Here is a 115,343-nt window from a genome sequence, read left to right as displayed (position 1 = left end):
GGAGACTCCATGGCTCGTTTCACACTGTCCTCTCGTGTCCTGCTGGCTGCTCTGATCACTGCCTGCCTGGCCCAATCCGAGTTCGACAGCCAACCACTGCGTCAACTCGAACAGTGCCTGCGTGAGGGCATCCAACTTGAGCCCACTGTGGCGGCGCACATCGACACCCCTGCACTTGCAGCCCCTGGACACTCCACACCTTCGTCTCCGATCCGCTGCGCGACTATCTCCCCGAAGGCGCGACAATGATCGCTACCGGCGTGACCTCCCCATTCCTCGCACCGCTCAAACTGACCTTGATGATTGCCTTGTTTATCAGCATGCCAGCGCTGCTGCATCAGGTCTGGGGCATGATCGCGCCGGTGGTTTATCGCCAGCAACGGCGGATCGGCGCATGGCTGCTGAGCGCCAGTATCATGTTGTTTTATGGCGGCATGGCCTTCGCGTTTTTCCTGGTCTTCCCGATGATGTTCAGCTTCTTCACCAGCGTCACGCCCGACGGCGTCGCAATGATGACCGACATCGGCCTGTACCTGGACTTCATCCTTGCGCTGCTATTGGCGTTCGGCCTGGCGTTCCAGATCCCGATCGCCACTTTCCTTTTGGTCTGGGCCAAGGTGACAGACGTGCAGACCCTGAGAAAGAGCCGTCCGTACGTGATCGTCGGCTGCTTTGTCGTCGGCATGCTACTGACTCCTCCTGACGTGTTCTCGCAGACCATGCTGGCGGTGCCAATGTGGGTGCTGTTCGAACTGGGATTGCTGGCCAGCGGTTCAGTTGCTGGACGTCAGGGGCGCTCGCTGGCGAAAAGTGCTGGATAAGCGGCACTTCATTGGAGGTGCAAGACCTGCAGGGTGCAACCGCACACCTTATCGACCAAATGCCTCTACACAAAAATCCAGGAAACTGCGCAGCTTTGGTGTGATGCGCCGATCAGGGGCGTACAACATGTTGATCGGTGGTGATGGTGTTCGATAGTCGGTGAGCACTCGTATGAGCGTGCCTTGAGTCAATGCCTCCTCGACCAGTTCCGAGGGCTGAAGTATCAATCCAAATCCCGCCAGCGCAGCACGCAGTAACGGTTCACTTTGATTGACCATGAGTCGGCTGGTAATAGGCACATCGACACGCCCCTCAGGCCCGTCGAAACTCCATTCGTTACGCCCATCTGAGTACGCAAAGCCCAAGCACTCATGTAGCTGTAAATCCCACGGGGAGGAAATGGGGCCACGAGCAGCCAGGTACTGAGGTGATGCACAAAGTATCAATTCGTACGGCCCCAGGTAGCGCGCCTTGAGTCCGCTGTCGCCCAGTTCGCCGATGCGAAACACTACGTCGTAACCTTCATCAACCAGATCAGCCAGTCGGTTGGAAAGCGTGAGGTTTACCGATACGCCAGGGTACTTGGCCATGTACTCCAGCAAGCGTGGCGCCAGCGTTCGCTCTCCAAAAGCAACTGAAGCATTTATGCGCAACCTGCCACTTGGGACCGCGCGAGTCTCAGCTGCCAGACCTTCAGCCTCTTCAACTTCGGCCAAAATGACCTTGGCACGTTCGTAAAATTGCTGGCCAAAGTCAGTCAGGCTTTGTTTGCGAGTCGTGCGGGTCAGCAGCCGTACACCCAGGTGCTGCTCAAGAGCCTTGACCTGCTTGCCCACTAACTGAGGGGACAGATTCAGGTCATCCGCCGCAGCACTGAACGAGCCCAGTTCCACAGCTTTGACGAACGTTGCCATCGTGGTGAAGCGATCCATTGGAAACTTTCTGTTTGGAGTGTGGAGCCATCCTAACCATTTATTTCGACGGCCCCAATCCCTAATTTAGAGCGCTTGCATATCCTCGCCTGTCACCAAGACAAGCGCTCTCAGCTCATCAACACTTAGGGCAAAATCATGGCCGCGCTTAAACCTGAAGACTGCGATCTGCTCATCTTCCAAGCTATCAGAGACAAGGATCTCGAAGCTGCTGTTGCTCTCTATGAAGACAACGCAACCTTCATCATCGACTCCGGCGAAGCCGTGGTAGGCCAGGCTGCGATTCGTGAAACCTTGCGAGGTTGGATGGACCTGGAAGAGCCCACGTTCACCTCTGAGCTCACGACCTTTCTCAATGCTGAACAGGATCTTGCTCTGTTGCGTGGTAGCTGGTCAGCGATTGCCAGGGACCCCCAAGGCAACCCGTTGAAGGTTGAGGGCAAGAACGTAGAGGTCGTTCGCCGGCAGCCAGATGGCACCTGGAAATTCGTGATTGATAACCCGCGTGGCGCTGACTGAGTCTAAATTGTTGAAGGCCTGGACTTGTAAAACCGTCAGCCAAATGCGTGGGCATTCGGCTTTGAACCTTTCATTGGGAGAAACCACATGGCTCGTACTGTCCGTATTCACACTTATGGCGACGCCAGCGTCCTGACGCTGGAGGAAGTACCCGTACCGGCACCTGCAGCCGACGAAGTTCAGATTGATGTCAAAGCTATTGGCTTAAATCGCGCAGAAGTGATGTTCCGCAATCATGCCTACCTTCAAGAGGCCAATTTTCCAAGTCGCTTGGGTTACGAAGCCTCTGGCATCGTGCGAGCCGTGGGCAGTGATGTTAAAAACTTCAAGGCCGGCGACGTAGTCAGCCTGATTCCCCCGCTCGATATTGCACGCTGGGGTACCTATGCAGAAGTGGCAAACATTCCAGCAAGGCTCACCGTCAAGCACCCGCCATCGCTGTCCTTCGAGCAGGCTGCTGCAGTCTGGATGCAATACGTAACGGCTTATGGCGCATTGATAGAACAGGCAAAGCTCACCAAGGGCGATTTCATTATCGTGACTGCCGCTTCAAGTAGCGTCGGCTTGGCAGCCATCCAACTCGCGCGCAAGGTGGGTGCTACCAGCATTGCAGTGACACGTACCAGCGCCAAGCGCCAAGCCTTGATCGAGGCCGGTGCGGATCATGTGATTGCCAGCGAGGAACAGGACTTGGCTGACGAAGTGCTGAAACTCACCGAAGGTCTTGGTGCTCGTGTGGTGTTTGATCCCATTGGAGGCCCCTCTTTCGAAGCGCTTACACAAAGTATGGCTCGTGGCGGAATTTTGCTTGAGTACGGTGCGCTCAGCGCTGAGCCGACACCCTTCCCGTTGTTCACCGTGCTGGGCAAAAGCCTCACCCTCAAGGGGTTTCTCTATACCGAAGTTGTTACTGATGACGCGGTATTGGAACGCGCCAAAGCCTTCATTCTTGAAGGGCTGAGTTCAGGAGAACTGTCGCCTTTGATCGCCAGGACGTTTCCTCTCGATCAAATTCAAGCAGCCCACCGTTTTCTAGAATCGAACGGACAGATCGGAAAGGTTGTGGTGACTGTCTGACTCAGAACCTGGCTCAGGGTCTGAGTCGAGCAACGCGGGCCGGTCGCAGGGAGCCTTGTGGAAACGGCCCCGAGGGCGTCATGTGATCCGAAGGTCGTCGTTGCGGGACTCGACCGTCATAGGCGCCCGAAAGCGCTTGAGCCGCAACGCATTGCCGAGCACGAAGATACTGGAGAGCGCCATCGCGGCCGCGGCGAAGATCGGCGAAAGCAACGTGCCGTTCACCGGGTAGAGCGCGCCCGCCGCGACCGGGATCAGCACGGCGTTGTAGGCGAAGGCCCAGAACAGGTTCTGCTTGATGTTGCGGATCGTCGCATGGCTGAGCGCGATGGCATTCGGCACGCCACGCAGGTCGCCCGACATCAGCACCACGTCAGCCGCCTCGATCGCCACATCGGTTCCCGTGCCGATGGCGAGCCCGACGTCGGCTTCGGCGAGCGCCGGGGCGTCGTTGATGCCGTCGCCCACGAAGGCGACCTTCGCGCCATTGATCCGGAACTTCTTCAGCGCCGTGACCTTGCCGTCGGGCAACACCTCGGCCGCGACTTCATCGATGCCCAGCTGCTTGGCGATCGCCGTGGCTGTAGCCGCATTGTCGCCGGTGATCATCACGACCTTGAGTCCGAGCGCGTGCAGCGCCCTGATCGCCTCGGGCGTCGTCTCCCTGATCGGATCGGCGACTGCGATCACCGCCGCCAACCGGCCATCGATCGCGGCATAGAGCGGGCTTTTACCTTGCTCGCCGAGGCGCTGGGCCGTCGACAGAAAGCTTGCCACATCAAGACCGAGCTGCGTCATAAAGCGATCCGCGCCGACGGCAACGGTTCGGCCGGCGACCTTGGCCGACACACCGTAGCCCGGTATTGCATCGAAGCTCTCGATGGGTGCAAGGGTGATGTCCCGCTGCTTTGCGGCCATGACGATGGCTTCGGCGATCGGGTGCTCGGAGCGGGTCTCGACCGCCGCAACGAGCGCCAGCACGTCGTTGTATCCAAAACCTTCGGCGGGAACCAGGTCGGTCAACTCGGGACGCCCTTTGGTCAGCGTGCCGGTCTTGTCGAGCGCGATAACGCTCACATCGCGCAGCGCCTGCAGGGCTTCGCCCTTGCGAAAGAGCACGCCCAGCTCGGCCGCGCGGCCTGTACCGACCATGATCGAGGTTGGCGTAGCCAGCCCCATGGCGCACGGGCAGGCAATAATAAGAACCGCGACCGCATTAACCAGCGCGAAGGTCAGCGCCGGGGCCGGACCGAAGATCAGCCAGACCAGGAAGGTCACCGTGGCCGCCGCCATCACCGCCGGCACAAACCACATGGTCACCTTGTCGACCAGCCCCTGGATAGGCAGCTTGGAACCCTGCGCTTGCTCGACCAGGCGGATGATCTGCGCGAGCACCGTATTCGCGCCGATCTTGGTGACGCGAAAGCTGAAAGCGCCCGTCTTGTTGATCGTGCCACCGATGACTTCGGCGCCTACCCCTTTCGACACGGGCACGGGCTCGCCGCTGATCATGCTCTCGTCAACATAAGAGGCGCCCTCGACGACCTCGCCGTCGACTGCAACTTTCTCGCCCGGACGAACCTGCACGATGTCACCGGTTGTCACCTGATCAAGCGCAACCTCGACAGCCTCGCCGTTGCGCTCAACGCGCGCGGTCTTGGCCTGAAGGCCAACGAGCCGCTTGATCGCCTGCGAGGTGCGCCCCTTGGCGCGCGCCTCCAGCGTGCGGCCGAGCAGGATCAAGGTAACAATGACCGCGGCGGCTTCAAAATAGACGTTGGCGGTGCCCTGCGGTAGCACTTCGGGGATAAAGGTTGCGACGATCGAGTAGCCATAAGCCGCCGCCGTGCCGACCGAGACCAGCGAGTTCATGTCGGGAGCACCGCGCAGCAATGCCGGCACGCCCTTGCGCAAGAAACGCAGACCCGGACCGAACAGGACAAGGGTGGTGAACGCAAACTGTACATACCAGTTCGTCTGCTGCCCCATAACCGCCATCACCCAATGATGCATGGCGGGAATAAGGTGCGAGCCCATCTCAAGGATGAAGACTGGCAAGGTGAGGATGGCTGCAATCAACATGGAGCGCTGCAGCGCCCGCGCCTCGCTGTCACGACGCTCGGCGTCCTGATCGCTCGCATTTGCCGTTTCGGCGGACAAGCGGCGGGCCTTGTAACCGGCCTGTTTGACCGCCGCTTCAAGGTCGGCCGTGGAGACAACTCCGGCAAGGTGGCGCACCCGCGCACGCTCGGTCGCCAGGTTGACATTGGCTTCAAGCACGCCCGGGACTTTGGCGAGCGCCTTCTCAACCCGACCCACACATGACGCGCAGGTCATGTCTTCGATCGCAAGCTCAGTGGTCTCTTCACGCACAGAGTAGCCGGCGCTCTCAATGGCGCGGACAGCCGCCTGCGGGTCGGCCATGCCGGTGAAGGTGATGTCGGCGCGCTCGGTGGCAAGGTTGACTGCGGCCGTTTGCACACCAGGGACTGCTTTGAGCGCGCGTTCGACACGGCCGACGCACGATGCGCATGTCATTCCTTCCACCGGCAGGCTCAGACGAGTGTCCAGGGACTTGGATGGATTGGAGCCTTGTGGGTGGGAAACGGAAGCCATTGAACTACCCCTTGAATGTTGCTGTTGAAGAAAGCCTAAAGCTTCCCGAGGTGGGAAGGTCAAGCCCTTTGGGTAATGTGGAGGGTGTAATTTGTTTCGTGGGCCCAGGTCCGCAACCTTTGGCTCCGCCCCAGGGTCGCGGGCCCTTCGCCCAGCCTTGCCGTCAGTCCTGCGCTCGGTTGATACTCTGCCCCCTCGCTTTCTCCCACAGAGATCCCAATGGCAAACCACGACCTCAGCTTCACCCCCGACCCTGACGCCGATTCCATTTCCAGCGACGTCATCGGTTTCAACGGCATTCTGGTCTCCACGCAGATCCCCACCCGCGCCGACGGTAGCCTGGAACTGGGTGACATCACCCTGCAAAGCGAATGCACCCTGCAAGCCCTCAAGGTTGCTCTTGAGCGCGCCGGCAGCTCCATCGACCGGGTCATGCACCTGACCATCTACCTTACTGACATGGCCGACCGCGCCGCCTTCAATGAAGTCTACAAACGCTTCTTCGCCAAACCCTGGCCGGTCCGCGCCGCAATTGGCGTTGCAGCACTGGCAGTCAAAGGAATGCGTGTGGAAGTCACCGCGATGGCGGCCAAGGCCTGATGTGAGATGTCGGTCAGGCATTTCACGGCTACAATGCGTCCCTCGACCGTGACAAGCCTGACTAAAAAATATGTCCTTACCCAAGCATCACCTGGAGCTGCTCAGCCCTGCCCGCGACGTGGCCATTGCTCGCGAAGCCATCCTGCATGGCGCCGATGCCGTGTACATCGGTGGCCCAAGTTTCGGCGCTCGCCATAACGCCAGCAACGACGTAAGCGATATCGCCCAGTTGGTGGAGTTCGCCCGTCGTTACCACGCGCGGGTATTCACCACCCTCAATACGATCCTGCACGACAACGAGCTGGAGCCGGCACGCAAGCTGATCCACCAGTTGTACGATGCCGGCGTTGACGCGTTGATCGTCCAGGATCTGGGCGTGATGGAGCTCGACATCCCTCCCATCGAGCTGCACGCCAGCACCCAGACCGACATCCGCACCCTGGCGCGGGCGAAGTTTCTCGACCAGGCGGGGTTCTCCCAACTGGTACTGGCTCGCGAGCTGAATCTTCAAGAGATCCGCGCCATCGCCAGCGAGACTGATGCGGCGGTCGAATTTTTCATCCACGGCGCGCTGTGTGTGGCGTTCTCCGGTCAGTGCAATATCTCCCACGCGCAGAACGGGCGCAGTGCCAACCGTGGCGATTGCTCCCAGGCGTGCCGTCTGCCTTACACCCTCAAGGATGACCAGGGTCGTGTGGTTGCCTTTGAAAAACACCTGCTGTCGATGAAAGACAACAACCAGAGCGCCAACCTGCGCGACCTGGTAGATGCCGGCGTGCGCTCGTTCAAGATCGAGGGTCGCTACAAGGACATGGGTTATGTGAAGAACATCACCGCCTATTACCGCCAGCGCCTGGACGAAATCCTTGAAGACCGCCCGGACCTGGCCCGCGCTTCCAGCGGCCGTACCGCGCACTTCTTCGTGCCCGATCCGGAAAAGACCTTCCACCGTGGCAGCACCGACTACTTCGTCAGCGATCGCAAGATCGACATCGGCGCCTTCGACACCCCAACCTTCACGGGGCTGCCGGTGGGTGTGGTGGAAAAAGTCGGCAAGCGTGACCTGCAGGTAATTACCCACGAGCCACTGTCCAATGGCGATGGCCTCAATGTGCTGGTCAAGCGTGAAGTCGTCGGCTTTCGCGCCAACATCGCCGAGGCCAAGGGTGAGTTTGAAGAAGACGGCGCCAAGCGCTACCGCTATCGCGTCGAACCCAACGAGATGCCGGGCGGGCTGTACAACCTCAAACCCAACCACCCGTTGAACCGCAACCTGGACCATAACTGGCAGCAGGCCCTGCTCAAGACGTCTGCTGAGCGCCGGATCGGGCTTTGCTGGGTCGCTCGCTTGCGTGAAGACCGCCTGGAACTGATAGCCACCAGCGAAGAAGGCATCAGCGCCAGCGTCACCCTACCCGGCCCATTTGGTATTGCCAACAAACCGGAACAGGCGCTGGAGCAACTGCACGACCTGCTTGGCCAACTGGGTACAACCCAGTACCACGCCACCGCCATCGAGCTGGATGCACCGCAGGCCTGGTTCATTCCCAACTCGCAGCTCAAGGCCTTGCGCCGTGAAGTCATCGAAGCGCTGACGGCTGCCCGTATCAACGCTCACCCTCGGGGCGGGCGCAAAGCCGAGGCCACGCCACCACCGGTGTACCCGGAGGCGCACCTGTCGTTTCTCGCCAACGTCTACAACCAGAAGGCCCGCGATTTCTATCACCGTCACGGCGTCAAACTGATCGACGCAGCCTACGAGGCCCACGAGGAAACCGGTGAGGTGCCGGTGATGATCACCAAGCATTGCCTGCGCTTCTCGTTCAACCTCTGCCCCAAGCAGGCCAAAGGCGTTACCGGCGTGCGCACCAAAGTCGCGCCAATGCAGTTGGTGCATGGTGATGAGGTGCTGACACTGAAGTTCGACTGCAAGCCGTGCGAGATGCACGTGATGGGCAAGATCAAGGGGCATATCCTTGGCCTGCCGCTACCGGGCAGCAGCGTGCAACAGGTCGTCGGCCATATCAGCCCTGCCGACCTGCTCAAGACCATCCCTCGCGCTCCACACTGAGCAAGAAGGCGAGCACACCGCCACGGTGCCGTGCTCGCCCATTTTCACAGTTGCAGCGCAACGTTGGACCGCCACCACCAGCCCCGCTGCAACCCCGCCGCGGCCAACAGAATCGCGGCCACGCCAAGCCATTGCGTCCATCCCAAACGATGGCCAAAGGCGATCCAGTCGACAAAAATCGCGGCGATGGGGTAGATAAAGGACAGCGCACCGGTGAGTGCGGTGGGCAACTTCTGGATCGCTCCATAGAGCAACACGTACATCAAACCGGTATGCACCACGCCCAGTGTCAGCAATGCCGCCCAGGAGTCCAGTGAAGCGGACACGCTCTGCCACTGCATCAATGGCGCCAACAGCAAAGCCCCAGTGGTCACTTGAATCAAGGCCATCAGATGCGGCGGAACATCCTTCAGGCGTTTGATAATCAGCGCCGCAACTGCATACAGAAACGCAGCGCCTATCGCCAACGCCACGCCGACCAGGTAGTCCTCGCCATTGTTCTGCTGGTCCCCATGAGCGGTGACGATCGCCAACATCCCCAGGAATGCCACGCCCAGCCAGGCCAGCTTCGGCACGGTGATTTTTTCACCCAGGAACACCGCTGCAAGCATCACCAGTATAAAGGGCTGGACGTTATAGACCGCCGTACTGATGGCAATTGAAGCCTTGGCGTAGGAGGCAAACAGCAGCAACCAATTGCCGACGATGGCCACTCCGCTGAGCATGGCCAACGCGAGTGTCGAGTAGCTCAGCAGGTCAAGACGCAGATAACCCAGCAGCCCGCAGACCGCCACCAGGGTCAAGGCGCCGATCACACAGCGCCAGAACACCACCTCGATCACCGGCACGCCTGCCGCCAGTACGAACCAGCCGATAGTGCCGGAAATCAGCATGGCACCAACCATTTCCCACGACCCGCGACGTATGGATTTGTCCATGACTCTGCTCCTCAAGTGAGGCTCAATTATGGCAAGCTGAACGTCACCTGCTCCAGAACCTAAAAAAGGCGAAAAACCATTTCTACCTATTCTTATTAGGCAAACTCGACAAACCACTTCAGGAGAAAACCGTGATAGACCTCATCGACCAACAACTGATCGCCGCCTTGATGGAAGACTCTCGGCGCTCCCTCAAGGCTCTGGCCGGGATCACTGGGCTGTCCTCCCCCAGCGTCGGCGAACGGCTGCGACGGCTGGAAGAACGCGGCGTACTCAAAGGCTACACGGTGGACATCGACCCCAAACACTTCGGCTATCTGCTACAGGCCATCGTGCGCATTCGCCCCCTGCCCGGACGCTTGCAGGAAGTGGAACGGCAAATCCAGGCAATCGCGCAGTTCACCGAGTGCGACAAGGTGACCGGTGAAGACTGCTTTATCGCCCGGCTGCATGTACGCACCATGGATCAACTGGACACACTCCTTGACCGGCTCAATGTCTATGCCGAGACAAACACCGCCATCGTCAAGAAAACCCCGGTGAAACGGCGGTTGCCGCCGTTGGGACAAGTAGATAGCTATACCTAGGGGTCCAACACCCCGCCACTCCAGCTCTCTGAAACCCTGCTGCCGGTAAACTTGGCCACCACCGAGCCCTGGGCCACCAACCGCTCCCGGTGCCGGGTCACCATGCGCCCGGTTTGTGCGGCTCGCAGCACCACCTCGGAATCGGGTTGCCCCGGTCGCCCGATAATCCTGGCAAAACGCTGGCCTTCCTCGACCTCATCGCCCAGGCCTTTTTCAAATACCAATACTCCGGGACACGGCGCTAGGATCGTTTCCATACAGCCCATATCCACCGCCTGGCCCTGCCAATCGCCGATTACCGCAGGCTCGTCGATCACGCCGCTTGCACAGAGCCAGGCCCAAATCCCGTCGCCATCCTGTTGGGCCAGTTGATCACTGACATCGCCCTGCCCTCGCAGCTCGATGGTCGCTGCCAGTCGTGGGCCTGCATGGGCAATAATGGTTTCTTCAAATGAACCATCGCCGCCGTCATCCCAGAGAATGGCCAGATCCACTTTCAGCGCAGCCGCCAATGCCTGGCCTTGAGGCCAGAAACTGCGGTGGATGTAGAGGTACGGCACGGCTTCATCATCGGTGTGCAGGTCTAGCACCAACTCAGCCTCGGCGGCCAGTTGCACCAGGCTTTTTTGCCATTGGGCCAGGTTGCTGGCGGGTCGATCCAGGGCCAGGGAGTGATCGAACCCACGGTTGAAATTCTGCCCGGTGGCCTCATGAAACCGCCCCAGCTGCCGCCCCTGGCGAAACTGGCCGATGCCGAACGGATTGGCCTGGGGCACCACGGTAACGCTGCCCTTGAGCCGGCCCTGATCCGCACACGCCTGCAACCTGGGCAGCAGTTGATGCAGCACCAGCATCCCGGCGATTTCATCGGCATGCACGCCGGCTTGCAGGTGCACCCTGGGGCCGCTGCCGTCGCCTTCAATGCGCCAGGCGCCGATGTGCAGCGTGTTTCCTGAGTCGCCGGGGACATGCCATGAAAGGTCTGTTGTCATCTCTGGGTTTCCTCGCCAACGGGTTGCACATCGGTCTCTGCCGGGTACAGGGGCTGGGTCACGGAGCATTCGGCGCCGACCACATCCTGTGACACCGGAGGCCGGGCGCTGAGCATGGCCAGCGTGCCGCTGACGGCGATCAGTGCGGCGCCGATGATCAGCGACACGTCCATCAACGTGCCCCAGATCAGGCTGGACAACAGGAACGCCCAGATCAGCCCGGTGTACTCGAACGGCGCCAGCAACGTCGCCGTAGCCCGGCGAAAGCTGGCAAACAGCAGGAACTGGCCGATGCCGCCCACCAGGCCCGACGCCAACATGCCCAGCCACGCTGGCGTCGGTGAGGGCGTATGGGTCCAGGGCAAAGTCACCGCCATGCACATCACAAACACCACGTTGGTGATCAGCATCTGCTCCAACACCGAGGTACTGTCGTCTACCTGCCGCAACTGGATGTAGGTAAAGGCCCAACACAACGCCGCCGCCAACGTCAGGGCAATCGGCACCGGGTCGACCATGCTACTGGGCCGACAGGCGATTACCACGCCGACAAATCCAATGATCAGTGCGATCCACTGGCCGCGACTGGCACGCTCCTTGAGGATCAACGCCGCCAGCAACGTAACCATGATTGGCGCAGAAAAATACAGCGTGGTCATTTCTGCCAGGGTCAGGTCACGGGCGGCGGTGTAGTACAGCAACCAGGCCAACAACGACAGCAACCCACGAATGATCAGCAGCTTGCGGCTGACCGAGTGCCAGGCCCGGCGCAACAGGCCCAGACGACCGGCGATCACGCACGCGGCGACCACCACCAGGCTGCGCCAGAACAGAATGGTGAACACCGAATAGTCGGCCACCAGCCATTTGATCACCGCGTCCTGCAAGGCCAGAAAAGCGTAAGCCAACGAGCACAGGGCGATGCCTTGCAGGGAGCGATCGTTTTTCATCCGACGGACCTGCGCAACGGCGTGCCACGCCGCTCGGCAATGGCATACACCCCTTCGATCAAAAAGGTCAGGCACAGGTAGACACCAGCCACCAACAGCAGCGGCTGGTAGATTTGCAAGGTTTGCGCACGCACCACGTTGGCCGCACCCAGCAGGTCGACCACGGCAATGGTCGAGGCCAGGGCGGTGGACTTGAGCAGCATCACCGTCTCCCCCGCCAGGGTCGGCAACAGCAGGCGCATCGCCCGTGGCAAACGCACCCGCAGCAGCGCTTGGCGTGGGGTCATGCCAAACGCCGAGGCCGCTTCCATTTCACCCTTGGGCACCGCCAGCAGGCCGCCGCGAATCACTTCGCCGACATAGGCACCCACCGACAGCACCAGGGCAAAGACGATGTACCAGTAACCATCGCGCAGGAACGGCCACAGAAAGCTGCCGCGCACCATCGGAAACTGGGCGAACAGGCTGCCCAGGCCATAGTAGAAAATGTAGATCTGAATCAGCAGCGGCGTGCCCCGCAGCACACTGGTGTAGGCCATGGCGCAACGGGCCAGCCACTTGCGCCGCGACAACCGCGCCAACGCCACCAGCACCGCCAGGGTAAAACCCAGCACGGCCGAGATCGCCAACAGCGACAGGGTCGTTTGCAAGCCTTTGCCGATCAGTCCTGCGTAATAAAATATCCACTCAGGCATAAGCTGTTCACTCGACCACAGGCATCCAGCGACGAATACGTCGCTCCAGGCGCCCGGACAGGTAGTTGGAGGCCAGAGTCACCAGGTAATACAAGGCAGCGGCCGTGAGGTAGAACAACAGGTAGTGCCGGGTCGAACCCGCCGCCTGCTTGGCGGTGTACAGCAACTCGTTGGTGCCGACCACGCTGATCAGCGCGCTGTCCTTGATCAGGTTGATCCACAGGTTAGACATGCCCGCCAAGGCGTAAGGCGCCATGATCGGCAACGTCACCCGGCGGAACAGGCCAAAGCCGCTCAAGCCAAAGGCTCGCGCCGCTTCAATCTGGCCGTGGGGAATGGCCAGGATCGCCGCCCGGAAGATCTCCGAGGCATACGCGCCCTGCACCAGCCCCAGCACCAGAATCGCCACCAGCGGCCCGCTGATATTGACCTGCTCAAATCCCATCCATAGCATCAGCGCGTTGAGGCCCATGGAGCCTGCGTAATACAGCAGCAGGATCAGCAGCAACTCAGGCACCGCGCGAAATACGGTGGTATAGCCGCGCATTACCAGGGCAATCGGCCGGGGCGCACTGAGCTTGGCGCAGGCCACCACCAGGCCGATCAGCAGCCCGACCACAAAGGACCCGGCCGAGATCTGCAGGGTCATCCATAACCCTTTCAGCAGCGCATGGCCCCAACCCTGTTCGCTGAAGCCGAGTAGATCGAACATCGCCGGCATTTCAGGCCTCCTTACTTGGCGTAGGGGCTGTCGCAGACTTTGCTCTCGAACGCCTCGGTGTCGGCCCTTTTGCACGGGCTGACGGACAAGCCGAAATACTGTTGAGACAGGTCGGCGTAGTCCTTGCTCACCAGCAATTCGCCTATGGCCTTGTCCAGCCTGGCTTTGAGTTCGGTGTCCTCCTTGCGCAGGCCGGCACCGACGCCACGGCCGATAATCGGGTCATAGGGCACGCTGGCAATATGGGCCAGGTCCTTGGCTTCAGGGGTTTTAACCATCATGGCGATGGCAGTGTCGTCGGCCATCATGTAGTCAATGCGCCCAGCAATCAGGTCGGCGTTGGCGGATTCCTGAGTGTCGTAGTACTTAAGCTCGGCGATGTTTTCGTAGTACTTCTTCAGGTAGTTGGCGCTGACCGTGGATATCTGCACACCGATCAGCTTGCCCTTGAGGCCCGCCGGGGAGATTTCCACTTCGCTGCCCTTGGGCCCGGCGACGCCCAGCAACGAGTCGTAATAGGCGCGACTGAAAGCGATCTGTTTTTCACGCTCATCGGTGATGGACATCGAGGAGAAAATCACGTCGATCTTCTTGGCCAGCAGCGACGGAATAATGCCGTCCCAGGCCACTTCTTTGATCTGGCATTGCGCGTTCATGCCTGTGCAGAGTTTATGGATCAGGTCCACCTCAAAGCCTGACCATTGCCCGTTGCCGCCCTTGACGGTGAACGGTGGATAGGGTTCCGCCGCCACTGCAAACACGATGGGTTTTTCCGCCGCCAGCAGCGTACCTGCCGCCAGCATCAACACCGCACTGCTCAACCACTTTGCCAGTCGATTGGATTGCATGATCTTGCCCCGTCTTATTATGGAGTTAGCGAGTTTGATGCGCATTGACGAACTGCCGGCAACGCTCACTGCGTGGGTCGATAAACACCGAGTCCGGCGTGCCGGTTTCCTCGATCAAGCCTTGGTGCAGAAAAGCAACTTTGCTGGAAACATCCCGGGCGAAGGCCATTTCATGGGTGACCAGGATCATGGTGCGGCCCTCCTCTGCGAGCGATCGAATCACCCGCAGCACTTCACCCACCAGTTCCGGGTCGAGGGCCGAGGTGGGTTCGTCGAACAGCATGACTTTGGGGCGTATGGCCAGGGCGCGGGCAATAGCTACCCGCTGTTGCTGGCCACCGGAGAGAAAGGCCGGGTACTCGTTGCGCTTGGCCGCCAGGCCCACGCGGTCGAGCAAGGCTTCGGCGCGTTCGATAGTCTCGGCGCGGCTTTCGCGCAGGACCTGGGTCGGTGCTTCGATGAGATTTTCCAGCACCGTGCGATGGGGCCACAGGTTGAAGTTCTGGAACACCATGCCCAGGGTCGAGCGAATCCGCACCAGTTGTTTGGCGTCGGCCACCAGCGGCGCGCCGGGACGCCCGTAATTGAGTTTGATGCTTTCGCCATCGACGTGGATGCTGCCCTGGTCCGGCACTTCAAGCATGTTGATGCAGCGCAGCAAGGTGCTTTTACCCGAACCGCTGGCGCCGATCAGCGAGATCACCTCGCCTTCGTGGGCGGTCAGGGAAATGCCCTTGAGCACCTCGATATTGCCGAAGCGTTTGTGCAGGTTGAGCACCTCGATCATCTTTTTGGCTTCGGCGGGCTGCACGGTAATGATCCTGGCAACCGGGACCACGCGCGGCTCTTGCGCCAACTTGGCAACAAAGCCAGAGATGCGCACGCAGGCCTCGGCCAAGCGCACTTCACCCAGGGTGAACGACAGCCGCACAAAGCCCTGGGCCGGTTCGCCGAACGCGGCGGCATCCAGCACCGATACCCCCGCTTCACGGAACAGCCGCCAGGCAAAATCCAGGGAGCTGAGGCCGGTGTCGCGCACATCTACCAGCACAAACATCCCGGCCTGTGGTGTCTGCACCTTGATGCCTGGGCAACCGCTGAGCCCGGCCACCACTAGGTCACGACGACGAAGGTAGATTTCGCGCATGCCACCGGTCACTTCGTCGTGGGCCAACACCGCCGCAGTGGCCGCTTCCATGACAAAGCCCGGCAAGCCGTAGAACATGCTCAGCACCAGGGTTTCGGCGTGGGCGACCATGGTCGGTTCGGCGATTATCCAGCCGATGCGCCAGCCGGTCATGGCGTGGGACTTGGACAGGCTGCCAATCACAATGCAACGCTCGGCCATGCCCTTTACGGCGGCGAGGCTGTGGTACTCGCCCTCGAACACCAGGCTTTCGTAAACCTCGTCCACCACCACCCACAGGTCATGTTTGATCGCCAGATCAGCAATGGATTGCAGTTCGTCGCGGTTGAGGACTACACCGGTGGGGTTATTGGGGTTGGAGAAAAAGATCGCCCGAGTACGCGGGGTTATTGCGGCGGCCAGCAATTGGGCATCGAGGCGAAAGCCTGACTCGGCCGAGCATGGCACCCGCACCAGTGTCGCGCCGCTGGCCTTGAGGGTGGCCTCGTAGGTGACGTACATCGGGTCAAGGACGACCACTTCATCACCAGGCTGCAACAGGCACAGGGAGGTGACAAACAAGGCGTTTTGCGCCCCGGCGACGGTGATGACGTTTTCAGCGCTCACAGGCCGTGCGAGGGATTGGCTGTAGCGGGCGGCGATGGCGTCCCGCAGTGCCGGGCGGCCGGGAATTTCGGTGTAGTGGGTATCACCCTGGCGCAGGGCGTTAATGGCGGTGTCTGTGATAAAGGCCGGCGTGGAAAAATCCGGGTCGCCGACGCTGAGGATAATGATGTCTTCGCCTTTGCTGCTTGCCTGGAAGGCTGCATGGTGGATATCCCAGGCTGCCACGCCCTGCCCTGCAATTCGCTCAACAAAGGGTGAAAACCGCATGCCAGTGCCTCTCGTTCAATCAGAAAAAGCGCAAGCCCGGCTGTCGCCAGCCGGGGGGTGCAGCCAACATAATTGAAACTGAACACTCGTTCAACGGTAAATTTCACAGGTGTCGTTTACAGCTAAAACAGGTCGTTGTGGTGAGGCGACTCCATCGTCAGTCTTGACGCTCGGCATTACCTGCATCCGCCGCGTCAGCCGGGTCAATGAGGGGTACTTGAGCATCATCCATCAGGGAGCCTGGATCTTCGTTGCCAGGGTCGTTGATGGGTTCTTCGGTTTCACATGACATGGTTTTTTCCTCTAGCCGCCCGGGGTGTCAATATCAGCGTCGGTCTCGGGCTTGGGCTCCTGCTCGGACTTGAAGTCCGGGCTGAACTCATTGTCCTTGGCCACAGGATCACTGGCGGGTTGCGGGTCCTTGGGCGCTTTGGTCGTCGATTCAGAAGCCGGCGCTTCGTTCAAGCCACCGTCAATGGCAGGATCGTTTCTGCCACTCACTTGCGGGTCTTCACCGTAGAGCGGGGTTTCGGACTGATCGTTCATAGCTACCTCTTACAGATCACTCACAAACACATGTGCTTAACGTTAAGGGTCTGCCAGGGGCAATGAAGTTCATTCAAGTTGACCACGACTGATCAGTGGTCAGGAGCCGGGATTGTCCACCTGGATGTAGAACGCAAAAGCCCCCAGCAGCATCCAGAACACCATGAACAGCCAGGGCGTGCGCACCGAAAACAGCAAGGCCTTGCGATAGCCCTTGTGGGACGACTCCGTCTCGCAAAACAGCGGCGATTCGTCATAGGACAGCCCCATCACCGGTTCGCTGCGCAGCAGTTCGCTTTGCTTGAAGTGCCAGTGGTCAATGATGTCGTAGGCCGCACGAATGCCGGGCCAGGCATTCAATGAGCTGAGTACCCCCAGCAACGCCAGGAACGCCGGCACCACCAGAGTGAACAGCTTGCCCCACTCCGGGTTGAGGTTGCTCATGCAAGACACAAAGGCGATCACCAGGAACGACTGCGCCGTTAGATAGGCGTCAGTGCGGTTGGCGAGAATGGTGGTTTCGTACTGGATCTCTCGTCGGTAAAAATCCAGGCGGTCCTTGGGCGAGCCAAATATCTTGGCCGCCTGCTCGGTGAGGACTGATTCCGGGGTTTGCGGAAAAATTATTCTGGGCACAAGCAGCAGTCTCGTGGGGTTTAATCCATTTAGAAGAAGCGCTGTTGTACAAAGTTCAAGTGAGTTCAATGCACCGTCTTGGCGCATCGGCGATACAAAACCCGCACCTGCCTTGGGCAAGCCTGGCCCGATGCAGCCGGAATCGGGACAGCAAGTGGTTTTATTCAGCCAATATGGTCACACGCAGCGCTGTTTATTCAAGGCATATAACTGTCAATTTGGATCATTGATCCCGCCTCGGTGCTGCTCTTAAGGTTGGTCGGGTGCAACGCCCTTCCAATCATAAGAACAGGTGCAGAACATGTCCGACGATTTGAAATTGTCCGCCGAGGCCGCCCACACGCTGCAACGCTGGCACGCCATGCTGGCTGCCGCCGACTTGAAGGCCCTGCCCGAACTGCTGGCTCCGGACGCCGTGTTCCGCTCACCCATGGCCCACACGCCCTACCCCGGCGCGCCGGTGGTGTCGATGATTCTCAATACTGTGTTCAAGGTCTTTGAAGATTTTGTCTACCACCGCGAGCTGGCGACAGCGGATGGCAACAGCGTAGTCCTAGAGTTCAGCGCCCGGGTCGGTGACAAACAACTCAAGGGCATCGACCTGATTCGCTTCAACGAACAAGGGCAGATCATCGAGTTTGAAGTAATGATTCGCCCGCTGAGTGGCTTGCAGGCCTTGGGTGACGAGATGGGACGGCGCCTGGCGCCGTATCTGGCCAAGGCCAAGGGCTGATCAGCCGAGGGAGTTTGTTTGCCTTAGAAAGTCGAGCAGCAGTTCGTTGACCCTTTGTCCCTGCTCGTTCTGAATCCAGTGCCCGCAATTGGGCAGTACATGCTGCTGCAGGTTCGGTACCACATCGGGCATGCGCTTGAGGGTATGGGCTTCAAATACGCCCACCGGGTCGCGGTCGCCAATCAGGAATAACGTCGGTTGCCGCACCTGTTTGCCGGCGAGAAACTCGCTGCGTTGCCAATTGCGCTCAAAGTTGCGGTACCAGTTCAACGGGCCGCGAAAGCCGTCGACGAAGGTTTGCACGTAAATATCCAGGTCGTGCTGGCTGCACCAGTCCGGTAACGCGCCAGGCAGCGCGACACCTTCCAGCAATTTGGCTGTGGCCGGTTTTTTCTGCAAAAACACATCCTGGTCCTGCATGAACAGCCGCAAGGTGCGCTCGATATCGGCATCCAGCTCGCGCTCTGCCACGCCGGGTTCCTGGAAGTACAGGATGTAGTTAAAACGGTCGGCGTACAGCTCGCGCATGATCTCGATCACCGGCCGCCTCGCGCGCCCGGCGAACGGTACAGACATCGTCACCAGGGAGGTAACGCGCGCAGGCTCCAGCAACGCCAGGTGCCAGGCCACCACCGCCCCCCAGTCGTGGCCGACCATGCAGACCTGCTGGTGACCAAACAGGTCCATGGCGCCCTGTATGTCGGCGCACAACGTCAGCACGTCATAGTCAGCGATATCAGAGGGTGCACTGCTCTTTCCATACCCGCGCATCTGGGGCACAAACACTCGAAACCCCGCCGCCGCCAGCACCGGAATTTGCAGGCGCCAGGAGTGCCAGCACTCGGGAAAACCATGGAGCAACCACACTGGCGGACCGCTCTTGGGGCCTGCGATGTGCAGGCTCAAGTCAATGCCGTTGACCTTGACGGTCTGCTGCTCGATGGCGCTCATCACTGGGTTCCTTGTATGGACAGGGCTCAAGGAAGACTGCTGCAACGACCGGGTTTGCACCAGCATCATTGACGTCATCAATGCCCAGGGTGGTGGTCTTGCAACGCCGAGCCGGTCATATTGGCTGACAGTCATTGCCATTGAGCGAGCCTGAACCATGCAACTACGCGCCAAAAGTCTGGTCGCCCTGACCGCCTCCCTGTGTGCCGCCTTCGCCTGCGCCGACAGCCCGGACCCGGTGTTGACACAGCGAATGGACGCAGTAATCGACAGCGCCATCACCGATAAACGCCTGGTAGGCACGGTGGTGCTGGTGCTGCGCGACGGGCAGTTGGTGTACCACCGGGCAGCGGGGTTGGCAGATCGAGAAGCCGGTCGGCCAATGACCGAAGAGACCATTTTCCGCCTGGCCTCTGTCACCAAACCGCTGGTATCGGCCGCCGCGCTGCGCCTGGTAGAGCAAGGCAAGTTGCGTCTGGACGACCCGGTCACCCGCTGGCTTCCCACCTTTAGCCCAAGGCTTGCAGATGGCACCGTCCCGGTGATCACCGTCAACCAACTACTCAATCACACGGCTGGCCTTAGTTACGGTTTTCTGGAAAACCCTCGCGGCCCGTATCGCACCGCTGGCGTTTCAGATGGGCTGGATGAGCCGCAGATAAGCCTGGTGGAGAACCTTACGCGCATCGCCAGCGTGCCCTTAAGCTATACGCCAGGCACCGGCTGGCAGTATTCGATGGCCACTGACGTGCTGGGCGCCGTGCTGGAAAAAGCTTCCGGCAGCAGCCTGCAGGTACTGCTCAAGGAGTCGGTCACCGATCCGTTGGGCTTGCGTGATACCGGATTTGCCGTCACTGATCTGTCACGTCTGTCCGCCGCCTATCAGGACGGCTCGCCGCAGCCGCTGCGCATGGTTGATCAAGCCACCATCACCAGTGGCAACAGCACCGCGCTGTTTGATGTGCGGCGTATCCTCGATCCCCGCGCCTACCCGTCCGGTGGTGCCGGCATGGCCGGGACAGCGGGAGATATTGCGCGTTTTCTGGAAGTTATCCGCCAGGGCGGCGCGCCCATTCTGACAAGCCGCAGCGTGCAGTTGATGATGGCCGACTCGGTCGGCCCACACGCACAAACCCAAGGCCCTGGCTGGGGTTTTGGTTATGGCTGGGCGGTACTGGATGACTGCGCCTTGGCCGATACGCCCCAGTCCAAAGGCACGTTGCAATGGGGCGGCGCCTACGGCCACAGCTGGTTTGTCGACCCGCAGCAAAAACTCACTGTCGTAGCACTGACCAACACCGCCTATGAAGGCATGTCCGGCCTGTTTACCCGACAGTTGCGCGATGCGGTTTACCCGCCGCAGTGATGCTCAGGCCACCGACCACCAACGGGGCAACAACTGCCTGATACGCGATTCGGCAAAGCGATCATCTATCAACATCACCACGCCCTGGTCCTGCTGGCTGCGGATCACCCTGCCCGCCGCCTGCACTACCTTCTGGATACCGGGATACAGGTAGGTGTAGTCATAGCCGGAGCCAAAAATGGCCCCCATGCGCAGCTTCATTTGCTCGTTGACTGGGTTCAATTGCGCCAGGCCAAGGGTGGCGATAAAGGCCCCGATCAGGCGAGTGCCCGGCAGGTCGATACCTTCACCAAAGGCACCCCCCAATACGGCAAACCCTATGCCCTGGCTGTGCTGGGTGAACTGGTCGAGAAAAACCTGGCGCTCGGCCTCCGCCATGCCCCGCGATTGATGCCACAACGGGATATGCGGGTGCCGCTCGGCCAGCAATTGCGCCACCTGTTGCAGGTAATCAAAGCTGCTGAAAAACGCCAGGTAGTTGCCAGGCTGCAGCGCGAACTGTTCGGCGATCAACGCCACGATCGGCTCCAGCGACGCCTGGCGATGGACAAAGCGGGTGGAGATCCGATCAACAATGCGCACCTGCAACTGCTCGGCCTTGAACGGTGATTCGACGTCGATCCACGCCGTATCGGCCGGCAACCCGAGCAAGTCGGTGTAGTAATGCCGAGGGTTCAGGGTCGCGGAAAACAGCACGCTGCTACGGGCGGCGGTCAGCCGTGGGCGGATAAACTCGGCAGGCACCACGTTGCGCAGGCACAGTCTTGATGAACTGCGCTTGCCAGCCAGTTCGCGCTTGCTGATGTCGAAGATAAAATGCTCGTTGAATAGCTCCGCCACCCTGGAAAATTGCAGGGCGTCGAAGTAGAAGGTTTGCAGTTCACCACTGAGCGCTTGCGGGTGGTCGTTGAAATACTGCCCCATGGCGCTGGTGCACAGGGATAAGGCTTGCAGGAGTTTGTCCGGCTTTTGCCCATAGGCCTGGTACGGGGCGATCTGTTCCTTGTGCAGGGCGTTCCACTCGCGGTTCAGGCGCTGCAAGGGTTTCTTCAGCGGTTCGGGGGCCGTATGGCGCAGGGTCTTGAGGGCGTACTGATCAAGGTCAGCGCTGTACATCGAGCGGCCCCGCTCCACCAGGTTATGGGCTTCGTCCACCAGCACGGCAACACGCCACTGGTTGAGCTGGGCCAGGCCGAACAGCATCGCGCCAAAGTCAAAATAGTAGTTGTAGTCGGCGACCACGACATCGGTCCAGCGGGCCATTTCCTGGCTCAAGTAGTAGGGGCATACCTCATGGGCCAGGGCCACATCCCGCAGGTTGCGCTGGTCCAGCAAACGGACCTTGGCGGCGGCTTCGCGGGCGCCAGGCAGGCGATCATAAAAACCCTTGGCCAGTGGGCAGGAATCGCCGTGGCAGGCCTTGTCCGGGTGTTCACAGGCCTTGTCCCTGGCCACCAGCTCCAGCACTCGCAGCGCCAGGTTCGGGTTTGCGTCATACAGCACCTGCGCTGCATCCAGGGCCAGTTTGCGGCCGGGAGTTTTCGCCGTGAGGAAAAACACCTTGTCCAACTGCTGGGGCGCCAGGGCCTTGAGCATCGGGAAGATCGTGCCAACGGTCTTGCCGATGCCGGTCGGTGCCTGGGCCATCAGGCAGCGGCCGGTGCTGACAGCCTTGTATACCGATTCGGCCAGGGAGCGCTGGCCGGGACGAAAGTCGGCATGGGGAAAGGCCAGGGACTGGGCGGCAGTGTTACGGGCTTCGCGCTGGTGCATCTCCTGCTCGGCCCAGCCAAGAAACAGCGCGCACTGCTGATTGAAGAACTGTTCCAGGTCCGCCGCCTGGAAACTGTGGCTCAATACCGTTTCCTGTTCACCGACAATATCGAAATACACCAGGGCCAGGATAATCTCCGCAAGCCCCAGCTTCTGGCACATCAGCCAGCCGTAAATCTTGACCTGCGCCCAGTGCAATTGCCGGTGGTTGGCCGGCTGGGCGTCGAGGTCGCCACGGTAGGTCTTCACTTCCTCCAAACGATTGTGGTCCGGGTCGTAGCCGTCCGCCCTGCCGCTGACTTTCAACTGTTGGTACTCACCCTCCAGCGTCACCTCGCTCTGGTAGTGGGCGCTGCGCCGCGAAGCGACGGTGCGGTGGCCGACGATACCTTCCTGGGCACTTGGGGACAGGGTAAAGCGCAGGTCGAGGTCACCGACCTTGGCGGTGAACTCGCACAGCGCCCGCACGGCAACCGTGTAGCTCAAGCGCCCTGCTCCGCCCAGCGCACGTAGCAAACCGTCACCGGCATCTGGTGCTCGCCGCAGAACTCCAACCAGCGCAATTGGTTGTCCTGCAAGCGGTCGCCGGGGCCTTTGACTTCGATCATGCGGTAGGTTTTCTGTGCGGGCCAAAACTGGATCAGGTCCGGCATGCCGGCGCGGTTGGCGCGGATGTCCAGCAGCAGGCGCTCGAACCAGTGACGCAGATGCTCGGCGGGTAGGCAGTCGAGGGCCTGTTCAAGCAACTCTTCGCTGAGCACGCTCCAGAACACGAATGGTGACTGTATGCCCCACTTTTCGGCGTAGCGTTGGCGCAGGGTGGTTTTGTAGCGCCCGTCGCTCAGCTCATCCAGGCACCCGGCAAACAATTCTGCACGGCGCTGGTGAAAGTCCTCGCTGTGCAAATCCACCGGGCCACGCTGGAACGGGTGGAAAAACGACCCTGGCAGCGGCGCGAAAATCGCCGGCCAGCACAGCAGGCCAAACAGGGAATTGATCAGGCTGTTCTCGACGTAATGCACCGGTGCGGCGACATCGCTCAAATGCGCCTGAACGCAGTGCTCTACCGACATCATCGGGTCCGCAGGCAGTTCAAGGTCCAGGCGCAGGACTTCCCGTGGCCTTGGCTTGGGCAAGGCTGGCTCACCGAGCTTGCGCCGCAGCCGTGGCAACACTCGCAGCAGGTGCTGCTGTTCGGCGGCGCTTTCCGGTAACTGCTGTGCGAGCTGAGCCAGGCTCATGGCCTGGGCAAAATCTTCCTGGCGCTCCAGCACCCGGATCAACCGTGCCCGCGCACCGGGATAGGTACAACTGCGGTAGATCGTTTCGGCCAGCGCCAGTTCGGCGACTCGCTCACAGTGCTGGCCCACTTGAAACAACAGCTTGGCCCGACGTTTTTCCAGCCAGGGGTTGTCGGTGCTCAAGGTGACGATCTGTTCCAGCACAGTCCCCAAGGCCTCTCCTGCTTCAAAGGCCTGCTGGCATTGGTGCAGAAATAGAAACCCGTGAACATCGTCCCGGCTGCGCAGCCCACGGGATTCGGCGCAGAACGGGACTTTTTCGTAGGTGTAGATTCCCAGGTCCGCCAGCACAAACTCCGACCAGTCCTGGTACAGGTTGCCGAAGAACATCAGCCGCAGCCGGTCGCACAGGTCCATGACGGTGAGGCTGTAGAGCCGGTCGTCCACTTCCGGGCACCAGTGCTGGAAGCGGCGGGTTTCGGCAAACTGCGCCGACAACACCGGTAGCCAGTCAGATTTTTTTCCCTTGGGTTGATCGATCCAGGGTTTGAAGGCCCCCAGAATCTCGCCTTTTTGCAACAGCGCGAACACCTGTTCAAACGGCAGCAGGCTTTGCTCATCTACCCAACCCCGCTCTATCAGGGGCAAGACTGCCGCGTGCACCGGGCCGATCTCGGCATAGTTGAGCTTGCTCGCCCGAAAGTGCACACCTTTACGCATGATCATGCGCACCAGCAGCGCCTGGGAGGCTTGCGGCAAGCTGTCGAATTGCGCAATGAAATGCTGTTCGTCGCGGTCCAGCAAATCGGCATAACGCTGCCCAAGCCAGTCGAGGACTTGGCGCAAGTTATGCAGATAGTAGAACGGGTCTTCCAGGGGGTTGGACATTACGGGCACTTAAGCAAATACTGGTTATGCATACAGATTGCCGCCCCCCGCCAGCCGTTGCAATCAGTAATAGATCAGTGGCGCACGCAACTTTTTGCACAAAAGTGATCAGATGGGGGTGGTTGCGCGTAACATTTGTTGCCCGCAGCCCCTTGGCACGGGACTTTTAAAGGATGAAGGTAAGGGTTATGAACATGAAAAACTTGGGTCTGCCGCTGGTTGTACTCACTTTTCTGGTATTGGCCGGTTGCTCGACGCAGACCGTCGTGACCTTGCAGAACGGTACCCAGTACTTGACCAAGGACATCCCAAAAACCAAGACTGCCGATGGCTTCTACGAGTTCGTCGACATTGCCGGCAAACATGTGCGGGTCAAGGCTGATGATGTAGCGACGGTGCGCAAGGAAGACTGATTCAGCTGTGGCGTGCCTACCCCCTTTCGTAGCAGCTGTCGAATAGAACGAGGCCGCTACGAGGGGGCTGGTTCCTGCCTTTACTCAGGTGATGACGATTCCGTCCGCCGACAAGCTATTGAGCCCCACTCCCACCAACGTCACCGAATCCGCCCCAAAGCTGAGCACCGTATCGCTGCCCACTGCCTTGGCATGCTCACGATAATCCGATGGTCCCTCCACCCCGCTGAACACCAACGTGTCAGTCGCCTGATAACCGATAATTCGATCCTGGCCAAAGTGCCCGCTGAACGCAAAAGTGTTGTGGCCGCTGCTGTCGCGCAGGGTATCGTTGCCCGCGCCACCTTCCAGGAAGTCTCTGCCAGCCCCGCCCCGAATCAGATCGTCGCCGTCGCTGCCAATGATAAAGGTATCGCCCTTATGGGGGTTGGCATTGCGGTTGAGGTCTTGCACCCAGGTATTGGCCCGGGCCGGGTCCGACAGGTTGGCGACAATAATCGTCGAGTCGCGGGTCATCAGGTCATAGAACGTCGAGTCGAGGATACGGGTCATGCCGTCGCCGTAGCCGGTTGGCAAATGAGAAATCCAGGTCGGCAGGTTGACGATGGAGAACGGCAAGACATTCCACAACGTCGAGGCGTAATGATCGTTGAAGCTGACGATATTGTCGGTGGTCGAGTCATGGGGTTTGTCATGCACGCCCAGGGATGACAGGTTGGTCGATGAACCGTCGAGAGCGCGGAACACCGGGTCGTTTTCATAGCCGATGTTCAGTACTTTATCGCCACCACCCTGGGTCGGTGAAGCAAACGCCAGGTAGTTGGCCTCCTTGTAGAAACCCGCCCATTTATTAGTGCTCAAGTCGGCCATGCTGTTGACCGCCAGGCCGCCCAGGCTATGGCCGCTGACCAGCACGTCCTTGCCCGTCAGGCCTTGGGTGCTGGCGTAACTGGCGACGTCCTTGAGCAAAGTGCCGAACGCTTCGCCGACGTAGTTTTTTGCGTAGTCCTTCGGGCCCAGGGCCGCCAGCAAATCGCTGATCAGGTCGCCGAGAGAATCGCTGACCAGGCTTTCCCGCGGCCCCGACGTGCCGCGAAAAGCAATGCCGACTTCCAGCAATTTGCCGGTGTCATCGTACTTGCCCAGCACTTCCACTTGGGCAGTGGTGTAGCCGGCTTTTTCGCCAAAGAACGTGCCTCGGGCGTCGACCTTGCCACCATAGCCCAGGGTACTGGCGCTGATGGGCGTCCAGCCGGCTTTTTGTACGGCGTCCAGGGCGGCTTTTTCCGAATCAGGGTTCCAGGGAATGCCGGGGATTACACCCTGGGAGTTGGTGCTGCCGAGCAAAGCACCCACCAGGGTCGCCGGCAATCCCAGACCCAAGCCATTGTGCTGGTAGCCCACGGCAAAGCCGTTATCCAGGTTGTGGTAGGAGTACAGCGTGATCGCCATGGCATCGGCGAACAGCGCCTTGGAGTCCACGGCTTCGAGGTTTTTATAGTCAAAGACACCCATGGTATTGCCTCTCTTTTGTTGGAATTGTCGAGCAAGCTGAAACACACGCAGATGATCGTTCCCACGCAGGGCGTGAGAACGATCGGTCAACGATTCAGAACGCCCAATCCAGGCTCAACCCCACCCCGTGGACTTTCTCCTTGCTGGCCAGCAGGCCGTTGTAGTCAAGATTGACCCGCGCATCCTTGCTCAACGCCAGGCTGACCCGCGCGCCCACCAACGCCGCATCCCGCACCATCGGCGAGCTCTCCACCGAGAACGGTGTGCTGCCTGAAGCAAACACCAGGTGTTGCTCGGACTCGGTGCCGCTGAGGTTGTGCTGCCAGCCCAGGGTGCCGGACACGTCCAGTTGCTGGTGATCGGTCACGTTGAATGTCTTCAACGCCCGCACACCCAGGGTGCTCAGCACCAGGTCGCGATTGTCATCACCACTTTTCAGCGCCGCAGCGTCACCCTTCTCGGTAAAACCGTCGGTATCCAGATGCACGTAAGCCAGGTTCGCGAACGGCTCCAGAGCCAGTGGTTGCAGGTTCAAGCGGTAGGCTGCTTCGGTAAATAGCTGGGTGCTGCGGGCATCGACCTTGGCTTTCTGTTTGCCGGCCACTTCACCGTATTGCAGCTCACGCTTCACATCGGCGCGATGCCAGCTGTAGGTCGCCCCGCCACTCAGGCGCCAGGCGCCGATTTCCTTACCGGCATAGGCACCGAGGTGGTAGCTGTCCACCGACGCCCGAGAGTGGGTGTCACTGCCCATGTTCAGCGACGTGTCGCTGTAACCGGCTACCAGGCCCAGGCGTGTATCCTCATCCAGCGCACCGTCGACACCTGCGAGCATGCCGCCGATGGAGGTGGTGTAGCCCGCCGTGTCGCTGCGGCTATCGGTCTTGCCCCAAGCACCGAGGGCCTTGACCCAGACGTTGCCACGGCTGTCGACGGTCTGGCTGGCAGCGCCCATTTCCCCTTGTTGCAAACGCTCGCCAACCGCTTCGCGCAGGTAACGGTTGTCATTGATCAGCGCGGTTTGCAGCGCCGGGTAGATTTCCCCGGACAACTGCTGGAACGCCCCTTGGGCCGACGCGGCATTGGGCGCCAACAGCAGGCTTTCATAGACACCATTCCCTGCGCCCAATTGCTCGGCGGCAGCGGCCACTGAGCGCTGGTTGTCGGTGGCGGCAACACTGGCAAAGCTGTTGGCGTTGCGCGCGACATCCAGTTGCACGCCATTGGCGGCGTAGTTCAAGCTACCGCCGACAAACAGGTAGTTCGGCAACACGGCGCCGAAGCTGCCAGTGATACCACCCGCTGCCTGGAGGATGTTGTACTGGCGACCGATCAGGCTTTGGGCCTCGGTCTGGCTGAGCAAGGTCGGACTGTTTTCCAGGGCCAGGGTCACCGTGCCGCCGTTGAGGGTGGCCTTGCCGCCGGCCACGATCTGGTCGCTGCTGGTGTTCGACAGTTCCACCGCGTAGGTGGAACCGGCGTCGAAGCTGACATCACCCGCCACGTTTAAAGTGCCGATGGAGTTGCCCGGTGCCACAGTGCCGCCGCTTTTCGCCGTCAGCGAACCGACGCGCCCGGAACCACCCAGCACGCCGCTGTTGCTGACGGTGACATCGGAGGTGACTGAGCCATTGATCGCCAGCAGGCCTTGATTGACCAGGGTCGGACCGCTGTAGGTATTGCTGCCGGTGAGCACCAGCGCGCCGATGCCTTGTTTGGTCAACCCGCCGTGACCCGAGATGTTGTTGCTCCATACATCCAGCCCGCAATGCGCATCCGTGCACAGCCGTTGGGTCGGCTTGCCGGCGTCCACCACGGCGCCAATCCCTGGCAAGTCCGCGACAAACTGGCCGCTGCCATAAGCACCATCGATACGAAACTCAGCCGGGATATCCTCGGCGGTGATAAACATCCCTGGCCCGTTCACCGCCTTGCCCAGGTTGATCATGCCCCAGCCGTACAGCGAGTCGATGCCGGGGGCGCCAAGGTCGGTGGCGGTGGTTTTCAGCAGCGTGGAGATCTGATCGCCGCTCATGTACGGGAAACGCTCCATCAACACCGCCGCACTGCCCGCCACATGGGGCGCGGCCATGGACGTGCCGTTGAAGTTGGCGTAGTCGGTGGTCAGGTTTTCCAGGGTGGTGCCGTTGATCACCGAGCTGTAGATCTTGGTGCCGGGCGCCGAGACACAGAAGCTGGCGGCGTAACCGCACCGTGAGGAAAAGGTACTGATCACGTACGGATCAGGGCTGGCAGTGTTGGGGTTCTGCTGCAAGGCCGCCACCGACAGCCAATTGGGGGCGATCTCTGGCACGAAGTACGCCAGGCCCGAGATGGCATCCGGGTTATTGCGGTTGTAGTCGTTGCCGGCGGCGAAGATGGTCAGCACGCCGCTGCGGGCAGCGTCGATGGCGCCTTGATAGGCGCCGCCAGCGACAGTTCCGAGGATCGGCCGGATGTTATCGAACTGCGCCTGGGCCTCGTTGACGGTGAAATTGGGAAACGCTGGATCGCGACCGCCCTTGGCATACTGATCACCGATACCGATGCCCCAGCTGTTGTTGATAATCCGCGCGCCACCGGCCACCAGGGCGTCCCAGCCGGCCTTGTACACCGCGCCGTCGTTGCCGAGGATAATGCCGTCTTCGGGGCCGGGGTCGCCGTTTTCGGCGGTAATGATTTGCGCGTCAAACGCCACGCCGTGCATTGGCCCGCCATCACGGTTACCTGCTGCAATGCCGCCGACGTGGGTGCCGTGATTGCCCAGCTTACCGTTGGAGCCCAGGGACGGCGTGCCGTCGTAGCGAAAGGTATCGCCGGCCTTCACCGGAATATACGGGTCGGTGTATTGGCGAATGCCCTCGGTGACAATCGTCACCACCTTACCGGGGCTGGCGAACTCTGGATGCAGGGCGTAGACCGGCTGATCGAAGATCCCCAGCTTCACGCCCTTGCCGGTGTAGCCAGCAGCGTAGGCCGCATCGGCATGCACGGCGCCCAGGCCCCAGTCGGCCTTGAACTCATTGCTGCGCCAACTGGCAGCATCCCCCAGCTTGCCGGTTTCCACGTAGGGTGCGGCCTGGGCGGTACCCAGGCTGGCCAGGCAACACAGCAGCGCGCCGTATGGCACGCAGCTCAGGGCCTTGAGCGGGTAGCCCGGGCCTGTTGGGATGGCGGTGTGTAACCCACGGTTTTTTAGTTTCACGGTGACTTTCCTTAGTTTTTATTGCACGTGTTGAATCACTTCTGTTTCGATCCCCCAGTAGCGAGGCTGCGTACTCAAGTTCAGAACTGCCAGTTCAGGCTTAAACCAACTCCCTGACTTTTCTCCCGGCCACCCAATTGGCCGTTGTAGTCCAGGTTGACCCGCGTGGTTTTGCTCAACGCCAGGCTGGCCTGTACGCCCACCAGTGCGGCATCGCGCAGCAGCGGCGAACTCTGCACCGCAAACGACGGCCCACCGGCGACAAACGCCAGGTGCTCTTCGGATTCAATGGCGCTCAGGCTGTGCTGCCAGCCCAACGAGCCGGAAAGGTCCAGTTGCTGCTGGTCATTAAGGTTGATGGTTTTCAAGGCCCGCAGACCCAAGGTGCTCAGCACTGCATCACGACGATCACTGCCACGCTCCAGCGCGGCGGCATCGCCTTTTTCGTGGAAGCGGTCACTGTCCAGATGCACATAGGCCAGATTGGCGAAAGGCTCCAGGGCCAGGGCTTGCAGGTTCAAGCGGTAAGCGGCCTCGGTGAAGACCTGAACGCTGCGGGCATCGACCTTGGCTTTCTGCTTGCCGCTGACTTCGCCGTATTGCAAGTCACGCTTGACGTCGCCGCGATGCCAGCTGTAGGCCGCGCCGGCACTCAGGCGCCAGTCACCCAGTTCATGCCCGGCATAGGCACCAAAGTGGTAACTGTCGATGGATGCCGAAGAGTGAGTGCCGCTGCCCATGCTCAGCGAGCTGTCGCTGTAGCCGGCCACCAGCCCCAGGCGGGTTTCCTCATCCAGCGCACCGTCCACACCCGCCAACATCCCGCCGATGGAACGGGTGTAGCCGGCGGTTTCGCGGCGGCTGTCAGCCTTGCCCCACGCGCCGAGGGCCTTGACCCAGACGTTGCTTTCGCCGGTGACCGGCACCTGGCGCAGGCGCTCGCCGACAGCATCGCGCAGGTGACGGCTGTCATTGATCAGCGTCGCGCCAATCGCCGGGTAGATTTCCCCTGACAACTGCTGGAACGCCTGTTGCGCCGAGGCCAGGGAGTCCGAACGCAGTACGCTTTCATACACGCGATTGCCCGCGCCCAGTTGTTCGGCAGCGGCCGCGACAGAGCGCTGGTTACGGGTGGCGCCGACGCTGGCAAAGCTGGCGTCGCTGCGGGCGATATTCAGTTGCACGGCATTGGCGGCGTAGTCGAGGGTGCCGCCAAGGAACAGGTAATTGGGCAAGACCGCACCAAACTGCCCCTCAATCCCGCCAACAGCCTGGAGGATGTTGTATTGCCGGCCAATCAGGCTTTGGACCTCACTCTGGCTAAGCAGCGTCGGGCTGTTTTCCAGGGCCAGGGTGACGGTGCCGCCGCCCAACACGGCTTTGCCGCCCGCAACAATCTGGTCGCTGCGGGTGGGCGTCAGTTCCACCGCATAGGTGGAGCCGGCTTGCAGCGCAACATCACCCGCCACCTGCAAGGTGCCCACCGAATTGCCCGGTGCGACGGTACCGCCGTTTTTCACCAGTAACGCAGCAATACGGCCGGAACCTCCGAAGGTGCCTCGGTCATTGACCGTGACGGCGGACGTCAGCGAACCGTTGACCGCCAGCAAGCCGCCGTTGACGGTGGTCGCACCGCGATAGGTGTTATCCCCCGTCAAGACCAGGCTGCCAGCGCCGGACTTGACCAGGCTGCCTTCATACACGCGTTGGGCCGCCGCAGCATCACGGGCCGTGCCGACGGCGTAGTCGGTCTGGTCCTGCTGGCTGGCCGTGGCGCTTAGGCCGTTTTCCCAGCCCTTGTCCTGCAAGGTTTGCTGCCAGGCCGCGTGCTCGACGCTGTCTTCGGTTTGGCGCTGGATCAGCGCCTTGTCGGAGATGGCATTGCTCCACACATCGCCCTGCCCGGCGACCAGGCTCACGTCCATCGGCCCGAGCAATTGCCCCGGCCCATGCATCGCCCTGCCCAGGTCCGGCACGCCCCAGCCAACCTTGCTGGTGGGGGCATCGGTGATCGAGCCATCCAGTTGCGTGGCGGTGGTCAGCAGCACCTGCAAGGCCTGCTCGTTGTTCATGTACGGGTAACGCTCCATCACCAACGCCAGAGCGCCGGTGGCATGGGGCGCCGACATCGACGTGCCGGACTTCACCCCGTAGCCGCCGTCGGGAATGGTGCTGTTGATCAGCGCGCCCGGCGTGGCAATACACCAGTATTTGGCGATGCCGCACTGGTTGTATTTCTGGTTATTGGCCTTGTCCAGGCCTGACACCGCCAGCCAGTGACCTTCCAGTTCAGGCTGAAAGTACGGCAAGGCCGAACGCACGCTGGCGTTGGCATAGCCGCTGTTGCCGGCGCTGAACACGTTGATCACTCCAGCCCTGGCCACATCGGCGGCGGCATCCAGCCAGGTGTTCTGGTTGTAGTGCTGGGCGTAGGCCGCATGCAGGTCGCCAAGGCTCTTGTAACTGACGTCCTTGGGCTGGCTGCCCCAGCTGTTGTTGATCGCCCGCACGCCGGCATCCACCATCGCTCTGTAGACCGCCTTGAAGTATTTCGGGTCTGGGGTCGGGCCAAACAGGAAACTGTCGTTGGCGTTGGTATTGCCAACGTATATTTGCGCGTTGTATGCCACGCCGTGCATGCCCACGCCATCACGGGCAGCGCCCATGGTGCCGGTGACGTGGGTGCCATGGGAGTCGTTGTTGGGGTTGAGCGCGCCAGTGACGCCACTGGCAGTGACCGGGTGAAAGCGATCCTTCGACGCTTCGGGGTGGTTGGGATCAAAGCCCGAGTCCAGCGCGCCGATTTTTACGCCGCTGCCGCTGATGCCGGCGGCGTAGGCCTCATTGGCTTTCATGCGGTCCAGGCCCCAGTCGCTCTGGTATTCGCCAGAGCGCCAGCTGGCGGGGTCGCCACGTTGGCCGGTTTCGCTGTACAGCGCGTGGGCCGTGGCCGGCAGTGCCGCGGTCAACAGCAGCAAGGAGCCGGCGGTGAATCGTGGATTAGTGCTCATGCAAAACTTCCTTTTATTGTTATCCGCCCCTACAAAAAAACTAAAGGCCAAATGCCTCATCCACCTTGGCCAGGTCGGTATCGCGCAGGTTGCCGGCGTAGTAATGCAATTTGGTCCAGGCCATCAGGTAGTCGTAGCGGGCCTGGGCCAGGTCGCGGCGGGTGCTGTAGAGCTGTTGCTCGGCATTGAGGGCATCGAGATTGACCCGCTCGCCGCCGAGGATGCTTTGCTTGGTCGAGACCACCAACGCCTCGGCCGATACCAGCGCCTTCTGGTAGGCGCGCAGCTTGCTCACCCCCGACAGGCAGGCGCTGAACTGGCGGCGCAGTTCGATCAGGGTTTCCCGGGTCTTGCCTTCCAGTTCGTACTCGGCCTGCTCCATGGCACGGCTGGCCTGGCGGGTGGACGCTGAAACGCCGCCACCGGCATACAGCGCCATGCTGATTTCGACGCCAATGGTGTTGGTGTCATAGCGCTGGTTGTAGGTGTTGCCGCTGTCGGATTCCTGCTGCCGGGAACTGGCATAGGCGGTGACGCGAGGTAAGTGCCCGGCGCGGTTGCGCTCCACTTCATAACGGGCCACTTCCAGGGATTGGCGCTGGGAGGCCAGGGTCGGGTTGTTGGTGATCGCCAGCTCATGCCAGGTGTCGTAATTGGCCGGGGCCAGGGTAAACGCGGCAAAGCCTTCGCTCAGCGGTGCAAGGTCGGTGATGTTGACGCTCTGCACGCCGGTCAGCGCGCCAAGCTCGCGCAGCGAAGCGTCTTGCTCATCGAGGGCCTCGATCTCTTCGGCGGTGGCCAGCTCGTAGCGCGATTCGGCCTCCAGAATGTCGGTGCGAGTGCCCTCGCCCTGCTTGAACAGGTGCTGGTTTTGCTCGAACTGTTGCTCAAACGCTTTCTTCTTCGCCCGGGCGATGTCGATCTGGTCCTGGGCAAACAGTGCCTGGGTGTAATAGCTGAGCACCCGCACCAGCAACGCCTGGCTCTTGTCGCGAAAGCTCTCATCGGCAAACAGCGCCTGGGCCACGCCCTTGCGGTAGTTGGCATAGGCTTCGTAGTCGAACAACGGTTGTTGCAGGGTGAAGGTGGAGCCGAAGCTGTTGTAGTTGCGGTCGTCGTGATAATTGCCGCCACGCCCATCGGGCAAGGTGGCCTGGGAATTATTGCGGCCCTTGTTGTAGTTGTAGGACAGCTTGGGCAACAGCCCGGCGCGGCCGATGGTGCGGTTTTCCAGGCCCGCGTCGCGCTCCTTGAGGGCGCCGAGGAATATTGGATCGTTGCGCAGCGCCTGTTCATAAACATCAAACGGCCCCATCGCCGCCTGGGCGCTGCTACACGCGAGCAAAAGGACGAGGCACACTGGTTTCATGCTCATTGCTCGGTCAACGCTGAGCCGGCGCGATCCAGCAGCGGCTTGAACAGGTAGTTGAGCAACGAGCGCTCACCGGTACGCACAAACATCTCGGCCGGCATGCCCGGCTTGATCACCAGGCCGTGGAGTTTTTCCAGGGCATCGTCGCTGACCGTGGTGCGCAGCACGTAATACGGCGCGCCGGTTTTTTCATCGAGCATTTGATCGGCGGAAATCAGGCTCACCTCCCCCGGCACTCGGGGCGTGCGACTCTGGTTGAAGGCGGTGAAGAGAATGTCCACCGGCAGGTGCGTGCCGACCTTGTCCACCAGATTGACCGGCAGGTGCCCTTCCACTTCCAGACGCGTGCCCTGGGGCACGATTTCCAGCAGGGTTTCACCGGCGCGCACCACCGCGCCTTCGGTGTGCACGCCAAGGTTGACCGCGATGCCATCGGCCGGGGCATTGATTTCGCTGTGCTGCAAGTCGAAACCGGCGGAGGTCAGCTGTTGCTCCAGGGTCAGGCTGCGCAGCTGTGCGTCGGCCAGTTGGCTGCGGACTTCCTTTTGGTATTCCTCGCTGTGCTGCTGCAATTTCAGGCGCGATTCAAGAATGCCTTGTTCAACGCGACCGCTTTCCCCGGTGTTCTGCGCCAGGTCCTGTTGCACCTGGGACAGTTGGCGCTGGTACTCCATCAGCCGGTTGCGCGGGATGTAGCCGTTGTCGGCCAAGGGTTGCAGGTTGCTCAGTTGGTCGCGCAGGGATTGCGCCTGGGCGCTCAGGTCGCTGCGCGCACGGCGCATGCCATTCAATTGCGCAGTGGCGCCTTCGATGTTGGCGCGAATGCCGGCCTGCTCACGGGCTAAGGCTTCGCGGCGGCTGCTGAACAGTTGGCGCTGACCTTCAAGCACCAGGGCCAGGGCCGGATCGGGACTGGCGCTCAGCTCGGCCGGGAAGGTGATGCCAGGCAGGCTGTCGCGCTCGCTCTGCCAACGGGCGACGCTGGCCCAGGCCATGCGGTACTGGGCTTGCAAGGAATGGACGTCGGCCTGGTTTTGCGTCTGGTCGAGGCGAAACAGCGGTTGGCCTTGTTTCACCACTTCGCCCTCGCGCACCAGTATCCGGCTGACCACACCGGGGCTGAGGGTTTGTACGGCCTTGCGTTTACCCGAGACCACCACCGTGCCCTGCACCGGAATGCCCTGATCCAGAGGCGCAAGGCTGGCCCAGAGAAAAAATCCGCCGGCGCCGACCACTGTCAACAGCCAGCCCATGCGGGAGAAGAACCCTGCGCCGCGTTCGGGGTGGGTCTGTTCGTAGTCGTGGTTGATTTGGGTGCTGTTGTCGATGCTCATGCGCCTGGATTCCCTGGCTTGATAAAAAACTACTGTAGGAGCGAACCTGCTCGCGAAAAACCTGTGGGCGCCGCGTTGAACCAGACTCCTCGCGTCATCGTTAACGACTATCGCGAGCAAGCTCGCTCCTACAGGTGACTTCGGCCTTTTCACGGGGTGGCTGGCCTGACAATGCCCTGAGCACTTCCTGGCTGGGGCCGAACGCTTGCAAGCGACCTTCGTTAAGCACCAGCAGCTTGTCGGCCTGGGCCAGGGCTGAGGAGCGATGGGTCACCAGGATCACGCTGCTGCCCTGGGCTTTCATCTGCATGATGGCGCTGGCCAGCGCCGCTTCACCGACGGTGTCGAGGTTGGAGTTGGGCTCGTCGAGAACGATCAATCGCGGCCCGCCGTACAGCGCGCGAGCCAGGGCCACCCGTTGTTTCTGGCCACCGGACAGGCCGCTACCGTCGTCGCCCAATACGGTGTCGTAGCCTTGGGGTAAACGCAGGATCAGTTCGTGTACGCCGGCTTGTTGAGCGGCCCGCACCACCAGATCGGGGTCGGCTTCACGAAAGCGCGCGATGTTGTCGGCGATGCTGCCGCTGAACAGCTCGATGTCCTGGGGCAGATAACCGATGTGCGGGCCGAGGTCGTCGCGGTCCCAGCGATGGATATCGGCACCGTCCAGGCGCACGGTACCGGCCAGGGTTGGCCACACCCCGACCAGCACTCGCGCCAGAGTGGATTTGCCGGAGCCGGAGGCGCCCAGCACGCCGAGCACTTCGCCGGCCGCCAGGCTGAAGTTGACTTGCTGCAAGGTCGCCACCCGCCGCCCCGGCGGCCCAGCGCTGACCTGTTCGAAACTCACCTGGCCCTTGGGCGCCGGCAGCGCCATGTGTTCAGCCTGCGGGGGGAACTCTCGCAGCAGGCCGTCCAGGCGCTGATAGGCCAGCTTGGCCGAGCTCCACTGCTTCCACACCGCAATCAACTGGTCGATGGGGCTCAGCACCCGGCCCATCAGGATGGTGCCGGCAATCATCATCCCCGGCGTCATATCGCCCTTGATCACCAGCAGCGCGCCCAAACCCAGCACCAACGATTGCAGGCACAGGCGCAAGGACTTGCTCAGGGAACTGATCACCGAACCGGTGTCGCTGGCCTTGTTCTGCAAGCCAAGAAACCGCGAATGCACCTGGAACCAACGCTTGCGCAGCGCGCTGAGCATGCCCATGGCCTGGATGGTTTCGGCGTTGTGCAGGTGACTGGTGGCCAGTTGGGTGGACTGCTGGGAGTAGCCGCTGGCCTCACTCAGTGGTTTTTTGGTCAGGTATTCGTTAAGGCACGCCAGGGCGATCAGTAACACCGCGCCGGCACTGGCCAGCACGCCGAGCCAGACGTTGAACAGGAAGATCACCAGCAGGTAGATCGGAAACCACGGAGCATCAAAAAAGGCGAACAGCGCCGGCCCCGTAATGAACTGGCGAATGTGGGTCAAATCCCCCAGGGATTGCCCGGCATGACCCTCGCCCCGCTGCAGGTTGCGCTCGAAGGCGGCCTTGTACACCTGCAAGTTGAAGCGCCGCTCCAACTGGCTGCCGATGCGGATCACGATAAAGCTGCGCACCACTTCCAGCACACCGATAAAGGCGAAGAAACCCACCACCATCAGCGTCAACATCACCAGGGTGGTTTCGTTCTGCGACGACAGGACACGGTCGTAGACTTGCAGCATGTAGATGGACGGCACCAACATCAGCACATTGATCAGTGCAGTGAAGCAGCCGACGCTGATCAGGATGCTTTTATAATCGCCAAGCGCTTTGAACAGTGGTGCAACGGGAGTGGTCTTCGCCATATTGCTTGATCTTCCCTGAGCTGAAATACGCACAATAGTTTGCCGGGCGCCCAACTAACGGACGGGCAAAATTTCAAAAACATGAACATCGTTAAAAGTGACAGGCGAGCGAATGTACTGGCGTTAAATCACAACGCTTTATCAACCCAGGTTATGGACTGATAGCTATAAGGATATAACCGATAACTTGCGCTATTAAGGTGCCCGTTTCAATACGAGTACGGTTCCTGACTTGGAACGGCCTTGATATTCGCCCTCTTTCTGGCGATTCAAATGGGTAATGCCTGTGCCCTCGGCATTCATCAGCCAAATGCCATCGGGTGTCGGCGACCAACTCCGCAGGTTATTCCCCAGCCATTGTTCGGCGCAGGCTACGTCACCGCCCAGGGCGCTGGCGCTTTCAATCAAGTCCAGCGCGCAAACCTGCTCCTGCTGGTGTAACTCCCAGTGGCCGGCCAACTGCGCGGTGGTGGGTAAAACAAGACTGCTTGCCATTGCGTTGGCTCCTGCCGACACGAGCATCGCCTGTATGAACCAGGCGACTGCATTGCGATATATGTTCATCACCATTACCCGTTTGCGGGGCTGTTGCAAGGAAAGAGCAGCGCCTGAGCGCCGCTCCCCTTTACACATGCATCCTTACGCCTGAATCAGGCCACGACGTCGCTGAACGCTGCCTGGCCTACGGTGGTGACGAGGAAATCCGCCACACCGTGCCCAGAAAAGTCCACGGCCAGCGTGCCCAGGTTGGTACCCGAGGTATAGCTGAGCACCGCGTCGCCGGCTGCACCAGTGAACGCGTTAACAAAGTGCAGGCCCGCGCCGTTGGTGATGCCGGTCAAGTCGATCTTGTCCGACCCCGAGGTGAAGTCGAGGATCTGATCGGCTGCGCCCGGCCTGGAATCAGAGCTGGCACCGAACACAAAGGTGTCCGAACCTGCGCCGCCCCACAGTTTGTCGGCACCTGCTCCGCCGTAGATCAGGTCGTTGCCGGCCCCACCCTTGAGGGTGTTGGCCGCTGCGTTGCCAATCAGCAGGTCATTGCCTGAACCGCCCAGGGCGTTTTCCACGGTCACGCCCTTGGCAATGGACACGTTACCCACCAGGCCGCCAACGTCGGAGAACGAGGTCTCATTGAGGTTGATTTTCTGGTTCTGGGTGAAGCCGGAGAAGTCCAGCGTGTCGTTGCCGCCACCGTCCCACACCGAGAACACCAGCTTGTCGGCATTCGAGGAAGCACTAAGGAAATCACGCCCAGTGTTGGAGTTGAAGCCGTAGGTGGTGTCGCTGGCGCGGGTATTGAAGTTGGCGCCGTAGAGCTTCTGGATCGCAGCGATGTCGTCGATCAGCGGGCCGGACGCGTAGGCTTCCACACCGCCTTTGCTGAAGTTCTGATTGGTGTTGCTCTCGCTCCAGTAACTCATGAGGCTGTAGCCGCGAGTGTCCTGGCCGTAGGTGGCATCGTTGTAGGTTGGGTTGCCACTCCCGGCGTTGTAGTCGCCAGGGTGGGCCAGGCCCAGGGTGTGGCCGATCTCGTGGGTCAGCGTCTGGCGGCCATAGTTGCTCAGGCCCGGAGTCTTGTTTGGCGTGTAGCTGTTGTTGATCAGGTACCACGACGTACCGTCATAACCGGTGCCGGTACCTGGCAGATAGGCAAAGGCTGCCGCGCCGTCCTGGCCGCCGCTGTAATTGCCGAAGGTCATATGCCCGTCGCCGCCGCTGGCCTTCTCGGTGAAATTGACGTTGGCCACGTCCGCCCAGGACTGCATGGCCAATACTGCCTGGCCTTTTTGCAGGGTGCTGAACTGGCTGAACCCGGAGATACCATGCTTGTTCATGGTGCTCGAAGAGGCCGAGGTGAGGAAGGTGTAGGTCAGGTCAATCTTGCTGTTACCGTCAAAATCCCGGTACGCAGCGCCATCTCGAAGCAGCTGGGTGGCTGCCTGGTCGACGGTGTAGGACGGTTTGCCATTGACCGTGAGATTGCCGCCGCGGTCATACAAATGGCTGAAGCTATCGATTTGCGTATAAGCAGTACTTGCTTGGGCCGCCGATACAATAGCCTTGTCTTTAACTTTCGACATAAACGTACTTCCTTGTTTGCAACTGGAACAGTTTTTGTCCGACAGGACCCTCTCTGGCGAGATTGTCCTATCACTCGCCTCTTATGAAGGCGAAAGAAAACTGACACAATTGGAAATCAGTCGTCCAGCACTTTTTTTGTGATAAAAGTGCAATGGGCGAATAACGCCTGCAAACAATGGGCAATATGTCTTAATATTTATTTTGATTGGCCTTGAGAGGCCAAGCCCGATATTTAAATATTAAATACTACTAAATCGTTATTTGTTGAGCAGCTCACACTTCTGACTATTTTGAATGGATCAACTATATTGCCTGGGGTGCACTAGCAAAGTGTCACCGTGTCATTGGCAACATTAAAGAGCCACTACCTTTAATAATATTGACAGTGCGTCCCCAATGACAGGGACGGCACAGAACCCTTTTTACCGAGCATGCCAGCCGGTAGTGCGCAACGCCTCAAGCAGCGTTTGCGCATCCAGCCCCGGCACCCGCACGCCATCCTCGGTGGTCATGTCTTCCCCGGCCAGCAGCGCATTGATGATCGCCTCTTCTACTGCCTCTGCCGCCGCGCTGAACAAGGGCGAAATATGATCGTTATTGACCATGGCCAACGGCGTACTCAACGGCAAATCCTTGCGCCCATAATCCGCCGACGGTAAATCCTGGTTGCCGGTAGCAAAGGCCAGGAACAGATCGCCACTGGAATCCTCGGTGCCACCCCCGGTGCGGGCGATGCCGATAGACGCTCGCTGTGCCAGGCGCTGGCACTGGTGCGGCAGCAACGGCGCATCGGTGGCCAGGATGACCACGATCGACCCCATTCCCGGTGTTCCACGGTCGGCAAACGGCGACGGGATCTCCAGCAAATACCGGCCAACCGGGTAGCCGTCGACGCGTAACTCCTGGCGTTTGCCATGGTTGGCCTGCACCAGCGCGCCAACAGTCCAGCCGCCCTGCTCCGTCGACAACTTGCGCGATGCCGTGCCGATCCCGCCCTTGAACTCATGACAAATCATCCCGGTGCCGCCACCTACCGCGCCCTCTTGCACCGGGCCCGGCTCGGCGTCGGCCAGGGCCTCGCGCACGTGCTGCGGGCCGATGTACTGGCCCCAGATATCGTTGAGCAGGCCGTCGTAGGTTTCCATCACCACCGGCATACACCAGTACACCGCAGGGTCCGCAAGTGTCTCTCGCTCCAGGGCAATCAGCGTGTCCCGCACAATGCCAATGCTATGGGTATTGGTGATCGCCAACGGCGTGGTCAGCAATCCTGACTCGCCAATCCACTCCAGCCCGGTGGCGTCACCATTGCCGTTGAGCACGTGGTAGCCGGCAAAGCATGGCTGTTGCCGGGCCGCCCCGGCTCGGGGCTGGATCACCGTGACGCCAGTGCGGACCTGTTTGCCGTTGACCTGGGTCTTGACAGTGCTGTGGCCAACCCGGACACCGGGAACGTCGGTAATGGCATTCAACTCGCCGGGCGTGCCCAACCCCAGCTTGATGCCCAATTGACGTGCGCGCATAACCACTCCTTACAGTTTCTGAAAAGCCGGACTCGACCGGCCACTGACACAATACAAAATCACCGACACCGCCAGCAGGCCGATGATGACCATGATGTCCCGACCCGATGCCTCAAGGATCAGGTTGAACAATAGATAACCGGCACCCAATAGCACCAGGATCGCCGGCACCGGCCACAGCGGCATGCGCTAAGGATGCTCGCGGATGACGAACACCGAACTGGCCGGGGTTACTGCGCAGACGGTAATGGCCACGACATCGAACACACTCAAGGTTGGTTTCAGTACGCCATCGGGCGCAGGGGAAGCACTCATATCGTTATCCTCGTGTTTATTCTTGTTATTGGAGAGCTGGTTTGAGGCAGAAACGAAAACGGGATGCCGACGCGGGATATATTTCCCACTGACTGCCTGGGAATGTAAAGGCTGTGCAGCAGACGGCCAATTCCCCTATTGGAGTACTCCCCCTTGACGGGGCCTGGCAAAAAGCCGAACCCTTGCGCGGTATTTCTATATAGAGCAGCGCACATGAGCCTATTCAGGGAAGTCGGCATGCACGCCGGCCTGGGCCGCACCCTTTCACGGATCGGCAGCGACAATTTCTGGAAACAGTTGGTGTTGTTGCTGCACCAGTGCGTGCCGTTCGATAACGCCCTGGCGATCTTCTACCCGCTGGAGGGCCCGCCCGAGGCGCTGGAGGAATACGACGCACAGCCCAGCAGCAAACCGGCGTCGATGCTGGTTTACCTCAATGGCCTGTACTTGCTCGACCCGTTTTTCCAGGCCTGCCGTGAGGGCTATGCCAGCGGTGTGTACCGTCTTGAGGAAGTAGCGCCCGATCATTTTCGCCAGAGCGAATACTTCCTCAATTACTTCCACGACAACGTGCTGGAGGATGAGGTGCAGTTCATTCTGCAGCTGCCGGGTACGGGAACATTGTCCCTGTCATTGGGGATGCAGCGGCTGTTTACTGGCGAAGAAACGGGCCTGATGACCACTCTGGCAGCCTGGGTTTTGCCGTTGATGCAGCAGCATTGGCAACAAAGCACCCAGCGGGCGCCAGCCTCCACAGCCATGGCCAGCCAGATTCGCGATGCGTTGAGCCATTTTGGCAGCGGCGTGCTCTCGGAGCGCGAACTGGAAATCGCCCGCCTGGTATTGCGCGGGTTCTCCTCCAAGGCCATGGCCGAACGCCTGAGCATCTCACCGGACACGGTCAAGGTTCATCGCCGGCACTTGTATGCCAAGCTCGATATCTCATCGCAGCCGGAGTTGTTTTCGTTGTTTATCCAGTCGTTGGGGCATGACCTGGAGAATCCGTAGGCGGCGCCCTGATCGTTCCCACTGCGTGGGAACGATCAACTGCCAATCAACTCCCGGTACGAATCTTGTTCCAGGTGCGCGTGCGTATCCGGTCGATGTTCAGCGGCATCGCTTGCAGCGCAAACAATTTGCCCGTCATCTCCTCGCTCGGATACACCTTGGTGTCACTCTTGATCGCCGGGTCCACCAGGCTGTCGGACGCCGCGTTGCCGTTGGCGTAATGCACGAAGTTGGTGATGTCGGCCATCACTTGCGAGCGCAGCAGGTAGTTCATGAACGCGTAGCCGGCCTTCTCGTCCGGGGCGTCGGCAGGCATGGCGACCATGTCGAACCAGATGGCGGCGCCTTCCTTGGGAATGTTGTAGCCAATGTTCACGCCGTTCTTGGCTTCCTTGGCACGGCTTTCGGCCTGCAGGACGTCGCCGGAGAAGCCGACCGCCACGCAGATGTCACCGTTGGCCAGGTCGCCTGGTGTATTTCGAGGAGTGGAAGTAGGCGATGTAGGGCCGCACTTTCATCAGCAGCGCTTCGGCTTTCTTATAGTCCTCGGGGTTCTTGCTGTGATGGGGCAAGCCCAGGTAGTTGAGGGCAATGGGCAGCAGTTCCGGACCGTTGTCCAGGATTGCCACCCCGCACTTGCTGAGTTTTTCCATGTACTCAGGCTTGAAAATCAGATCCCAGGAATTCACTGGTGCGTCGCCCCCCAGGATCGCCTTGACCTTGTCGATGCTGTAGCCAATGCCGGTGCTGCCCCACAGGTACGGGAAGCCGTACTCGTTGCCCGGATCGTTGGTTTGCAGGGCCTTGAGCAGCACCGGGTTGAGGTTCTTCCAGTTGGGCAACTGGCTCTTGTCGAGCTTCTTCAACGCCTTGCCCTGAATCTGACGGGCCATGAAGTGGTTGGACGGGAACACCACGTCGTAGCCGGAGTTACCGGTCATCAACTTGCCATCGAGGGTCTCTGGGTCTCATGGTTCGATTTCCTGGCAGTTATAGGGATGTTTTTATGGCAGGCGATCAAAGATCAAAGGGTTACAGAATCAGCACGTAGGTTTTGCTCATAGTCATACCTGTGGTGATTAAAACGGCTTAGTGCATAAACCCTTCCATGAACCCGGCGACGCTGCTGGCCAGCTTGCGCCGCCAGGGCGCGGTATTGGGGTTGGCCAAGGTCTGGTCTTCGTGGACAAAGCTGCGAATGATCGCGTTATAGCCCAGCCAGCGGCAGGGTTCGGGCACCCAGGCCTTGAGAGCATTGAGGCCGCCTTGTTTGAGAACCCAGGGCTGATGGACCAGCGGCGTGTCGTGGCCCAGGATCAGGTCCGCCAGGGTGCGGCCGCCGAGATTGCTGGCCCCTACCCCTTCACCGCCGTAACCGCCGGACAAGGCGATGCCGGTCTGCTGATCGCAGAGCATGTGCGGCTTGAAACGCCGCGACATGCCCAGGTTGCCGCCCCAGGCGTGGCTGATGCGCACCTTCTTGAGTTGGGGAAAGAGTTCGCCGAACAAGTAGCGGCGCAGTTCCACTTCATTGTCGGTAAGGTCGAAGTTGTGCCGCAACTTGCCGGCAAACTGATAACCGCCGCGGGCGCCGAATACCAGGCGGTTGTCGGCGGTGCGCTGGCCGTAGGTCACCTGGCGGCTGCTTTCGCCAAAGGCCTGGCCACGGTTCAGGCCAATTTCATCCCAGGTGCTGGCCGGTAGCGGTTCGGTCGCGACGATCAGGCTTTGCACGGGCAGTTGATAGCGGCCCAATGGCGCCAGCGTGGTGGCATAACCCTCAACCGCCGGCACTATCCAGGAGCCGCGAACCTGAGCCTTGTCGGTACGTAAGCTACCGGACTGCCAATGGGTCACCGGGCTGTTTTCGTAGATCTGGACTCCCATGTGCTCGACGACCCGCGCCAACCCCCGCACCAGTTTGGCCGGTTGAATGGTCGCGACATGGGGTGCATAGATGCCGCCGTAGGGCTTGGCGATGCGAATCTGCTCGGCCAGTTGCTCAGGGCTCAGCCAGCGATAGTCGTCGTCGGTGAGGCCTTGCGCATGGAGCTTGAGGTAATAGGCGGTCCACAGTCCGGTATAACCAGCGCCGATGATGGCCACGTCGACGTCCAGATCCTGTTCCAGGGACGGGCGTGCCACCAGCGGTTCTGCCAACTGGTCCATCCATAAACTGATATTGCGCCATGCCGGCATGCCGAACTCCACCACCAAACGTCGATGGCGTGATCCTAGTGCCTGATATCAGGGAGCGTCTTGCGCGCGTGCACGCAAAGAAATTTGCTTGACGTAGGCCTTGGGCGACAAGCCGGTGTGTTGGCGGAAACAGCTGTAGAAAGCCGACAGGGAATTGAAGCCGGCGGCAAAGGCCAACTCGTCGATACGAATCGGCGGTGTGGCTTTATCCAGGGTTGCCAGCAAATGCTGCAAACGCGCCTGGTTGACGTAGCGGTAAAAGCTCTGGCCCAGCACCTGGTTCAACAGATAGGAAATCTGGTTGCGGCTGTAGCCGCACTCCTTGGCCACCCGCTGCAGGTCCAGCTCGGGGTCGAGATAAGGTTGCTGGTGCTGGAAGTACTGCTGCAAATCGTTGGCCAGGTAGCTCAACTGTTGGGGCGATAAACCCAGCCGGCTGACTGTCGGGCGCATGGCCTGGTCGCGGGGCATGCTCGCGCGCAAGTACTCACGCAGCTCAGCAAACCCAACCACGCGGTTCTGGAAGAAGTCGTTGTATTGGATATCCGGGTGATAGTGCGCCATCACGCCATCCAGGTCCCGCCGTTTCCAGCACAGGTGATGACGCAGGACGATCTCGCCGGTGGCTTGCGTCTGTTGGTGGGTATCGTCCGGGACGGTGTCGGGCATACAACGCTCTAATGCAGGTAAAGCCTGGAGCTTGCCCAACGTTACAGGCGCCTTCAATGGCAAACGGGTGGTTCCGACTAATGGCCTTTTGCCTAAATTTTTGTGAAACATGACCTACGTCAAAATAATGGAAAACAACTGCCGAACGGGCACAAAAAACTGCCTCGGTGTTGCGAGTGAGTGCTATTTTTAACTCTCAATGGTCAGGACCATAGAAGGACCTGGCGCCCCTGTCGCGAGCTAAAGGAAGCGCTCAATGAACAAGGTGGGCAACATGAATAAAGTGACGTTCCCCAACGCCTGCCAGCTGATGCGCTGGCATTTTCACCCACTGGGCTTTGAAGGGAGTATGGACGCCCCGGCAAGCATGATCGCCCGTCTGTTCAACCGGGAAAGCGGCGAAACCCTGATCGCCATCGCCGGCCTGCCCTGCGCCACGGTAATGAATGCGGCGGATGTCGAGCGCATCATCGAAGCGATCGAGGACGAGTTGGAGTCGTTTGTGCCGTCGGCGTCTCTGCGGGCCTGAACTCCACCGATTTTTCAGGAGCGAGCAAGCTCGCTCCTATGCTTTTTATCCGCGCTGATCATCAAAAAACGGCTTGTCTCCAGCAACCCGATCCGATGCCTTGGGCACATTCGCCCCTTGGCCGTCCTGCCCCTCGACGTACCAATAGCAATGGCTCACCGCCCGGGTAATCCCGACATAGGCAAGGCGCAGCACCTCATCCTTTTGCGCGGTGTCATAGGCCTCCATATCGCCATCCTTGCCCAAACCCGCCATGCGATAGACCTGGTTCTTGTAAGGCGAACGGGTCAAATGCTGGCAATCCCCCAACAGGAAAACCGCATCTGCCTGCAATCCCTTGGCGCTGTGATAGGTCAGTTGCTTAAGCCGCCGCGCCGCTGGCGGCAAGCTAGAATCAAGATTAACTACAGACTGAATGTGCTCTTTAATCAATAACTTATCGCTACTTTTTCGATACAGCATTAATACAGAATCGCCCTTCTGATAGTGCGCCGATAGCTGCCTTGCCAGGCTGGCATCATCCCGCTCACGCACCGTTACTGGCACCAGTGGCTTGGGCGTGCCGCTGGCCTTGGCCTTCTTGCCACTGATGGCTGGCGCAGCTTTAACGATGTACTCGGCGGCATCGATGATGTGCTGATGGCTGCGGTAGTTTTCCCCCAGCATCACCCGCGTCGTACTGGGCGACGGAAATTCCTTGCTGAACTCCATGAAATACTTGGGCGAACTGCCGCGCCAGCCATAGATCGACTGCCAGTCGTCCCCCACACACAGCAACGAGGAGTGCTGGGCACCGCGGCCGACATGCATCGCAGGGCCGCGACTGCGAATTTCTCGCAGGCTGGCACGGACCCACGAGACGATCTGCGGCGAGACGTCCTGGAACTCGTCGATCATCAGGTGCGACATCGGCCGCAGCAGCCCGTCGCTGAGCAACTTGAGGTTTTCCGGGGTGTTTTCGCCAAACAGCGAGAACATCCGGTTATAGGTCATGACCGGCGGCGACTGGTCCAGCAGGTGGTCTTCCAGGGCTTTCCAGAAAACACTCAGGGCTTCGAAGAAGAAGCGATCCGGGTCGTCCTTGGCAAAACTCATCTGGCCTACGGCGGTGGGCACATCCAGGCCCAGGTTCTCGATAAACCCGGCGGCGGTGACAAAACTGTCCAGCAGCGGTGCCGATGCCAGTTCGCCCTTGACCTTGTAATCGAAGCCCGGGCCGGCAGTAGCATCCCCGGCAAGGCTGCTTAAAAGACGCTTTGATGATTCATAACTTTCAAGCCATATCAATGGCTTACGACAGAAAGCTTGAAACAGAGTGCGCTTCACCGCCCACTCCGCTCGTACCGACAACTTGGCGCCTGGACGGCTGACCTGGGCATTCTCCCGAGGATCGAAGCCCAGCACCACCCAGGCGTCCAACTCGGCAACGTAGCCATGGCAATGGAACTGCGCGCCGTTGATTTCAACCACTTGGCGATTCGGTTCAATACCCTTGATCGGCCAGGCGCCAGCCCGGAACCACAGGTCTTCAATCACATCGCACAGTTCTTCGTCGCGCTTGGCCGCCAGTTCCGTCACCGCCACGCGCTTTTGCACGTCGGGGTGGTCTCGCTCCAGTTCCTTGAGTTGCAGGGCATGGCGAGCCAGTGGTGCGATCAGCTCGCGAAAGCGCTCGTGTCTCCCGTAAAGCCCGTGATAGCAGGCGTTCAGCTGTTGACGCTGGGTGTCGTTGATGCGCAGTTCAAAGGGGTTGCTGTCTACCTCATCAAAACCCGCCTCTATGCGCGCATTGAGATTTTCAAACGCTTGCAGTCGCTCAAAGCCCGGCAGACTGCGAACCATCGGCAGGATGCGCGAGTGAAAGGTGCGCACCACCGCTTGGGCCTCTTTGATTCCAATGGCTTGGCCCCAAAGGCTGAGAACGTCCATGAGTTTGCTGATGAAGTCCTTGCGTGACTCACGGGTGAAGGTCACCACCGTCATTGAACTGAGCTCAAAGCCCAGGTAATGGGTCAACAGCAAGATACGCAACACCAGCGAGGTTGATTTACCCGCGCCCGCTCCGGCAATCACCGACGTGGACGGCGTATCGCTGAAAATCATCTTCCACTGGGCGAGGCTCGGCTGGGCGTGAGGCGGCAGTAATCGTGCAACGTCAGCCTTGATGCGTTTTTTCAGTTCCGCCGTCAGAGGCAGCCGCCAATCGTCGAACAGGCTGTCGTCGACGCCTGGAGCACGATGCTCGTCGGGGCGAAAGTCACGTATCAGCAAGACCTGCCGGCCTTCCTCGATGCCGTCGAGCTTGCCTTCCTGATAGCCGTACTCCACGCCCGCCGTGTGACCGCTGCGAAAGCCGTCTGCCTGACCGTGCAACCAGGAGAAGCGGTGCTGGGCGCGCAGGCGTGTCAGGCCGTGACCGAACAAGCGTGCGGCAAGGCGTTTCAACAGGGGCATTTCGGCCAGGGGCCGCAGTTCGGGAGGAAGATCGGGGGTGTGTTGCGGCACGCGGACTCCTGCGACGGCTTGATACGGACGGGAAGCCTATGGTCGCCGGAATCCGCTATCAGTTCTAGTCAATTGCTTTGTGCTCATGCAGTTAGGCGATGAAGTGAAGCTTCAGCCATAAGTCATAACCCGGTACAAACATCGAAATAATCGATCGAATTCAGGCACTTTTTACGCTTTTTATCGATTGTGAGTAGGTGGATGATTGCCGGTATCAACAGGAGACGATCATGCTTGAACTTCGACCTTTCAGCTCCCTGGGCGGCGCCAACCACGGTTGGCTCGATGCCCATCACCACTTTTCGTTCGCCGAGTACCATGACCCCGAGCGTATGCACTGGGGCAATCTGCGGGTGTGGAACGACGACATCATTGCCCCTGGCACCGGCTTCCCGAAACACCCTCACCGGGACATGGAAATCATCACCTATGTGCGTGAAGGCGCCATCAGCCACGAAGACAACCTGGGTAACCGCGGCCGCACCGAAGCCGGCGACGTGCAGGTAATGAGTGCAGGCACCGGCATCGCCCACAGCGAATACAACCAGGAAGCCACGCCCACCAAGATATTCCAGATATGGATCATCCCCAATGAGGCTGGCTCCCCGCCTTCCTGGGGTGCCAAGCCGTTTCCAAAGGGAAATCGCGAAGGATTTGTGACCTTGGCCAGCGGCAAGGCCGGCGACAGTGAAAGCCTGCGTATTCGTGCCGACGCTCGTCTGGTGGCGGCCAACCTGAAAGCCGGGGAAAGTGCCGAGTACCGGCTGGACAGCGGGCGCCGGGCGTATTTGGTGCCGGCTACCGGGATAATTGAAGTCAATGGCTTGCGTGCACACGCTCGGGACGGTGTCGCGGTTGAGGACGAGCAGGTGCTGCGGGTTACGGCGCTGGAGGACAGCGAGATTGTGTTGGTGGATCTGGCCTGATCGCCCCCTAGAACGCTATCAGCAACCTTAAGAACTGTGTAGATACCCATGCATATCACGGGCAAGCCTGGAACAGTCGCCGCAGGAATAGGTTATAGGTAAGATATCGGCCTTTCGCGCAGCCCTTTTCTGCGCCTTGCCGAAAATAAGTCGCCTCCATGCCTTTCGAACTCAGCGTTGACCTCACCACCCTGGCCATTTTGGTCGTTGTTGCTTTTGTCGCCGGTTTTATCGATGCCATTGCCGGGGGTGGCGGTCTGTTAACCACCCCCGCACTGCTCACTGCAGGCATGCCACCTCATATGGTGCTGGGCACCAACAAGTTGAGTTCGACCTTCGGCTCGGCCACCGCCAGCTTCACCTTCTACCGCCGCAAGCTGTTTCATCCACGCCAGTGGGTACACGCCATCGTCGGCACCTTGATCGGCGCCTTGGTTGGGGCCGTCGTTGCCCACTACCTGCCGGCCGAATGGCTGAACAAGATGTTGCCGGTGATTGTCTTCGGCTGCGGCGTGTACCTGTTGTTCGGCGGCACACCCAAGGCGCCGCTGGACGCTGATGCGCCGATCAAGAAGAAATGGCAGTCGACCCAGGGCTTCGGCCTGGGGTTCTACGATGGTGTGGCCGGGCCGGGTACGGGCGCGTTCTGGACCGTCAGCACCCTGCTGATGTATCCCGTTGACCTGGTGAAGGCCAGCGGCGTGGCCCGCAGCATGAACTTCGTCAGTAACGCGGCGGCCTTGTCGGTGTTTATCTTCAACGGCTCGGTGGACTGGGTTGTCGGCCTGAGCATGGGCTTCTCGGTGATGGTGGGCGCTTTCTTTGGCGCCCGCAGTGCCATCAGCGGCGGCGCCAAATTCATTCGCCCGGTGTTTATCACCGTGGTCCTGGGCCTTACCGTGCGCCTAGCCTGGCAGCACTGGTTCAGCGTGGCCTAAACGCTGGGCCAGGTAGAGGTCAATCAGGTAGCGGGCAATCGAGCGGGATGCTGGCAACGGCGGCAGCTCGCGGATGTTGAACCACTGCGCGTCCTCGATCTCATCGGCCTGGGGCACGATATCGCCACCCGCGTATTCGGCGTGAAACCCCAGCATCATCGAGTGCGGGAACGGCCAGCACTGACTGCCCACGTACTGGATATTCTTTACCTCTACCTGCACTTCTTCGCGCACTTCGCGGATCAGGCAGTCTTCGGCCGATTCCCCAGGCTCGGCGAACCCGGCCAGGGTGCTGTAGACGCCCGTGACGAAGCGCGGCGAACGGGCCAGCAGGATCTCGTCACCACGGGTCACCAATACGATCATGCTCGGCGAAATACGCGGGTAACTGCGCAGGTCGCAAGCCTGGCAATACATCGCCCGCTCATGTGGAACCTGGGCCATAGCCTGGCCGCAACTGCCGCAGAAGCGGTGTTCACGGGCCCATGTGCCGATTTGCGCGGCATAACCCAGGACTTTGTACAGGGTGTGGTCGCCTTGCAGCATAAAGGCGCGCAAGCCCTGCCAACTGCAGCCTTGCACGTCGCTGGGGCTGTTGAGTTCCAGCAGGTACACAGGCTCGCCATTCAGATGACCGATGCCGTGTTCGGCAAACACTGACAAATCCTGGCGCGTGAGCCATTCCCTGGGGAACAGCGGCCCGTTGTCATCGCGCAGGAAACCCTCGCGACTACGGGCTACGGCCCAGCCGCCAGGCGTGTCATTGTCCAGCAACGTTGTGGTAATCCAGCCTGGGGTCATGTTCAGTCAATCCACGAATTCGGGTTTCTGCTTGCTCATATGGGCCGCGATGGCCACGCGCAGGTCGTTCGATTGCAGCATAGCTGCGTTCCAGGTGGCAACGTATTCCAGGCCGTCATTGATGGTGTGATCACGCATATAGCTGATCATCGCCTTGGTGCCGGTCACGGCAATCGGCGATTTGGCGGCGATTTCCCGAGCAATGTCCATCACCCCGGCCAGCAGGCTCTGTTGATCGTTGTAGGTGCGATTGACCAGGCCAATACTGCGCGCTTCCTCGGCGCCGAAGGTGCGGCCGGTGTAGGCCAGTTCACGAAGCATGCCGTCGCCGATGATCCGTGGCAGACGTTGCAGGGTGCCGACGTCGGCAGCCATGCCGATGTCGATTTCCTTGATGGAAAATTGCACATCGTCGGCGGCGTAGCGCATATCGCAGGCGCTGATCAGATCGATGGCACCGCCAATGCAGTAGCCCTGAATCGCTGCCAGTACCGGCTTGCGGCAGTTGTCGACGGCGTTGAACGAGGCTTGCAGTTGCAGGATCTTGCGCCGCAGCAGGCGCGCGTTGCGGCCGACGTCCTTGCCAAACTCATTGGCCACCGAGGCCAGCATCATCAGGTCGATGCCGGAGGAAAAATGCTTGCCGGCACCGCTGAGCACCACCACGCGCACGGCGTCGGTGTCTTCGACCCATTGAAAAATGTCAATGATTTCGGTCCAGAACGCCGCGTTCATGGCGTTGATCTTCTCCGGACGGTTGATCTGCACATGGGCAATGTTGTCGTTGAGTTCGACAACAAAGGCTTGGTATTCGGACATGGCAGTGATCCTTGACTGGCGGCTGAGATAAGGGCCGAACTATAACAAGGCTGTGTGATGGGGGGTAAGGCTGTGCATCGGCCAAAAGCGGGACTACACAGTGGGTAACCACAACCTGAACCGCGCTCCGCCCAACGGCGATGCCTGGGCCCGCAACGTCCCACCCTGCGCTTCCAGCGCCCGCCTGCTGATTGCCAGCCCCAGCCCAAAACCACCGGTTGCACGGTCACGGCTGCGATCCAACCGGTAAAATGGCTCGAAGATTCGTTCGCGTTGATCTTCGGGAATACCTATGCCGTCGTCATCCACCCAGATTTCACAGCCCTTGGGACACACCTTGACCCCCACCTGAATTCGCTGCTCGCAATAGCGCATGGCATTACGCAGCAGGTTTTGCAGGGCGCGGGCGGTGAGGCGCGGGTCGAGGGTGAAGCGTTCTACGGCGCAATCGAGCGCCACATCAATGACGATCTCGGGGTTTTCCAGTTCATCGTCGACGCTGCCCAGGATGCTGTCGATAAACTCGTCGAGCACCACCTCCACCTGCTCCGGCAGGTGTGCCGGGTTTTGCAGTCGGCTGTAGGAAAGCAATTCCAGCACCAGTTCATCCAGTTCACGGATGTGTGCCACCAGGCCCTGCAAGCGCTCGCGGTTGGGGGCCGGCAAGTCATCGGAGAGCGCCAGCGCCAGGCCGAAGTCCAGGCGGGTGAGCGGTGTGCGCAGTTCGTGGGAGACCGCGTTGAGCAAGTCACGCTGCTGGTTGAGCAGGTGTTCGATGTCGCTGGCCATGGTGTCGAACACGGCGGCCAGGCTGCCGATGTTGGAACTGGGGGGGATCTGCGTGCGTTCACCGAGGTTGCCCTTGCCCAGTTGCGCCGCCGTCGTTTTCAGCCGCTCCAGGTCTCGCCAGTGCGGGCGCAGCCAGAACAGCAGGCAGGCCAGCAATGCTGCACCGATCAATACGTTCATGGTCCAGTACAACAGGTTCATGTCCAGCGGGTCTGGCGGGATGGTCAGTTTGACTGCCAACTGCTGGTTGAGCGGCGAGCTGATCTGCTCCATCCAGCCCCACTCCCCCAGGCGGATGACCGGTTTACCTTGCTCCAGCAACTGTTCTTCGGCCGGGGTATAGCTGGCGTCCTGGCGGTGCAGCAACTGCACTTTCAACGGCGCGAAGTCGCGCCCCAGCTGTTCGGTGACATGGGACCAGTGTTCTACCGGCACGGCGTGGTACTGCCTGACGATGAGGCTTTGCAAGCCCCGGGACTGCTCGATGTTGTAGCTCATGTAGCGGGTGTGGAAGACCTCGATGATGCCTTTTGGAATCAAGTAGATCGCCGCGCTATAGGTGACGATGGTCAGCAGGTAGAGGCGGATCAGAACCCGGAGCATGGTGTCAGCATTCCCACTCGGAGCGACTGAACAGATAGCCCTTGCCCCATACGGTCTTGATCTTGCGCGCTTCGCCGGCATGGTCGTCGAACTTGCGCCGCAGCTTGGAGATCGCCACGTCCACCGAGCGGTCGGTACCGTTGAACTCGATACCCCGCAGGCGTTGCAGGATCTGGTCGCGACTGAGCACTTCACCGGCGTGACGGGCCAGGACTACCAGCAGGTTGTATTCGCCGCTAGACAACTCCACGGCCTGATCGCGCCAGGTGACCGAACGCTCGGACAGGTCGATGCACAGGTTGCCCATCAGGATCTGGTCATTGGCAACTTGGGGCTCGGTGAGGCTGCTGCGGCGCAGCAGGGTGCGCACGCGGGCCAGCAACACCCGTGGCTCGCAGGGTTTGGTCACGTAGTCGTCGGCGCCCATTTCCAGGCCCAGGACCTGGTCGTGGCTGTCGTCGCGGGCGGTGAGCATCAGAATCGGCAAGCTCGCCGAGTCGGCCCGCAACAGGCGGCAGACTTGCAGGCCATCCAGGCCCGGCAGCATCAGGTCGAGGATCACCAGGTCCGGCGGATTGAGCCTGGCGCGCTCGCGCACGTGGTCGCCACGGCTGATGACGCTGACGTGATAGCCATTGCGTTCCAGGTAACTGGCAATCAGCTCGGAGAGTGCAGCGTCATCTTCGACCAGGAGGATGTTGGGCATTGAAGGTGTTTCCAGAGATTACGGTTTCTGTAGGAGCTGGCTTGCCTGCGATAGCATCACCGCGGTTTTTCAGATATACCGAGTCGCCTGCATCGCGGGCAAGCCCGACTCCCCAGGCTTGCTAGCCGTGAAGGATATACACCCACGCGCATCACGTGCATTGCACCTTACATTTCTTCACACACCACCTACACAGCTTCACAGCACTGTGGCGGAGGCGCCCGTAGGATGCGCCAGTCAATATTGGGATATAAGCATGTCGAAGAATCTGTTTGCGCCTTTTTGCCTGTTGGCACTGACACTGGCCTTGAGTGCTTGCGACAAGTCCGCAAGCAGCACCCCGCAAATGCCGTTGGCCAAGGTACGGATCGAAACCCTTGAAGCCAAGCCCCTGTCCATCACCAGCGAGCTGAGTGGTCGGATTGCCGCACCGCGCATTGCCGAAGTGCGCGCACGAGTCGCCGGCGTGGTGCTACAGCGGGTATTCAAGGAAGGCCATGACGTCAAACAGGGCGACGTGTTGTTCCGTATTGATCCGGCGCCATTCAAGGCCGATCTGGACAGCGCCCAGGCCAGCCTGCGCAAGGCCGAGGCCAACGCATTCCAGGCGCGCCTGCAAGAGCAGCGTTACAGCCAGTTGGTGGAAGGCAATGCCATCAGCGGCCAGGAATACGACAACGCTCGCGCTGCCGCCCGGCAAACCGCCGCCGATGTAGCCGCCAATCAGGCTGCGGTGCAGCGGGCCAAGTTGAACCTGGGTTACGCCACGGTTACCGCGCCGATTTCCGGACGCATTGGCCGCGCATTGGTGACCGAGGGCGCGCTGGTGGGCCAGAACGAAGCCACACCGATGGCCGTAATCCAGCAACTGGACCCGATCCACGCCGACCTCACCCAATCCACCCGCGAACTCAATGACCTGCGCCGCGCTTTCCGCGCCGGGCACTTGAAGCAGGTCGGCCAGGACCAGGCCAAGGCCACACTGATCGAGGATGACGGCAGCCTTTACCCGCTGCCGGGCGAGCTGCTGTTCGCGGAGATTTCCGTCGACCCAGGCACCGGCCAGATCATCCTGCGCAGCGAATTCCCCAACCCTGACCTGGACCTGTTGCCCGGCAGTTTCATACGTGTACGCCTGGAACAAGCCGTAGACCAGCAAGGCATCAGCGTGCCGCAACGGGCCATCACCCGCGACAGTGCCGGCATCGCCATGGTGTTGCTGCTGGACGACGAGCACAACGTCAGCCTGCAGCCGGTGGAACTGGGCTCAGTGATCAATGATCGCTGGATTGTCAGCAGCGGCCTCAAGCCCGGAGACCGCATCGTCGTTGAAGGCCTGCAACACGCCAAACCCGGCGAGAAAGTCCAGGTCGACGACAGCCCCGAGCCACTTGCCCACGCTTCTGGCCAGGCTTTTGACCAGTAAAGATTAGGGATAACAAATAATGCCGCAGTTCTTTATTGATCGCCCGATCTTCGCCTGGGTGGTCGCGCTGTTTATCCTGCTGGCTGGCGCCCTCGCCATCCCGCAGTTGCCGGTGGCCCAGTATCCCAACGTCGCACCGCCGCAAGTGGAGATCTACGCGGTGTACCCAGGCGCGTCCGCCCAGACCCTGGACGAAAGCGTGGTCAGCCTGATCGAGCAGGAGCTTAACGGCGCCGACCACCTGCTGTATTTCGAATCCCAGAGCAGCCTGGGCGCTGCCACCATCACCGCCACCTTCCAGCCGGGCACCGACCCGGAAATGGCCCAGGTGGATGTGCAAAACCGGCTCAAGGCCGTAGAGCCGCGCCTGCCGCAGGCGGTCACCCAACAAGGCTTGCAGGTGGAGAAAGTCTCCGCTGGTTTCCTGCTGCTGGTAACCCTGACCTCCAGCGACGGCAAGCTTGATGACGTGGCGCTCAGCGATTACCTCGCACGCAACGTAATGAACGAGCTCAAGCGCCTGGACGGCGTCGGCAAGGCCCAGTTATATGGCGCCGAGCGTGCCATGCGCATCTGGATCGACCCGCAGAAGCTGATCGGCTTCAACCTGACGCCCGCTGATGTCAACGCTGCGATTACCGCGCAAAACGCCCAGGTATCGGCGGGCAGCATCGGCGATTTGCCAGGCCCTGCAACCCAGGAAATTACCGCATCGATCCTGGTCAAGGGCCAGTTGTCGACGCCTGCCGAATTTGCCGACATTGTCCTCAAGGCCAATCCGGACGGCTCCACCGTGCGCATCGGCGATGTAGCGCGGGTCGAAATCGGCAGCCAGGAATATCAGTTCTCCACGCGCCTGAACGGCAAGCCGTCCACCGCCGTCAGCGTGCAGTTGTCGCCAGGGGCCAATGCCCTGAGCACCGCGACCCTGGTGCGGGCGAAGATGGATGAGCTGTCGCGCTACTTCCCAGCCAATGTGGAATACAAGATTCCCTACGACACCTCGCCATTTGTCAAAGTGTCCATCACCAAGGTGGTGTACACCCTGGGGGAAGCGATGTTGCTGGTGTTTGCGGTGATGTTCCTGTTCCTGCAAAACATCCGCTACACCCTGATCCCGACGCTGGTGGTGCCAATTGCGCTGATGGGCACCTTCGCCACCATGTTGTTGCTGGGCTTCTCGATCAATGTGCTGACCATGTTTGGCATGGTACTGGCCATCGGCATCCTGGTGGACGATGCCATTGTGGTGGTGGAGAACGTCGAGCGGATCATGGTCACCGAAGGCCTGTCGCCCAAGGAGGCGACGCGCAAGGCCATGGGCCAGATTACCGGCGCGATTGTCGGTATCACCCTGGTGCTGGTGGCGGTGTTCCTGCCAATGGCGTTCATGCCCGGCTCCGTAGGCGTCATTTACCAGCAGTTCTCGCTGTCCATGGCCACCTCTATCCTGTTCTCGGCGTTTCTGGCCCTGACCTTGACCCCGGCCCTGTGCGCCACCTTGCTCAAGCCGATTGCCAAGGGTGATCACCACGCCAAGGGCGGCTTCTTCGGCTGGTTCAACAAGCGCTTCGAACAACTGACCGACCGCTATGAAGGCTGGGTGGCCTATGCCGTCAAGCGCACAGGGCGTTATCTGTTGATTTACCTGGTGCTGCTGGTGGGCCTGGGACTGTTGTTCAGTCGCCTGCCCTCCTCCTTCTTGCCGGTGGAAGACCAGGGCTACACCATCACCGATATCCAGTTGCCGCCGGGGGCCAGCAAGAACCGCACGGTGCAGGTGGTCGAGCAGATCGAGGCGCACAACGCCAGTGAGCCGGGTGTCGGCGACACGACGATGATCATGGGCTTCAGCTTCTCCGGCTCCGGGCAGAACGCAGCGCTGGCGTTTACCACGTTGAAGGACTGGTCTGAGCGCAGCAGCGACGATTCCGCCGCCGCTATTGCCGACCGGGCGACTATGGCCTTTACCGAGCTCAAGGATGCGATTGCCTATTCGATCCTGCCGCCGCCGGTGGATGGTCTGGGCACCTCAAGTGGTTTTGAGTTCCGCTTGCAGGACCGTGGCGGCGTCGGCCATGCCGCACTGATGGCAGCACGTACCGAGTTGCTGGACACCGCCGAGAAAAGCCCGATCCTGGCCAATGTGCGCGAAAGCGCCCTGGCCGAAGCGCCTCAGGTACAACTGGAAGTAGACCGCAAGCGGGCCAATGCGCTGGGGGTTTCCTTTGCCGATGTGGGCAATATCCTGTCTTCGGCCATCGGCTCGGCCTATATCAACGACTTCCCCAACCAGGGCCGCATGCAGCGGGTGGTGGTGCAAGCCGAAGGCGATCAGCGCAGCCAGGTGGCTGACCTGATGAAGATCCATGTGCGCAACAACGCCGGGAAGATGGTGCCGCTGTCGGCCTTCGTCGAGGCCCGCTGGATTCAGGGGCCGGCGCAGTTAACCCGTTACAACGGCTACCCGGCCATTGCCATTTCTGGCGAAGCATCGCCTGGACACAGTACCGGCGAGGCCATGGAGGAAATCCAGCGGCTGGTGAGCCAATTACCGGCCGGCCTGGGCCAGGAGTGGACGGGGTTGTCGTTACAGGAACGGTTGTCCAGTTCCCAGGCACCACTGTTGCTAGGCCTGTCGCTGCTGATTGTTTTCCTGTGCCTGGCAGCGCTGTATGAAAGCTGGTCGATTCCGACTTCGGTGCTGCTGGTGGTGCCGTTGGGTGTGCTCGGTGCGGTGTTGGCGGTGAGCTTGCGCGGGATGCCCAATGACGTGTTCTTCAAGGTCGGGCTTATCACCATCATCGGTCTGTCGGCGAAAAACGCGATCCTGATCATCGAGTTCGCCAAGGACCTGTATGACCAGGGCGAAGACCTGATCGACGCCACCCTCAAGGCCGCGCGCCTGCGTCTACGGCCGATCATCATGACGTCCCTGGCGTTCATCCTCGGCGTGGTGCCGTTGGCCATCGCCACCGGCGCCAGTTCGGCAAGCCAACAAGCCATCGGCACCGGGGTGATTGGCGGGATGATTACCGCGACGCTCGCCGTGGTGTTCGTGCCGGTGTTCTTTGTGGTGGTGATGAGGTTGGTGCGCAAGCGCAGCGACAAGCCATAAGCTTCAAGCAGCAAGAAATCGCCAACCCCCTTACAGCTTGAAGCTGGCTCTGCTGCTATGGTGCTCATAAATCCCGAATTTGTGAGCACCATGCCCTTCCTCGCCCGTACCCACCCTCGCCTTTCTGCCGCCGCCGTCCTGGGCCTGGCGGTTGGCATCCTGGCTCCCACCGATTCAATCCTCAGCAAAGTCCTTATGGGCTGGAACGCCGGCGTCTGGACTTATCTGGTGCTGATGCTGTGGCTAACGATCCGCGCCAAGGCCGAGGATGTGAAGCGCATTGCCGAGGTCGAGGATGAAAACGCCGGACTGGTGCTGTTCATGGTCTGCATTGCGGCCATCGCCAGCCTGGCGACCATCGCCTTCGGGCTGGCGGGCAGCAAGGACCTGGACACCGCTGCACGCCTGCTGCATTACGGCTTTACCGGTCTGACGGTGATCGGGTCGTGGTTGCTGATCGGCGTGATCTTCAGCGTTCACTACGCACGGCTGTATTACACCTGTGAGGGCAAGGAACCGGCGTTGCGTTTTGCCGAAGGCCCGATCAACCCCAATTACTGGGACTTTCTGTATTTCTCTTTCACTATCGGCGTGGCGGTGCAGACTTCCGACGTTGGCGTGGCCACCCGCAGTATGCGCAAGGTGGTGTTAGGGCAATCGTTGATCGGGTTTCTGTTCAATACGGCGATCCTGGGCTTCTCGATCAATATCGCGGCGGGGTTGTTCAGTTGAGACTGCTCGGTTCTACTTGCCTGAGTGTGCTGGTGTAAGCCAACTCACACCCACAAAAAAGGAAGCCGAAGCTTCCTTTTTTATTTAGCTGTGTATTTTAGAAGTCGTAACGAATACCGACGTTGACACCCCACGGCTGGTCGATGGCCTTGCCTTTGCTGTGCTCGAAGTCGGCATGCAGCTTGAGGTTTTTCGACATTGATACCGCCATACCCGCAGCCAGCTCAACCCGCGAACCCGAGAGGTCGTTGTTGAAGCTCTGGCCGTTGATGAACACCTTGTTGCTCTGGTCGAACTCATGGGCCAACGCGGTACGCAGATACGGCTGCAACACACTGCCGCTGTCCAACTGGATATTCTTGCCCGCCGTCACACCCACCTTGCCAATCACTGAACTTGAGCGATCGCCTTTGGCGTGCAGACCGTTGTCCAGGTCATAGCTCTGGGCCTGAGTGATTACCGTCGCCAACTGCGCATAGGGCTCAACGAAGAAATCATCGGCCAGCTTGATGTGGCGACCGAACTCGGCAGAAGCACCCACGGCGTTTTGCGCGTAGTTGCCCTTGGCTTTCTTGCCATCGCTCATGGTCACGTTGTTGTCAGTGTGCAAGCGGTTGAGCTTGACCACACCGTCGAAGTACAGGCCACTTTCGGCATCAATCCAGGTGGCATATGTACCGACGTAGTAGCTCTTGACCTCGCCGCTGCTGCCACGAGTCAGGCTCAGGTCAGAGGTACTGTGACCGGCCATCACACCGGCCAGCCATTGGCCGTCACCGCCGGACAATGGAGCATCTGCACCGATGGTGAAGCCCTTCTGGGTTTGCGAGTAGCCCGCGCCATTCTTGTTAGCCGCCACGTCATATTTGTTGCCGTAGCTGCGCATCCACAGGCCGTTGCTCTTGCCGTCACTGAAGCGCAACTCGCCCATACGGGTACGCAAGTTGGTCATTTCTCCGTACAACACGGTGGGTGCGGTGTTAAACAAGGCCAGCACCGAGTGGGCGCTGGTGCTGGTGCCCTTGCGGGTAGGGTCGAGGAACCAGTCGGTGCCTTCCTGTTTCAGCCCATAGGCAAAGGCACCCACGTCAACGGTGCCGCCGACCAAGGAGAACTTGCCAGCGCCGCCTTCGGTGTGCACCACGTGAACCGGTTGGGCGTTGGACAACTCCGAGCCGGTGGCGGCCAGCAGTAGGCTGTGGCGGCCTTCGGCCTGGCCTTCGACGTTGAGGAAGTCGGTTTGGCCGTTGGAGAAGTCGGTGTGCATGATGTAAGTGCCGTCACCGGACAGGCTTTTGACGTCCAGTTGATAAAACTCATCCGCCCCGCCGAAGTGCACGGTACCGCCGCCCATTTTCAGGTCGCCTACTTCACTGTTGCCTACCAGCACCCAATGAGAAGCCTCGTTGACGCTCAGCTCGGCAACATTCTTCAGTTGGCCGGTCAGCCAGGAACCATTGTTAAGCTGTAGCTTGGCGGTACTGCCTTCTTCAACCTCAACGTCGCCCACCAGCGAGCTGTTGTCGACGTTCATATTGGCAGTGGAACCACCGATGACTTCCAGAATATTGCCGTTGCCGCCGGTCAGGGTCGAACCATTGCGCACCTGAATGTTTGCCTCAGTGCTTCCATAGGCGTCACCTTCAACCAGCAGAGCGGCGCCGTTACGACCTTCAACACTGGTGCGGTCCAGCACCAGGGTGCTGGTATTCAGATCGTCACTTTCATAACTCAGGCGTACGCCATTTTCGCCGCCGATGATATGGCTGTTGATTGCGTTGGCTTCGGCGCCCCACAGCAATATGCCGACACCATCCTCATCGGTACCGATAACCTGCGAGTCGGTGAAGTTGAGCTGGCTGAACGCTGTGGCAAACGCCCCTCGGGTAGATCCTTTGATGATGCTGTCGAAGACATTGACAGTGGAGCCATCATTGGTGAGGAAGTTACGCGCAGCAGAAATGCCTATGCCGTTGGTGTGAGTGATCGTACTACCATGAATATCAGCTTGACTGCCTTGCAGGTTGATAGCAGATGCAGCCGAGCTTCTCGCCACGACTGTCGTGCCGTTCAGAGTGACTTGCGAACCCCGCGCGGCATGAATGTCCTGCGCGGTGGTGCCCGTATTAAGGGTCAGTTTGCCAGCCGTGACCTTGGACTGCCTCAGCGTGGCGCCGTTGGAGGTCAGGTGAGCGTTCTCTCCGATGACCCAGTCGTCCTCCCTATGGCCTTGTTCGATGGTGCGTTCCATGCCTGGATGGAGCTCGGAGCGAGCCTCCACCAGTGGCGTAGTCAACATCAGGAAACTGACTACAGGCACCTGAAGCGCGATTGCCAGCGGATGTTTTTTAAAAAGTGCGTTGATACTCATTGCATGCATACCCGTACATAGACTTCCCAAAGGAACGAATTGACCGGCACCCAGCGAGATGGGACCAGGCCTCGACGGGCCGAAGATTAGGGGCGGAGGGAGAATGGGTATGTAGGACTTATCTGCACGTAATGACTGAACGAATGGACGAAAGAGGTAGGGCTGATAAAAAAGAGGAGCTTTACGCTCCTCTTTTCCTTTGCACATAGCGTTTTTTACGTCGGCCAAGGCGAACCATCGCAATAGGCAGGACCCGCTACGACACCACGAACCAACAGAACGGCCTCGGCCGAGACGACAGGAGAAGGACCAATGATTGGTACGGTATAGGTGATGTGCACTGAGCCCCTACTATGGTTAGCCAGATTGATGGGCTTGATGTAGGTCGCATAAGGCCCGACGGACACCGTGAAGCCGATTTGCGCCTCCTGGAACGAAATAGGGCCATAAGGAAACGTCCCGGTGGCCCCCGCAATTGGCATCGCACCGGCATCATCGCTGCAGCCGGTCCAGTTCACCGTGACGATCATGCCCTGCGTCAGCAAAGGATGGGGCGGCACAAACACACGGGCGTTTCTCGCCGGCACTAGTAACGCCCCGCAACGTATTTCCCCAGGCAATGGTGGCGTTCCGGGTACAGCGGGCAAGGCTCCTGTGACGCTGGGCGCCAGGAAGGCAGTCACGTTGGCATTAACGTTGATATCCTGGGGCGGCGATGAGGTTCGGTTGTGGGTGGAGGCAACCGCAATTTCGTAACGCAGCGGAATCAACCCGTTGGAGTGCCGCTGGATATAGGGCCACGGTACCGTCATGGCGACCGTGTCACCCGGCATCGCGGTGGTAGGGTCCACAGGTTGTCTATCGACCTGTTCGTTCATGTAGTACAGAACGATATCGAATGCGCGGGCTGACGGAAGTGGTGTAGCACTCCACAACGTCACCTCGACATCCGCATCCAGCCCATTATCGTCCTCATCAAGCTCATTTACCTTGCCTGAGCCTCGCCCTGTCAGGACGGGTAACAGCAGGGTGATATTGATCGGGTCGGGGTCATGGGGGTTTGTCGGGCCACCCACCTCTAATTCCAGTTCGATATTGGTGGCTGTTGGTACCCAGTTAAGCACCTCATGGCGGTTCACTGCGTACTCTACTGCCAGGTTGAGCTTACCGGTGCTGGTCCCGTACAACACTAAAAGCGTTGGGAAATCCACATGGAAATTATAGGGCAGTTGAGAACCACCCAAAGGGTAAGGGCCCAGTTCACGTATGCCATGAGTGGTGGTCAGGCGGACATGAAACTGATCTATTGCACGGTCCTCATCATAGTCAGGGATGATCACAAACATCCCGGAGGACACCGCGGTGTCTGCACGATCGATCAGCCGGTCGCCAATGCCGGTCAGTGACACGGCATCCCTGACGCCCGCCGGAGCAAGCGTTGGGGCTGGGTTGAGCGCGATAGATATTGGCAACTCGAACGAGCGCTCACTGATATTGCCCGCGACATCAACCAGGCGGTACTGCAGTTTTTTTGACCCGTCCGACACCTCAGCCAGCGCTCTGCTGTAGCGCACGACCCTATCGGGAAACGCCGGGCCTTCTGCAACAGGGACGTCGGACTCGCCGTCAAATAGACGCCACCTGTCACCTGGGTCTGCACCCTCTGCCGCATAATCAGGGATTCCAAACGGAACACCACCGGCAGCGTCGTGGGAAGCCATGAACACCTCTGTGAGGCTCCCCGGCCAACCCGCTGGCAGCGTTAACATACGCGGGCCATCGGGAATGCTGTCGTAAGGTGCCGTACGGTCGATAACCAGCGGCACCTGGGGTGAGCCTGACTCATTCCCCCCCGGCCCACCCGAGGTGATTTTGTAACTGAAATGATGGTTCCCCTCCGTCAGCAACCTTCGCGGGACTCTTGTTGCATAGGAGGCTGGAATAATGCCAGGGAAAAAAACCGGCTCGCTAAGGATGAGGCCGCTCTGAAAATCCCCGATATCGTCAAGGTACGTGTCCAGCACATCTGGCCTACCTGGATTTGTGGGTGTCGGAACCCAGCTAGAGGTAGGAATATTCACCTCCAAAAAAATAGCGTCTGCCTTATCGCGGAAAATCAGGCCCGGATAGTTGACGTCATCCACCAGGCCATCGATAACAGGATCATCTAAAGTGATAGGCACCGCCTGTATGTTCGCGCCTGACTTTATCTTGGTACGATTGATGTTTTTCATCGTTTATTCACTCGCTATTGTTAAGTAGGTCGCCTTACCGATTAATGCACGCACGCGCACGCCCCTAGCCAATACGCACTTCGCCTTACAGATGCCTTCATGGCGATTGGAATTATCACCTATCAAAAAGCAAGTACGCCTTAACGTGTTGCGTACGATATTTTTTATTTATCAATGGTTACCCGAACAATCACCCTGCACGTTATCGCAAAACCCTTCATCGCCTGGCTGGCAAACTTTTCCGGAGCCGGAAAACTTGCGGTCGATTCTGACGCGGCCTGGCGTTGACTCTCCAACGGGAGCTCCGTTGCGCACTAATGAATAACCAGAAGTTGCTGAAGCAAAACTGCGCATCGGTTCGATTTTCGTGTCCCAAGGCAGAACCGTTATATATACACCGGCGTTCAGGTGGTTGGCGTCAAGCGGGAGAGAAAATGAAAAGTCCGTGTCATCAATGGGGTCCTCCCAGTTGTTCTTGGAGTAGCCTTGCCAAAAAAATTGAATAATGTCATTCAATTGAAAAACAGGATCAGGACGCACCCACCAAATCACACCATGACAAATAGCCGGAATAGAATCACAAGTAAGATAATTGGCCCCACCATGCAGGCTGTGCTGTATCACGGGGGGATTCAGACGCACCAACGGCTCAACATGAACATTGACCAGCGTGTTCCGAGCGTCTTGTTCATTCACGCCATTACTGGTGATGTAAAAGACTGGAAGTTGCGGGTGGTTGCCTCCGGCAACAATGACACTGCCGGGCACATCGGTAAATCTGACTGGCTGGTCGAATACATCGCCTGGCTGAACGTCATAATGCGCAACCGGCCCTGCACCGCTCCAATAGAGCTCCAATCGCTCTCCAGCAACAGGGCCGACATATAGCCGCACCCACACCTGCGCACCCAAGTCGCGATCCCGCAAATCAAGTTCGTTGTGCAATCCGGAGCCTAAACCGAAAACGTCCACTCGTGACAATGTCTGGTTGAGCCTCGCTGGCGCAAGCGCGTGGTCTTGCCCGGCGATCGTCAAGTCAACCCAGAAAAAACCAGACGGTGAAGGAACATCCGGGCGACCAGTGCGTTGAATGGTGTACTTCACTTCCACCAGTTCGCGAACCAAGGGAGTCGGGCCACGCAGAGTGTCCCAGGGTATCGATACCGTAAACGGAAAGCCGGTAATGGTCTGCGCTGGAAGCACGTCGCGACCGTCCCAACGCATCACGACACGGTCTCCCGGTGCAAATCCATCGTATTGATGCGGGATGACAGCCGCGACGATCGCCCGCGCATCGTCACGCTTGATGAGAAAATCGTTATAGGCCGGAGGACGTATTTGAGGAGCGGGTAGATTGCTCGGGCCCGCAATCAAACTGACCTGAAAAGACAATGGCGCGCTGAACCCGGAGAAATTGCCGGCGCGATCATAAAGGCGGTATTGCAGGTGAGCCGCACCGTTTGGCAGTGAACGGAAATCGTCCGCAGGTATCCTCAGAACCAGAGGTTCAGCAATAAAAGTGAACTCTTGAATACCTTTCTGTATCGCAGGAACTGGTGGGGCATTGTCATCAAGATAGTAGCCAACACGGTCACGCCCGGCTCGACCAATGAAATCAGGGACAAGGACTTCGATAAAGGGATTGTTTGCTAGCACCTCTTCGGTGATGCCTGTCGCCTCGATACCCGGATCAACGAACTGCGCCTTGTCATCCGGGTCTTGAAACCTAGGTGGGTTGTTGTCCACCCTCAACGTAAGGGGAAGCGAGGGAGTAGAGAAACCAGTCTCATCCACAATCGTGAAGTAGATTTGTACTACTGCATCGATCTCCCTCATGTAATCCACTGGCACATACAGTGAATAAGGAAAGTCCGCAGGATTCAGCGGGCCGGGAAAAGGCTGAGAGTCAGCCTCAACGTCAATGCCCTGTATTCTCCACCACAGCTTGAGGGTCTCGACCCTGCCCGGTGACGGCCCGGGTATCCATTGGGGAATACGACACTCCAACGGTTGCAATGAGATAGCGAGTGGGATCAACCCTTCGGGATCGGTTGGGTCAACGCCGACGATCTCCGCAAAGTCTCCGTGCATGTTAATCCCTTCGGCCCTGCGAGACAGAACGGTGATGTGGGAGGCAGACGCGTCAGAGCGATACATTTTGGCTTCCTTCCTTCACAAGGTTTGGGAAGAATTAAATGCCTAATTTTCTCCTTTCGATACTGTCAAAACTAACAGGTAAGGCCCGCCACTCGTCGGTTTTGCCCTCCCTGCTTCCACGCTGCCTTGTTCGACAATCGCTTGACGAATTTGCGCGCTTGGTGTTTCCTGAAACCGGTTTCAGTGCTGTGATTCAGTACTGACACCCCATAAATCCAATAAGAAAGGCCCGCTACCGTGACAACCTTTTCCGCCGCCCAGCGCAGCCGTGTAACCATGCTTGACGTGGCCGAGCGCGCCGGTGTGTCCAAAGCCAGCGTATCGCGCTTTATCGGCGATGACCGCACATTGCTGTCCGACGCCATTGCCTTGCGCATCGAACAGGCCATTGATGAGCTGGGCTACCGCCCCAACCAGATGGCCCGTGGCCTGAAACGTGGGCGCACCCGCCTGATCGGCATGCTGGTGGCCGATATCCGCAACCCTTATTCGATTGCCGTGATGCATGGTGTGGAAACTGCCTGCCGCAAGCATGGCTACAGCCTGGTGGTGTGCAACACCGACCGTGATGACGAGCAGGAGCGCCAGCATCTGGCTGCGCTGCGCTCGTACAATATCGAAGGCCTGATCGTGAACACCCTCGGTCATCACCTCGACCAATTACTGGAACTGCAACGGGAAATACCCCTGGTGCTGGTGGATCGCAAGGTCGAACCGCTGCACAGCGACCTGGTGGGGCTAGATAACCCGGTGGCCGTGCGCATAGCTGTCGAACACCTGGAACAGCAAGGCTATCGTGACTTGCTGCTGGTCAGCGAAGCGGCAGATGGCACCAGCTCACGGGTTGAACGCCTGGACAGCTTCAAGGCCCAGATCAACCAGCGCACAAGCCTGCGCGGCGCCGTGCTGGAAATTGATGCGCACTTGAACAGTCATCTGCAAAGCTTCCTGATGAATCCTAAAAACGGTCCCAAGGCGCTGTTCTGCGCCAACGGCATTGCCGCCCTGGCCTGCACGCGAGCGCTGCAGGAACTGGGCTGCACTCTGTTCACCGATATCGGCCTGATTGCCCTTGATGACCTGGACTGGTACCCGCTGGTAGGCAGTGGTATCACCGCCCTTGCCCAACCCACCGAGGCCATTGGTGCCAGTGCGTTTGACTGCCTGCTCAAGCGCTTGCGCGGTGACGATTCGCCGGCGCGAACCCTGGATTTCCTGCCGCAACTGATTGTCCGCGGATCAACCCGTTCATGTTTCAAAACGCCGCAACTCTCTGTGGGAGCCGGGCTTGCCCGCGATGGCGGTGTATCAGTCACCAAAGAGATCGACTGACAGGACTCCATCGTGGGAATGCAGGGCTCCAAAATTTAACTTTTGTCAAAAAATGAAACCGGTTTCAGAGGTCAATAATAATGTACAAATACCCCGTTTCCATCAGCCTCTCCAGCTACGGCGCGGACGTCGTCCGCCAGCGTGGCCAACTGAGTTTTGTCCAGGTGTTGGCGGATGCCGGCGCACAACGTATCGAATGGCGAGAAGAGTTACTGACCACCGAGCAACCGGCCGATCTGACGCAAACTGCCGCAGACCAAGGTCTGGAATGCGTATTTTCCTCGCCACTGGAGCTTTGGGTCGCCGGCCGCGCACAGCCCAACGCCGAACTGGCCGCCACTCTCGACCGCGCCCAGGCCTTCGGGGCTCGCTGGCTGAAAGTCTCCCTCGGTTATTTCACCGATACCAACGACCTGCAAAGCCTGGCGGCCCTGCTCAACCGTCACCCTGTTCGCTTGCTGGTGGAAAATGACCAGACCCTGCACGGCGGACGTATTGAGCCGATGCAGCGCTTTTTCAACGAGGCCGAGCGGCTCGCCGTGCCGGTGAAAATGACCTTCGATATCGGCAACTGGCAATGGCAGGACCAATCGGCCACCACGGCCGCCCGCCTGTTGGGTCGGCATGTCGATTACCTGCACTGCAAGGCAGTGGCCCGCCGCGCGGATGGCAAGTTGGTAGCACTGCCGCCGAGCGCCGCAGACCTGCATCTATGGGAACAATTGCTGCGCCACATGCCCCAAGGTATTACCCGGGCCGTGGAATTCCCCCTGCAAGGCGAAGACCTGACACAGGTCACCGCCCAACAGGTCGCTGCCCTTACTGTCCTTGGCCAGCCCCGCCTGGAGAACGCTCATGTCTGAGATCGATATTCTGTCGTTTGGTGAAACCATGGCGATGTTTGTCGCCGAGCAAACCGGCGACCTGGCCCAGGTCGGCCAGTTTCACAAACGCATCGCCGGGGCCGACAGCAATGTCGCCATTGGCCTGTCGCGCCTGGGTTTCAACGTGGCCTGGCTGAGCCGGGTGGGCGACGACTCCCTTGGGCGTTTCGTGGTGGACACCCTGCAGAACGAAGGCCTGGACTGCAGCCATATAGCGATTGACCCGCTGCACCCCACGGGCTTTCAGCTCAAATCACGGGAAGACACGGGTGCCGATCCGCAGGTGGAGTATTTTCGCCGTGGTTCGGCGGCTAGCCATTTGTCGGTGGCGGCGATCCGTCCCGAACTGCTGCAGGCGCGTCATCTGCACGCCACCGGTATCCCGCCAGCGCTGTCGGATGCCACCCGTGATCTGTCCCGCCAATTGATGACACAAATGCGCGAGGCCGGGCGTAGCGTCTCGTTCGACCCCAATTTGCGCCCGACCCTGTGGGCCAGTGAGCAACGCATGATCAGCGAAATCAACGCCCTCGCCTGCCTGGCGGATTGGGTTCTGCCGGGGCTCGGTGAAGGCCGCCTGCTGACCGGTTTCGAAGACCCAGCGGACATCGCCGCGTTCTACCTGGACCAGGGCGTGGAAGCCGTGGTGATCAAGCTGGGGCCTGATGGTGCCTATTACCGCACCCAACTGGACGAAGGATTTGTCGCCGCCGTACCGGTAGCCAAGGTGATCGACACCGTGGGCGCCGGCGATGGCTTTGCCGTAGGCGTGATCAGCGCCCTGCTGGAAAACCTCAGTTTTGCCCAGGCCGTACAGCGCGGCAATTGGATCGGCAGCCGTGCCGTGCAGAGTCGAGGAGATATGGAGGGGTTGCCGATGCGGGCTGACCTGCCCCTTTCACAAAAAGCCGGTTAGTCAAAAACACCCAGGTTACCTGTTGCCACAACTACAACAAGCTCAGGAGCACTCTCATGCAAACGCTGAAACTAGCCACCCGTCGTTGGTGGTACATCATGCCCATCGTCTTTATCACCTACAGCCTGGCGTACCTGGACCGCGCCAACTATGGCTTTGCCGCAGCCTCCGGGATGGCCGAAGACTTGATGATCACCCCCGGCATGTCGTCGCTGCTGGGTGCGCTGTTCTTTCTCGGTTACTTTTTTTTCCAGGTGCCAGGGGCGATCTACGCGCAAAAACACAGCGTCAAGAAGCTGATTTTTGTCAGCCTGATCCTCTGGGGTGGCCTGGCGACGCTAACCGGCGTGGTCTCCAACGCCTACATGCTGATCGCTATCCGCTTCATGCTCGGCGTGGTGGAAGCCGCCGTGATGCCGGCGATGCTGGTGTATCTGTGCCATTGGTTCACCCGCGCCGAACGCTCCAGGGCCAACACCTTTCTGATCCTCGGCAACCCGGTGACCATGCTCTGGATGTCAGTGGTGTCGGGCTACCTGGTGCAGCATTACAGCTGGCGCTGGATGTTTATCATCGAAGGCTTGCCGGCGGTGCTCTGGGCGTTTATCTGGTGGCGCCTGGCCGATGACCGCCCCGCCGATGCCAAGTGGCTCAGCGACGCACAGAAAAAAGACCTGGAAACTGCCCTGGCCGCCGAACAGGTGGGGATGAAGGCAGTGAAAAACTACGCCGAGGCCTTCCGCTCGCCGAAGGTGATCATCCTGGCACTGCAATTCTTTTGCTGGAGTATTGGCGTCTACGGCTTTGTGCTGTGGCTACCGTCGATCCTCAAGAGCGGTTTGCAGATGGACATGGTCGAGGCCGGCTGGCTGTCGGCTTTGCCATACCTGGCCGCAGTGATCGCTATGCTGGCTGTGTCCTGGGCGTCGGACAAGCAGCAAAAGCGTAAACGTTTTGTCTGGCCGCCGCTGCTGATTGCCTCTATTGCCTTCTATGGCTCGTACGCACTGGGCGCCGAGCACTTCTGGTGGTCGTACACGCTGCTGGTGATCGCCGGGGCTTGCATGTACGCGCCTTATGGACCGTTTTTCGCCATCGTCCCGGAGATTCTTCCGGCCAACGTTGCCGGCGGCGCCATGGCGCTGATCAACAGCATGGGGGCGCTGGGTTCGTTTGGCGGGTCGTATCTGGTGGGTTATCTCAACAGCAGCACCGGTTCCCCTGGCGCTTCGTACCTGCTGATGAGCGGCGCATTGATGCTGTCGGTGATCTTGACGATCTTTCTCAAGCCCGGTGCCAGTGACCGTGAACAGCCTCAGGCGGATTCTTTGCGCCCCCTCGAATTGAAGGTAAGAACCTGATGAAAAAGCATGTCGTGCTCTACAAAAAACTCTCCGCGCCACTGATGGCCCGCCTGCATGAACAGGCGAACGTCACGCTGATTGAATCGCTCGACGAAGGCGGCCTGGCGCAGCTGCGCGACGCCTTGCCCAGCGCCCAGGGCCTGCTGGGAGCCAGTTTGCGCCTGGACGCAAAGTTGTTGGACCTGGCGCCACACCTGGAGGCAGTGGCCAGCGTGTCGGTGGGTGTCGACAACTACGACATCGACTATCTGACCCAGCGCGGCATCCTGCTCAGCAACACCCCTGACGTGCTCACCGAAACCACCGCCGACACCGGTTTCGCGCTGATCCTGGCTACCGCCCGACGGCTGGTGGAGCTGACCAATATGGTCCGCGCCGGCAACTGGAACCAGAACATTGGCCCGCTGCATTTCGGCAGCGACGTGCATGGCAAGACCCTGGGCATCATCGGTATGGGCCGCATCGGCGAAGCCTTGGCCCAGCGTGGGCATTTCGGTTTCGGCATGCCGGTGATCTACCACAGTCACTCGCCAAAACCCTTGGTGGAGCAACGTTTCGGCGCGCAGTACCGCAGCCTGCCGCAGCTGTTGGAACAAGCCGACTTTGTTTGCCTGACGTTGCCGCTGACCGCTGAAACTCAGGGTTTGATTGGTGCTAAAGAGTTCGCACTGATGGGCCCAAAGACAATCTTTATCAACATCTCTCGCGGCAAGGTGGTAGACGAAGCGGCGCTGATTGATGCCCTGCAACAACGCACGATCCGCGCCGCCGGGCTGGATGTATTCGAGCGCGAACCGTTGAATCACGATTCGCCGCTGCTGCATCTGAACAACGTGGTCGCCACCCCGCACATCGGCTCGGCCACCCATGAAACACGGGAGGCAATGGCGCGATGTGCGGTGGACAATCTGCTGACGGCGCTGGCGGGAGAGCGGCCGAAGAATCTGGTTAACGAAGCCGCCTGGAAACACTGACACCAGGAACAATACTTTTAAAATCAAGGGGTTGGTATTGGCGTCTCACCACGGGCTGACCATCTCATTAACGCTCCTGCCCTACCTATCGGCGCCTCGCTTAGGCTCAGCGTGCCCGAACGAAGGCATTGCTCCGTGGGCCGCCGCGATGGGCCATCCTTGGCCCAGCGCGGCTAAACCGGCGTCCTGCCGGTTTACCCACTGCGCAACACCTGCGTTCGGCCTCTGGTTTTATGGGCAGGCAGATCAAGAGCCAGCGCCATCCGCTTTTCTGTAGGAGCGAGGGGGACGCCTAGTTCTTGCTCGCGAAGAACCTGAGGGCACCGCGTTCATCCAGGAACCCAGCGTCATCGTTAACGACCATCGCGAGCAAGCTCGCTCCTACAGTCAGTGGGCAGTGGATCCGCTCTTGCTTCTCACCACTCAGGTCGGCTACCAGGCCGCCGTGCTTTTGCTTTTGATCTTAGGCGCCCCGTTAACCACGATGGCTGAACGCAGGCATGCCAAGCCTAAGCGAGGCACCAAGTGGTGGGGCAAGAGCGCTTTGGTTACTTTCGTCTGGGCCGGCATTCCGGCTTTTCGAAAGTGACACGCCGTAAGGGCGTAACCCTAATCCGCCCTGACCAAAATAACGGATATGCCCCCAGCCCACACTAACCCTGCGTACGCTACAGATCAGGTCAGATCACAAACCTTGCAACCATCCCACTCAAATCCACCGCCAGCCTCGACAGTTCATGACTGGCGGCGCTGGTCTGGTTGGCGCCCGCCGCCGATTGGGTCGCAAGATCGCGAATATTCACCAGGTTGCGGTCCACTTCACGGGAGACCTGGGCCTGTTCTTCCGAAGCGCTGGCGATCACCAGATTGCGTTCGTTGATCAGGCTGATGGACTGGGTGATCTGCTCCAAAGCCACCCCGGCAGCACGGGCCATCACCAGGGTGTCTTCGGTGCGCTGGTTGCTTTGCTGCATGGACTGCACCGCTTCCCCGGTGCCGTTCTGGATACCGGCGACCATTTTTTCGATTTCCTGGGTCGACTGCGCAGTGCGATGCGCCAGCGCCCGTACTTCATCGGCTACCACGGCAAAACCGCGTCCGGCTTCACCGGCCCGCGCCGCTTCAATCGCCGCATTGAGGGCCAGCAGGTTGGTCTGCTCGGCAATCGCGCGGATCACATCCAGCACCTTGCCGATATCGCGGCCTTGAGTGGCCAGGCCTTCGATCATGACTGAGGTGTTCTGCACGTCCTGGGTCATAGTCTGGATCGCGCCGACGGTTTCCACCACGCGATCACGCCCTTCCCGCGCGGCCTGGTTCGACTGGCTCGACGCCTCGGAGGTGGATACAGCGTTGCGCGCCACTTCTTCCACGGCGGCGGTCATTTCGTTGACGGCGGTGGCGGCCTGGTCGATTTCGTTGTTCTGCTGCTGCAAGCCCTTGGAGGCTTCTTCGGTGACGGCACTGAGTTCTTCGGCAGCGGAGGCCAGTTGCGTGGCCGAGCCCGCAATGTGCTGGATAGTCTGGCGCAGATTGGTCTGCATGGAGGCCAAGGCGCCGAGCAGGCGGGCCGGTTCGTCCTTGCCGTCGACCTCAATGACTTTGGTCAGGTTGCCAGCGGCGATGGTTTCGGCAACTTCCACTGCTTTGCGCAACGGGGTGACGATGCTACGGGTCAGCAGCCAAGCCAGCAGTATGGTCATCAGCGCCGCCGCCACCGATACCACGATGATGCCGGTGATGGCGTCTCGATAGCTTTGGCCCGCATATTCACCGGCCTGCCTGGCGTCGGCGACATTGATGGCAATCAATTTGTTCAACTGCTCGCCCATCTGGTCGGTGCCGTCCTTGATTCTGCCGTTGATCAGGGCGCGCATCTCTTCCACCTTGTTCTGCTGGGACAGTGCCAGCATCTCGGCCTGGGCCTTGAGGTAGTTATCCAGGGTGGTGACGAATGTTTTGTACAGCGCCGCTTCTTCATAACCGGCAGGCAGCGCCGCGTAGCTGGTTTGTGCCTGCCTGAGCTTATCCAGCAGTACCCCAATGCGCGTCTGAGCTTCCTGCAGCGCGGCGGGCTCGCGATTGACCAGTACACGAAATGACAAGATCCGCAGGCGCAGGACGTTTTCGGTCATGTTGCCGAGAAAGCCGACGCTGGGCAGTTGGTTGGCCCCCATGTTCACCGAAGTCTGGCGAATCAGGGTCATGCGGTTGACCGCAAACACCCCCAGGGCAATGACAAACAACGCAATGAACGCAAAACCGAGAAAGGCTCGAGGTGCAATATTCAGATTACGCAGGGACATAGGACGACTCTCAGAAGGTGATGGCTACGAGCATCCTTGCCGCGACACGGCCATCGAGCGTCAACGCGCTACCAATGACCGTTCGGCGCCACTGTTGTCATTAGTGTGTGGACCTAACAAGAGGTATCGGCAGGCTTGAGCATTTTATGCAGGGAGCGGAGAAATATATTTTCACACTTTTGACCGTTGACGCTTTCTGGCATCCTGCGCCTCCACTTTCTGACCCGAGCCTGAATTTTGTCTGACGCTCAAGCCCCTCGCCCCCGCTATAAATCCGACCTGATCTATGGCCTCGAAGACCGGCCGCACTTCACCGCGGCAATGTTTGCCGCGCTGCAGCATGTGCTGGCCAGTTTTGTCGGCATCATTACCCCGACCCTGATTGTCGGCGGCGTACTGGGCCTGGAAAGCGAGGTACCGTACCTGGTGAGCATGGCGCTGTTCGTTTCGGGGCTGGGCACCTTTGTCCAGGCACGGCGCTTTGGCCCGGTGGGTTCCGGGTTGCTGTGTCTGCAAGGCACCAGCTTTTCCTTTATCAGCGTGATCCTGAGCGCCGGCTTCATGGTCAAGGCCCGAGGTGGCGGCACCGATGAAATCCTCTCGACTATCTTTGGCATTTGCTTCTTCGCGGCCTTTATCGAGGTGGTGCTTAGCCAGTTCATCGGCAAGTTGCGCAAACTGATCACCCCGGTGGTCACCGGCACCATCATTACGCTGATGGGCCTGTCGCTGATCAAGGTCGCGGTCACCGACATGGCCGGTGGCTTTGGCGCCAGCGACCTGGGGGCGGCCAGTAATATGGGATTGGCAGCGCTGGTATTGCTGACCATCGTGGTGCTTAACCGTTTCAACAATCCGTTCCTGCGCCTGGGCTCGATTGTGATCGGCTTGACCCTGGGCTTTGTGGTCGCCTGGTGGATGGGCCGCGTCGACCTGGCAGCGTTGCCACAACTGCCGCTGATCAGCGTGCCGGTGCCGTTCAAGTACGGCTTTTCCTTCGACTGGGTAGCGTTTATCCCGGTAGCGGTGATCTTCCTGATTTCGCCCCTGGAGGCAGCGGGTGACCTGACCGCCAACTCGATGATTTCCCAACAGCCGGTCAAGGGCCCGCTGTATATCAGGCGCATCAAGTCTGGGCTGTTGGCCGACGGTCTCAACTCGGTGATGGCCGCCACCTTCAACAGCCTGCCGATGGTGACCTTTGCGCAGAACAACGGTGTGATCCAGTTGACCGGCGTGGCCAGCCGCTATGTGGCGTATTTCATTGCTGGCCTGCTGGTGATGCTGGGGCTGTTCCCGATGATTGGCGCGGTGCTGCAATTGATGCCCAAACCGGTGTTGGGCGGCGCGACGCTGATCATGTTCGGCACGGTGGCAGTGGCCGGGATCAAGATCCTCGCCGAGGCCGGTCTGCATCGGCGCAATATGCTGATCGTGGCCATCTCCCTGGGGATGGGCCTGGGCGTTGCGGCAGTGCCGGAAGTGCTGCGCGAACTGCCCAAGGCGCTGCACAACATCTTTGAGTCGCCGATCACCGTCGGAGCGTTCTGCGCTATCTTGCTGAACATCTTCCTGCCTGAGGAGTTCATAACGTTGCAAGAAGATGAATTTGATCCGGAGTCGTCGACCCTCAAGGTTATGCAGGACCCGGACGTCACGAAATAGGAGCACCTTGTCATGCGCAACCTCGTTGTCCTGTCCCTGCTGTTGTTTACCCTGAGCGCCTGCGCGTTATTCCCCAATCGCGACCCGGTGAACATCAATGTAGTGGGTATCGAGCCGTTGCAAAGCCAGGACCTGGAAGTGCGCTTCGCGGTGAAACTGCGGGTACAGAACCCCAACGAAACCGCCATCGACTACAACGGCGTGGCCCTGGACCTGGAGGTTAATGGCCGGCCGCTGGCAGCTGGGGTCAGTGATCAGCAGGGTTCCATCCCACGCTTTTCCGAGACCGTCCTGACGGTGCCGGTAAGTGTTTCAGCTTTTTCTGTGTTACGTCAGACCCTGGGCCTGAGCCAGACCCAGAGCTTGAACAACCTGCCCTACGTCTTGCGGGGCAAGCTGGCGGGCGGGCTGTTCGGGACCATGCGCTTTGTCGATCGCGGCACCCTCGACCTGCCGAACGCGGCCGCTACCTGGTAAACAAGGAGGTCACCACTACATGGACGTACTACCGACGCTGTACACCGAACGCTTGATCCTCAAACCCCTGACCCTGGACGATGCCGAGGGTATCCAGCAGCAGTTTCCTCACTGGGAAGTGGTGCGCTACCTCAACGCCATGGTGCCCTGGCCCTACCCGGCCGATGGTGCTCGAACCTACCTGGAAAAAGTCGCCCTGCCCGCTATCGCTGCGGGTTGCGAATGGCATTGGTCGATCCGTCTTAAAACCGCACCTGAGCAGTTGATTGGCAACGTCAGCCTGATGGATGAGCTCGACAACAACCGTGGTTTTTGGTTGGGCCCGCACTGGCAAGGCCAGGGCTTGATGGCCGAGGCCAGTGCAGCAGTGACCGAGTATTGGTTCGACGTGCTCAAGCGCCCGCTGATGCGGGTGCCCAAGGCCGCGCCTAACCTGGCGTCGCGGCGGCTTTCCGAGCGCACCGGCATGCGCTTGATCAGAAGCGACGAAGGCAGGTTCGTCGCAGGTAATTTTCCTCGGGATATCTGGGAAATGACCCGCGAGGAATGGCTGCTTAGTCAGCGATAAAACGCAGTTACTTGGCCGCCATCAACCGATTGACTTCACTACGCACCATGTTGGCGAACTCCGGCGGCGATATGCCGTCCAGCTCCGAGCGCACCCATTCAGCCCATTTGCCCTTGCGCTTGGCGCGCTCGCCGAACAAGCGGGCCCCCTCGCCCTTGGCCTTGCCCAGGTTGCTTTGCCACAAGTCATACAGACGGGACTTTTCATCTTCGAGCTCAGCGCGCTCGGCAAGGGGCTTGTTGGCCAGATTGAAGCTCATGTGGAATTCCCTGCGGTACAAATAGGTGACATCTTACACTGTAGGTCGAAATTTCCCGCTCTGGATTTTGCTCAGTCCAGGCCAGCGGAAAAAAAAGCTGCAACTTTTTCAGCCGGCGAATACTCCATTGTTCGCTGTCACATTCACCTGCAAGGAGTCACCCAATGGCCCGCAAAACTGCCGCGCAAGCCGTCGAAGAACAAATCAAGGATCAAGCCTTCAGCGAACTCCAGGCGCTGATCGAGGAATCGGACAAGCTGCTCAAGAGCAGCGCCTCCCTGGTGGGCGAAGAAGGTGAAACCCTGCGCGAGCAGGTAGCCCTCAAGCTCAAGCAGGCCCTGGACTCGGTGTCCAGCGTGCGTGAGCGCAGCAAGCCAATGGTGGACGCTACCGAAACCTATATCGGTGGTCACCCATGGCAGACCGTGGCAATTTCTGCAGGCTTCGGCCTGGTGGTCGGCCTGCTGTTGGGTCGTCGTAACTGAGGTTTTCCCTGTGGAGCGAGTTTGCTCGCTCCACAGTCGGCCGAGTTAACCTTGCACCAACCGCCGCAACCGCGCCAACTCCGCCACCTCGATAACAATCCCCTCCTCCTCGGCCCTCGCCCGTGCGCGATGACGACGATCGCCCGGCAAACGCCGCAACCCCGCAGCGTGCATCTGCCGCACCAGTTCCTGGCTGCGCTCGGCAAAGTTTTGCCCGGCGGTTTTGCTGGGGTCGATGACGATCAGTAACTGGCCGGTCCACGGTGTTTTGGCACCAGGATGATTGGACCAGTCGAACTCGAACGAAAAATTCCCGCCGGTCAGTGCTGCCGCCAGCAACTCGACCATCATCGACAACGCCGAGCCCTTGTGCCCGCCAAACGGCAACAAGGCGCCGCCTTCGAGGATGGCCCTGGGGTCCAGGGTCGGCTGGCCCAGGCTATCGACCCCAGTACCGGGCGGCACACGCTCACCCTTGCGCGCGGCGATCTGCACATCACCATGGGCGATGGCGCTGGTGGCCAGGTCAAAGACAATCGGTGGGCCGTCGGCCCGTGGAGCGGCAAAGGCAATCGGGTTGGTACCGAAAAGTGGCCGATCAGCACCGTGAGGCACCACGCACGTCATGCTGTTGACCACGCTCAGGGCCACCAGACCTTCGTCGGCGAAGGGTTCGACATCGGGCCACAGCGCCGCAAAATGATGTGAGTTACGGATGGCCAGTACTGCGATACCGGCGCTGCGGGCCTTTTCCACCAGCAACGGGCGGGCGGCGGCCAGGGCTGGCTGGGCAAAGCCATTACAGGCATCCACCCGGACAAACCCCGAGGCGACATCCTCGACAATCGGTACAGCCTTGCCATCCACCCAGCCGCTGTCCAGGGTCGATACGTAACCGGGCATGCGAAACACCCCATGACTCTGGGCGCCGTCGCGCTGGGCGCTGGCACAGTTGTTTGCCATCACGGCGGCGACGTCAGGCGAGGTGCCGTGGTTGAGGAAAATCTGCTTGAGCAAGGTAACCAGTTCGGGAAAGGCAATAGTCTGCGAGTCACTTGCAGCAATAACGGGCGTGGCTGACATCTGAAGCTCCAGAGTAATTATTGGAGGGGGCAACAGCCTGCTGGATTCAGCCTCTGGATTAAACAACGCCGAGCGAGTGGCCTGTCAACCACCCGTTTCGGTACAACGCTGTTTATTTAACGCTGGCGTTACACCACTCACTCCTGGGCTGGGTGGACTCCCAGGCTTGAGAGAGAATGACTTACATATCCTGATTTTTAGGGTGCCTGGGGCAAGAATTAGTTCCACATTGATGCTCATTCGCCATGATGGCTGTTCTCGGCACCGTGCCGGGAAGGTTAGAATGCATGAAACTAGGAAGAGCAAATGACCGAACAGTCCCTTTCAGAAGCCGAATATGACGCCATCACCGATGCCGCTGCGCACTGGTGTATGCGTCTGCATGCTTTCGATTGCACGACTGCCGAACGTCAGGCTTTTGAACAGTGGCATGATGCACATCCGCTGCATGCCTTCGAATACGCAGCCATGCTGGAAATCTGGGACGTCGCCGATCATTTGCCTCGCAACGAAACAGCGCCGGTGGCACGAATCGCACCGCGCAGCCTATTGCGTACCTATGCCATAGCCGCTGCGGTATGCCTGGTGGCGTTGCCGTTGGCCGCGTTCACGGGCTGGGAAGCTGGCTGGTTGCCCAACTCGTATAAACATTACGAGGCCGAGGGCGGGCTGCGACAAGTCACCCTGGAAGACGGCAGTCAGGTGGAGCTGAACCTGGGCACCGAACTGGTCTACAGCAACTACAAGGACGAGCGTCGAGCCACCCTGAAAAAAGGTGAAGCATTCTTCAACGTCAGCCATGACCGCCTGCGCCCTTTTGTGGTCCGGGCCGGTGATGGGCGGATCAGGGTTACCGGTACCCAGTTCAACGTCTGGAAATACGAAGACCAGGTCCGGATCATGTTGCTCGAAGGCTCGGTGCAGGTCACCAGCGATGTGGGCCACAGTGGCCTGAGCTTGTCCCCTGGCATGCAGGCCCGCTACGACCATGGCGACACCCGCCCTCATGTGACGCCGATCGCGCCAGACGATTGCGCCCTGGCGTGGCGTACGGGCAAGTTGATTCTCGACAACCTGGCCCTCGCCGATGCCTTGCCGCTGATCAATCGTTACCTGAGCAAACCGATGATGCTGGCAGACGCCAGCACCGGCGCCATTCGCATTGGCGGGATCTACAACATCCATGAAGTCAACAACCTCGTCTCCTCCCTGCCCAAGGTCCTGCCGGTTTACCTGACCCAGAACCAGGATGGCAACCCCGTAATCAACTCGATACCGGGCAAAGCGCCCAAGACTTGAACTGCCCCTGCGGCGCACACCCCCTGCCATAAGCCAAGTGTCCACTTTTGAGACACTTGGCCTGCCTGAAACGTCCGCCGGCTGCGGGTTCATTGTTTTGTCATCATACGTGTTTCATCTCTGATACAGGTAACGCCCCGCGACGTGCCCATGCCCGGCAAGGGCGACTGCTGGGCAGATCGACGTACTGTTGTCTCAGCGCTGATACACACGGGTTGCCTGCATCGCGATGATAAAAGCCAACCCATTGAATAATATATAAAAATAAAAAGCGGCACAGCTCCTGCTCTGTTCCTGATAACGCTGTTTAGGGTCAGCGTTAAAAACAAGGAATGCTGCCGTGGTCACTCTCAATTCAGGCTCGATGAGCCTACTGCTGATCAGCTGTGTACTCAGCACCAGTGTGAGTCTTCCAGCCCTCGCGGGCGACGGTGTCATCGTCATTGGTCGCAACGTGCAGGGTCATATGGCTGGCCGTTCCTCCTTCGCTCCTGACCCTTATCCAACCACCGTTAACGTCAACCCCGCGGCACAAGTACTGCGCGCCACCAGCGGCGAACTCAGCGATAACGATATCGCCGGGGTCAGCAGCGGTTCCACCATCACTCGCGCCATTCTGCCCAACGGCAACCTTCCCGGCCTGAGCACGTCCCACGGGACCAGTTCGTCCACCCTGGGAGCTGGCGCAGCGGCAGGTCATGGCGGCGGCGGTAGCAGCATCTCCGGGCAAATAAACGGTTCGATCCAGCGTGGCATGGCCCCGTTGAGCAATATCGGCAGCATGATGGGGGCGCAGCAATGAGCCGCTCATGGTTGCTTCTTCTCGCGCTGGGCTGCTCATCAGTCATGGCCGACAGCAACAACAATGCCGTGATCGATAACTCCGGCAAACAGTACAGCGGCAATCTCTCAGTCAACCAGGCCGCCGGCAATCAGCAACAACAAATCAACAGCCGCGCCATCGCCATCGGTGCCCATGCCCAGGTCGGCGGCGCGCTCATCCAGAAACTCGACGGCAAGGCCGATCCATCCCTGAATGCCAAGGCGGTGATCCAGGGTTCTTCTTTCAGCAATGGCAGCGGTGTACTGGGGGTCAACCAGTCGGCCGGGGCCAACAACCAAATGATCAATGCCGTGCGGATCAGCATTAGTGCTGGCCCGCAGGGCATCGATGACAGCGTCCTGTCGCAACAGAACATGACGCTGTTACCAGACTCAGGGCTCACCTCACCCACTGGCAGCCGCCAGGTCGTTACCAGCGACCAGGCCTTCACCGGCAGCCGGGGCGTGATTCAGGTGAACCAGAGTGCAGGGGTGGGGAACCGAGTGGCTAACACCCTGAACGTGAACATCAGGTAACCCCTGATGGTTGTGTGCAACACCGTACCAACACTTAACCAACTAATTAGAAGCAAGGAGATACACCATGAAACCTACAATGGCTCTTAAACCACTGGTTTTTGCTCTGGCTGCGCTCATGGCTGTTGCTGCACAAGCTGACACTAGCGACAAATACAAACCCACTCCAACCGGTGTCGTCGCTGCGGTGGTGACTGATTCTCAAGTCAGCAAAAACAACAAGTTCGACGACACGAAAACCGCCAACAATGCAGCCGCTAACGGTTCGCTGAACAACAGCGACGGCAACCTGGGTGGTAACGTGGCCTCTGGCTCCGGTAACCAGCAAGACAATGCCGCCGCAATCACCAGCAGTGCCGGCAAAGCCGGGTACGTCCTCGCCGAGGCCGATATCTTCCAGCAAAGCAAACACAACAACTTCGTAAACAAAGGGACGCAAAACAATGCATCCCTGAACAACTCGGCCAACGACAGCTCCGGTAACGTGGGCGTCAACGTCGCAGCCGGTCAAGGTAACCAACAGAAAAACAACCTGACTATCGTGACCGCCGATGGCACCTCGATTGCCGCTGTGGCAAACACCGAGCAAGTGTCGCTGAACAACAGCTACCTCAACCAGGCTGCTTCCAAGCACGGCTATGGCAAGCCTCAATACGTCACCAACAACGCCAGCCTGAACAACTCTGGCAACAACGCTTCCGGCAACATCGGGATCAACGTTGCCGCGGGTTCGGGCAACCAACAAAGCAACACCTTGTCTCTGGGCAGCGGCTGCACTGTATGCGCAAGCGGCAGCAAGCTGAGCTTCTGATCCAACTAGGGCCTTGGCAACAAGGCCCTTTTTAATTCCAGTGTCCATCAGGTCATTCGATCATGCGACTCGCCACCCTCACCTTCCTGTTACTGCTCGCCGGCCCTACCTGGGCAGGGCAAATGGCGATCTCCGCCATGCCCGGCGGTGCGGTGATCTTCAAGAAGGTCGAGAGCATTCGCGAGCGCCGGTTCGCCAACCTGGTGGAACAGAAAACCGATTTCAGCTGCGGTGCCGCGGCACTGGCAACCATCCTGCGCCAAGCCTTCTGGCTGGACGTCGATGAGGCTCACGTCATCAAAGGCATGCTGATCAACGCCGATCAGGACCTGGTGCGAACCCAGGGTTTCTCCATGCTAGACATGAAGCGCTACCTCGAAAGCATCGGCATGCGTGCAAAAGGTTATCGGATAGCGCCAGAAACCTTGGTCACAGTGAGAGTCCCCGTCGTGGTGCTGCTGGAAATTCGCGGCTACAAACACTTCGTGGTGATGCAGCGGGCTGACAAGGACTGGGTCTATATCGGAGACTCTGTCTTGGGCAACAAACGCTACTCCCATGACGACTTCATCAAGGGCTGGAACGGCATCGTGTTCGCGGTGTTGGGCGAAGGCTATGACAAGGCCAACGCCCTGCTCGACCCACCGACGCCCTTGACCGCCAAGAACAAACTGAACGAGTTCAGTCCTGTTCGGGATTCAGAGCTGATGGACTTCGGTTTCATCCAGAGCGACTTCTTCTAGAAGCGCAATAAGGGGCAGGACGCTCCAGGAGCAAATGATGAACACTTTCCGTTGGCTGACGGTCATGTGCCTGGCAGCCTCAATGCCCGCTTATGCTTCATCGGTGTTTAAGCCAATAGAAATGAAAGACTCGGAACTGGCCGAGCTGCGCGGTCGTTTTGTGATGCCCGGGCGGATCATCAGTTTCGGCATTGTCATGAGCAGCACCTGGACCAACGCTGCCGGTGACAGCATTACCGGCAAAGCCAGCATGAACATCGACGCATCCACCATTACCCCGCAATTTTATGTCTCCGCCACCGCAGACTCCGGCAAGGGTCCAACTTCGAATCCAACCATCGGCAGCGGCACAGTGGTCGGCGGTGCGGGCCTGGGCAGCGGCACAGGCGTAACACAGAGCGTACGCGCGGCCGGGGATGGCAACAGCGCCTACAACAATGTCGGCATCAACATCAGCGAAAACGGCTTGGCTGCGGGCAATGTCGTGCAGTCGGGACAGGTATTGATGGCCGGCGGCACCCTCAGCGGTTCCAGCGGCGCAGGTCAGGTCAGCATTTCCAACGCCGGGGGCGGCATCAATATGGCGATCCAGGCCCGCAATGGCCAGGGCGATTCCCTGCAAAGGATTGCCCAAGGCGGCATGCAACAAGCGGTACGCCTGACGGGCAATATCAACCAGGTACTTAATACCACCACCCTCAATGTGGTGATGAATAACAGTGGCCTCAACAGCGGCGCTCTGAACTGCAACCTCGATCAACTCAAGGGCCTCCGCACTCTCGGTTATTGAACTACGCTGACCCTCGACACCTACGTATTAGAAAAGGACGGCTTATTTCATGCATCGATCGTTATCGCTACGTGCCGTTGTTTGTTTAAGCACGCTCTTGCCCGCAACCATGTTGTACGCCGCGCCGGACGCAGATATCGAAACGCTCAAACAGGAGCTCCTGGCACTCAAGCAACGCTATGAAGTGCAGCAAAAAGCCCTCGCGGTGCTGGAACAGCGGGTTCGCCAGGTCGAAGATCAACCCGCAACGCCTGCGCCCAAACGCCTGGCCAAATCACCAGCCGATTTCAAGAAAGGTGGCAGCACCGTTGCCGCCAGCAGTTCCGGCGCTGCGGCGGGTGGCAGTTCCTATGGGCAGTCGCTCAAGGACGATTCGGCCCCTGCGCAAAGCGTGAGCAACCTGTACAACGAGGCCAGCGGTTTCTTTGGCAATGGCAAGTTCAGCTTTGAAACCGGCGTCACCTACGCCCGCTACGATGCCCGTCAGTTGACGCTTAATGGCTTCCTGGCACTGGATTCGATCTTCCTCGGCAATATCAACCTGGACCGGATCAAGGCCGATAACTGGACCCTGGACATGACCGGGCGCTACAACCTGGATAATCGCTGGCAGTTCGACGTGAACGTGCCGGTGATATACCGCGAGTCGACGTATCAGTCCGGTGGCGCCAATGGCGGCAGCGGTACAGCAACTTCAGAGGAGTCTGTCACTCGCGACCCGACAATCGGCGACGTCAACTTCGGGATTGCCTACAAATTCCTTGATGAAACGCCCAACCTGCCGGACGCCGTGGTTTCGCTGCGGGTCAAGGCCCCAACAGGCGAGGAACCATTCGGCATCAAGCTGGTGCGTTCGCCTAATAACAGCAACCTGTATGTGCCAGAAAACCTGCCCACCGGCAACGGCGTCTGGTCGATCACACCAGGCATCTCCCTGGTCAAGACCTTCGACCCGGCGGTGCTGTTTGGCAGTTTGTCCTACACCCATAACTTCGAAGACTCGTTTGACGACATCAGTTCCACGGTCAACGAAAAAATCGGTGGCAAGGTACGCCTGGGTGACAGCTTCCAGATAGGCGTGGGTGTCGCCTTTGCGCTGAACGAGAGAATGAGCATGTCGTTCTCGGTCTCGGACCTGATTCAGCGCAAAAGCAAGCTCAAGCCTGACAGCGGTGACTGGCAATCGGTGGTGTCCAGCGATGCCAACGCCGGTTATTTCAACGTCGGCATGACCATTGCGGCCAGTGAAAACCTGACCATCGTGCCCAACCTTTCCATCGGCATGACCGACGATGCGCCGGACTTCACCTTCAGCCTGAAATTCCCGTACTACTTCTGATCAGCCCGCAAAGGGAAAAGCCCCGCCGCGATAAGGGTCGCGACGGGGCTTTTGTTTACCCGCCCTAGCGGATCTGGTGTTTGTGCAGCAACCGGTAGAACGTGGGCCGGGAAACCCCCAGCACGCGGGCCGCGACACTCAGGTTGTCGCTGTGCCGGTTGAGCACATCGCACAGCGCCTGACGTTCGGCGCGGTGTTTGTAATCTTCCAGTGTAGCCATAGGTAGCGCAATTGCATGCTGGCTTTGCAAGCCCAGATCGAGCGCTTCAATCTGCCGCCCTTCAGCCAACACCAGGCCGCGCCGTACCCGGTTGGCAAGCTCACGTACATTGCCCGGCCAGCCGTGTTTGCCCATGGCTACCAACGCATCCTCACTGAAACTGCGGGGGCGCCGGCCGGTTTCCTGGCTGTAGAAATGAGAAAAGTGGTTGGCCAGCATCCCGACGTCGCCGTGACGCTCACGCAAGGGCGCGGTCACCACTTGCAGGACATTGAGCCGGTAATACAAGTCTTCGCGAAAGGTGCCCTTCTCGATTGCCGCTTCCAGGTCGACGTGGGTAGCCGCCAATACCCGTACATCCACTGGAATCGGCTGGCTGCCGCCGACCCGCTCGATGTGTTTCTCCTGGAGAAAACGCAGCAGATTGGCTTGTAATTCCATTGGCAGGTCGCCAATTTCATCGAGAAACAAGGTGCCGCCATGGGCGGCTTCGATACGACCGACCTTGCGTTGATGGGCGCCGGTAAACGCACCTTTTTCATGCCCAAAGAGTTCGGACTGGATCAGGTGCTCAGGGATAGCCCCGCAGTTGATTGCCACAAATGGCTTGGCATGGCGTTGGGACTGCCGGTGCAGGGTCTTGGCCACCAGTTCCTTGCCGGTGCCGCTGTCGCCACGAATCAGGATGGGCGATTCAGTGGGTGCCAGTTTAGCCAGCAGCTTGCGCAGTTCGCGGATCGGGCGGCTGTCGCCCAACAATTCGTGCTCCGTTTCATCGACATGGGCGTTGCCTTTACCGCGCAGCCGCGCCATGCCAAAGGCCCGGCCCAAAGTGACCTGGACCCGGGAAACATCAAACGGCAAAGTGTGGAAGTCGAAAAACCACTCGCAAACAAAGTCACCGACCTTTTGCAGGCGCAACACGTCCTGGCTGAGCACCGCGATCCATTCCGTACCGCTGCGGCTGATCAACTCCTTGATCGCCTCGGGCCGCTCCAGGTGAAACGGCTGCAGGCGCAGCAGCCCCACGTCGCAGGATCGGTCACCGACCGCTTCCAGGGCGCAGCTGTCAACTGCCCATCCCGCCATGCGCAAACCGGGTATTAGCCGGTCGCAGTCACCACAGGGCTCGACCACAAGCAGACGACGCAGGGCAGGTGTAACAACCATGACTATTCCTTGGCGTCAAAATCATTAAGTTATTTAGAAACAACAGTTTGGAAGGGTTGTTGCTAACCCTAGCAAGATCTTGACGCCCCCTTGTATCGTTTCGCTATAAGTCCGCTGACAAATACTTCCTTGAGCAGCCAACAAATAGAAAAACCCATTAGTTCAAACTTTCAATGAGCTTTCAAAACCACGATTTACATGACTTTAATCAGGGAAAGTTGAATTTTCTTGCTCTAGCATGTGACCCGTACCCCGCCTTCGTGCATCAGTACAGGTACTAGCCGAACGGTAAGCCCAACCGACGGCACATCTTTTGATTGGGCATTTAGAGAGAAGACCCCATGAACGCCCCGCTCCGTTTCAACGAAGCACTCTTGATCGCCGGCCACGCCTTTGAACCCTTTCAATGTGTGGCGTGGGCCCCGCAAGACGGCAATGGCGAACTCAGCCTGTCCGTTGTCGACCGCACCAATAACCGCATCGGGCGCAAACAGATCTCCCTCAGCGCGTACTCCGATCCCAAGCAACTGGAATCCCTGCTGCTGCAAGCGCGAGCCGAACTTGATAAAAACGGCTACCAGTTACAATCCTGGGCAATGCCCAAGTAACGACTCGCAGAGCCTGGAGTGCGGTCTCATTGATCTTCATTCCAGGCCCTGGTTGATCTAACGATTAACGACCTCGATAAAGAACACCGTTGCGCTACTTCATAAGAAATGTTCGTGCGAAGAACATAAAGCAGTTGTTCGGGATTGGATGCACGCCTTTTCAACTGTCAGCCGTGGTAGCGCGTCACCACCCCACGAAACGCCCCATCCCGCCCATGACCGGCCAGCAGGATCTTGCCATCTGGTTGTAGAACCAGTGCCGTCGCGGTGTCCACGCTACGCCCCAGTCGCGTGCGGACCCAACCACGACCGCTGGCAAAGGTCGGGTCCGGGCTGCCATCTGGCAGATGCCGGGCGACAACAAAATCCGCAGTAAAACCACCAATTGTTGCGCCGGCCATGACCAGCTTTCCATCCCCCTGCTCCGCCACCGCTTGCCATTGGCACGGGCTGTCGGCAATCGCCGTCAGTGACGGTTGGCCGTGATTGAATGCCGGATCACCCTCACCGTCGGCATCGACGGCCAGGGCCATGGCATGGATCGGCTCACGGCTGCTGCCCACACCATGCAAACGACCGTCACGGCACTGGATAACCTGGCTAAAATGGGCGTTTCGCCCTTGCGCCGAGATTCGTGCGAAGCCCTGCTCGGCAAACGTTTCATCCAGACTGCCATCTGCCCGATAACGGGCCAGTAGCGCCTGCTGGGGAAAATCGATAGAGCCTGCCACAACGATGGCGCCATCCGACTGCAGGTGGACGCTGGACAACCAAGTGCTGAGCAGCAAACGCCGCACCATGACAAAACCACGGCCATTGAACGTGGTATCGAGGCGACCATCAGGCTCCAGGCGAATCAGCAGCCCCGTGTGATTGGCCAGCTCAAAAGAATGATTGGCTACCAGCAGGATTCGACCGTCAGGTTGCACACACGCCGCGCAGGCCTCGGCGCCGGGTATACCTGGCGGTAGCCACGTATCGCGAGTGCCGCTGGAGAGCCCGCCCGGCAATCGCACTACCTGCTTGCCGGCATCACCAAAACCTGGGTCAAGTTGCCCGTCCGGGTGAAACATCGCCAAGGCCGGTAATAACTGATGGCGACATTCGTAATGCAGCCCAACCAACAGGATTCGCCCATCCGGCAACTGAATCACTTTGTCAGCCATGGCGTCCCCCTGGCCTTCAAAACAATCGACCACCGCGCCCGACCGACCAAAGCGCTGATCCAGCGAACCCTTGGCGTCAAGCCTGGCCAACCCCAAGCCCGTCCTGCGGCCCCGATAGACTTTAGCCGCCACCAGCAAACCGCCGTCCGGACACAACGCCAAGCCGTTGACCTGGCAGGAATCAACCCCATGCATAATCACGGCCGCCTTGCCTGACTCGCCAAAACTCAGGTCAGGCTCGCCCGCTGCGCCTGGCCACCAGGCATTTGCGGTATTTGCGAACATACACGCCTCTGGGTAAAACAATGGCCGAGCCATACACGTCGGCAAGTGACAACTGTCGGGGCTTATTCAATCGACGCCAAAGGGTTTTCGCAACTATCAGAAATAACAGTTTTCATGGTTTAGCAGCCAATCCAGTGTCTTTATGGGACGCTTGGTAGTGAGGCAAACAACAATGCCTCAGCGCTGGCTAGGGGGGAGTTATTAGCGGTGAAGATCGTTCCCGTTTACGCGGGAACGATCAACTGGGTCAGGATGACGGCAGCCTATCGCAGGGCGTTGCGCCTCAGCGCGCCGAAAGAATAAACCGCTCAATGGCCTCTGCTGCGCCGTCCTCGATATTGCTGCCGGTGACCACGTTGGCCTGGCGCTTGACCGCCTCTTCGGCCTGCCCCATGGCAATCGACAAGCCAGCCACATGAAACATTGCCGGGTCATTGCCGCCGTCGCCGATGGCTGCCGTCTGCTCCAGGGGAACACCCAGGTGGGCCGCCAACGTCGCCAGCGCCTCACCCTTGTTGGCCTTCATCGCGGTCACGTCGAGGTAGACCGGCTGTGAGCGCGATACCTGGGCCAGTCCTTCAACCTTGGGCTGCAACTGCGCCTCCAGTTCAATCAGCAACTGGGTATTGGTGCTGGCGGCGACGATCTTGTCGATCCGGTCCAGGAACGGCTCGAAACTTTCCACCACCACCGGCGCATACCCCAGGCCATGCTGCTCCCGAGGCACCATGGGGCCCGCCGGATCACGCAACATCCAGTCGCCATCGGCAAATACCCAGGTTTCCACATCAGGTTGATCGCAGAACAACGCCAACGCGATCAGCGCCGCGTCTGCCGGCAACCAGTGAGCAATCAGGATGCTGCCATCCGGATTGACCAGGGTGCCGCCATTAAACCCCGCCGTGGGCACGTCAACGCCCAAGGCTTCGATCTGCTGCAACATGGCCTTGGGTGGCCGCCCGGTGGCCAGGCTGAAAAACACCCCGGCTTCGCGCAGGGCGCGGACCGAGTCAATGGTGCGTTGGCTGAGGCTGTGATCCGGAAGCAACAGGGTGCCGTCCATATCACTCAAGACAAAACGGATGGGATGGATCGCGGCATCACTCATCCGAGGCTGCGCCAGGTCCGGCCATCGCGGGCCAGCAACGCATCGGCCGCCGCCGGGCCATCTTCACCGGTTTTATAGGCTTGAACGCCATCATCTTCCTTCCACGCATCGAGGAAAGGCTGCACCGCACGCCAGCCGTTTTCGATGTTGTCGGCGCGCTGGAACAGGGTCTGATCGCCGGTCAGGCAGTCGTAGATCAAGGTTTCGTAGCCAGTGGACGGCTGCATCTCAAAGAAGTCCTTATAGGCAAAGCCCAGCTCAATGTTGGCCACGTCCAGAGTCGGCCCAGGCTTTTTCGCCAGCAGGTCGAACCACATGCCTTCATTGGGCTGGATCTGGATCTTCAGGTAAGTGGGGTTGAGCTCATCAACTCCGGTGTCACGAAACTGCGCATAAGGCGCGGGCTTGAAGCAGATGATGATTTCGGTGTCACGGATGCTCATGCGCTTGCCGGTACGCAAGTAAAACGGCACGCCGACCCAGCGCCAGTTGTCGATCATTACCTTGAGGGCTACGAACGTCTCGGTGTTGCTGTCGGGTGCAACGTTGGCCTCTTCGCGGTAACCGGGCAATTGCTTGCCGCCAATCTCACCTGCGGTGTACTGGCCGCGCACCGAGTTGGCCCGCGCATCCTCCAGGGACCAGGGGCGCACGGCGCCAATCACCTTGGCCTTCTCGCCACGTACCGCATCGGCGCCAAAGGCAGCCGGCGGTTCCATGGCGATCATTGCCAGCAGTTGGAACAGGTGATTGGGCACCATGTCACGCAAGGTGCCGGTGTGTTCGAAGAAGCTGCCACGGGTTTCCACGCCAACGGTTTCGGCGGCGGTGATTTGTACGTGGTCGATGTAATGGTTGTTCCAGAACGCTTCGAACAGCACGTTGGAGAAACGGCTGATGAGGATGTTCTGTACCGTTTCCTTGCCCAGGTAATGGTCGATGCGGTAGATCTGCTTTTCACTCATGACCTTGAGCAGGCAGGCGTTTAGCGCTTCGGCGGTGACAAGGTCAGAGCCGAAAGGCTTTTCGATCACCACTCGACGGAAGGCCTCGGGGGTTTCTTCCAGCAGGTTGGCCCGGCCCAGGCGTTGTACCACCTCACTGAAAAAACGCGGCGCGGTGGCGAGGTAGAACACTGCGTTACCGGTGCCGCTCTCGGCAATTTTCGCCGCCAGGTCGCTGTAAGTGCTGTTGTCGAGGAAGTCGCCCTGGACGTAGCTGATGCCCTTGGCCAACTGGCCCCACAAGGCTGGGTCCAGGGCGTTTTCGGCATTGCCCTTGACCTTGCTGGCGGCCTCGGTGCGAATGAAGTCTTCGAGTTTCTTGGCGAAGTCGGCATCGCTGATGGCGTTGTGATCAACTCCGACAATGCGCAGGCCATCGCCCAGCAAACCGTCGCGGCTGAGGTTGTACAGCGCCGGCATTAGCAGGCGCTTGACCAGGTCGCCATGGGCGCCAAACAGAAACAGAGTGGTGGGTGGAGCGGGTTCGGCCTTGAGTTTCTTGCCGTTGGCAGTCATTTTTTTGAAGTCTCCACATGACCGCCAAAGCCGAAGCGCATGGCCGAGAGCAGTTTGTCACCGTAGGTGCTTTGCTGGCGGGAGCGGAAACGGGCGAACAACGAGTTGGACAGCACCGGGACCGGCACCGACTGCTCCATGGCCGCCTCGATGGTCCAGCGCCCTTCGCCACTGTCGGCGACGGAACCTGAATAGCCGTCGAGTTTGGGGTCAGTGGCCAAGGCGTCGGCCGTGAGGTCCAACAGCCAGGACGAGACCACACTGCCGCGACGCCAGACTTCAGCGATGTCAGCCACGTTGAGGTCGAAACGCTGCTCTTCAGGCAGGTTCTCCGAGTTTTTGGTCTTGAGGATGTCAAAACCTTCGGCGAACGCCTGCATCATCCCGTATTCGATGCCGTTGTGGATCATCTTGACGAAGTGCCCGGAGCCGGCTGGGCCGGCGTGGATGTAGCCACGCTCGGCACGGTCATCAGTGGCGGTACGGTCCTTGGTGCGTGGGATGTCGCCCAAGCCTGGGGCCATGCTGGCGAAGATCGGGTCCAGGTGTTTGACTGTCTCGGCATCGCCACCAATCATCATGCAATAGCCGCGTTCCAGGCCCCACACGCCGCCGGAGGTGCCGACGTCCACATAATGCAGGCCTTTTTCCGACAGGGTTTTGCCCCGACGGATGTCATCTTTGTAGAAGGTATTGCCGCCGTCGATGATGATATCGCCGGGTTCCATCAGTTCGCTCAGATCCTGGATGGTGGTCTCGGTCGGATCGCCCGCCGGCAGCATCACCCAGACCGCCCGGGGCTTTTGCAGCCCGGCCACCAGGGCAGCCAGGCCAGCAACGCCGGTGGCGCCCTCTTCACTCAAACCTTTGACGAACGCTTCATTGCGGTCGTAGACCACGGTGGTATGCCCATTGAGCATCAGGCGGCGCGCAATATTACCGCCCATGCGGCCTAGTCCAATAATCCCCAGTTGCATGTGCTGATGCTCCTTACTACGAATAATAAATGTGTGGCACAGTTTATCCGTTTGCGCGAAAAACCTCGCCCTTCAGGGCAGGGATGGATAGCGCGGACGGCGAAGCTGTCCTAAAGAGGTGTTCTCTGCTGCTCGATGTATCGGCGAATGACACCGATGGAGGCCCCACCGCAGCTACCGGCGAAGTAGGACGGGGACCACAAAGCTCCGGCCCACAGTTTCTTTTGAATGCTCTGTGAGTGTTTTTTGCGGATCATACGGCTGGATACCCCTTTAAGGCTGTTCACCAATGCTGAGATGGCCACTTTCGGTGGGTAGTTAACCAGCAGGTGTACATGGTCGTCCTCCCCATCGAATTCCACCAGTTCAGCCTCGAAATCGTGGCATACACTGGCGAAGACGATTCGCATGTCATCCAGAATGGGTTTTGTGAACACATCTCGGCGGTATTTTGTTACAAAGACCAAGTGAGCGTGCATAAAAAAAACACAATGTCTGCCATGCCTAATATCATTGTCATCATTCATAGGCCAAACTATAGTCGAGTGATGAAACGACTCCAAGCCTTTAAGTACGAACTGATGCCAGACGGCAATCAAGAGCGGCAAATGCGCCGCTTTGCGGGGTCGTGTCGGTTCGTTTTTAACAAGGCGCTGGCTTTACAGAAATCCAACCATGAGGCCGAAAACAAGTTCATCGGCTATGTTGAAATGGCTGCCCGGCTACCCATATGGAAGCGAGAGGCAGGCTTTGAATGGCTGAAAGACTCGCCATCCCAAGCACTTCAATACGCCCTCAAAGACCTTGAGCGGACCTATTCCAATTTTTTCGCTAAACGTGCCGACTTTCCACGCTTTAAGCGTAAAGGGAAGAGCGAGAGCTTTCGTTATCCGGACAGCAAACAATTCAAGATCGACGAAGCCAACAATCGTATTTTCCTGCCCAAGCTGGGCTGGATGCGCTACCGCAACAGCCGCGATATTCTGGGCAAGGCCAAGAACATCACCATCAGCCTGTCTTGCGGCAAGTGGTACGTCAGTATCCAGACGGAGCGTGAGGTAGAGCAGCCATCCCCACAAGGCAACGCAGTGGGCATCGACCTGGGAATCACGCGGTTCGCCACGCTTTCAGATGGCACTTTCTATAAGCCGCTCAACAGCTTTAGGCAGCATGAGAAACGCCTAAGCAAAGCTCAGCGGGCGATGAGCCACAAGGTTAAATTCAGCAACAACTGGAAGAAGGCGAAAGCCCGCGTCCAGCGTATTCACGCCCGTATCGGCAATTCTCGCCGCGACTACCTGCACAAGACGACAACCACCATCAGCAAAAACCACGCGATGGTGTGTGTCGAGGATTTGCAGGTTCGGAATATGTCCAAGTCATCAGCAGGCGATAGTGAGCAACCGGGAACGAATGTTCGGGCCAAGTCTGGCCTGAACAAATCCATCCTCGACCAAGGATGGTTCGAGTTTCGGCGACAACTGGACTACAAGCTGGCATGGAATGGTGGCTACCTCGTTGCGGTCCCCCCGCACTACACAAGCCAGACCTGCCCATGCTGTACTCATGTCTGCAAGGACAACCGGCAGACTCAAGCTCAGTTCCGATGTGTCGAGTGTGGCTTCGAGGAAAACGCCGATGTAGTCGGTGCGATCAATGTATTAAGGGCGGGACACGCCCGGTTCGCCTGTGAAGTGAGCGGCGCTGTCAGGCCGTCAGCAGCAGGAACCCGCCGAGGTGAGTCAGCCCTAACAGGCTGAACACGGTAGGAATCCCCCTCCTTTCCAGCGTGTCTGGGGAGGTCCTGCGTAGCAGGCCGAGAGGTGGGGAGGATGTCAAAGTGCAATGAGGCTAATGAGGGTTAGTCCAGAGCCATTCACCATAGTTTCATGACAAAAAGTTGCCACTGTTTCACCATCACTGGCAAAAAAGTCACAGGACAATAAAAAATAAAAAAGTTCCCTTGCGTCGAAAAAGAAATCAGAATTGCCCTGACTGTTGCCGAGAACCTCGATTCAAGCGCTCTGGCACCGCGATACACCGGCTATTTGCGAGGTAAGCAATGAGCACTGTACACATGACGCGTCCGCCACAAACCCTCTATGTCACCATCCGTCGCGATGAGTTACGCCAGTTGAAAGACGAGCGCGACCAGTTGCAGCAGGAAGTCATGCGTCTGCGCTCGCACCTGCAAGCCCAGCTCACACAACCGTCAAACGGGCAAGCCGCGATCTGCTGAACCCTCGTTTTACTGTGCTGTAGGCAATATCACTCAGACAGAACTCACAAAGTTTTCACACGTCCCTCCTGATAATCCCGCGCAATAAAGCCGCACCCCGTACGGGGGGCCGCTGTCGTGTGCCTTCAGTGCGCGACAAATGGAAAAATTATCGGGTGGAGCGCTGGATGGCGATGTTCAAACGCAGCACTAAGTCTGCGAAAGGTTTTGATTGGGCCGGCCTTGGCTGGATGTTCCTGTTTTTTTGGTACTTCTCGGGTATTACCCAACTGCTGATCCAACTGACCGGCACCTCGGGTTTCAGCGGTTTCCGCCAAGCCTTCTTCATGAGCGCGCTGTGGCTGGCGCCCATGTTGCTGTTTCCCAAGCGAACCCGCTTGCTCGCTGCGCTGATTGGCGTGGTGCTGTGGGCCTGTTCCATGGCCAGCCTCGGTTATTTCTTCATTTACCAGCAGGAATTCTCCCAAAGCGTCATCTTCATCATGTTCGAGTCGAACATCTCTGAAGCAGGTGAGTACGCCACCCAATACTTTGCCTGGTGGATTGTGCTGGCCTTTATCGCCCACACCGCCGTTGCGGTCTTCCTTTGGACTCGTGTGCGTGCGGTCTACCTGCCACGAGGCAAGGCGATACTGGCTGCCACCGCCATTCTGATCGCCGTTATCGGCTACCCGCTGGTCAGGCAGATCGCCAAGAGCGAAACCATGGAATTGGCCATGGACCGCTTCGAGACCCGCATCGAGCCGGCAGTACCATGGCAGATGATCGTCGCCTACCGCCGCTACACCGAACAGTTGGACAACATGCAAGGCATGCTGGACAACGTCAGCAAGATCGCGCCCCTGACCAATCTCAAGGACAGCATGGCCGGCCAGCCGTCGACCCTGGTGCTGGTGATCGGCGAGTCCACCAACCGCCAGCGCATGAGCCTGTATGGCTACCCGCGCAGTACCACGCCGGAACTGGACAAGCTGCGTAATCAACTGGATGTGTTTGACAACGTCATCACTCCGCGCCCGTACACCATCGAAGCACTGCAACAGGTGCTGACTTTCGCCGACGAAGATAACCCGGACCTGTACCTCAAGACCCCGTCCATCGTCAGCGTCATGAAGCAGGCGGGTTACAAGACCTTCTGGATCACCAACCAGCAGACCATGACCAAGCGCAACACCATGCTCACCACGTTCTCCGAACAGGCCGACGAGCAGGTGTACCTGAACAACAACCGTAACCAGAACGCCCGTCAGTACGACGGCGACGTATTGGAGCCGTTCTCCAAGGCTATGGCCGACACCGCCGAGCGCAAGTTCATCGTCGTGCATCTGCTGGGCACGCACATGAGCTACCAGTACCGCTACCCGCCGACTTTCGACAAGTTCACGGATCGCCAGGGCGTCCCTGCTGGCATCAGCGATGACCAGTTGCCGACCTACAACAGCTACGACAACGCGGTGCTGTACAACGATTTTGTGGTGTCTAGCCTGATCAAGGATTACGCCAAGACAGATCCCAATGGCTTCCTGCTGTACCTCTCCGATCACGGCGAAGACGTGTTCGACTCTGCGGGTCACAGCACCCTGGGCCGCAACGAAGGCAAGCCGACGGCGCCGATGTACACCATTCCGTTCATGACATGGGCCTCGCCCAAGTGGCGCAACAACCATGACTGGAACGTCGAAGGCGACCTGCAGCGTCCCTACAGCAGTTCGCAGTTGATCCACACCTGGGCAGACATGGCCGGCTTGAGTTTCGATGAGTTGGACCGCAGCAGGAGCCTGGTCAGCGACAGCTTCAAGCCGCGGCCCCTGATGATTGGCAACCCGTATGAGCGCCAGCAGAAAGCCTTGATCGATTTCAGCCTGATGAAACCCAAGAGCGACCCGGCCAAGGTGGTCTTGAAGTAGCACCGACGAACCCGGGGTTCACACGCGCAATGCGGTGAAACCCGGCTCGACGAAACACAAAGATAACAATTATTCTCGTTTGACCCTAAAGATCCCCTGCCCCTTTCGTCTTTGAGCCAATGGCATTTTTTTCATAGACGACAAGGAGTTCGCCGCGATGTTCGCGCCTATTACCCGTTGCATGACCTTGACCCTGGGGCTTTTCAGCGTTGCGCTGAGCCCGGATTTACTGGCTGAAAACGACGCTAATCAGAAAGTCAACGAGACCGCCAAGGACCTTGAACTAGCCAGTACCAATATCACCGCTGATAGTCTGGGATCGGATACCGAAGGCACTGGATCCTACACGACCGGAGCCATGAGCACGGCGACACGCCTGAACCTGTCGATCAAGGAAACTCCGCAATCCGTTTCGGTCATCACCCGCCAGCAGATGGATGACTTCAAGCTCGGCACCTTGAGCGAGGTGATGAACCAGACCACAGGCGTGGTGGTACAGCGCAACGACTCCGAACGCTTCAACTTCTATTCACGTGGCTACAGCATTCAGAACTTCCAGATCGACGGGATGCTAAACACCTTCTCTGGATTGAAGTCCGACTCCGACACGGTGATTTATGACCGCATCGAAGTGGTACGCGGTGCCACCGGCCTGACCACGGGCGCAGGCGACCCGTCAGGCACCATCAATATGGTACGAAAACGCCCTACCCATGAATGGGCGGCCAAGATCGGTGGCAGTGCAGGCAGTTACGATAATTACTACAGCTACGTCGATGTTGGCGGCCCCCTGGGTTTCGATGGTCGCTTACGCGGGCGTACGGTATTGGCCTACCGCGACAGTAAATCCTTCCGCGATCGTTATGCCCTTGAGCGTAAGGTCGGCTACGGCATTCTCGAAGCGGACCTTAGCGAAGATACGGTGCTGGCAGTGGGTTACGACTATCAGGACAAACAAATCGAGGGGGCTACCTGGGGCAGCGTGCCCTATTGGAACTCCTTGGGTGACAAGGCCAATATGCCGCGCTCCAACAATATCACCACGCCCTGGAGCAATTGGCCACTCACCGATCGCACCCTGTTCGCCACCGTGGATCAACGATTGGCTAACGACTGGCGCCTCAAAGCAGCCTATACACACAGGGAAAGCGAAACCGACGGCAAGGTCTACTACGGCGGTGGCGGCTATCCGAATCCTGACCGAAGTGGAATAAGTGCCTATAGCAGCCATTTCAGCGGCGACGACAAAATGGATGCCGTAGATTTCAATATTGCGGGCGCCTATTCGCTGCTGGGGCGTGAGCATGAGGCCATGATCGGCTATGGCCAGGCCAGGCACCGGGATTCCTCGCCGTACATTATTGAGGGGGACATGCCGGATAATTACCTGGAGATTCCAGACTGGGCAAATACAGGTGACATTCCTGAGTTTCCCGATGAAACCACCAGCATGGACGCGAACAACAGCAGTACCTATCAAAAAGCCGGCTACTTGGCGACCCGCCTGAGTCTGAACGATGCTTGGCATGCTGTGCTCGGCAGTCGATATGGCAGTTGGAAAACCAGCAGCTCCAACTATGACTATGAGGGCCGACAGTTGGTAAAGGTGCACCCCAGCAGCCAGACCCAGAATGATGTCTGGACGCCATATGCCGGCTTGCTTTACGACATCAACCAGGATTTCACCGCCTACGTGAGTTACACCGATATCTTCAAGCCGCAGACGCAAAAAGACGTGAGCGACAAATACCTGGAGCCTATCGTTGGCAAGAGCTACGAATTGGGACTCAAGGGCAGCCTTTTGAATGATCGACTAACCTTCTCCAGCGCCGTGTTCAGGACTATTCAGGACAACGTGGCTGAAATAGATGACTCCATACCGCTGGGCCCCAATGGTCAGCAGTACTACAAGTCCGGCGGCGTGGGTAACAAGGTACAAGGGTTTGAACTGGAGATCGCAGGCGAAGTCCTGCCCGACTGGAATGTTAAAGCGGGTTACACCTACACCCACTCCGTGAATGGTGAAAAGGAACGCAACAACACGGCGCAACCCCTAAATCTGCTGCGCACCTCCACCACCTATCGTTTGCCAGGTCAGTGGCGGGCGCTCACCGTAGGCGCTGGGGTCAACTGGCAGAGCGACATCTACCGCTACGCCGGCCGTCCCGTTGGGCGCGATGCCGACGGTGACATCATTACCCAGAGCACTGCAATCCGTCAGGAGGCCTACGCTCTGGTCAATCTCATGTCTCGGTATGAGTTCGACAAGCACCTATCGGCGTCACTGAACGTAAATAATTTTTTCGATAAAAAGTACTACAACAATGTCGGTTTCTATAACGGCGTTTATTGGGGTGACCCACGTACCATGACGTTGAGTTTGGACTGGAAGCTTTAATCGCACTTGAGCCCCCTCTATCCAAAGTTAACAAAATCGCTAACTTTGGATTCGCTGACGTTAACTTCCACTTAATACAAGTGCTGCAGAGTACGCCCATGAATCTGATCAAGGACGGAGCGGATACCGATTACTCTTAATGGGAACACACACGATGAAACTTTCGACATTGATGCTTGCCGGCCTGATGGGCCTGACCTCCGTCGCAGCCCTTGCAGAAGGCGGTAGCGAGCGCTCGAAGGAGTTCTACAACAACTTTAGCTTCATCCAGGAACAAACCCACGGCACGACAGAACAGACCGCCTCCACCGATGCAAAGAGCAAAAAAACCGGTGCGACCGAGCAGTCTACCGATGCGCAACAACCCAATAGCTGATTTAACCGTACTACCCTGCGTCATTGTGCTCCGATGGTGAAGGTCAACTTGGCGCCCGAAATCGGGCGCTTTTTTTATGTCTGGAAATTACCACTGGTCGATATGACTAACTTTAACGCCTTTCTGACAGTTAATAACTAGACCAAACGATTCAAGTGTTAACGCCAAGTTAATCCTGGCTATAGCGCACTCATTAAAGCGCCTTGCTCCAGAACAACATTCGACCGTGGACCGGATCAAAGATATTGTCGTCGAACCCAAACTTGCTATACGCCCCCTGAGCCACGGCATTACCTTCAAGCACCTCCAGGGTGATCTTGCAGCAGCCGCGCTGACGGGCGATTTCCTCGACCTTTTGCAGCATTTTCTGACTCAGGCCCAGACCGCGAAATTTATCCATGACCGCCACGTCGTGGACGTTGACCAACGGCCGACAGGCAAAGGTCGAGAACCCTTCGAAACAGTTCACCAATCCGGCTGGCTCGCCGCCGACAAAGGCCAGGACACTGAAAGCGTGAGGGCGCTTGGCCAACTCGGCCGGCAGTTGCAGCAGTCGATCGGCAGGCAAGCCCTGGCCACCGCCCATGGGGTCTTGCGCGTAGTGGTTGAGTACCAGGCCAATGGCCTCGGCATGCACGGGATTGCTATAGCTTGCTTGCAGCACCAGTATTTCTGCGGCGTCCATTTCCTTCCTCGATAACAGCTTGATGGGGATGACCTCCCCTGGGAGGCCTGATTGTAAGCATGGCGCAGGCATTAGATGAAGGAGATTAACGACATCTTCGCGCAGGAGTCTTCTTTCACGGCTGGCCGAAGCGCTGTAGCTGCATCTCTTGCAAACGACTCAAGGTGCGGCGGAACGCAAACTCCAGATACCCTTCGGTGTAGAGCGCTTCCAGCGGCACCTTGGCTTCGATATACAGCGCCACCTTACGGTCATAGCACTCATCCACCAACGCGATAAAGCGACGAACGCTGTCGTCATGCACCGATAACTCGGGCAGTTGGCGATCTCCAGCATCCACACGCAGGGCGCCGTCTTCGGTGCCGCGAGCGATTCGTCCAGGGCGTTTTTGCGCACTCAGGTTAGGCACTTCACCGAGCAAAATGGCCTTGAATCGATCACACAGCAGCATGAAATCCATGGCCGCCAATGGCTGTTCGCACAGGTCGGCGTAACGGCACCACAATACGGTGTCGCTGGACTGCACCACGGCGATCGAACGGTAGCCAACAATAACTGGCTCGTCGCTGGTCTGCTGCCCATTGCTCATGCCTTGAAACAGCTCAACCAGCGCCTGCGGCTGGTCAACCCAGTAACGCTGTACTGCCGCGCCGGGGTGCAGCCGATGGTCTTCGCTACCGTCTACCGCCACCACTTGCATATGCCGCTTGATCGCGTCAATTCCAGGCAGGAAGCGATCACGGTTGAAACCGTCGGCATAGAGTTGGTCTGGCGGTTGATTGGAGGTGCAGACCATCACCACCCCTTCCTCGAACATCACCTGAAACAGTCGACCAAGGATGATGGCATCGCCGATGTCATTGACGAACAGCTCATCAAAGCACAACACCCGCACATCTCGGCTCAACTCCCTGGCCAAAGCCTGCAAAGGGTCATGGGTGCCGGTCAACTGGAACGAGCGCTGATGCACCCACCCCATGAAATGATGGAAATGCTGGCGCCGCGCCGGCACCCGCAGGCTCTGGTAAAACTGATCCATCAGCCAGGTCTTGCCACGACCGACCGGCCCCCACAGATAAACACCGGTGATGGGCGTGCGGCCTTGATGCAAGGCTTCGTGACAGTGTTGCAGGGCTTGCACGGCCTGCCATTGGGCCTTGTCGGGGACAAAGTCGTTTTCATCGAGGGCATGTTGATAAGCAGCGAGTGGCGAGTCGAAAGTCATAAGAGGCAGTATGCCATGGCGGCGCCATGCCTCGAAGACTGCGTTACAGGGAAATATCCAGCCGCGAGATCTTGCCCTGCTCATTGAGCCGAAAAGTGTAGCGCAATTGCAATGGGCTACCGGGAAAGCTGCCGGTGATCAGGTTGTTCACCAGCACCTTGCCGGTGCGCTGCTGAACATCGAGCACTTCGACCCTGGGCTGGTAACGACGGCCGTTATCTTCCATCCAGCGGGCGATGGCGGCGGTGCCAACCTGGTGTCACCCTCATCGAATACATTGGCATCGTCGGCGAAAAAATGAGGCACAGCTGATGTATCACCGGCATTGGCGGCAGCAATGTAAGCGGCAATCGCCCTGGGCAATAGGATCGAGGACGGCTTCGATTTTCGCCAGTGCATTCGCGGCCGCCTGACTCAGCACCTCATCGCCGCGCTGATCAACATAACGCAAGCCCAACACGATGGCTTCCGTCTCGTCGGCGTTAAGCATCAAGGGCGGCAGGAACAACCCGCTGCGTAGCACATACCCGACGCCGGCCTCACCGAAGATCGGCGCACCCAGCGCGGTCAATTCAGCAATATGGCGGTAAAGCGTGCGCTCGGACACCTCCAACTCCGTGGCCAGCACGGCGGCGGTCACCGGGCGTTTTTTTGCCCCGCAGGAGTTGTAGCAAGGTCAATAGACGGCTGGTCCGCGACACACTCATCACGCTCGAAGAAAGGGAGACGGCGCAGCTTAGCAAAGAGTCCTGCCAGGAAGTGTCAGTAGCGAGCAGTGGCTCAAGGTGATGGGCTGGGCTGGGCCGGCCCACTCACCAAAATGGGTCGACCCAGAGGACGAGGATTACGCCAGGCTTTTGCTGACCACCTCAAACACATCACTGGACAGTTCGCCGCAAGAACGAATCCGCTCCAGCTCAGCCTTCATCAGCGCCTGACGAGCGCTGTCGTATTTGCGCCAGCGAGTGAGCGGCGCCAATTGCCGGGAGGCGATCTGCGGGTTGAAGGCGTTCAACTGGATCACCATGTCAGCCAGGAAACGATAGCCTGAGCCGTCGGCTGCATGGAAGTTGATCAGGTTCTGCCCGGCGAACGCGCCCACCAAGGCCCGCACCTTGTTCGGGTTCTTGATATTGAACAATGGGTGCTGCATCAACGCCTTGACACGCTCCAGACCGCCCGGCAAGCCGCTGCCAGCCTGAACACTGAACCATTGGTCCATGACCAGCGGGTTGTCCTTGAAGCTCTCGGCGAATACTGCCAGAGCGTTGGCCTTTTCTGTTTCAAATGGCGAGTTGACCAGTACGGCCAATGCCGTCAGGCGCTCGGTCATGTTGTCGCAGGCGTCGAACTGCTCAAGGGTCGCGACCAGCACTTCAGGTTTGCCGCTGAGCATCAGGTACGACAGTGCGATGTTCTGCAGGGCGCGTCGGGCAAAATGCTCGGCAGCGGCCACGTACGGCGTTTGCTTGGACAGGTCGCGGTTGGCCTGGTAGCGCAGCCACAGGCCTTCGAACAAGTTATCGGCCAATTGCTTGCGAGCAAATTCGCGTGCAGCGTGGATGGCGTCGACATCTGCCACTTCACTGATTTGCGCCAGGTAGGCTTCGCTCGGCAACGACAGCATTTCCGCCACCATCGCCTGATCCAGGCTTTCGTCACTCAATACGCTGCGCAGTGCGGTAATCAGACGTTGATCAAGCACCAGTGTCTTGCCTTGCTGATGTTGACCGATCAGCTCCTGCAACACCTGCACCGACAGTTGCTGGCCGGCGTCCCAGCGATTAAAACCGTCGCTGTCGTGCTGCATGAGGAACATCAACTGGTCGCGGCTGTAGGGAAAGCTCAGTTTCACCGGAGCCGAGAAACCCCGCAGCAACGAAGGCAATGGCTGTTCGGCGATGCCGACGAAGGTGAAGGTTTGTTCGGCTTGCGTCACAGACAACACGCGGGACGTACTGCCAGCCGCCGCTTCACCCGCCAGGCGCAAGGCGATATCGGCGCCCTTCCCGTCCAGCAAGCCCAGTTCAACTGGAATCACAAATGGCAGCTTCTCCACCTTGTCCGGGGTTTCAGGGCAGCTTTGACGGAAGGTCAGGATGTAGGTTTTCGCTGCTGCATCGTAGGATTCACTGACCGCCAACCGTGGCGTGCCGGCCTGGCTGTACCAGCGTTTGAACTGGGTCAGGTCGGCGCCATTGGCGTCTTCCATGGCCTTGATGAAGTCGTCGCAGGTCACTGCCTGGCCGTCGTGACGATCAAAGTACAGGTCGCTGCCTTTGCGAAAGCCTTCGGCACCGAGCAAGGTGTGGATCATGCCGACCACTTCAGAGCCCTTTTCGTACACAGTCAGGGTGTAGAAGTTGGAAATCTCGATAAAGCTGTCCGGGCGTACGGCATGGGCCATCGGGCCGGCATCTTCGGCGAACTGGTGGGTGCGCAGGTAGGCCACATCCTGGATACGCTTGACGGTGGCCGAGTTCATGTCGGCGGAGAAGCCCGAATCACGGAATACGGTGAAGCCTTCCTTGAGCGAGAGCTGGAACCAGTCGCGGCAGGTCACGCGGTTGCCCGACCAGTTGTGGAAGTACTCGTGGGCAACGATGGCCTCGACCCGCTGGTGTGCAGCGTCGGTGGCGGTTTCGGCCCGCGCCAGCACGGCGCTGGAGTTGAAAATGTTGAGGCCCTTGTTCTCCATGGCGCCCATATTGAAGTCGTTGACCGCAACGATCATGAAGATGTCCAGGTCGTACTCGCGGCCATAGACTTCTTCGTCCCAGCGCATCGACTTTTTCAGGCTGTTCATGGCGTGCTGGCACTTGTCGATGTTTTCCGGCTCGACATAGATGCGCAGGGCTACCGAGCGTTCGCTCATGGTGGTGAAGGTGTCTTCCACGCACCACAGGTCACCGGCCACCAGCGCAAACAGGTAAGCCGGTTTCATGAACGGATCTTCCCAGGTCGCCCAGTGACGGCCGTCTTCGCCGGGGCCTGTGGCAATCGGGTTGCCGTTGGAGAGCAATACCGGGTAGCTATGTTGCTCGGCGATCACCGTGGTGGTGAACTTGCTCATCACGTCCGGGCGGTCGAGGTAATAGGTGATCTTGCGAAAACCTTCAGCTTCGCACTGGGTGCAGAACATGCCGCTGGACTTGTACAGGCCTTCCAGGGCGGTGTTGGTCTGCGGGTGGATCTTGACGCTGGTGTCGAGGGTAAACGTATCGCTGGCCGGGTGCAGGGTCAGGTGGCTGTCGGTCAACTGGTAGTCAGCCGCCGTCAGTTCCTGGTCAGCCAAGGTCACCGACAGCAGCTCAAGTTGCTGGCCGTCCAGCACCAGCGGCGGCAGGCCCGCGCCACGTTCAGGATTGCGGCGCATCACCAGCTGCGCGTGGACCAGGCTGTGGTCCTCGAACAATTCGAAGGTCAGGTGTGTCTCGTCGATCAGGTATTCAGGCGCCTGATAGTCCTTCAGGTAGATCATCTTCGGTTGTTCGGTGCGCATGCGTCGAATCCTTCTACTGATACACGGCGAGCTGGTAAGCCGTGTATTTACGAATATTGATAACGCCGGTATCGAAGATCAGGTACTGGCCCTTGATCCCCATCAGCGTGCCCTCGGCAATCGGGTTCTTGTCCAGGTTGAAGCTGACAATCTTGGTGGGATACTGCTCCACCGGGTAGCGGATTTCGATAGGCTCGATGTCAGCCACAGGTTGGATGGCTTGTAGGCCAAAGCGTTCCTGCAAGCTCAACAATCCCTCGGCACAGGAGGCAAACAGCTCGTCACGCACCTGTTTGAGGTCCACTGCCGGGGCATCGCCCTTGAGCAGTGCACGCCAATTGGTCTTGTCTGCCACCTGGCTGCGCAACACGTCTTCGACGAAACCGGATTGCTGACGGGTGGCCACGCGCATGATTGGCAGTGCCTGGCTGGCACCCTGGTCCAGCCAGCGCGTCGGCAGCTGGGTGGCACGGGTGATGCCGACCTTGACACCCGACGAGTTGGCCAGGTACACCACGTGGTCGGTCATGCAGAATTTTTCACCCCAGGCCGGATCGCGGCAGGTGCCTGCGTCAAAGTGGCAGCGCTCGGGGCTCATGATGCACAGGTCGCACTGGGCCAGCTTGGTCATGCACGGGTAGCAGTACCCCTGGCTGAAACTGGTCTTGGTCTTGCGTCCGCAATGGCTGCAATGGATCGCGCCCAAGTATTCCAGGCGCACGGTAGTACCGATCAACGGATTGACCGGCACCTCGGCATCGCCCAGGCGAAAGGCATATTGAACGGTCGGCGAGCCCAACTGCACCGACATCTTGCTGACTGCACCACGGCCAATCTCAATCAATGGATGGCATCCGACTTGAACAGGATATTTTCCACGGTGGTCGACTTCGACTGGCATTCTTGCGGGCCCATATAGCCAGTGCGCTGGTCTTCCGGCAGATTTTGCAGCTCCCAGGCGATGACCGCTTGCAGGGACAGTTCACGCTGTTCAGCGGTGAGCTTGCGGCCATCGGACCACTTGCCGATTTCCACGGCGAGCTTGAGGCTCTCGTAGATGTCCGGGGTGATGTTTTCGATCATTTCAGCAAAAGAGGACATAAGACTCTTCCTTAACTAATTAGGAGATATTCAAAGGGCTTGTTTGCGGCGGCTGTACAGCCCGCCCAACAAGCCGGTCAGGCAACCCACTACCAACCCGCCAACGTGGGCGGCGTTGGCGATTTCGCCGAAACCGATCATCGAGACCAGGCCCGACAGGCAAAGCAGCAACCACACCAGCATCATCACCAGCACCCCACGGGGCAGGCGATACGCCGGGTTTGGCGAAAGCATTTGATAGATCCAGCAATGTCCCAGCAGGCCATACAGCACGCCGGACAACCCGCCAAACAGGCCGGGACCGCCGAAATAGTACTGAGCGTAGTTGGAGACCAGGCTGAACAACAGGGTCAGGCCCAGCAGATTGATACTGCCCTGGTGCGACTCGATGCGCCGCCCCAGCTCCCAGTACCACATGCCGTTCATGGCCAGGTGGAGGATGCCGAAGTGGATCAGCATCGGCGTCACCAACCGCCACCACTGCCCCGCCGCCAGGCTGTCGGCCAGGGGTGTGAAATACAGATACTCGCCGGCTACATGGAAGTCCAGGAAGGTCAGCCAGCTCATGGTTTGCAGGTTATCGCCGAGCATGGTCACCGCGCCGACGATCAGGCTGAGCAACAAAATTGCTGCAGTCAGCGGGCTATGGCGCAGTTGCTGGAGAAAACCAGGGCGCTTGGCGACTGGCGCTTCTGGAACATCCAGTTGCTGCTGCGGATCACCAGCGGGAAAACGCTGATACAGGGTCCGCACATCCTCGCTGATGGCATCAGGCACCCACAGCACCTGCTCCCCTGCTTCCTCACTGACGCGATGGGGCACTTGCATGCGCTGCAACAGTTTGACGAAACCACCCAAGTCCACGGTCAAGGGCAAGCGCAATACTGCAACGGTACTCATGAAATCACCTCAGGGCGCTCGACATCGACCCAGACAAACTTGTGCGGGTCCAGACGACTTTCCTGATCCAGCCGATAAGCGACCAGTTTTCCGTACAGCACGGCGCTGTAATCCAGGCAGGCCAGGTTGGGACGGATTGGCGCCGGCTTGCCACTGCGCCAGTAATGGCCGACGAACAGCAATGGCTCGTCGACGCCATAGCGCAGCAGGGAACTCTTTTCAGTGGAAGACAGCGGCGTAGCTGCCACCGGTTCCGGCAGTGCATCGGGCTGGAACACGATATCGCCGTAGGTTTTCGGGTCGTCTTCCCAGAACTTGGTGCGGAAAAATGACCGTGTCAGGCCATCGCCACCGGTCAGCGTCAAGCCGTCCGGCAGGCGCATGTCAGTGCCCCGCAGCAGACGGTCGAAGGCATTGCTGGCGAAACTGCCCGGCACCGCAGCGGCTTGCAGGAAATGCTGGTCAATGCAGCCGTCAGGGAAGTGCGCACGCAGGGGTGCGATAAAACCGTCGTCCCAGCAGGCGTGTACCACGCGAAAGCGCCCGGCATCGACAAACAGCGGCATGTCGTAGAACCAGCCGAGGAAGTCATGCCAGTCTGCCGGGTGCTGTTCGAACTGCTCCAAGGTCTCGTGGATCAGCCGAGCGTGGCGTGGCGTGCGCTCGCGCACAAACTGTTTGCTGCTGCCCGGCGGCGCTGGCGTACTCCAGCCCAGGGCGTTGAACTCATGGTTGCCCATGATGCACAGCGCCTGGCCGGCCTCGGTCATGTCGTGGACGATATGCAGGGCTTCACGGATGCGCGGGCCGCGGTCGATGATATCGCCGAGGAACACGGCCATGCGCGATGGGTGGCGCCAGGTGCCGCCCTGTTTGTGGTAACCCAACAGGTCGAGCAAGTGCTCAAGGGTATGAGCGCAACCGTGCACGTCACCAATCAGGTCGTAGCTACGCGCGGGATCGAGCATCAGTCGCCTCCACCCCCCAAGCGGCTGCCCCAGCCCAGCTTGGTCCGGCAAACTTCGTAATAGTTGTGGTCCAGTGGGTGGATCAGCCGCAGTTTCTGCGCCTTCTTGCTGACGGTGATGGTGTCACCGGGGGCGCAGGTAAAATGGTTCTGCCCATCACAGGAGACTTGCGGGTATATCTGCATGTCTTTGGACACCACGATTTTCAGCTCACTGTTGCCGTCGACCACGATGGGCCTGCTGGACAACATATGGGGGTACATCGGCACGATCACAATGGCGTCGAGCTTGGGGTGCATGATCGGGCCACCCGCCGACAGCGCGTAGGCCGTGGAACCCGTGGGCGTGGCGACGATCAGGCCATCGGCCTTCTGGCTGCAGACAAACTGGCCGTCGATGTACAGTTCGAACTCGATCATCCGCGTCGACTTGCCGGGGTGCAGCACCACATCGTTGAGGGCATCGCCCTGGCCAATGGCTTCGCCGTGGCGGCGCACTTCGGCCTGCAGCAGGAAGCGGTTTTCCACCAGGTAATGGCCGTCGAGCACCTTGGCCACTTCGACTTCCAGCTCATCGGGGCGGATGTCGGTGAGAAACCCCAGGCTGCCACGGTTGATCCCCAGCACCGGCACGTTATGCCGGGCCAGCGCGCGCGCAGCGCCCAGCAGGCTGCCGTCGCCGCCGACCACGATGACCATGTCGCAGACTTCGCCGAGCATCTTGCGCGAAGAGGTTTGCAGGCCATGGCCCGGCAGAATCTCGGCGATGGTGTCTTCGAGAATCACATGCAGGTGGCGCTCAAGCAGAAACTTCTTCAGCCGGCGGACGGTATCCAGGGCCTGTGTACTGCCCAGGCGACCGATAATGCCGATATTGCGAAATTGCTCCATGGGGCTCCTGCAGGGTTGGGGTCTGGCAAAAAAGAACGATTATGGGCGAAAGGCGGCGTTAGACAAAATCCTTTGTAGCCGCAAGGGCCAGACGACAACGGTTCTCAGCCACGCATGCCCGCGTAAAAGGCTATGCTCGCACCATGACTTTGTTCGCTGATTTACAGAACCTGCCCCGCCAGCTGTGCCACCCCGAGGTACGCGACCTGGCGTGGGTGATACTCGCCCCACCGATGCTGGCGCAAACACCCTGGCCGCAACGCCATCCGCTGGCAGGCAGCGATTGGGTGCAAGCACCGCACCAGTTGGAACAATGGCTGCACCAGTTGGACCAGGACAGCAGCGCCTTGCAGCACTGGTTGAACCAGGCCCGAACCCGGCGCCTGGGCTTGTATTACGAGCGGTTGTGGCAATTCGCCGTGCAGCACGCGCCGGGAGTGGAACTGCTTGCCGCCAACCTGCCGATCCGCCAGGCCGGGCATACCTTGGGTGAGTTGGACATATTGCTGCGTGACCGCGACGGCGTGCATCACTTGGAACTGGCTATCAAGCTGTATCTGGGACCTGCAGAGGGTGACGGCCGCGATACAGCGCAATGGCTGGGGCCTGGCTGTCACGATCGGCTGGACCGCAAGCTGGCTCACCTGGCGCAGCATCAATTGCCAATTTCCGCCCGCCCGGAAAGCCGTGAAGCCCTGGCAGCGCTGGGTATCCAGCACTTTGATGCACACTTGTGGCTGGGCGGGTACTTGCTGTATCCGTGGCCTGGTATTGCCCAGGCTCCGACTGGTGCGCATCCGCAGCACTTGAATGGGCGTTGGTTGCATCAGCGGGACTGGCCAAGGTTTACCAAACAAAGCCCGCCTGGACGCTGGCAGCCTTTGCCCCGCCATGCCTGGCTCGCGCCCGCGCATTACCCGGCTGATCAGGTGTGGAATGAAGAGCAGATGCGAGGCTGGCTGGCGCAGCTGGACCCAATAGCGCCGGCGCAACTGCTGGTACGACTGGCTGAAAATAGCGCAGGCGATTGGGAGGAAGCCGAGCGGTTATTTCTGGTGGCAGACCTTTGGCCGAATGTGCCGGGTGCTGGTTGAATGAGATTCTGGAATTGGGCTCGACAGCTATGAGGAACAATGAGTGCGCCGTTAAAGGCTATCGATATGCCGATAATCCACATTCAACCCGAGAGCCAGCTCTTTGGCGCGACCCAGCCTGATCGGCCCCCGCTCGATATCCACCAGTAATCCCGGACAGTCGAGCTGCGCTAATCCCATCACATCCTTAAGTCGCCCATCAGTGATCACCAGCAACCGCTGCTGCTCCGCCGGATAGCGTTTGCGCCGGGCAACCAGCCAGTCGCTGGCCTCGCCAAGTGCCGCCAGCAATGGCGTGCCGCCGCCAGCGCCGAGTTCGTCGAGCCACCGGCTCAGCCCTTTTGCCGCCTTCAACCCCTGCACCTGCCATTTGGGCAGCTGGCCGCTCACCGTCAGCAACGCCATCCGGGCGCGCTGGCGATAAGCATCATCAAATACCTGCGCCAGCAAACCCTTGGCGTCGCTCAGTGCTTGATGCCGCCGAGTAGACGCCGACGCATCGACAATCACCAGCCATAACTCATGGGGAGAGCGGTTGCGCAGGCGGTACAACAAATCTTCACGGCGTTGCGGGCGCCCGCCGAGCAAGGTACCCGGCCAGTTGATCGAACCTTGGCTTGCGGTTCGCGCCTGCCCTTGCCTGCCCTTGTCCAATCGACCCGCCTTGGGTCGGGCATCCGCCCCCGCGTCAGGTCGAGGGCGAATGCCTAGGGCTTTTTTGGCCAGGTTGGAACATCCCGCCGAGCACCGACCGACAATGCGGGCGCAGGCATATCGCCCCACAGCCCTTGGCCCTGGGCAGGCGATGAGTCGGCTGATTTCGATGATTGACCTGTAGTGGGCGGGCTCGCCGGCGGGGAGTGTTCCTGACGGCGGTGACGCAGGGCGAACTCAGCCACGGCCTCGATATCTTCCACGCTGATGGTGCCAGCCCCACGCCACGCGGCATGGGCTCGAGCGCCACGCAGCCAGACCAGGTCGGCACGCAAACCATCGACCCCAGCGACAAAGCAACGCTCAGTGATCTCGGCCAACGCCTGGTCATCCAGGGGAATACTTTCCAGCACTGCCCGCGCCTGGGTGCAACGCTCACGCAGCGCCGCCTGTTGATCAGCCCACTGCGCGCAGAACCCTTGGGGATCGCTGTCGAAATCCAGGCGGCGGCGGATGATCTGCCCACGTTCGGCAGGCAGGGTTTGCCCACTCAGAGCCACGTTGAGCCCAAAGCGGTCGAGCAACTGCGGGCGCAACTCGCCTTCTTCCGGGTTCATGGTGCCGATCAGTACGAAGCGCGCTGAATGCCGATGGGAAATGCCGTCACGTTCGATCAGGTTGGTGCCGCTGGCGGCCACGTCCAACAGCAGGTCCACCAGATGATCGGGCAACAGGTTGACCTCATCGACATAAAGCACGCCGCCGTCGGCCTTGGCCAGCACGCCAGGGGAAAACTGTGCCCGGCCTTCGCCCAGCGCCGCGTCGAGGTCGAGGGTGCCTATCAGCCGTTCTTCGGTGGCGCCCAAGGGCAGCGTGACGAACTGACCGCTGGCCAACAGGTCCGCCAGGCCACGGGCCAAGGTGGACTTGGCCATGCCGCGCGGGCCTTCGATCAGTACCCCGCCGATTTTCGGGTCGATGGCGGTCAGGCACAGGGCCAGCTTGAGGTCATCGGCGCCGACAACGGCGGACAGCGGGAAATGAGGGGTATCAGTCATCGCGAGTTCTCGGTGAGTGCTGTGACTCAGTTGTCTTCTTCTATATCCAACAACAAATTTTCCAACGCCTCGCGGTACGCTCCAGGCTCCTGCCACATACCCCGCTGCTGGGCTTCCAGCATGCGTTCGGTCATATCGCGCAAGGCGTCGGGATTATGTTGCTGCACGAAAGCACGGGTGTCAGGGTCGAGCAAATAGGCGTCGGCCAACAGCGCGTACTGGTGATCGTCGATCAGCGCGGTGGTGGCGTCAAAGGCAAACAGGTTATCGACCGTTGCCGCCATCTCGAACGCGCCTTTATAGCCATGGCGCTTGACCCCTTCGATCCACTTGGGATTCGCTGCACGGGCGCGGATCACCCGGTTCAGCTCTTCCTTCAAGGTGCGGATTTTCGGCAGGTCCGGCTGGCTGTGGTCGCCATGATAACTGGCGGCCTTGTCGCCACTCAGGGTTTCCACGGCGGCGAGCATGCCACCCTGAAACTGGTAGTAATCGTTGGAATCAAGCAGGTCGTGCTCGCGATTGTCCTGGTTCTGCAACACCGCCTGGACCTGGCTCAGACGCTGGGCGAACTGTTCGCGGGCGGCGGTACCTTCATCGGAGCCGCCATAAGCGTAACCACCCCAATTGAGGTACACCTCGGCCAGGTCTTCGCGGCTCTGCCACAGACGACCGTCGATTGCGCCCTGCACGCCAGCGCCGTAAGCACCCGGTTTCGCCCCGAAGATTCGCCAGCCGGCCTGCTTGGCAGCGGCTTCTTCATCCAGACCGGACAAGCGCAAGGCCTCTCGCTCGCTGCGCACCTTGGCAGCCAGCGGGTTCATATCATCAGGCTCATCCAACGCGGCGACCGCTTGCACCGCAGCATCAAACAACCGGATCAGGTTGGCGAAGGCATCGCGAAAAAACCCCGAGACCCGTAACGTGACATCAACACGCGGACGGTCCAGCAGGCTCAACGGCAAGATTTCAAAGTCATCCACCCGCTGACTGCCGGTGGCCCACACAGGGCGCACGCCCATCAGCGCCATGGCCTGGGCGATGTCATCGCCGCCGGTACGCATGGTAGCAGTGCCCCACACCGACAGGCCGAGCTGACGCAGATGGTCTCCATGGTCTTGCAGGTGTCGCTCAAGAATCAGGCTGGCTGACTGGAAGCCAATGCGCCAGGCGGTGGTGGTCGGCAGGTTGCGCACGTCCACCGAGAAAAAATTACGCCCAGTGGGCAGCACGTCCAACCGACCACGGCTGGGCGCTCCGCTGGGACCGGCGGGGACGAAGCGTCCGCTCAGGGCATCCAGCAAGCCGCGCATCTCCGCCGGGCCGCAGGCATCCAGGCGCGGAGCGACGACGATGCGCAGGCTTTCGATCACCGCCTTGACGTCGTGCCAGCCGGGTTCTTCAAGTTGCTCGACCGGCCCTTCAAGCGCCTGCTCAATCAAGCGCGCGGCATACAGTTCCAGGCGCTCACGGGTGTCGCCAGCGGTGCGCCACAATTGTGGATCGATCGTGTGTAATACCTCGGGGCGAGGCCCGGCCCAGGGTTCGGCCAGGGCGCAATCCAGCGGATCGAAGCCCAGCTCGAAAGCCTTGGCCAACACCCGCAGCAAACTCGATTGCGGACCACGGCCATCGCCACGGGGAATGCGTAGCAAAGCCAGCAACGTGTCGATGCGCAAGCGGCCAACGGGTGATTCACCGAAGATATGCAAGCCGTCGCGAATCTGCGACTCCTTCAGATCACACAGGTAAGTATCCAGGCGCGGCAGCCAGATCGCCGCATCGGCGTCGCTGTCGAGGTTTTCGTCCAGCGCCAACTCTTGGTCGATGCGAGTTTCCCGCACCAGCTTGAGAATGTCCTTTTGCAGCTCCCTGGCTCGACGCGGGTCGAGCAGTTGCGCTTCGTAATACTCGTCGGCCAACAGTTCCAGGTTACGCAATGGGCCGTATGTTTCGGCGCGGGTCAGCGGCGGCATCAGGTGGTCGATGATCACCGCCTGGGTGCGACGCTTGGCCTGGGCGCCCTCGCCCGGATCATTGACGATAAACGGATAGATATTCGGCAGCGGGCCAAGTAATGCATCCGGCCAGCAATTTTCCGAAAGCCCGACGCCTTTACCGGGCAACCACTCCAGATTGCCGTGCTTGCCAACGTGAATCACTGCGTGGGCGCCGTAGGTCTGGCGCAACCAGAAGTAGAACGCCAGGTAACCGTGGGGCGGCACCAGGTCCGGGTCGTGATACACCGCGCTGGCGTCGACCTGATAACCCCGGGCCGGCTGGATACCGATAAACGTCAGGCCCAAACGCAGGCCAGCGATCATCATGCGCCCGTCGCGGAACATCGGGTCGGTGTGCGGCGAACCCCAGCGTGCGAGCAGCGCCTGCCGATTGCTTTCAGGCAGGCGGTTGAACATTGCCTCGTAGTCGTCCAAACCCAGGCTTTGATGGCAGGGACGCAGGTCGAGGCTGTCGAGGTCGTTGGTGACACCGCCCAGCAAGTCCTGGATCAGTTGCGTACCACTTTGCGCTAACACGTCCGGCAGCGGATAACCTTCAATCTGCAACGCCCGCAGAATATTCAGCGCGGCGGCCGGGGTATCGAGGCCTACGCCATTACCGATGCGGCCATCACGGGTTGGATAATTGGCGAGAATCAGGGCGATGCGTTTTTCAGCATTAGGCACCCGCGCCAGGTCGACCCAGCGCCGCGCCAGGTCGGCGACGAAGTCCATGCGCTCAGGTTGCGCCCGGTAGCACACCACATCGGACTGGCTGCGCTCGCTGCGCCAAGCCAGGTCCTTGAAGCTGATGGGGCGGCTGATGATCCGCCCGTCCAGCTCCGGCAAGGCAATGTGCATGGCCAGGTCACGGGGGCCAAGGCCTTGCTCGCTGGCCTGCCAGGCGGGTTCGTTGTCCTGGGCACAAATGGCCTGGATCACCGAAATATTGCGGCGAAACGGTCGCAAGTGCGGCGCTTCGGGGCTGGATTGGGCGAAACCGGTGGTGTTGAGAATCACCGCGGCCTGGACCTCATCCAGCAAGTCCTCGACCACTGTCAGGCAGCCGGGCTCTTTCAAACTGGCCACAGCCATGGGCAATGGGTTCAACCCCGCTGCCTGCAGGCGCTGGCAGAACACATCGATAAAGCCGGTATTGGCCGCCTGCAAATGGGAGCGGTAGAACAGCACTGCTGCCACGGGAAGATCGGGCTGCCAGTCGGCCTGCCAATCACTCAGGCACGCGTTGGCTTTATGGGGATGATAAATCGCCGTACGCGGCAGGATTTGCGGCTCGGACCAGCCATAGTCGCGCCCCAGATACCCGTTGGCCAGGCAGCGATAGAAATCCAGCGCATTGCCCAGGCCGCCCTGGCGCAGGAAGTGCCAGAGCCGATCGCGCTCTTGCGCGCTGACGGTACTCAGGCCGCTGAGTTCCGGGTCTGGACGGTCGTCACCTGGCACCAAAATCAGTTGCACGCCGCGCTCGGCCAACTGCACCAAACGCTCGATACCGTAACGCCAATAACCGATCCCACCATGCAGCGAAATCAGGATGACCTTGGCGTGGCGCAGCACCTCATCGACATACAGGTCGACCGAGCCGTGGTTCTGCACCTGCATCGGGTTGGCCAGGCGCAGGCTCGGGTAATCCTCGGGCAACTGCTGGGCAGCTTCGGCCAGCAGCGCCAGGCTGGAGTCGCCGCTGCACAGGATCACCAAGTCGGCGGGGGTTTGTCCAAGGTCGGCAATGTTGTCATCCGAGACGAAACCGCCGGGCTGGGTCCTGAGCAGGTGCATGGCTTAAACGCTGAGGGCGGCGCGTAATTGCGCTTCGAGCAAGGTGGCGTCCAGCTCCTGGCCGATCAGCACCAGATGTGTGGCGCGCGGCTCATCGGCGCGCCAGGCACGGTCGAAGTGCTTGTCGAAACGGGTGCCCACACCCTGGATCAGCAGGCGCATTGGCTTGTTGGGGATTGCGGCGAAGCCCTTGACCCGCAGGATGCCGTGTTGGACCACCAGTTGGGTCAAGGCATCGAGCAGCAGACTTTCGTCGGCTTGTGGCAGCTCGATGGAAATCGAGTCGAAGGCGTCATGGTCGTGGCCATGCTCACCTTCGTGATGATGATCGTGATGGCTGTGGCGGCCGTCGATGTGTTCTTCGGAACCGGCGCCCAGGCCAATCAACACGTCCAATGGCACGCGACCGCTGCTGGCTTCGATGATCTTCACCGCTGGCGGCAACTCTTCAGCCACTTCCAGGCGCACGCGGGCCAAGTCTTCGGCGCTGATGAGGTCGGATTTGTTGAGGATCACCAGGTCGGCGCTGGCCAGTTGGTCGGCGAACAGCTCGTGCAGTGGTGATTCGTGGTCCAGGTTCGGGTCAAGTTTGCGCTGGGCATCCACCTGATCCGGGAACGCAGCGAAGGTGCCAGCAGCCACGGCCGGGCTGTCGACCACGGTGATCACCGCATCCACGGTGCAGGCGCTGCGAATTTCCGGCCATTGAAAAGCCTGGACCAACGGTTTTGGCAGGGCCAGGCCCGAGGTTTCGATGAGAATGTGGTCGAGGTCGCCGCGTCGGGCTACCAGCTCGCGCATTACCGGGAAGAACTCTTCCTGAACGGTGCAGCACAGGCAACCGTTGGCCAGTTCATAAACGCGGCCGTTGGCTTCTTCTTCGGTGCAACCGATGGAGCACTGCTTGAGGATTTCACCGTCGATGCCCAGCTCGCCGAACTCGTTGACGATCACGGCGATGCGGCGGCCCTGAGCGTTGTCGAGCATATGGCGCAACAAGGTGGTTTTACCCGAACCGAGAAAGCCGGTAACGATGGTGACGGGGAGTTTGGCCAGTGTTTTCATCGGATGCCCTTTGGCAAGGTGGCGGGCATACGGGACGATTGGCCCTGCGGCGGCGCGCAGAAGCCCATTTCGCCACCGGATCACCCCGCCCGGTTGAAAGTTAAGAATCGT

At 59.6% G+C, this 115,343-nt stretch carries 95 protein-coding genes, 5 pseudogenes and 1 riboswitch (1 of these 101 only partly in view); of the genes and pseudogenes, 40 read left to right on the top strand and 60 right to left on the bottom strand.

The genetic code is table 11. The features are described 5' to 3' along the window. The first annotated feature begins 9 nt into the window (after positions 1–9). Positions 10–249, top strand: a complete 240-nt coding sequence (locus tag AAEZ06_RS19145; protein ID WP_350615643.1) for a hypothetical protein — start codon at positions 10–12, stop codon at positions 247–249. Continuing rightward, positions 189–821, top strand: a pseudogene (gene tatC / locus AAEZ06_RS19140) (twin-arginine translocase subunit TatC); the annotation flags it as partial. The gene AAEZ06_RS19145 and the pseudogene tatC, both read left to right, overlap by 61 nt. Before the next feature lie 48 nt (positions 822–869). Here the strand turns inward: tatC and AAEZ06_RS19135 are convergent. Further along, a complete protein-coding gene (locus tag AAEZ06_RS19135; RefSeq protein WP_350615641.1) occupies positions 870–1,754 on the bottom strand; it encodes a LysR family transcriptional regulator in 885 nt (294 codons plus the stop codon). Positions 1,755–1,892: 138 nt separating this feature from the next. On the opposite strand from AAEZ06_RS19135, the gene AAEZ06_RS19130 reads away from it, so the two are divergent. Continuing rightward, complete coding sequence (locus tag AAEZ06_RS19130) at positions 1,893–2,273, top strand: YybH family protein (protein ID WP_149414179.1); 381 nt, start codon at positions 1,893–1,895, stop codon at positions 2,271–2,273. 87 nt (positions 2,274–2,360) lie between these two features. Next, positions 2,361–3,350 carry a zinc-dependent alcohol dehydrogenase family protein gene (locus AAEZ06_RS19125; RefSeq protein WP_149414180.1) on the top strand — a complete coding sequence of 330 codons (990 nt, stop codon included), beginning with the start codon at positions 2,361–2,363 and terminating at the stop codon, positions 3,348–3,350. 78 nt (positions 3,351–3,428) lie between these two features. Here the strand turns inward: AAEZ06_RS19125 and AAEZ06_RS19120 are convergent, their stop codons facing one another. Continuing rightward, positions 3,429–5,966 carry a heavy metal translocating P-type ATPase gene (locus AAEZ06_RS19120; RefSeq protein ID WP_350615639.1) on the bottom strand — a complete coding sequence of 846 codons (2,538 nt, stop codon included), beginning with the start codon at positions 5,964–5,966 and terminating at the stop codon, positions 3,429–3,431. 219 nt (positions 5,967–6,185) lie between these two features. Here AAEZ06_RS19120 and AAEZ06_RS19115 point away from each other — a divergent pair, with 219 nt between their 5' ends. Further along, positions 6,186–6,566, top strand: a complete 381-nt coding sequence (locus AAEZ06_RS19115; RefSeq protein ID WP_149414182.1) for a RidA family protein — start codon at positions 6,186–6,188, stop codon at positions 6,564–6,566. Positions 6,567–6,636: 70 nt separating this feature from the next. Continuing rightward, positions 6,637–8,637: a peptidase U32 family protein gene (locus AAEZ06_RS19110; RefSeq protein ID WP_149414183.1), complete on the top strand. Its 2,001-nt coding sequence runs from the start codon at positions 6,637–6,639 to the stop codon at positions 8,635–8,637. Positions 8,638–8,681: 44 nt separating this feature from the next. Here the strand turns inward: AAEZ06_RS19110 and AAEZ06_RS19105 are convergent, their stop codons facing one another. Continuing rightward, entirely contained in the window at positions 8,682–9,575 is an 894-nt protein-coding gene (locus tag AAEZ06_RS19105) for a DMT family transporter (protein ID WP_350615638.1), read from the bottom strand. A gap of 131 nt (positions 9,576–9,706) precedes the next feature. Here AAEZ06_RS19105 and AAEZ06_RS19100 point away from each other — a divergent pair, with 131 nt between their 5' ends. Beyond that, positions 9,707–10,162 carry an Lrp/AsnC family transcriptional regulator gene (locus AAEZ06_RS19100; RefSeq protein WP_350615636.1) on the top strand — a complete coding sequence of 152 codons (456 nt, stop codon included), beginning with the start codon at positions 9,707–9,709 and terminating at the stop codon, positions 10,160–10,162. On the opposite strand, the gene AAEZ06_RS19095 is transcribed toward AAEZ06_RS19100, so the two are convergent. The 9 genes from AAEZ06_RS19095 to AAEZ06_RS19055 all read right to left on the bottom strand — a co-directional run bounded on the left by AAEZ06_RS19095 (position 10,159) and on the right by AAEZ06_RS19055 (position 17,570). Continuing rightward, positions 10,159–11,154, bottom strand: a complete 996-nt coding sequence (locus tag AAEZ06_RS19095; RefSeq protein ID WP_149414186.1) for a M14 family metallopeptidase — start codon at positions 11,152–11,154, stop codon at positions 10,159–10,161. The two genes, AAEZ06_RS19100 and AAEZ06_RS19095, sit on opposite strands and share 4 nt — an antisense overlap. Further along, positions 11,151–12,104 carry a DMT family transporter gene (locus AAEZ06_RS19090; RefSeq protein WP_149414187.1) on the bottom strand — a complete coding sequence of 318 codons (954 nt, stop codon included), beginning with the start codon at positions 12,102–12,104 and terminating at the stop codon, positions 11,151–11,153. The genes AAEZ06_RS19095 and AAEZ06_RS19090 overlap by 4 nt, the downstream gene beginning before the upstream one ends. After that, the gene (locus tag AAEZ06_RS19085) at positions 12,101–12,799 is read right to left on the bottom strand and encodes an ABC transporter permease (RefSeq protein WP_149414188.1); all 699 of its coding nucleotides are present in this window, start codon (positions 12,797–12,799) and stop codon (positions 12,101–12,103) included. The genes AAEZ06_RS19090 and AAEZ06_RS19085 overlap by 4 nt, the downstream gene beginning before the upstream one ends. A 7-nt stretch (positions 12,800–12,806) precedes the next feature. Continuing rightward, positions 12,807–13,520: an ABC transporter permease gene (locus tag AAEZ06_RS19080; protein WP_149414189.1), complete on the bottom strand. Its 714-nt coding sequence runs from the start codon at positions 13,518–13,520 to the stop codon at positions 12,807–12,809. Between the two features lie 11 nt (positions 13,521–13,531). Beyond that, on the bottom strand, positions 13,532–14,368 hold the full coding sequence (locus tag AAEZ06_RS19075) for a transporter substrate-binding domain-containing protein (protein WP_149414190.1): 837 nt from the start codon (positions 14,366–14,368) through the stop codon (positions 13,532–13,534). Positions 14,369–14,393: 25 nt separating this feature from the next. Beyond that, entirely contained in the window at positions 14,394–16,388 is a 1,995-nt protein-coding gene (locus AAEZ06_RS19070) for an aminotransferase class I/II-fold pyridoxal phosphate-dependent enzyme (RefSeq protein WP_350615633.1), read from the bottom strand. A gap of 157 nt (positions 16,389–16,545) precedes the next feature. Further along, positions 16,546–16,680 (bottom strand): hypothetical protein, encoded by a 135-nt coding sequence (locus AAEZ06_RS19065; RefSeq protein WP_256666332.1) that lies wholly within the window; start codon positions 16,678–16,680, stop codon positions 16,546–16,548. A gap of 11 nt (positions 16,681–16,691) precedes the next feature. Continuing rightward, on the bottom strand, positions 16,692–16,934 hold the full coding sequence (locus tag AAEZ06_RS19060) for a hypothetical protein (protein WP_149414192.1): 243 nt from the start codon (positions 16,932–16,934) through the stop codon (positions 16,692–16,694). A 99-nt stretch (positions 16,935–17,033) separates the two neighbouring features. Beyond that, the gene (locus tag AAEZ06_RS19055; RefSeq protein ID WP_149414193.1) at positions 17,034–17,570 is read right to left on the bottom strand and encodes a hypothetical protein; all 537 of its coding nucleotides are present in this window, start codon (positions 17,568–17,570) and stop codon (positions 17,034–17,036) included. A gap of 301 nt (positions 17,571–17,871) precedes the next feature. Between AAEZ06_RS19055 and AAEZ06_RS19050 the strand changes: the two genes are divergently transcribed. Further along, a complete protein-coding gene (locus tag AAEZ06_RS19050; RefSeq protein WP_149414194.1) occupies positions 17,872–18,303 on the top strand; it encodes a nuclear transport factor 2 family protein in 432 nt (143 codons plus the stop codon). Here the strand turns inward: AAEZ06_RS19050 and AAEZ06_RS19045 are convergent, their stop codons facing one another. Beyond that, the gene (locus AAEZ06_RS19045; RefSeq protein ID WP_149414195.1) at positions 18,304–19,254 is read right to left on the bottom strand and encodes an alpha/beta fold hydrolase; all 951 of its coding nucleotides are present in this window, start codon (positions 19,252–19,254) and stop codon (positions 18,304–18,306) included. It abuts the gene before it with no gap. A 157-nt stretch (positions 19,255–19,411) separates the two neighbouring features. On the opposite strand from AAEZ06_RS19045, the gene AAEZ06_RS19040 reads away from it, so the two are divergent. Then, a complete protein-coding gene (locus AAEZ06_RS19040) occupies positions 19,412–20,620 on the top strand; it encodes a serine hydrolase domain-containing protein (RefSeq protein WP_149414196.1) in 1,209 nt (402 codons plus the stop codon). Between the two features lie 3 nt (positions 20,621–20,623). On the opposite strand, the gene AAEZ06_RS19035 is transcribed toward AAEZ06_RS19040, so the two are convergent. Together AAEZ06_RS19035 and AAEZ06_RS19030 are read right to left on the bottom strand one after the other, a co-directional pair. Continuing rightward, on the bottom strand, positions 20,624–22,879 hold the full coding sequence (locus AAEZ06_RS19035; protein ID WP_350615629.1) for an ATP-dependent DNA helicase: 2,256 nt from the start codon (positions 22,877–22,879) through the stop codon (positions 20,624–20,626). Next, positions 22,876–24,522, bottom strand: coding sequence for a VRR-NUC domain-containing protein (locus AAEZ06_RS19030; RefSeq protein WP_350615627.1), 1,647 nt, complete (start codon positions 24,520–24,522; stop codon positions 22,876–22,878). Before AAEZ06_RS19030 ends, AAEZ06_RS19035 begins: the two co-directional genes overlap by 4 nt. 188 nt (positions 24,523–24,710) lie before the next feature. On the opposite strand from AAEZ06_RS19030, the gene AAEZ06_RS19025 reads away from it, so the two are divergent. Beyond that, the gene (locus AAEZ06_RS19025) at positions 24,711–24,935 is read left to right on the top strand and encodes a YgdI/YgdR family lipoprotein (protein ID WP_149414199.1); all 225 of its coding nucleotides are present in this window, start codon (positions 24,711–24,713) and stop codon (positions 24,933–24,935) included. Between the two features lie 84 nt (positions 24,936–25,019). Here the strand turns inward: AAEZ06_RS19025 and AAEZ06_RS19020 are convergent, their stop codons facing one another. From AAEZ06_RS19020 to AAEZ06_RS18970, 11 genes and pseudogenes are all read right to left on the bottom strand, one after another. Continuing rightward, entirely contained in the window at positions 25,020–26,450 is a 1,431-nt protein-coding gene (locus tag AAEZ06_RS19020) for a polyurethane esterase (protein ID WP_350615625.1), read from the bottom strand. 94 nt (positions 26,451–26,544) lie between these two features. Next, on the bottom strand, positions 26,545–29,589 hold the full coding sequence (locus AAEZ06_RS19015; protein WP_502948041.1) for an autotransporter domain-containing protein: 3,045 nt from the start codon (positions 29,587–29,589) through the stop codon (positions 26,545–26,547). 146 nt (positions 29,590–29,735) lie between these two features. Next, entirely contained in the window at positions 29,736–32,666 is a 2,931-nt protein-coding gene (gene eprS, locus AAEZ06_RS19010; RefSeq protein ID WP_350615623.1) for an autotransporter serine peptidase EprS, read from the bottom strand. 40 nt (positions 32,667–32,706) lie between these two features. Continuing rightward, positions 32,707–34,035, bottom strand: coding sequence for a TolC family outer membrane protein (locus AAEZ06_RS19005; RefSeq protein WP_350615621.1), 1,329 nt, complete (start codon positions 34,033–34,035; stop codon positions 32,707–32,709). A 2-nt stretch (positions 34,036–34,037) separates the two neighbouring features. Continuing rightward, positions 34,038–35,372: an HlyD family type I secretion periplasmic adaptor subunit gene (locus AAEZ06_RS19000; protein WP_350615619.1), complete on the bottom strand. Its 1,335-nt coding sequence runs from the start codon at positions 35,370–35,372 to the stop codon at positions 34,038–34,040. Between the two features lie 100 nt (positions 35,373–35,472). Further along, a complete protein-coding gene (locus AAEZ06_RS18995) occupies positions 35,473–37,209 on the bottom strand; it encodes a type I secretion system permease/ATPase (protein WP_350615617.1) in 1,737 nt (578 codons plus the stop codon). Positions 37,210–37,404: 195 nt separating this feature from the next. Further along, positions 37,405–37,773, bottom strand: coding sequence for an AprI/Inh family metalloprotease inhibitor (locus AAEZ06_RS18990; RefSeq protein ID WP_350615682.1), 369 nt, complete (start codon positions 37,771–37,773; stop codon positions 37,405–37,407). Between the two features lie 86 nt (positions 37,774–37,859). After that, positions 37,860–39,293: a serralysin family metalloprotease gene (locus AAEZ06_RS18985; protein WP_350615615.1), complete on the bottom strand. Its 1,434-nt coding sequence runs from the start codon at positions 39,291–39,293 to the stop codon at positions 37,860–37,862. 423 nt (positions 39,294–39,716) lie between these two features. Next, on the bottom strand, positions 39,717–40,817 hold the full coding sequence (locus AAEZ06_RS18980; RefSeq protein WP_149414206.1) for a DmpA family aminopeptidase: 1,101 nt from the start codon (positions 40,815–40,817) through the stop codon (positions 39,717–39,719). A gap of 9 nt (positions 40,818–40,826) precedes the next feature. After that, positions 40,827–41,021, bottom strand: a pseudogene (locus tag AAEZ06_RS18975) (APC family permease); the annotation flags it as partial. Further along, on the bottom strand, positions 41,007–41,132 hold the full coding sequence (locus tag AAEZ06_RS18970) for a hypothetical protein (RefSeq protein WP_256666336.1): 126 nt from the start codon (positions 41,130–41,132) through the stop codon (positions 41,007–41,009). The pseudogene AAEZ06_RS18975 and the gene AAEZ06_RS18970, both read right to left, overlap by 15 nt. A gap of 213 nt (positions 41,133–41,345) precedes the next feature. Here AAEZ06_RS18970 and AAEZ06_RS18965 point away from each other — a divergent pair, with 213 nt between their 5' ends. Further along, positions 41,346–42,140 carry a helix-turn-helix transcriptional regulator gene (locus AAEZ06_RS18965; protein ID WP_350615612.1) on the top strand — a complete coding sequence of 265 codons (795 nt, stop codon included), beginning with the start codon at positions 41,346–41,348 and terminating at the stop codon, positions 42,138–42,140. Positions 42,141–42,186: 46 nt separating this feature from the next. Here AAEZ06_RS18965 and AAEZ06_RS18960 read toward each other — a convergent pair. The 3 genes and pseudogenes from AAEZ06_RS18960 to AAEZ06_RS18950 all read right to left on the bottom strand — a co-directional run. Beyond that, positions 42,187–43,102, bottom strand: a pseudogene (locus AAEZ06_RS18960) (polyamine ABC transporter substrate-binding protein); the annotation flags it as partial. A 127-nt stretch (positions 43,103–43,229) separates the two neighbouring features. Further along, positions 43,230–44,339: an NAD(P)/FAD-dependent oxidoreductase gene (locus AAEZ06_RS18955; protein ID WP_350615610.1), complete on the bottom strand. Its 1,110-nt coding sequence runs from the start codon at positions 44,337–44,339 to the stop codon at positions 43,230–43,232. Positions 44,340–44,387: 48 nt separating this feature from the next. Continuing rightward, the gene (locus AAEZ06_RS18950) at positions 44,388–45,008 is read right to left on the bottom strand and encodes an AraC family transcriptional regulator (RefSeq protein WP_350615608.1); all 621 of its coding nucleotides are present in this window, start codon (positions 45,006–45,008) and stop codon (positions 44,388–44,390) included. A gap of 256 nt (positions 45,009–45,264) precedes the next feature. Here AAEZ06_RS18950 and AAEZ06_RS18945 point away from each other — a divergent pair, with 256 nt between their 5' ends. Beyond that, positions 45,265–45,537, top strand: a complete 273-nt coding sequence (locus tag AAEZ06_RS18945) for a DUF1652 domain-containing protein (RefSeq protein WP_149414210.1) — start codon at positions 45,265–45,267, stop codon at positions 45,535–45,537. Between the two features lie 45 nt (positions 45,538–45,582). On the opposite strand, the gene AAEZ06_RS18940 is transcribed toward AAEZ06_RS18945, so the two are convergent. After that, the gene (locus tag AAEZ06_RS18940; protein WP_350615606.1) at positions 45,583–48,042 is read right to left on the bottom strand and encodes a UvrD-helicase domain-containing protein; all 2,460 of its coding nucleotides are present in this window, start codon (positions 48,040–48,042) and stop codon (positions 45,583–45,585) included. A gap of 230 nt (positions 48,043–48,272) precedes the next feature. Here AAEZ06_RS18940 and AAEZ06_RS18935 point away from each other — a divergent pair, with 230 nt between their 5' ends. Together AAEZ06_RS18935 and AAEZ06_RS18930 are read left to right on the top strand one after the other, a co-directional pair. Next, positions 48,273–48,968, top strand: a complete 696-nt coding sequence (locus AAEZ06_RS18935; RefSeq protein ID WP_149414212.1) for a pirin family protein — start codon at positions 48,273–48,275, stop codon at positions 48,966–48,968. Between the two features lie 158 nt (positions 48,969–49,126). Next, the gene (locus tag AAEZ06_RS18930; protein ID WP_149414213.1) at positions 49,127–49,906 is read left to right on the top strand and encodes a TSUP family transporter; all 780 of its coding nucleotides are present in this window, start codon (positions 49,127–49,129) and stop codon (positions 49,904–49,906) included. On the opposite strand, the gene nudC is transcribed toward AAEZ06_RS18930, so the two are convergent. The 4 genes from nudC to AAEZ06_RS18910 form a co-directional block, all read right to left on the bottom strand. Beyond that, positions 49,874–50,707 (bottom strand): NAD(+) diphosphatase, encoded by an 834-nt coding sequence (gene nudC / locus AAEZ06_RS18925; RefSeq protein ID WP_149414214.1) that lies wholly within the window; start codon positions 50,705–50,707, stop codon positions 49,874–49,876. The genes AAEZ06_RS18930 and nudC overlap by 33 nt on opposite strands. A 6-nt stretch (positions 50,708–50,713) precedes the next feature. Further along, positions 50,714–51,526: a crotonase/enoyl-CoA hydratase family protein gene (locus tag AAEZ06_RS18920; protein WP_149414215.1), complete on the bottom strand. Its 813-nt coding sequence runs from the start codon at positions 51,524–51,526 to the stop codon at positions 50,714–50,716. 93 nt (positions 51,527–51,619) lie between these two features. Then, complete coding sequence (locus AAEZ06_RS18915; RefSeq protein WP_149414216.1) at positions 51,620–52,918, bottom strand: ATP-binding protein; 1,299 nt, start codon at positions 52,916–52,918, stop codon at positions 51,620–51,622. 4 nt (positions 52,919–52,922) lie between these two features. Next, positions 52,923–53,624: a response regulator gene (locus AAEZ06_RS18910; RefSeq protein ID WP_133103285.1), complete on the bottom strand. Its 702-nt coding sequence runs from the start codon at positions 53,622–53,624 to the stop codon at positions 52,923–52,925. Positions 53,625–53,880: 256 nt separating this feature from the next. On the opposite strand from AAEZ06_RS18910, the gene AAEZ06_RS18905 reads away from it, so the two are divergent. The 3 genes from AAEZ06_RS18905 (at position 53,881) to AAEZ06_RS18895 (ending at position 58,900) form a co-directional block, all read left to right on the top strand. After that, entirely contained in the window at positions 53,881–55,050 is a 1,170-nt protein-coding gene (locus tag AAEZ06_RS18905; RefSeq protein WP_149414217.1) for an efflux RND transporter periplasmic adaptor subunit, read from the top strand. Between the two features lie 19 nt (positions 55,051–55,069). Continuing rightward, complete coding sequence (locus AAEZ06_RS18900; RefSeq protein WP_350615601.1) at positions 55,070–58,168, top strand: multidrug efflux RND transporter permease subunit; 3,099 nt, start codon at positions 55,070–55,072, stop codon at positions 58,166–58,168. Positions 58,169–58,258: 90 nt separating this feature from the next. Continuing rightward, entirely contained in the window at positions 58,259–58,900 is a 642-nt protein-coding gene (locus AAEZ06_RS18895) for a DUF1345 domain-containing protein (protein ID WP_350615599.1), read from the top strand. 97 nt (positions 58,901–58,997) lie between these two features. Here AAEZ06_RS18895 and AAEZ06_RS18890 read toward each other — a convergent pair whose 3' ends face one another. The 3 genes from AAEZ06_RS18890 to AAEZ06_RS18880 form a co-directional block, all read right to left on the bottom strand. Then, complete coding sequence (locus AAEZ06_RS18890) at positions 58,998–61,271, bottom strand: autotransporter outer membrane beta-barrel domain-containing protein (protein ID WP_350615597.1); 2,274 nt, start codon at positions 61,269–61,271, stop codon at positions 58,998–59,000. Between the two features lie 215 nt (positions 61,272–61,486). After that, entirely contained in the window at positions 61,487–63,505 is a 2,019-nt protein-coding gene (locus AAEZ06_RS18885; protein WP_149415272.1) for a hypothetical protein, read from the bottom strand. Between the two features lie 171 nt (positions 63,506–63,676). Beyond that, positions 63,677–65,662, bottom strand: a complete 1,986-nt coding sequence (locus AAEZ06_RS18880; protein WP_350615595.1) for a hypothetical protein — start codon at positions 65,660–65,662, stop codon at positions 63,677–63,679. A gap of 237 nt (positions 65,663–65,899) precedes the next feature. Here AAEZ06_RS18880 and AAEZ06_RS18875 point away from each other — a divergent pair, with 237 nt between their 5' ends. The 5 genes from AAEZ06_RS18875 to AAEZ06_RS18855 all read left to right on the top strand — a co-directional run bounded on the left by AAEZ06_RS18875 (position 65,900) and on the right by AAEZ06_RS18855 (position 71,132). Continuing rightward, positions 65,900–66,994, top strand: coding sequence for a LacI family DNA-binding transcriptional regulator (locus AAEZ06_RS18875; protein WP_350615593.1), 1,095 nt, complete (start codon positions 65,900–65,902; stop codon positions 66,992–66,994). A gap of 80 nt (positions 66,995–67,074) precedes the next feature. Continuing rightward, entirely contained in the window at positions 67,075–67,857 is a 783-nt protein-coding gene (locus tag AAEZ06_RS18870; protein WP_149415275.1) for a sugar phosphate isomerase/epimerase family protein, read from the top strand. Next, positions 67,850–68,794 carry a sugar kinase gene (locus AAEZ06_RS18865; protein ID WP_350615590.1) on the top strand — a complete coding sequence of 315 codons (945 nt, stop codon included), beginning with the start codon at positions 67,850–67,852 and terminating at the stop codon, positions 68,792–68,794. The genes AAEZ06_RS18870 and AAEZ06_RS18865 overlap by 8 nt, the downstream gene beginning before the upstream one ends. A 56-nt stretch (positions 68,795–68,850) precedes the next feature. Further along, the gene (locus AAEZ06_RS18860) at positions 68,851–70,155 is read left to right on the top strand and encodes an MFS transporter (protein WP_350615588.1); all 1,305 of its coding nucleotides are present in this window, start codon (positions 68,851–68,853) and stop codon (positions 70,153–70,155) included. After that, positions 70,155–71,132, top strand: coding sequence for a 2-hydroxyacid dehydrogenase (locus AAEZ06_RS18855; RefSeq protein ID WP_149414635.1), 978 nt, complete (start codon positions 70,155–70,157; stop codon positions 71,130–71,132). Before AAEZ06_RS18860 ends, AAEZ06_RS18855 begins: the two co-directional genes overlap by 1 nt. A 680-nt stretch (positions 71,133–71,812) precedes the next feature. Here the strand turns inward: AAEZ06_RS18855 and AAEZ06_RS18845 are convergent. Next, positions 71,813–73,438 carry a methyl-accepting chemotaxis protein gene (locus tag AAEZ06_RS18845; RefSeq protein ID WP_350615586.1) on the bottom strand — a complete coding sequence of 542 codons (1,626 nt, stop codon included), beginning with the start codon at positions 73,436–73,438 and terminating at the stop codon, positions 71,813–71,815. Between the two features lie 237 nt (positions 73,439–73,675). Here AAEZ06_RS18845 and AAEZ06_RS18840 point away from each other — a divergent pair, with 237 nt between their 5' ends. The 3 genes from AAEZ06_RS18840 to AAEZ06_RS18830 are packed head-to-tail and all read left to right on the top strand — an operon-like array spanning position 73,676 to position 76,148. After that, on the top strand, positions 73,676–75,103 hold the full coding sequence (locus tag AAEZ06_RS18840; protein ID WP_149414632.1) for a nucleobase:cation symporter-2 family protein: 1,428 nt from the start codon (positions 73,676–73,678) through the stop codon (positions 75,101–75,103). Between the two features lie 12 nt (positions 75,104–75,115). Next, positions 75,116–75,580: an LEA/WHy family protein gene (locus AAEZ06_RS18835; RefSeq protein WP_133103273.1), complete on the top strand. Its 465-nt coding sequence runs from the start codon at positions 75,116–75,118 to the stop codon at positions 75,578–75,580. A 19-nt stretch (positions 75,581–75,599) separates the two neighbouring features. Then, on the top strand, positions 75,600–76,148 hold the full coding sequence (locus AAEZ06_RS18830) for a GNAT family N-acetyltransferase (RefSeq protein ID WP_350615583.1): 549 nt from the start codon (positions 75,600–75,602) through the stop codon (positions 76,146–76,148). Positions 76,149–76,155: 7 nt separating this feature from the next. On the opposite strand, the gene AAEZ06_RS18825 is transcribed toward AAEZ06_RS18830, so the two are convergent. After that, entirely contained in the window at positions 76,156–76,407 is a 252-nt protein-coding gene (locus AAEZ06_RS18825; protein ID WP_350615581.1) for a hypothetical protein, read from the bottom strand. A 164-nt stretch (positions 76,408–76,571) separates the two neighbouring features. Between AAEZ06_RS18825 and AAEZ06_RS18820 the strand changes: the two genes are divergently transcribed. Next, positions 76,572–76,892, top strand: coding sequence for an ElaB/YgaM/YqjD family protein (locus tag AAEZ06_RS18820; RefSeq protein WP_350615579.1), 321 nt, complete (start codon positions 76,572–76,574; stop codon positions 76,890–76,892). 45 nt (positions 76,893–76,937) lie between these two features. On the opposite strand, the gene AAEZ06_RS18815 is transcribed toward AAEZ06_RS18820, so the two are convergent. Beyond that, complete coding sequence (locus AAEZ06_RS18815; RefSeq protein ID WP_350615577.1) at positions 76,938–77,975, bottom strand: Ldh family oxidoreductase; 1,038 nt, start codon at positions 77,973–77,975, stop codon at positions 76,938–76,940. Positions 77,976–78,281: 306 nt separating this feature from the next. Here AAEZ06_RS18815 and AAEZ06_RS18810 point away from each other — a divergent pair, with 306 nt between their 5' ends. The 7 genes from AAEZ06_RS18810 to fapF all read left to right on the top strand — a co-directional run bounded on the left by AAEZ06_RS18810 (position 78,282) and on the right by fapF (position 84,316). Continuing rightward, positions 78,282–79,274, top strand: coding sequence for a FecR family protein (locus AAEZ06_RS18810; protein ID WP_350615575.1), 993 nt, complete (start codon positions 78,282–78,284; stop codon positions 79,272–79,274). A 340-nt stretch (positions 79,275–79,614) separates the two neighbouring features. After that, complete coding sequence (gene fapA / locus AAEZ06_RS18805) at positions 79,615–80,076, top strand: fibril amyloid chaperone protein FapA (RefSeq protein WP_149414627.1); 462 nt, start codon at positions 79,615–79,617, stop codon at positions 80,074–80,076. After that, complete coding sequence (gene fapB / locus AAEZ06_RS18800; RefSeq protein WP_149414626.1) at positions 80,073–80,633, top strand: fibril amyloid subunit FapB; 561 nt, start codon at positions 80,073–80,075, stop codon at positions 80,631–80,633. The genes fapA and fapB overlap by 4 nt, the downstream gene beginning before the upstream one ends. A 67-nt stretch (positions 80,634–80,700) precedes the next feature. Then, a complete protein-coding gene (gene fapC / locus AAEZ06_RS18795) occupies positions 80,701–81,444 on the top strand; it encodes an amyloid-like fimbrin subunit FapC (RefSeq protein WP_149414625.1) in 744 nt (247 codons plus the stop codon). A gap of 62 nt (positions 81,445–81,506) precedes the next feature. Beyond that, a complete protein-coding gene (gene fapD / locus AAEZ06_RS18790) occupies positions 81,507–82,187 on the top strand; it encodes a fibril amyloid maturation endopeptidase FapD (RefSeq protein ID WP_149414624.1) in 681 nt (226 codons plus the stop codon). A gap of 37 nt (positions 82,188–82,224) precedes the next feature. Beyond that, positions 82,225–82,977 (top strand): fibril amyloid subunit FapE, encoded by a 753-nt coding sequence (fapE, locus tag AAEZ06_RS18785; RefSeq protein ID WP_149414623.1) that lies wholly within the window; start codon positions 82,225–82,227, stop codon positions 82,975–82,977. A 49-nt stretch (positions 82,978–83,026) separates the two neighbouring features. Beyond that, on the top strand, positions 83,027–84,316 hold the full coding sequence (gene fapF, locus AAEZ06_RS18780; protein ID WP_350615571.1) for a fibril amyloid transporter FapF: 1,290 nt from the start codon (positions 83,027–83,029) through the stop codon (positions 84,314–84,316). A 64-nt stretch (positions 84,317–84,380) separates the two neighbouring features. Here the strand turns inward: fapF and AAEZ06_RS18775 are convergent, their stop codons facing one another. After that, positions 84,381–85,706: a sigma-54 dependent transcriptional regulator gene (locus AAEZ06_RS18775; RefSeq protein WP_350615569.1), complete on the bottom strand. Its 1,326-nt coding sequence runs from the start codon at positions 85,704–85,706 to the stop codon at positions 84,381–84,383. 341 nt (positions 85,707–86,047) lie between these two features. On the opposite strand from AAEZ06_RS18775, the gene AAEZ06_RS18770 reads away from it, so the two are divergent. Next, positions 86,048–86,314 (top strand): hypothetical protein, encoded by a 267-nt coding sequence (locus AAEZ06_RS18770; protein ID WP_149414620.1) that lies wholly within the window; start codon positions 86,048–86,050, stop codon positions 86,312–86,314. A gap of 167 nt (positions 86,315–86,481) precedes the next feature. Here the strand turns inward: AAEZ06_RS18770 and AAEZ06_RS18765 are convergent, their stop codons facing one another. The 5 genes from AAEZ06_RS18765 to tnpA all read right to left on the bottom strand — a co-directional run bounded on the left by AAEZ06_RS18765 (position 86,482) and on the right by tnpA (position 91,897). Further along, positions 86,482–87,765, bottom strand: a complete 1,284-nt coding sequence (locus AAEZ06_RS18765; protein WP_350615567.1) for an NHL repeat-containing protein — start codon at positions 87,763–87,765, stop codon at positions 86,482–86,484. 283 nt (positions 87,766–88,048) lie between these two features. Then, positions 88,049–88,873, bottom strand: coding sequence for a Cof-type HAD-IIB family hydrolase (locus AAEZ06_RS18760; protein ID WP_350615565.1), 825 nt, complete (start codon positions 88,871–88,873; stop codon positions 88,049–88,051). Further along, positions 88,870–90,393, bottom strand: a complete 1,524-nt coding sequence (gene zwf / locus AAEZ06_RS18755) for a glucose-6-phosphate dehydrogenase (protein WP_350615563.1) — start codon at positions 90,391–90,393, stop codon at positions 88,870–88,872. Before zwf ends, AAEZ06_RS18760 begins: the two co-directional genes overlap by 4 nt. Beyond that, positions 90,390–91,394, bottom strand: a complete 1,005-nt coding sequence (gnd, locus tag AAEZ06_RS18750; protein ID WP_350615680.1) for a phosphogluconate dehydrogenase (NAD(+)-dependent, decarboxylating) — start codon at positions 91,392–91,394, stop codon at positions 90,390–90,392. Before gnd ends, zwf begins: the two co-directional genes overlap by 4 nt. An 86-nt stretch (positions 91,395–91,480) precedes the next feature. Further along, on the bottom strand, positions 91,481–91,897 hold the full coding sequence (gene tnpA, locus AAEZ06_RS18745) for an IS200/IS605 family transposase (RefSeq protein ID WP_350615561.1): 417 nt from the start codon (positions 91,895–91,897) through the stop codon (positions 91,481–91,483). Positions 91,898–91,918: 21 nt separating this feature from the next. Here tnpA and AAEZ06_RS18740 point away from each other — a divergent pair, with 21 nt between their 5' ends. From AAEZ06_RS18740 to AAEZ06_RS18720, 5 genes are all read left to right on the top strand, one after another. Next, a complete protein-coding gene (locus AAEZ06_RS18740; RefSeq protein ID WP_350615559.1) occupies positions 91,919–93,130 on the top strand; it encodes an RNA-guided endonuclease InsQ/TnpB family protein in 1,212 nt (403 codons plus the stop codon). A 302-nt stretch (positions 93,131–93,432) separates the two neighbouring features. Further along, entirely contained in the window at positions 93,433–93,609 is a 177-nt protein-coding gene (locus AAEZ06_RS18735; protein ID WP_178114540.1) for a DUF6026 family protein, read from the top strand. 167 nt (positions 93,610–93,776) lie between these two features. Continuing rightward, a complete protein-coding gene (locus tag AAEZ06_RS18730) occupies positions 93,777–95,516 on the top strand; it encodes a phosphoethanolamine transferase CptA (protein WP_149414613.1) in 1,740 nt (579 codons plus the stop codon). Positions 95,517–95,673: 157 nt separating this feature from the next. Beyond that, positions 95,674–97,914 carry a TonB-dependent siderophore receptor gene (locus tag AAEZ06_RS18725; protein WP_149414612.1) on the top strand — a complete coding sequence of 747 codons (2,241 nt, stop codon included), beginning with the start codon at positions 95,674–95,676 and terminating at the stop codon, positions 97,912–97,914. A gap of 154 nt (positions 97,915–98,068) precedes the next feature. Then, the gene (locus AAEZ06_RS18720) at positions 98,069–98,290 is read left to right on the top strand and encodes a hypothetical protein (RefSeq protein WP_149414611.1); all 222 of its coding nucleotides are present in this window, start codon (positions 98,069–98,071) and stop codon (positions 98,288–98,290) included. Between the two features lie 193 nt (positions 98,291–98,483). Here the strand turns inward: AAEZ06_RS18720 and AAEZ06_RS18715 are convergent, their stop codons facing one another. From AAEZ06_RS18715 to AAEZ06_RS18670, 10 genes and pseudogenes are all read right to left on the bottom strand, one after another. Beyond that, a complete protein-coding gene (locus AAEZ06_RS18715) occupies positions 98,484–98,975 on the bottom strand; it encodes a GNAT family N-acetyltransferase (RefSeq protein WP_149414610.1) in 492 nt (163 codons plus the stop codon). Between the two features lie 115 nt (positions 98,976–99,090). Next, positions 99,091–100,200, bottom strand: a complete 1,110-nt coding sequence (gene zapE / locus AAEZ06_RS18710) for a cell division protein ZapE (RefSeq protein WP_350615555.1) — start codon at positions 100,198–100,200, stop codon at positions 99,091–99,093. A gap of 43 nt (positions 100,201–100,243) precedes the next feature. Further along, positions 100,244–100,599, bottom strand: a pseudogene (locus AAEZ06_RS18705) (nuclear transport factor 2 family protein). Continuing rightward, positions 100,559–100,901 (bottom strand): annotated as a pseudogene (locus AAEZ06_RS18700) (helix-turn-helix transcriptional regulator); the annotation flags it as partial. The pseudogenes AAEZ06_RS18705 and AAEZ06_RS18700, both read right to left, overlap by 41 nt. A 143-nt stretch (positions 100,902–101,044) precedes the next feature. Further along, complete coding sequence (gene pepN / locus AAEZ06_RS18695; protein WP_149414608.1) at positions 101,045–103,702, bottom strand: aminopeptidase N; 2,658 nt, start codon at positions 103,700–103,702, stop codon at positions 101,045–101,047. 13 nt (positions 103,703–103,715) lie between these two features. Next, complete coding sequence (locus AAEZ06_RS18690) at positions 103,716–104,546, bottom strand: DUF2797 domain-containing protein (RefSeq protein WP_149414607.1); 831 nt, start codon at positions 104,544–104,546, stop codon at positions 103,716–103,718. Beyond that, on the bottom strand, positions 104,543–104,803 hold the full coding sequence (locus tag AAEZ06_RS18685) for a YeaC family protein (RefSeq protein ID WP_133103236.1): 261 nt from the start codon (positions 104,801–104,803) through the stop codon (positions 104,543–104,545). Before AAEZ06_RS18685 ends, AAEZ06_RS18690 begins: the two co-directional genes overlap by 4 nt. Positions 104,804–104,833: 30 nt before the next feature. Continuing rightward, positions 104,834–105,703, bottom strand: coding sequence for a rhomboid family intramembrane serine protease (locus tag AAEZ06_RS18680; RefSeq protein ID WP_149414606.1), 870 nt, complete (start codon positions 105,701–105,703; stop codon positions 104,834–104,836). Continuing rightward, positions 105,700–106,674, bottom strand: coding sequence for a metallophosphoesterase (locus tag AAEZ06_RS18675; RefSeq protein WP_178114542.1), 975 nt, complete (start codon positions 106,672–106,674; stop codon positions 105,700–105,702). The genes AAEZ06_RS18680 and AAEZ06_RS18675 overlap by 4 nt, the downstream gene beginning before the upstream one ends. Further along, a complete protein-coding gene (locus tag AAEZ06_RS18670; RefSeq protein WP_149414605.1) occupies positions 106,671–107,561 on the bottom strand; it encodes an NAD(+) kinase in 891 nt (296 codons plus the stop codon). Before AAEZ06_RS18670 ends, AAEZ06_RS18675 begins: the two co-directional genes overlap by 4 nt. A gap of 143 nt (positions 107,562–107,704) precedes the next feature. On the opposite strand from AAEZ06_RS18670, the gene AAEZ06_RS18665 reads away from it, so the two are divergent. Continuing rightward, positions 107,705–108,655, top strand: coding sequence for a DUF1853 family protein (locus tag AAEZ06_RS18665; protein WP_149414604.1), 951 nt, complete (start codon positions 107,705–107,707; stop codon positions 108,653–108,655). Positions 108,656–108,706: 51 nt separating this feature from the next. On the opposite strand, the gene AAEZ06_RS18660 is transcribed toward AAEZ06_RS18665, so the two are convergent. The 4 genes from AAEZ06_RS18660 to cobW are packed head-to-tail and all read right to left on the bottom strand — an operon-like array spanning position 108,707 to position 115,232. Next, complete coding sequence (locus AAEZ06_RS18660; RefSeq protein ID WP_350615551.1) at positions 108,707–109,309, bottom strand: vWA domain-containing protein; 603 nt, start codon at positions 109,307–109,309, stop codon at positions 108,707–108,709. Between the two features lie 53 nt (positions 109,310–109,362). Next, positions 109,363–110,367, bottom strand: coding sequence for a magnesium chelatase ATPase subunit I (locus AAEZ06_RS18655; RefSeq protein ID WP_350615549.1), 1,005 nt, complete (start codon positions 110,365–110,367; stop codon positions 109,363–109,365). A 26-nt stretch (positions 110,368–110,393) separates the two neighbouring features. Next, positions 110,394–114,167 (bottom strand): cobaltochelatase subunit CobN, encoded by a 3,774-nt coding sequence (cobN, locus tag AAEZ06_RS18650; protein WP_350615547.1) that lies wholly within the window; start codon positions 114,165–114,167, stop codon positions 110,394–110,396. Positions 114,168–114,170: 3 nt separating this feature from the next. Beyond that, complete coding sequence (gene cobW, locus AAEZ06_RS18645) at positions 114,171–115,232, bottom strand: cobalamin biosynthesis protein CobW (RefSeq protein WP_149414600.1); 1,062 nt, start codon at positions 115,230–115,232, stop codon at positions 114,171–114,173. A gap of 99 nt (positions 115,233–115,331) precedes the next feature. Continuing rightward, positions 115,332–115,343: riboswitch (cobalamin riboswitch) on the bottom strand (it continues 190 nt past the right edge of the window).

This window comes from Pseudomonas sp. HY7a-MNA-CIBAN-0227, from assembly GCF_040310325.1.
Lineage (GTDB): Bacteria > Pseudomonadota > Gammaproteobacteria > Pseudomonadales > Pseudomonadaceae > Aquipseudomonas.
This window is presented reverse-complemented; position numbering and strand designations above follow the sequence as displayed.

What these genes read in the sequence shown, in the direction of transcription:
- AAEZ06_RS19115 (WP_149414182.1), top strand. Translation starts at nt 6,186, where the DNA reads ATGGCAAACCACGACCTCAGCTTCACCCCCGACCCTGACGCCGATTCC.
- AAEZ06_RS18760 (WP_350615565.1), bottom strand. Translation starts at nt 88,873, where the DNA reads ATGAGTGATGCCGCGATCCATCCCATCCGTTTTGTCTTGAGTGATATG.
- AAEZ06_RS18855 (WP_149414635.1), top strand. Translation starts at nt 70,155, where the DNA reads ATGAAAAAGCATGTCGTGCTCTACAAAAAACTCTCCGCGCCACTGATG.
- AAEZ06_RS18955 (WP_350615610.1), bottom strand. Translation starts at nt 44,339, where the DNA reads ATGCCGGCATGGCGCAATATCAGTTTATGGATGGACCAGTTGGCAGAA.
- AAEZ06_RS18845 (WP_350615586.1), bottom strand. Translation starts at nt 73,438, where the DNA reads ATGTCCCTGCGTAATCTGAATATTGCACCTCGAGCCTTTCTCGGTTTT.
- AAEZ06_RS18885 (WP_149415272.1), bottom strand. Translation starts at nt 63,505, where the DNA reads ATGAAAAACATCAATCGTACCAAGATAAAGTCAGGCGCGAACATACAG.
- fapE (WP_149414623.1), top strand. Translation starts at nt 82,225, where the DNA reads ATGAACACTTTCCGTTGGCTGACGGTCATGTGCCTGGCAGCCTCAATG.
- tnpA (WP_350615561.1), bottom strand. Translation starts at nt 91,897, where the DNA reads ATGAATGATGACAATGATATTAGGCATGGCAGACATTGTGTTTTTTTT.
- pepN (WP_149414608.1), bottom strand. Translation starts at nt 103,702, where the DNA reads ATGCGCACCGAACAACCGAAGATGATCTACCTGAAGGACTATCAGGCG.
- AAEZ06_RS19075 (WP_149414190.1), bottom strand. Translation starts at nt 14,368, where the DNA reads ATGCAATCCAATCGACTGGCAAAGTGGTTGAGCAGTGCGGTGTTGATG.
- AAEZ06_RS18670 (WP_149414605.1), bottom strand. Translation starts at nt 107,561, where the DNA reads ATGGAGCAATTTCGCAATATCGGCATTATCGGTCGCCTGGGCAGTACA.
- AAEZ06_RS19080 (WP_149414189.1), bottom strand. Translation starts at nt 13,520, where the DNA reads ATGCCGGCGATGTTCGATCTACTCGGCTTCAGCGAACAGGGTTGGGGC.
- AAEZ06_RS18820 (WP_350615579.1), top strand. Translation starts at nt 76,572, where the DNA reads ATGGCCCGCAAAACTGCCGCGCAAGCCGTCGAAGAACAAATCAAGGAT.
- AAEZ06_RS18920 (WP_149414215.1), bottom strand. Translation starts at nt 51,526, where the DNA reads ATGTCCGAATACCAAGCCTTTGTTGTCGAACTCAACGACAACATTGCC.
- AAEZ06_RS18730 (WP_149414613.1), top strand. Translation starts at nt 93,777, where the DNA reads ATGGCGATGTTCAAACGCAGCACTAAGTCTGCGAAAGGTTTTGATTGG.
- AAEZ06_RS19040 (WP_149414196.1), top strand. Translation starts at nt 19,412, where the DNA reads ATGCAACTACGCGCCAAAAGTCTGGTCGCCCTGACCGCCTCCCTGTGT.
- AAEZ06_RS18740 (WP_350615559.1), top strand. Translation starts at nt 91,919, where the DNA reads ATGAAACGACTCCAAGCCTTTAAGTACGAACTGATGCCAGACGGCAAT.
- AAEZ06_RS18665 (WP_149414604.1), top strand. Translation starts at nt 107,705, where the DNA reads ATGACTTTGTTCGCTGATTTACAGAACCTGCCCCGCCAGCTGTGCCAC.
- AAEZ06_RS18935 (WP_149414212.1), top strand. Translation starts at nt 48,273, where the DNA reads ATGCTTGAACTTCGACCTTTCAGCTCCCTGGGCGGCGCCAACCACGGT.
- AAEZ06_RS18865 (WP_350615590.1), top strand. Translation starts at nt 67,850, where the DNA reads ATGTCTGAGATCGATATTCTGTCGTTTGGTGAAACCATGGCGATGTTT.
- AAEZ06_RS19045 (WP_149414195.1), bottom strand. Translation starts at nt 19,254, where the DNA reads ATGAGCGCCATCGAGCAGCAGACCGTCAAGGTCAACGGCATTGACTTG.
- zwf (WP_350615563.1), bottom strand. Translation starts at nt 90,393, where the DNA reads ATGACTGCCAACGGCAAGAAACTCAAGGCCGAACCCGCTCCACCCACC.
- AAEZ06_RS19030 (WP_350615627.1), bottom strand. Translation starts at nt 24,522, where the DNA reads ATGTCCAACCCCCTGGAAGACCCGTTCTACTATCTGCATAACTTGCGC.
- AAEZ06_RS19105 (WP_350615638.1), bottom strand. Translation starts at nt 9,575, where the DNA reads ATGGACAAATCCATACGTCGCGGGTCGTGGGAAATGGTTGGTGCCATG.
- AAEZ06_RS18900 (WP_350615601.1), top strand. Translation starts at nt 55,070, where the DNA reads ATGCCGCAGTTCTTTATTGATCGCCCGATCTTCGCCTGGGTGGTCGCG.
- AAEZ06_RS18980 (WP_149414206.1), bottom strand. Translation starts at nt 40,817, where the DNA reads ATGCGCGCACGTCAATTGGGCATCAAGCTGGGGTTGGGCACGCCCGGC.
- AAEZ06_RS19005 (WP_350615621.1), bottom strand. Translation starts at nt 34,035, where the DNA reads ATGAAACCAGTGTGCCTCGTCCTTTTGCTCGCGTGTAGCAGCGCCCAG.
- AAEZ06_RS18770 (WP_149414620.1), top strand. Translation starts at nt 86,048, where the DNA reads ATGAACGCCCCGCTCCGTTTCAACGAAGCACTCTTGATCGCCGGCCAC.
- AAEZ06_RS19025 (WP_149414199.1), top strand. Translation starts at nt 24,711, where the DNA reads ATGAACATGAAAAACTTGGGTCTGCCGCTGGTTGTACTCACTTTTCTG.
- AAEZ06_RS18990 (WP_350615682.1), bottom strand. Translation starts at nt 37,773, where the DNA reads ATGAACATATATCGCAATGCAGTCGCCTGGTTCATACAGGCGATGCTC.
- eprS (WP_350615623.1), bottom strand. Translation starts at nt 32,666, where the DNA reads ATGAGCACTAATCCACGATTCACCGCCGGCTCCTTGCTGCTGTTGACC.
- fapD (WP_149414624.1), top strand. Translation starts at nt 81,507, where the DNA reads ATGCGACTCGCCACCCTCACCTTCCTGTTACTGCTCGCCGGCCCTACC.
- AAEZ06_RS18905 (WP_149414217.1), top strand. Translation starts at nt 53,881, where the DNA reads ATGTCGAAGAATCTGTTTGCGCCTTTTTGCCTGTTGGCACTGACACTG.
- AAEZ06_RS18995 (WP_350615617.1), bottom strand. Translation starts at nt 37,209, where the DNA reads ATGGCGAAGACCACTCCCGTTGCACCACTGTTCAAAGCGCTTGGCGAT.
- AAEZ06_RS18910 (WP_133103285.1), bottom strand. Translation starts at nt 53,624, where the DNA reads ATGCCCAACATCCTCCTGGTCGAAGATGACGCTGCACTCTCCGAGCTG.
- AAEZ06_RS19065 (WP_256666332.1), bottom strand. Translation starts at nt 16,680, where the DNA reads ATGTCATGTGAAACCGAAGAACCCATCAACGACCCTGGCAACGAAGAT.
- AAEZ06_RS19090 (WP_149414187.1), bottom strand. Translation starts at nt 12,104, where the DNA reads ATGAAAAACGATCGCTCCCTGCAAGGCATCGCCCTGTGCTCGTTGGCT.
- AAEZ06_RS18825 (WP_350615581.1), bottom strand. Translation starts at nt 76,407, where the DNA reads ATGAGCTTCAATCTGGCCAACAAGCCCCTTGCCGAGCGCGCTGAGCTC.
- cobW (WP_149414600.1), bottom strand. Translation starts at nt 115,232, where the DNA reads ATGAAAACACTGGCCAAACTCCCCGTCACCATCGTTACCGGCTTTCTC.
- AAEZ06_RS18870 (WP_149415275.1), top strand. Translation starts at nt 67,075, where the DNA reads ATGTACAAATACCCCGTTTCCATCAGCCTCTCCAGCTACGGCGCGGAC.
- AAEZ06_RS19070 (WP_350615633.1), bottom strand. Translation starts at nt 16,388, where the DNA reads ATGCGGTTTTCACCCTTTGTTGAGCGAATTGCAGGGCAGGGCGTGGCA.
- AAEZ06_RS18680 (WP_149414606.1), bottom strand. Translation starts at nt 105,703, where the DNA reads ATGAGTACCGTTGCAGTATTGCGCTTGCCCTTGACCGTGGACTTGGGT.
- AAEZ06_RS18945 (WP_149414210.1), top strand. Translation starts at nt 45,265, where the DNA reads ATGAACAAGGTGGGCAACATGAATAAAGTGACGTTCCCCAACGCCTGC.
- AAEZ06_RS19095 (WP_149414186.1), bottom strand. Translation starts at nt 11,154, where the DNA reads ATGACAACAGACCTTTCATGGCATGTCCCCGGCGACTCAGGAAACACG.
- AAEZ06_RS18810 (WP_350615575.1), top strand. Translation starts at nt 78,282, where the DNA reads ATGACCGAACAGTCCCTTTCAGAAGCCGAATATGACGCCATCACCGAT.
- AAEZ06_RS18725 (WP_149414612.1), top strand. Translation starts at nt 95,674, where the DNA reads ATGTTCGCGCCTATTACCCGTTGCATGACCTTGACCCTGGGGCTTTTC.
- AAEZ06_RS19135 (WP_350615641.1), bottom strand. Translation starts at nt 1,754, where the DNA reads ATGGATCGCTTCACCACGATGGCAACGTTCGTCAAAGCTGTGGAACTG.
- AAEZ06_RS18765 (WP_350615567.1), bottom strand. Translation starts at nt 87,765, where the DNA reads ATGTTCGCAAATACCGCAAATGCCTGGTGGCCAGGCGCAGCGGGCGAG.
- AAEZ06_RS18720 (WP_149414611.1), top strand. Translation starts at nt 98,069, where the DNA reads ATGAAACTTTCGACATTGATGCTTGCCGGCCTGATGGGCCTGACCTCC.
- AAEZ06_RS19085 (WP_149414188.1), bottom strand. Translation starts at nt 12,799, where the DNA reads ATGCCTGAGTGGATATTTTATTACGCAGGACTGATCGGCAAAGGCTTG.
- fapC (WP_149414625.1), top strand. Translation starts at nt 80,701, where the DNA reads ATGAAACCTACAATGGCTCTTAAACCACTGGTTTTTGCTCTGGCTGCG.
- AAEZ06_RS19130 (WP_149414179.1), top strand. Translation starts at nt 1,893, where the DNA reads ATGGCCGCGCTTAAACCTGAAGACTGCGATCTGCTCATCTTCCAAGCT.
- AAEZ06_RS18860 (WP_350615588.1), top strand. Translation starts at nt 68,851, where the DNA reads ATGCAAACGCTGAAACTAGCCACCCGTCGTTGGTGGTACATCATGCCC.
- AAEZ06_RS19120 (WP_350615639.1), bottom strand. Translation starts at nt 5,966, where the DNA reads ATGGCTTCCGTTTCCCACCCACAAGGCTCCAATCCATCCAAGTCCCTG.
- AAEZ06_RS18930 (WP_149414213.1), top strand. Translation starts at nt 49,127, where the DNA reads ATGCCTTTCGAACTCAGCGTTGACCTCACCACCCTGGCCATTTTGGTC.
- AAEZ06_RS18970 (WP_256666336.1), bottom strand. Translation starts at nt 41,132, where the DNA reads ATGAGTGCTTCCCCTGCGCCCGATGGCGTACTGAAACCAACCTTGAGT.
- fapB (WP_149414626.1), top strand. Translation starts at nt 80,073, where the DNA reads ATGAGCCGCTCATGGTTGCTTCTTCTCGCGCTGGGCTGCTCATCAGTC.
- fapF (WP_350615571.1), top strand. Translation starts at nt 83,027, where the DNA reads ATGCATCGATCGTTATCGCTACGTGCCGTTGTTTGTTTAAGCACGCTC.
- AAEZ06_RS19125 (WP_149414180.1), top strand. Translation starts at nt 2,361, where the DNA reads ATGGCTCGTACTGTCCGTATTCACACTTATGGCGACGCCAGCGTCCTG.
- AAEZ06_RS19110 (WP_149414183.1), top strand. Translation starts at nt 6,637, where the DNA reads ATGTCCTTACCCAAGCATCACCTGGAGCTGCTCAGCCCTGCCCGCGAC.
- AAEZ06_RS18830 (WP_350615583.1), top strand. Translation starts at nt 75,600, where the DNA reads ATGGACGTACTACCGACGCTGTACACCGAACGCTTGATCCTCAAACCC.
- AAEZ06_RS19020 (WP_350615625.1), bottom strand. Translation starts at nt 26,450, where the DNA reads ATGGGTGTCTTTGACTATAAAAACCTCGAAGCCGTGGACTCCAAGGCG.
- AAEZ06_RS18715 (WP_149414610.1), bottom strand. Translation starts at nt 98,975, where the DNA reads ATGGACGCCGCAGAAATACTGGTGCTGCAAGCAAGCTATAGCAATCCC.
- AAEZ06_RS18915 (WP_149414216.1), bottom strand. Translation starts at nt 52,918, where the DNA reads ATGCTCCGGGTTCTGATCCGCCTCTACCTGCTGACCATCGTCACCTAT.
- AAEZ06_RS18815 (WP_350615577.1), bottom strand. Translation starts at nt 77,975, where the DNA reads ATGTCAGCCACGCCCGTTATTGCTGCAAGTGACTCGCAGACTATTGCC.
- AAEZ06_RS18835 (WP_133103273.1), top strand. Translation starts at nt 75,116, where the DNA reads ATGCGCAACCTCGTTGTCCTGTCCCTGCTGTTGTTTACCCTGAGCGCC.
- zapE (WP_350615555.1), bottom strand. Translation starts at nt 100,200, where the DNA reads ATGACTTTCGACTCGCCACTCGCTGCTTATCAACATGCCCTCGATGAA.
- AAEZ06_RS18685 (WP_133103236.1), bottom strand. Translation starts at nt 104,803, where the DNA reads ATGTCCTCTTTTGCTGAAATGATCGAAAACATCACCCCGGACATCTAC.
- AAEZ06_RS19060 (WP_149414192.1), bottom strand. Translation starts at nt 16,934, where the DNA reads ATGAACGATCAGTCCGAAACCCCGCTCTACGGTGAAGACCCGCAAGTG.
- AAEZ06_RS18890 (WP_350615597.1), bottom strand. Translation starts at nt 61,271, where the DNA reads ATGAGTATCAACGCACTTTTTAAAAAACATCCGCTGGCAATCGCGCTT.
- AAEZ06_RS18775 (WP_350615569.1), bottom strand. Translation starts at nt 85,706, where the DNA reads ATGGTTGTTACACCTGCCCTGCGTCGTCTGCTTGTGGTCGAGCCCTGT.
- nudC (WP_149414214.1), bottom strand. Translation starts at nt 50,707, where the DNA reads ATGACCCCAGGCTGGATTACCACAACGTTGCTGGACAATGACACGCCT.
- AAEZ06_RS18880 (WP_350615595.1), bottom strand. Translation starts at nt 65,662, where the DNA reads ATGTATCGCTCTGACGCGTCTGCCTCCCACATCACCGTTCTGTCTCGC.
- cobN (WP_350615547.1), bottom strand. Translation starts at nt 114,167, where the DNA reads ATGCACCTGCTCAGGACCCAGCCCGGCGGTTTCGTCTCGGATGACAAC.
- AAEZ06_RS18735 (WP_178114540.1), top strand. Translation starts at nt 93,433, where the DNA reads ATGAGCACTGTACACATGACGCGTCCGCCACAAACCCTCTATGTCACC.
- AAEZ06_RS19000 (WP_350615619.1), bottom strand. Translation starts at nt 35,372, where the DNA reads ATGAGCATCGACAACAGCACCCAAATCAACCACGACTACGAACAGACC.
- AAEZ06_RS19050 (WP_149414194.1), top strand. Translation starts at nt 17,872, where the DNA reads ATGTCCGACGATTTGAAATTGTCCGCCGAGGCCGCCCACACGCTGCAA.
- AAEZ06_RS18895 (WP_350615599.1), top strand. Translation starts at nt 58,259, where the DNA reads ATGCCCTTCCTCGCCCGTACCCACCCTCGCCTTTCTGCCGCCGCCGTC.
- AAEZ06_RS18950 (WP_350615608.1), bottom strand. Translation starts at nt 45,008, where the DNA reads ATGCCCGACACCGTCCCGGACGATACCCACCAACAGACGCAAGCCACC.
- AAEZ06_RS18655 (WP_350615549.1), bottom strand. Translation starts at nt 110,367, where the DNA reads ATGACTGATACCCCTCATTTCCCGCTGTCCGCCGTTGTCGGCGCCGAT.
- AAEZ06_RS18985 (WP_350615615.1), bottom strand. Translation starts at nt 39,293, where the DNA reads ATGTCGAAAGTTAAAGACAAGGCTATTGTATCGGCGGCCCAAGCAAGT.
- AAEZ06_RS19145 (WP_350615643.1), top strand. Translation starts at nt 10, where the DNA reads ATGGCTCGTTTCACACTGTCCTCTCGTGTCCTGCTGGCTGCTCTGATC.
- AAEZ06_RS18965 (WP_350615612.1), top strand. Translation starts at nt 41,346, where the DNA reads ATGAGCCTATTCAGGGAAGTCGGCATGCACGCCGGCCTGGGCCGCACC.